At 54.3% G+C, this 91,334-nt stretch carries 73 protein-coding genes and 13 pseudogenes (1 of these 86 only partly in view); 32 read left to right on the top strand and 54 right to left on the bottom strand.

What is annotated here, in order from left to right; translation table 11 throughout:
• Nucleotides 1–1,152: pseudogene (locus HLB35_RS03980) on the bottom strand (potassium/proton antiporter); the annotation flags it as partial.
• Nucleotides 1,153–1,594: 442 nt separating this feature from the next.
• Between HLB35_RS03980 and HLB35_RS03975 the strand changes: the two are divergent.
• The gene (locus HLB35_RS03975; protein WP_171701555.1) at nt 1,595–2,527 is read left to right on the top strand and encodes an ABC transporter substrate-binding protein; all 933 of its coding nucleotides are present in this window, start codon (nt 1,595–1,597) and stop codon (nt 2,525–2,527) included.
• A gap of 28 nt (nt 2,528–2,555) precedes the next feature.
• Nucleotides 2,556–3,941, top strand: coding sequence for an exonuclease domain-containing protein (locus HLB35_RS03970; RefSeq protein WP_171701554.1), 1,386 nt, complete (start codon nt 2,556–2,558; stop codon nt 3,939–3,941).
• On the opposite strand, the gene HLB35_RS03965 is transcribed toward HLB35_RS03970, so the two are convergent.
• The 3 genes from HLB35_RS03965 to HLB35_RS03955 all read right to left on the bottom strand — a co-directional run bounded on the left by HLB35_RS03965 (nt 3,938) and on the right by HLB35_RS03955 (nt 7,575).
• Complete coding sequence (locus HLB35_RS03965; RefSeq protein WP_171701553.1) at nt 3,938–4,771, bottom strand: alpha/beta fold hydrolase; 834 nt, start codon at nt 4,769–4,771, stop codon at nt 3,938–3,940. The genes HLB35_RS03970 and HLB35_RS03965 overlap by 4 nt on opposite strands.
• 48 nt (nt 4,772–4,819) lie before the next feature.
• Entirely contained in the window at nt 4,820–5,491 is a 672-nt protein-coding gene (locus tag HLB35_RS03960) for a 7-cyano-7-deazaguanine/7-aminomethyl-7-deazaguanine transporter (protein WP_171701552.1), read from the bottom strand.
• Nucleotides 5,492–5,664: 173 nt separating this feature from the next.
• A complete protein-coding gene (locus tag HLB35_RS03955) occupies nt 5,665–7,575 on the bottom strand; it encodes a propionyl-CoA synthetase (RefSeq protein WP_171701551.1) in 1,911 nt (636 codons plus the stop codon).
• A gap of 487 nt (nt 7,576–8,062) precedes the next feature.
• Between HLB35_RS03955 and HLB35_RS03950 the strand changes: the two genes are divergently transcribed.
• A complete protein-coding gene (locus tag HLB35_RS03950; RefSeq protein WP_171701550.1) occupies nt 8,063–8,383 on the top strand; it encodes an ArsR/SmtB family transcription factor in 321 nt (106 codons plus the stop codon).
• Between the two features lie 66 nt (nt 8,384–8,449).
• Here HLB35_RS03950 and sohB read toward each other — a convergent pair whose 3' ends face one another.
• Entirely contained in the window at nt 8,450–9,457 is a 1,008-nt protein-coding gene (gene sohB / locus HLB35_RS03945; protein WP_216601358.1) for a protease SohB, read from the bottom strand.
• A 156-nt stretch (nt 9,458–9,613) separates the two neighbouring features.
• Between sohB and HLB35_RS03940 the strand changes: the two genes are divergently transcribed.
• Nucleotides 9,614–9,925 carry an SCP2 sterol-binding domain-containing protein gene (locus HLB35_RS03940; RefSeq protein WP_171701548.1) on the top strand — a complete coding sequence of 104 codons (312 nt, stop codon included), beginning with the start codon at nt 9,614–9,616 and terminating at the stop codon, nt 9,923–9,925.
• Between the two features lie 30 nt (nt 9,926–9,955).
• Here HLB35_RS03940 and nudC read toward each other — a convergent pair whose 3' ends face one another.
• The 4 genes from nudC to HLB35_RS03920 are packed head-to-tail and all read right to left on the bottom strand — an operon-like array spanning nt 9,956 to nt 12,874.
• Nucleotides 9,956–10,735: an NAD(+) diphosphatase gene (nudC, locus tag HLB35_RS03935; RefSeq protein WP_171701547.1), complete on the bottom strand. Its 780-nt coding sequence runs from the start codon at nt 10,733–10,735 to the stop codon at nt 9,956–9,958.
• Between the two features lie 3 nt (nt 10,736–10,738).
• Complete coding sequence (gene dnaQ, locus HLB35_RS03930; RefSeq protein ID WP_171701546.1) at nt 10,739–11,461, bottom strand: DNA polymerase III subunit epsilon; 723 nt, start codon at nt 11,459–11,461, stop codon at nt 10,739–10,741.
• A 46-nt stretch (nt 11,462–11,507) separates the two neighbouring features.
• Nucleotides 11,508–11,978, bottom strand: a complete 471-nt coding sequence (gene rnhA, locus HLB35_RS03925) for a ribonuclease HI (RefSeq protein ID WP_171701545.1) — start codon at nt 11,976–11,978, stop codon at nt 11,508–11,510.
• Nucleotides 11,975–12,874, bottom strand: coding sequence for a methyltransferase domain-containing protein (locus HLB35_RS03920; protein WP_171701544.1), 900 nt, complete (start codon nt 12,872–12,874; stop codon nt 11,975–11,977). Before HLB35_RS03920 ends, rnhA begins: the two co-directional genes overlap by 4 nt.
• A 63-nt stretch (nt 12,875–12,937) precedes the next feature.
• Between HLB35_RS03920 and gloB the strand changes: the two genes are divergently transcribed.
• From gloB to HLB35_RS03890, 8 genes and pseudogenes are all read left to right on the top strand, one after another.
• Nucleotides 12,938–13,705, top strand: coding sequence for a hydroxyacylglutathione hydrolase (gene gloB / locus HLB35_RS03915; protein WP_171701543.1), 768 nt, complete (start codon nt 12,938–12,940; stop codon nt 13,703–13,705).
• 76 nt (nt 13,706–13,781) lie between these two features.
• The gene (locus tag HLB35_RS18165) at nt 13,782–14,066 is read left to right on the top strand and encodes a hypothetical protein (protein ID WP_328730957.1); all 285 of its coding nucleotides are present in this window, start codon (nt 13,782–13,784) and stop codon (nt 14,064–14,066) included.
• 29 nt (nt 14,067–14,095) lie between these two features.
• Nucleotides 14,096–14,284 (top strand): hypothetical protein, encoded by a 189-nt coding sequence (locus HLB35_RS18160; protein ID WP_328730956.1) that lies wholly within the window; start codon nt 14,096–14,098, stop codon nt 14,282–14,284.
• Nucleotides 14,254–14,988, top strand: a complete 735-nt coding sequence (locus HLB35_RS18155; RefSeq protein ID WP_328730954.1) for a LysM peptidoglycan-binding domain-containing protein — start codon at nt 14,254–14,256, stop codon at nt 14,986–14,988. The genes HLB35_RS18160 and HLB35_RS18155 overlap by 31 nt, the downstream gene beginning before the upstream one ends.
• 179 nt (nt 14,989–15,167) lie before the next feature.
• Nucleotides 15,168–16,987: pseudogene (locus HLB35_RS03905) on the top strand (extracellular solute-binding protein).
• A 96-nt stretch (nt 16,988–17,083) separates the two neighbouring features.
• Nucleotides 17,084–18,157 carry a microcin C ABC transporter permease YejB gene (locus HLB35_RS03900; protein WP_171701542.1) on the top strand — a complete coding sequence of 358 codons (1,074 nt, stop codon included), beginning with the start codon at nt 17,084–17,086 and terminating at the stop codon, nt 18,155–18,157.
• Nucleotides 18,158–18,159: 2 nt separating this feature from the next.
• The gene (locus HLB35_RS03895; RefSeq protein WP_328730952.1) at nt 18,160–19,203 is read left to right on the top strand and encodes an ABC transporter permease; all 1,044 of its coding nucleotides are present in this window, start codon (nt 18,160–18,162) and stop codon (nt 19,201–19,203) included.
• Nucleotides 19,196–20,812 (top strand): annotated as a pseudogene (locus tag HLB35_RS03890) (ABC transporter ATP-binding protein). Before HLB35_RS03895 ends, HLB35_RS03890 begins: the two are co-directional and overlap by 8 nt.
• A gap of 46 nt (nt 20,813–20,858) precedes the next feature.
• Here HLB35_RS03890 and HLB35_RS03885 read toward each other — a convergent pair.
• Together HLB35_RS03885 and HLB35_RS03880 are read right to left on the bottom strand one after the other, a co-directional pair.
• Nucleotides 20,859–21,563, bottom strand: a complete 705-nt coding sequence (locus HLB35_RS03885; RefSeq protein ID WP_171701541.1) for a pseudouridine synthase — start codon at nt 21,561–21,563, stop codon at nt 20,859–20,861.
• The gene (locus HLB35_RS03880; RefSeq protein WP_171701540.1) at nt 21,563–22,378 is read right to left on the bottom strand and encodes an amidohydrolase; all 816 of its coding nucleotides are present in this window, start codon (nt 22,376–22,378) and stop codon (nt 21,563–21,565) included. The genes HLB35_RS03885 and HLB35_RS03880 overlap by 1 nt, the downstream gene beginning before the upstream one ends.
• Nucleotides 22,379–22,470: 92 nt before the next feature.
• Between HLB35_RS03880 and rarD the strand changes: the two genes are divergently transcribed.
• On the top strand, nt 22,471–23,388 hold the full coding sequence (gene rarD / locus HLB35_RS03875; protein WP_171701539.1) for an EamA family transporter RarD: 918 nt from the start codon (nt 22,471–22,473) through the stop codon (nt 23,386–23,388).
• On the opposite strand, the gene HLB35_RS03870 is transcribed toward rarD, so the two are convergent.
• Together HLB35_RS03870 and HLB35_RS03865 are read right to left on the bottom strand one after the other, a co-directional pair.
• Nucleotides 23,374–24,939: a methyl-accepting chemotaxis protein gene (locus HLB35_RS03870; RefSeq protein WP_216601395.1), complete on the bottom strand. Its 1,566-nt coding sequence runs from the start codon at nt 24,937–24,939 to the stop codon at nt 23,374–23,376. The genes rarD and HLB35_RS03870 overlap by 15 nt on opposite strands.
• Before the next feature lie 309 nt (nt 24,940–25,248).
• A pseudogene (locus HLB35_RS03865) lies at nt 25,249–26,521 on the bottom strand (O-acetylhomoserine aminocarboxypropyltransferase/cysteine synthase family protein).
• Between the two features lie 128 nt (nt 26,522–26,649).
• Here HLB35_RS03865 and HLB35_RS03860 point away from each other — a divergent pair.
• From HLB35_RS03860 to HLB35_RS03840, 5 genes and pseudogenes are all read left to right on the top strand, one after another.
• Complete coding sequence (locus tag HLB35_RS03860; protein ID WP_171701538.1) at nt 26,650–28,356, top strand: SulP family inorganic anion transporter; 1,707 nt, start codon at nt 26,650–26,652, stop codon at nt 28,354–28,356.
• A 32-nt stretch (nt 28,357–28,388) separates the two neighbouring features.
• The gene (locus HLB35_RS03855; protein WP_171701537.1) at nt 28,389–29,555 is read left to right on the top strand and encodes an MlaE family ABC transporter permease; all 1,167 of its coding nucleotides are present in this window, start codon (nt 28,389–28,391) and stop codon (nt 29,553–29,555) included.
• Between the two features lie 25 nt (nt 29,556–29,580).
• Complete coding sequence (locus tag HLB35_RS03850; RefSeq protein ID WP_328730947.1) at nt 29,581–30,357, top strand: ABC transporter ATP-binding protein; 777 nt, start codon at nt 29,581–29,583, stop codon at nt 30,355–30,357.
• On the top strand, nt 30,357–31,319 hold the full coding sequence (locus HLB35_RS03845) for an MlaD family protein (RefSeq protein ID WP_171701535.1): 963 nt from the start codon (nt 30,357–30,359) through the stop codon (nt 31,317–31,319). Before HLB35_RS03850 ends, HLB35_RS03845 begins: the two co-directional genes overlap by 1 nt.
• 124 nt (nt 31,320–31,443) lie before the next feature.
• Nucleotides 31,444–31,902 (top strand): annotated as a pseudogene (locus HLB35_RS03840) (ABC-type transport auxiliary lipoprotein family protein); the annotation flags it as partial.
• A 1-nt stretch (nt 31,903) separates the two neighbouring features.
• Here HLB35_RS03840 and HLB35_RS03835 read toward each other — a convergent pair.
• The 11 genes and pseudogenes from HLB35_RS03835 to HLB35_RS03785 all read right to left on the bottom strand — a co-directional run bounded on the left by HLB35_RS03835 (nt 31,904) and on the right by HLB35_RS03785 (nt 45,255).
• Entirely contained in the window at nt 31,904–32,473 is a 570-nt protein-coding gene (locus HLB35_RS03835; RefSeq protein ID WP_171701534.1) for a DUF4864 domain-containing protein, read from the bottom strand.
• A 114-nt stretch (nt 32,474–32,587) separates the two neighbouring features.
• A pseudogene (locus tag HLB35_RS03830) lies at nt 32,588–34,428 on the bottom strand (protein kinase domain-containing protein).
• A 12-nt stretch (nt 34,429–34,440) separates the two neighbouring features.
• Nucleotides 34,441–35,694, bottom strand: coding sequence for a 2-oxo acid dehydrogenase subunit E2 (locus HLB35_RS03825; RefSeq protein ID WP_171701533.1), 1,254 nt, complete (start codon nt 35,692–35,694; stop codon nt 34,441–34,443).
• A gap of 30 nt (nt 35,695–35,724) precedes the next feature.
• Nucleotides 35,725–36,702, bottom strand: coding sequence for an alpha-ketoacid dehydrogenase subunit beta (locus tag HLB35_RS03820; RefSeq protein WP_171701532.1), 978 nt, complete (start codon nt 36,700–36,702; stop codon nt 35,725–35,727).
• 1 nt (nt 36,703) lies between these two features.
• Nucleotides 36,704–37,903 (bottom strand): thiamine pyrophosphate-dependent dehydrogenase E1 component subunit alpha, encoded by a 1,200-nt coding sequence (locus HLB35_RS03815; RefSeq protein ID WP_171701531.1) that lies wholly within the window; start codon nt 37,901–37,903, stop codon nt 36,704–36,706.
• A 134-nt stretch (nt 37,904–38,037) separates the two neighbouring features.
• Nucleotides 38,038–38,742 (bottom strand): ABC transporter permease, encoded by a 705-nt coding sequence (locus HLB35_RS03810; RefSeq protein WP_216601393.1) that lies wholly within the window; start codon nt 38,740–38,742, stop codon nt 38,038–38,040.
• 52 nt (nt 38,743–38,794) lie between these two features.
• A complete protein-coding gene (locus HLB35_RS03805) occupies nt 38,795–39,760 on the bottom strand; it encodes an ABC transporter ATP-binding protein (protein ID WP_171701530.1) in 966 nt (321 codons plus the stop codon).
• Nucleotides 39,753–40,922 carry an ABC transporter permease gene (locus HLB35_RS03800; protein WP_328730941.1) on the bottom strand — a complete coding sequence of 390 codons (1,170 nt, stop codon included), beginning with the start codon at nt 40,920–40,922 and terminating at the stop codon, nt 39,753–39,755. Before HLB35_RS03800 ends, HLB35_RS03805 begins: the two co-directional genes overlap by 8 nt.
• Before the next feature lie 81 nt (nt 40,923–41,003).
• Nucleotides 41,004–41,861 (bottom strand): glycine betaine ABC transporter substrate-binding protein OsmF, encoded by an 858-nt coding sequence (gene osmF / locus HLB35_RS03795; protein ID WP_235936981.1) that lies wholly within the window; start codon nt 41,859–41,861, stop codon nt 41,004–41,006.
• 288 nt (nt 41,862–42,149) lie between these two features.
• A complete protein-coding gene (gene cysS, locus HLB35_RS03790) occupies nt 42,150–43,550 on the bottom strand; it encodes a cysteine--tRNA ligase (protein ID WP_171701528.1) in 1,401 nt (466 codons plus the stop codon).
• Between the two features lie 23 nt (nt 43,551–43,573).
• Nucleotides 43,574–45,255 (bottom strand): annotated as a pseudogene (locus tag HLB35_RS03785) (glutamine--tRNA ligase/YqeY domain fusion protein).
• A 127-nt stretch (nt 45,256–45,382) separates the two neighbouring features.
• Between HLB35_RS03785 and HLB35_RS03780 the strand changes: the two are divergent.
• Complete coding sequence (locus HLB35_RS03780) at nt 45,383–45,880, top strand: peptidylprolyl isomerase (protein WP_171701527.1); 498 nt, start codon at nt 45,383–45,385, stop codon at nt 45,878–45,880.
• A 53-nt stretch (nt 45,881–45,933) separates the two neighbouring features.
• Nucleotides 45,934–46,701: a UDP-2,3-diacylglucosamine diphosphatase gene (locus tag HLB35_RS03775; RefSeq protein ID WP_171701526.1), complete on the top strand. Its 768-nt coding sequence runs from the start codon at nt 45,934–45,936 to the stop codon at nt 46,699–46,701.
• Between the two features lie 87 nt (nt 46,702–46,788).
• On the opposite strand, the gene HLB35_RS03770 is transcribed toward HLB35_RS03775, so the two are convergent.
• The 6 genes and pseudogenes from HLB35_RS03770 to tig form a co-directional block, all read right to left on the bottom strand.
• Nucleotides 46,789–48,603 (bottom strand): SurA N-terminal domain-containing protein, encoded by a 1,815-nt coding sequence (locus HLB35_RS03770; RefSeq protein WP_171701525.1) that lies wholly within the window; start codon nt 48,601–48,603, stop codon nt 46,789–46,791.
• 170 nt (nt 48,604–48,773) lie between these two features.
• On the bottom strand, nt 48,774–49,046 hold the full coding sequence (gene hupB / locus HLB35_RS03765) for a nucleoid-associated protein HU-beta (protein WP_171701524.1): 273 nt from the start codon (nt 49,044–49,046) through the stop codon (nt 48,774–48,776).
• A gap of 274 nt (nt 49,047–49,320) precedes the next feature.
• Entirely contained in the window at nt 49,321–51,726 is a 2,406-nt protein-coding gene (gene lon / locus HLB35_RS03760) for an endopeptidase La (RefSeq protein WP_171701523.1), read from the bottom strand.
• Nucleotides 51,727–51,984: 258 nt separating this feature from the next.
• Entirely contained in the window at nt 51,985–53,265 is a 1,281-nt protein-coding gene (clpX, locus tag HLB35_RS03755; protein WP_171701522.1) for an ATP-dependent Clp protease ATP-binding subunit ClpX, read from the bottom strand.
• A gap of 93 nt (nt 53,266–53,358) precedes the next feature.
• Entirely contained in the window at nt 53,359–53,976 is a 618-nt protein-coding gene (clpP, locus tag HLB35_RS03750; protein ID WP_171701521.1) for an ATP-dependent Clp endopeptidase proteolytic subunit ClpP, read from the bottom strand.
• A gap of 135 nt (nt 53,977–54,111) precedes the next feature.
• Nucleotides 54,112–55,463 (bottom strand): annotated as a pseudogene (tig, locus tag HLB35_RS03745) (trigger factor).
• Nucleotides 55,464–55,748: 285 nt separating this feature from the next.
• Between tig and HLB35_RS16905 the strand changes: the two are divergent.
• Nucleotides 55,749–56,861 (top strand): CBS domain-containing protein, encoded by a 1,113-nt coding sequence (locus tag HLB35_RS16905; protein ID WP_235936957.1) that lies wholly within the window; start codon nt 55,749–55,751, stop codon nt 56,859–56,861.
• On the top strand, nt 56,777–58,261 hold the full coding sequence (locus HLB35_RS16900) for a putative bifunctional diguanylate cyclase/phosphodiesterase (RefSeq protein WP_328730937.1): 1,485 nt from the start codon (nt 56,777–56,779) through the stop codon (nt 58,259–58,261). The genes HLB35_RS16905 and HLB35_RS16900 overlap by 85 nt, the downstream gene beginning before the upstream one ends.
• 39 nt (nt 58,262–58,300) lie before the next feature.
• On the opposite strand, the gene HLB35_RS03735 is transcribed toward HLB35_RS16900, so the two are convergent.
• Both HLB35_RS03735 and HLB35_RS03730 read right to left on the bottom strand, forming a co-directional pair.
• A complete protein-coding gene (locus HLB35_RS03735; RefSeq protein WP_171701520.1) occupies nt 58,301–58,669 on the bottom strand; it encodes a hypothetical protein in 369 nt (122 codons plus the stop codon).
• Nucleotides 58,669–59,133 (bottom strand): flavodoxin domain-containing protein, encoded by a 465-nt coding sequence (locus HLB35_RS03730; protein WP_171701519.1) that lies wholly within the window; start codon nt 59,131–59,133, stop codon nt 58,669–58,671. Before HLB35_RS03730 ends, HLB35_RS03735 begins: the two co-directional genes overlap by 1 nt.
• Before the next feature lie 223 nt (nt 59,134–59,356).
• Here HLB35_RS03730 and HLB35_RS03725 point away from each other — a divergent pair, with 223 nt between their 5' ends.
• Nucleotides 59,357–59,566 (top strand): DUF2788 domain-containing protein, encoded by a 210-nt coding sequence (locus HLB35_RS03725; protein WP_171701518.1) that lies wholly within the window; start codon nt 59,357–59,359, stop codon nt 59,564–59,566.
• A 249-nt stretch (nt 59,567–59,815) separates the two neighbouring features.
• Nucleotides 59,816–59,964, top strand: a pseudogene (locus tag HLB35_RS03720) (aldo/keto reductase); the annotation flags it as partial.
• Nucleotides 59,965–60,000: 36 nt separating this feature from the next.
• On the opposite strand, the pseudogene HLB35_RS03715 reads toward HLB35_RS03720, so the two are convergent.
• Nucleotides 60,001–61,159 (bottom strand): annotated as a pseudogene (locus tag HLB35_RS03715) (IS3 family transposase).
• A 31-nt stretch (nt 61,160–61,190) separates the two neighbouring features.
• Here HLB35_RS03715 and HLB35_RS03710 point away from each other — a divergent pair.
• Both HLB35_RS03710 and HLB35_RS03705 read left to right on the top strand, forming a co-directional pair.
• Complete coding sequence (locus HLB35_RS03710) at nt 61,191–62,012, top strand: aldo/keto reductase (protein ID WP_328730989.1); 822 nt, start codon at nt 61,191–61,193, stop codon at nt 62,010–62,012.
• 148 nt (nt 62,013–62,160) lie between these two features.
• Entirely contained in the window at nt 62,161–63,336 is a 1,176-nt protein-coding gene (locus HLB35_RS03705; protein ID WP_235936956.1) for a DUF3422 domain-containing protein, read from the top strand.
• A 152-nt stretch (nt 63,337–63,488) separates the two neighbouring features.
• On the opposite strand, the gene HLB35_RS03700 is transcribed toward HLB35_RS03705, so the two are convergent.
• From HLB35_RS03700 to HLB35_RS18150, 12 genes and pseudogenes are all read right to left on the bottom strand, one after another.
• Nucleotides 63,489–64,085, bottom strand: a complete 597-nt coding sequence (locus HLB35_RS03700) for a hypothetical protein (protein ID WP_328730987.1) — start codon at nt 64,083–64,085, stop codon at nt 63,489–63,491.
• 17 nt (nt 64,086–64,102) lie between these two features.
• Nucleotides 64,103–64,954, bottom strand: a complete 852-nt coding sequence (locus HLB35_RS03695; protein ID WP_171701515.1) for a hypothetical protein — start codon at nt 64,952–64,954, stop codon at nt 64,103–64,105.
• Between the two features lie 63 nt (nt 64,955–65,017).
• Nucleotides 65,018–65,826: pseudogene (locus tag HLB35_RS03690) on the bottom strand (inositol monophosphatase family protein).
• A gap of 49 nt (nt 65,827–65,875) precedes the next feature.
• Nucleotides 65,876–66,148, bottom strand: coding sequence for a hypothetical protein (locus HLB35_RS03685; RefSeq protein WP_171701514.1), 273 nt, complete (start codon nt 66,146–66,148; stop codon nt 65,876–65,878).
• 5 nt (nt 66,149–66,153) lie between these two features.
• Nucleotides 66,154–68,358 (bottom strand): pilus assembly protein, encoded by a 2,205-nt coding sequence (locus tag HLB35_RS03680; RefSeq protein ID WP_171701513.1) that lies wholly within the window; start codon nt 68,356–68,358, stop codon nt 66,154–66,156.
• Between the two features lie 292 nt (nt 68,359–68,650).
• Nucleotides 68,651–69,457 carry a hypothetical protein gene (locus HLB35_RS03675; RefSeq protein ID WP_171701034.1) on the bottom strand — a complete coding sequence of 269 codons (807 nt, stop codon included), beginning with the start codon at nt 69,455–69,457 and terminating at the stop codon, nt 68,651–68,653.
• Nucleotides 69,458–69,892 carry a pilus assembly PilX family protein gene (locus HLB35_RS03670; RefSeq protein WP_171701512.1) on the bottom strand — a complete coding sequence of 145 codons (435 nt, stop codon included), beginning with the start codon at nt 69,890–69,892 and terminating at the stop codon, nt 69,458–69,460. It abuts the gene before it with no gap.
• On the bottom strand, nt 69,892–70,968 hold the full coding sequence (locus HLB35_RS03665; protein WP_171701511.1) for a PilW family protein: 1,077 nt from the start codon (nt 70,966–70,968) through the stop codon (nt 69,892–69,894). The genes HLB35_RS03670 and HLB35_RS03665 overlap by 1 nt, the downstream gene beginning before the upstream one ends.
• Nucleotides 70,965–71,396 (bottom strand): type IV pilus modification protein PilV, encoded by a 432-nt coding sequence (gene pilV / locus HLB35_RS03660; protein WP_171701510.1) that lies wholly within the window; start codon nt 71,394–71,396, stop codon nt 70,965–70,967. The genes HLB35_RS03665 and pilV overlap by 4 nt, the downstream gene beginning before the upstream one ends.
• Nucleotides 71,389–71,859 (bottom strand): GspH/FimT family pseudopilin, encoded by a 471-nt coding sequence (locus tag HLB35_RS03655; protein WP_171701509.1) that lies wholly within the window; start codon nt 71,857–71,859, stop codon nt 71,389–71,391. The genes pilV and HLB35_RS03655 overlap by 8 nt, the downstream gene beginning before the upstream one ends.
• Before the next feature lie 141 nt (nt 71,860–72,000).
• A complete protein-coding gene (locus tag HLB35_RS03650; RefSeq protein WP_171701508.1) occupies nt 72,001–72,369 on the bottom strand; it encodes a pilin in 369 nt (122 codons plus the stop codon).
• Between the two features lie 250 nt (nt 72,370–72,619).
• A complete protein-coding gene (locus HLB35_RS18150; RefSeq protein WP_171701507.1) occupies nt 72,620–73,033 on the bottom strand; it encodes a pilin in 414 nt (137 codons plus the stop codon).
• A 195-nt stretch (nt 73,034–73,228) separates the two neighbouring features.
• Here HLB35_RS18150 and pilB point away from each other — a divergent pair, with 195 nt between their 5' ends.
• The 6 genes from pilB to HLB35_RS03615 all read left to right on the top strand — a co-directional run bounded on the left by pilB (nt 73,229) and on the right by HLB35_RS03615 (nt 78,942).
• The gene (pilB, locus tag HLB35_RS03640) at nt 73,229–74,986 is read left to right on the top strand and encodes a type IV-A pilus assembly ATPase PilB (RefSeq protein WP_171701506.1); all 1,758 of its coding nucleotides are present in this window, start codon (nt 73,229–73,231) and stop codon (nt 74,984–74,986) included.
• On the top strand, nt 74,979–76,229 hold the full coding sequence (locus HLB35_RS03635; RefSeq protein WP_328730931.1) for a type II secretion system F family protein: 1,251 nt from the start codon (nt 74,979–74,981) through the stop codon (nt 76,227–76,229). The genes pilB and HLB35_RS03635 overlap by 8 nt, the downstream gene beginning before the upstream one ends.
• A gap of 65 nt (nt 76,230–76,294) precedes the next feature.
• Entirely contained in the window at nt 76,295–77,128 is an 834-nt protein-coding gene (locus HLB35_RS03630) for a prepilin peptidase (RefSeq protein WP_171701505.1), read from the top strand.
• A gap of 16 nt (nt 77,129–77,144) precedes the next feature.
• Nucleotides 77,145–77,756, top strand: a complete 612-nt coding sequence (gene coaE / locus HLB35_RS03625; protein WP_171701504.1) for a dephospho-CoA kinase — start codon at nt 77,145–77,147, stop codon at nt 77,754–77,756.
• Between the two features lie 22 nt (nt 77,757–77,778).
• Complete coding sequence (yacG, locus tag HLB35_RS03620) at nt 77,779–78,012, top strand: DNA gyrase inhibitor YacG (RefSeq protein WP_171701503.1); 234 nt, start codon at nt 77,779–77,781, stop codon at nt 78,010–78,012.
• A gap of 12 nt (nt 78,013–78,024) precedes the next feature.
• Nucleotides 78,025–78,942, top strand: a complete 918-nt coding sequence (locus tag HLB35_RS03615) for a DNA replication terminus site-binding protein (protein ID WP_171701502.1) — start codon at nt 78,025–78,027, stop codon at nt 78,940–78,942.
• Here the strand turns inward: HLB35_RS03615 and HLB35_RS03610 are convergent.
• The 9 genes and pseudogenes from HLB35_RS03610 to gyrA all read right to left on the bottom strand — a co-directional run.
• Nucleotides 78,939–79,322, bottom strand: coding sequence for a hypothetical protein (locus HLB35_RS03610; RefSeq protein ID WP_171701501.1), 384 nt, complete (start codon nt 79,320–79,322; stop codon nt 78,939–78,941). The genes HLB35_RS03615 and HLB35_RS03610 overlap by 4 nt on opposite strands.
• 130 nt (nt 79,323–79,452) lie before the next feature.
• Entirely contained in the window at nt 79,453–80,778 is a 1,326-nt protein-coding gene (locus HLB35_RS03605; protein ID WP_171701500.1) for an RNA-guided endonuclease InsQ/TnpB family protein, read from the bottom strand.
• 539 nt (nt 80,779–81,317) lie between these two features.
• Nucleotides 81,318–81,692 carry a histone-like nucleoid-structuring protein, MvaT/MvaU family gene (locus HLB35_RS03600; protein WP_171701499.1) on the bottom strand — a complete coding sequence of 125 codons (375 nt, stop codon included), beginning with the start codon at nt 81,690–81,692 and terminating at the stop codon, nt 81,318–81,320.
• A gap of 725 nt (nt 81,693–82,417) precedes the next feature.
• Nucleotides 82,418–84,103 carry a 30S ribosomal protein S1 gene (gene rpsA / locus HLB35_RS03595; RefSeq protein WP_171701498.1) on the bottom strand — a complete coding sequence of 562 codons (1,686 nt, stop codon included), beginning with the start codon at nt 84,101–84,103 and terminating at the stop codon, nt 82,418–82,420.
• Nucleotides 84,104–84,286: 183 nt separating this feature from the next.
• Entirely contained in the window at nt 84,287–84,976 is a 690-nt protein-coding gene (gene cmk, locus HLB35_RS03590; protein ID WP_171701497.1) for a (d)CMP kinase, read from the bottom strand.
• Nucleotides 84,972–87,203, bottom strand: a pseudogene (locus tag HLB35_RS03585) (prephenate dehydrogenase/arogenate dehydrogenase family protein); the annotation flags it as partial. The pseudogene HLB35_RS03585 and the gene cmk, both read right to left, overlap by 5 nt.
• Nucleotides 87,204–87,255: 52 nt before the next feature.
• A pseudogene (gene pheA / locus HLB35_RS03580) lies at nt 87,256–88,346 on the bottom strand (prephenate dehydratase).
• Nucleotides 88,347–88,350: 4 nt separating this feature from the next.
• Complete coding sequence (serC, locus tag HLB35_RS03575; RefSeq protein ID WP_171701496.1) at nt 88,351–89,454, bottom strand: 3-phosphoserine/phosphohydroxythreonine transaminase; 1,104 nt, start codon at nt 89,452–89,454, stop codon at nt 88,351–88,353.
• Nucleotides 89,438–91,334 carry the 3' portion of a DNA gyrase subunit A gene (gene gyrA / locus HLB35_RS03570; protein WP_171701495.1) on the bottom strand. It continues 824 nt past the right edge of the window, so the window shows 1,897 of its 2,721 coding nt (coding positions 825–2,721); the start codon falls outside the window, past its right edge; the stop codon is at nt 89,438–89,440. The genes serC and gyrA overlap by 17 nt, the downstream gene beginning before the upstream one ends.

Here is a 91,334-nt window from a genome sequence, read left to right as displayed (position 1 = left end):
TCAAGGTCAGCGAACCACCTTGAATCAGCAGTGATAACAAGACAACGGCAAAGGCAATATTAAAGTAGAGCGAGGCGTTCTCGACGCCACCAATCACCGGAAAGATGGCCAGCACAATCGGCACGGCACCGCGCAAGCCTACCCAGGCAATAAATAGGGTTTCCCTCCAACGGAACTTGAAAAATGGCTTGATGGTGATTAGCACCGCCAATGGCCGAGCGAGGAAAATCAGTGCCAGCGCCACAATTGAGGCGGGCAGCGCCACATCCCAGAGTTCGCTGGGGGTGACCAACAAGCCCAGCACCAGGAAAAGCCCAATCTGGCTGAGCCAGGCCAGGCCATCGTGAACAGGCAGGATAAAATTCAAATGGCGGCCGGGTTGGTTGCCGATCATCAGGCCTGTCAGGTAAATAGCCAGGAAGCCACTCCCACCCAGCACACTGGTTATCCCGAATACGCTGAACCCCAGCGCCAGCGCCAACATGGAATACAGGCCAGGAGCCAGGTCCAGCCACCTGAGCAGCTTGGCGCTTAACCAACCACCGCCAATGCCCACCGCCAGCCCAATGCCAAACTGGGATACCAGAAACCCCAAGGTCTCCAACCAACCACCCAAGTCACCGGTCAGCAACTCCACCAGCATCAGGGTCAGAAAGATCGCCATGGGGTCGTTGGTACCTGATTCAATCTCCAGGGTTGCGCCCACACGCTCATTCAGATTGACGCCTCGACCGCTCAACATCGAGAAAACAGCGGCGGCGTCGGTTGAGCCAACAATGGCCCCCACCAGAAGTCCTTGCACCAGGGTGAGATCAAAGATCCACATGGCAATGATGCCCACGAAACCACTGGTGAGAAACACCCCAAAGGTGGCCAACGAAAGCGCCGGCTTGAAACCAACGCGGAAGGTTTTAAGACGCGTTCTGAGCCCGCCATCCAGCAGAATCATGGCCAGGGCCAGATGGCCAATGACAAAAGCCATTCCGTAATCGTTGAAGACGATGCCCAGAATCCCTTCTTCGCCTGCCAGCATCCCCAAACCAAGGAAAATAAGCAGCAGCGGAACGCCAAACAGCGATGAAAGCCGACTGGCCAGAATGCTCAACGTCATCAAAGAGCCGCCGAGCAGGAAAAAGTATAGATTGCGTCCATGGTTCTCCATTCCTGTCTTAGCCACGTCATTATTGCATGCCATAGCGCCATTGGCTGCGGCTTTAATGTGGCGCGTTGATGCCTACGCTAGCCATTGGCTGGTAACTAAAGATAAACTCACCACACTAGCCTTTGGAGTTACACCATGTTGCGATGCTTTTTACGCACCGTAATAGCGATGCGCTCAAACAATTTTGCTTTTGCATCCGCTAATCATTTGCCCCCTGGAAAAAATACTGGCGCCTCGCCACACCGCCGCTCATGGATCGCTTATATCTGGGTAAGCGCTGTTCTTTGCGGCTTGGCGCTTTGTTACTCTGCTTTGGTGTTTGCCGACGATGAGAGTAAGAACGCCACAGAAAGTTCCACTTTACAATTGGAATCAGAGGTTTATGTACCCAATGACCTATGGCCAACCCAGCCACTAATGGAGGCGCCGAGTATGGCGGTCGCCCCGCCCGAACCGCTTACCCCTCCGCCGCTTGAACCTGTCAATATCATGCTGGACTGGTTTTTAAGCCCACAACACGCGGTTATTTTGCTTGCCCATGAAAAGGGCTTCTTTCAACAACAAAGGCTGGAGGTAAGCTGGCAGATTCCCGGTGACCCTTCACTTCCAACCAAACTGCTGGCTGCCGGGGAAATTGACCTTGCCCTGGGTCGCCAGACCCAACTGCACCTGGCAGCTCATGATGGTGCACCGCTAACCCGTATTGCGAGTCTGGTAAAAACTCCCCTTAACGCCATCGTAACAATTAACAAGGGTGAGGATGCCGACCTTGATGCCTTAGGCTCAAAACCGCTCGGTTTTGCCACTCAGGAAGGCCAGCAATTAGTGTTGCCTTTACTGATTTCTGAAACGGTGCGTCAATCGGAACACTACGCCAAGCCCCGCGCCGTTCATTTTGAGACTGCCGACTCATTGAACGAAGGCGAGCTTGAAGCCATCGCGGATGCGTTTTTCCATACCCTTCCCTCGCGCCTGGCGACGCAAGGGCAATCGGCAACGGTGATCCGTTATGATGCCTTGTCCATTCCCCGTTACGATGGCCTGATTGTAATGGCCAACCGCAACACCGTTGGTCGACGTATGGAAACCTGGGTGCGTTTTGTGGTGGCTCTGGAAGAAGCTGCTAACTGGATTATCGAGCATCCGGACGAGGCCCTCGATACGGTCACCGCTGCTTATCCCCGTTTGGACAGCAGCCTGACCGATGAACATTGGCAAGACCTGTTACGGCGTTTAGCGTTAAGCCCGGCAGCGCTGGATATACGCCGTTACCGTGCAATGGAGACTTTCTTGCAACAACGCGGTATCACCAGTGAAATATTAACCGTAGAGCAGCTGGCAATAGACCCCCACCTTGGCCAGTAACGCCATTGTTGATGATGAGTGCTGATTGATGATGGTGTTGATTGATATCGAAACAACAGGCATCCGCGCCAGCCGTGATCGAATAATCGAAATCGCCGCGTTAAAGGTGCTGGACGGCCATGTGGTTGATCAATGGGCAAGCCTGATCAACCCTGAATGTCGCCTGCCTTCCACCATCACTCAGCTGACCGGCATTGATGACGCCAGCCTTGAGCAGGCAGCGTGTTTTTCAGATATCGCCAATAGCCTGTTTGTCTGGCTAGAGGGTAACGAACTGATTGCTCATAACGCACGCTTTGATTACAGCTTTCTGCGTAACGAGTTCAAACGTGCTGGGCTGAATTACCGCGCCAGAATGTTGTGTACCCTGCGCCTGTCACGCCAACTCGACCCCAGCCAGGGCCAGCATAACCTCGCAGCCCTACTCAACCGCTACCAGATTTCCACTCCAGCGCAACATCGTGCAACCCATGATGTGCAATCCCTGTGGGCGCTCTGGCAGTGTTGGGAATCCAGCCTGCCACCTGAACAATGGCAAGCATTATTGGACGCCCAGCGACGTCAACGGAGTCTGCCGGCTCAGCTTGACCCCAAACGGGTTGAGCAGATCCCGAACTGCCCCGGGGTCTACCTTTTTTACGGTCATAACCAGTTGCCACTTTACGTTGGCAAGAGCGTAAACCTGCGCGACCGAGTGATGAGCCATTTTCAGGGCGATCATCAGGATGACCGGGAAATGCGTCTGGCGCAGCAGGTGCAACACATTGAGTGGGAAGAAACGGCCGGAGATCTTGGCGCTCAGCTGCGTGAAGCGCAATTGATCAAAACCCTGATGCCCATCATGAACCGCCGGCTACGTAAGCAGCGACGGCTCTACGCCTGGTACTGGCCAAAAAGTGAACAACAGCCGCGGTTGATCAATGGCGAAGCTATCAGCAATGCGCATACCGAAAGCATTTTTGGGCTGTTTCGCAGCACCCGAGACGCCAAGAACACCCTAGGCAAGATTGCAGAAGAGCATCAACTGTGCCGACAGGTATTGGGCCTGGAAAAAGGGCGTGGCCGCTGTTTCGCCCACCAGCTGGGGAAATGCCGTGGTGCCTGCTGCCAGCAGGAAACGCTCGGTGCCCATGAACAGCGAGCTAAACAGGCCCTGGCTCAGCAGCAACTTAATCACTGGCCCTGGTCCGGGCCAATCGCCATTTATGAAGCCCATCAGAAAAGCCGTTGGCCTGCCTACCACCTGGTATCCCAATGGCGTTATCTGGGTACGATCAAAAAACTGGAAGAAGCTGACAGTCTTGATACGCAAAACGTCTCGTTTGATATGGACACCTATCAGCTACTCAACCGCTTTCTGCGCGACCCCCAACGTCATGGGCTTGAGATTAAGGAACTGCCGGATCAACGCTAGCAGCTTGCCGATTGAGCGGCGACAAAGGATTCAACGGCTTGCTGGAAAGCCTGTGGCTGGTCTGCATGCAGCCAATGCCCGGCTTCTTTCAGAGTCACTACCCGCGCATTGGGTAAGACCTGCTTGAGCGCAGGCAGCATTGCATCGCTGACATAGTCTGAATTCGCCCCACGCAATACCAGACAAGGTCCATAGTACGGTTGATCACCCGCTGGGACGGTCACAATATCAGGGTAACCCTTGATAATCTGTTCAAGCCCCACACGCAGCCCCATCACGGGCTGACCATTATCGGTAGTGCGCTCAAGGTTAGTGGCTAGAAACAGGCGTATCGGTCGTGCATCAACGTGTTTGGCCAACAAGGCATCCGCATCACGTCGGTTGGCTGGGCGATTGACAGCCACTTCATTCAGAGCCGCGAAAACATCATCGTGGCCATGTGAATAGGCCACCGGAGCGATATCTGCAACAACTAAGGAGGCTACACGTTGAGGCGCCAGACGCGCCATGGTCATAGCTACTTTCCCGCCCATTGAATGCCCAAGTATATGCGCCTGGTCAATGCCGAGATTATCCATCACGGCCAGCACGTCATCACTCATGGCCTGGTAAGTCATTCCTTCAACATGGGGCGATCGGCCATGATTACGCAAATCAACGGCAATAACTCGGCGGTTTTCCTGCCATGCTTTTACATGGCTGCGCCAGTTATCAGCGCTACCCAATAATCCATGAATAACAATTAGTGGAAGCGAGTCGTCCGCATCTTCAGTTTTGGCATCAACATGATGCAAGGTAACGGTATAAATATCGTGTTCAGTATCACTCATACGCCCTCCTGTGAAATCGTTGGAAAACCCACAATCCGTCAACAGACCCTAGACCACCGGTCGCGGTTCGGCATCCTGTTGTCCTGTCCACACCATCAGGCGCCGGGTCAACCACGCCAGCAGAACACCGTATAAAGGCAGGAAGAAAATCAGGCTTACTATCAGTTTAATCACGTAATCAACGCTGGCAATTTCAATCCAGTTAGCTGCCATAAACGGGTCTGGACTTTGATAGAAGGCAGCGCTGAAAAATACCGCCGTATCCGCCAGATTACCTAAAACGGTAGAACAGACAGGTGCCACCCACCAAGCCATCTGACGAAGGCGATCAAACACCTGAACATCAAGCAGTTGGCCAACAATATAGGCAAGAAAACTGGCCAGGGCGATACGTGCCACAAACACGTTCCACTCACCCAGGGCGCCCAGACCGGCAAACTCACCGCGGGGAAAAATCACCGACACCAGATAAGAAATACACAGGGCAGGCAGCATAACCCGCATGACAATAGCCCGCGCGGGTTCTTTACCGAACAGCCTGACGGTCAGATCAGTGGCCAGAAAAATGAACGGAAAGCTGAAGGCTCCCCAGGTAGTGTGCCAGCCAAACAGCACAAAAGGCAGTTGAACCAGATAGTTACTGGCCGCAATAATCAAGATATGGAAGGCAACCATGATCAACAGACAGCGCTGGTATTGCGCGTTCGTCAGGGCAAACATCGGCAGGGATCCTTTTTGGTTGATGAATCGAGGGGTTAGGGAACCCTCTACCCCACAGCGGGGCTGGCGGTGGGCATTATACGCATCTGCTCAACGGATGCCATCCCAAAACAAAACCGCCGAACAGGTTCGGCGGTTTTGATTAGGCATAGCGGCAAGATAAGCCTGTCGGGTTAGACCTGAGTCGCTTTTTCAGCTGCCCCTACGTCACGATCTTTCATCGCCAGATGAACATCTTCAAGGCTGGTCGGGTCATCAATCGTTGACGGAACGCCAAATTCCTTACCATCCGCAATACTGCGCAACAGCTTACGCAATATCTTGCCTGAACGGGTTTTCGGCAAGCGATTAACCACCAGTACCTGTTTGAAACACGCGATTGGCCCTATCTGGTCTCTTACCCGCGCAATCAACTCGGCTTCCAGGGTGGCTTCATCGCCGTCAAAGCCATCCTTGGGAATCACCAGGCCAACCGGCAACTGGCCTTTCAATTCGTCATGAATGCCGATAACGGCACACTCCGCCACCGCCGGATGGGCACCCACCACCTCCTCCATCTCACCGGTAGACAGACGATGGCCAGCCACGTTGATCACATCATCGGTGCGCCCCATGATGAACAGGTAACCGTCTTCATCGTAATAGCCGCCGTCACCAGTCAGGTAATAGCCTGGAAACGCCGCCATATAGGCGCTATGAAAGCGTTGCGGATCGCCCCAGACGCCGGTCAGGCATCCCGGTGGCATGGGCTGTTTGATCACCACACTGCCCTGCTCCATGGCACCTGCCTGCTCACCATCACGATCAAGAATCTGAACGTTGAAACCGGGCACAGGAACGGTGGCAGATCCTGCCTTGGTGGGCATGGGTTCAATACCTGGCAGGTTGGCGGCAATTGCCCAGCCGGTTTCAGTTTGCCACCAGTGATCAATAACCGGCACGTCAAGCAAGTCATCCAGCCAATGGAAGGTCGGCGGGTCAAGGCGCTCACCGGCCAAGTACAGATGTTTCAGGCTGCTGATATCGTATTGTTCAAGCAGTTTGGCATCCGGGTCCTCTTTCTTGATGGCCCGGAAGGCCGTCGGCGCAGTAAAGAAGCTTTTGATCTTGTACTCTTCGATCAACCGCCAGAAAGCGCCAGCATCCGGCGTTTTGACCGGTTTGCCTTCATACACAATGGTGGTGCAACCTCTCAGCAGAGGGGCATAAACAATATAGGAGTGGCCTACCACCCAACCGACGTCTGAGGCAGAGAAAAATACCTCGCCCGGTTCTACGTCATAAATAACTTCCATGGAGTAAGCCAGTGCTACAGCATAGCCTGCGGTATCACGCACCACGCCCTTGGGCTTACCCGTTGTACCCGAGGTATAGAGTACATAGAGAGGGTCAGTACCCTTGACCGCCACGCAATCAGCAAAGGGCGCATCTGTGACCAAGGCAGCCCAGTCATGATCGCGCTCTGTCAGCTCAGCACGGTGCTGTTCACGCTGGTAGATCACACAGGCATCGGGTTTGTGGGCGCTGAGTTCAATGGCCTGATCAATAATCGGCTTGTAGGGCAACACCTTGCTCACTTCCACCCCGCAGGAAGCTGCAATCACCACCTTGGGTTGGGCGTCCTCGATGCGCACCGCCAGTTCATGGGGAGCGAAACCGCCAAACACTACAGAGTGGATAGCCCCCAGACGCGCACAGGCCAACATGGCTACCAGAGCTTCTGGAATCATCGGCATGTAGATGACAACGCGGTCGCCTTTTTCCACTCCAAGCTTTTGCAGACCACCGGCAAAATAGGCGATCCGATCACGCAGCTCAGCGTAAGTGATCGTGGCCTTGCTTTCAGTGACCGGTGAATCCCAGTAAATCGCTGCCTGCTCACCGCGACCGTTTTCTACGTGGTGGTCAACTGCCGCATGACAGATATTCATCTCGCCATCGCTAAACCAGCGCGCATGCTGTTGATCGTCATAGCTGAGGATCTGGGTCGGCTGCTTGAACCACGGAATGCGCTTGGCCTGTTCTGACCAGAACTCTTCAGGCTGCTGGATGGCGTGTTGGAACTCTTGTTGATATCGACTCATAGCGGCGGTGTCCACGATCTGGGTTAAAGAATCGGATGATTGTCGACACTGTATAAAGGAAATAGACAAATAACCGTCATACTATTGGCTAAAAAGCGACTAAAGATGTAGATTTAAACACCTAATTGTCAACAAAAGACACCTTTTTATAGCCTAATGGGTTAGGCCAAACTTCCTTTACCGCCATTTTTAGCGCCATGTCGCTGCCCACTGTGATGCCACGATTTGCCCTTCTCCCGCCTTTCGTCAGCGTCGAAAAGTATTTTATTGATAGAAAGCTAAACAAACACTTGGAAAATGACCGTTAAATTAATAAAATTTAATGATAACCAGTTTTGCATGCGAATTACATGACACGATCAGGACAGAAACCTTGTTCTTGTTCACACTTTCCGTTGACTGCCATCGGCCGTCTTCTGGTTAGGTGACACCCAACTAAAAGTAAGCGATTGCCATGTACGCATCTTGCGTCGACCAGGAGTTTGAAATGCCCCCTTCCGTTAGCGCTGCGACCGATTTGTTACAAGACAAGGGCCATGCGATTGATCTGGCTGCCTCTCTACTCAAGGCAATGGCCAACGAAAAGCGACTACAAATCATTTGTCTGCTGGCTGATCAGGAACTTTCCGTGACGCAAATCAACCATCACCTGGCCCTGAGCCAATCCGCCCTGTCACAGCATCTGGCTATTTTGCGCCGTGAAAGCCTGGTTCAGACCCGGCGTGAATCGCAAACCATCTATTACTCGCTGAACAGCGACAGTGCCAAAGCAATTATCAGCACTCTGGCAAGCTATTTCGGCCGCTAATGCAAAAATCCCGCCGCGCTGATGATCAGCGGCGGGATTTTTATAGGCTGTGTTTCAGGCCAGAAGTTAACGCTTGTGCCAGCGAGAGGCTTCTAACGTTTCAACAGTTTTTAGCACTGCACGCTCAACGCCTGCTTCCACTGCCAGGCCGAGCTTGCGGCTCATTGTTTGGGGTGCTTGAAGCTTGATCTGGAGCACCCGCGAGGATGCCATGCGCTCAGTCAGATACGCTTCGCTGGTCTGTACGCTATCCACCAGCTGTTTCTGCATGGCTTCATTGCCGTACCAGATTTCACCGGTCGCCAGGGTGTCAATATCCATTGCCGAGCGCCTCTCGCTGACATAATCCTTGAACAGCCGATGGGTATTTTCCAAGTCATCAATAAACTTTTCGCGCCCTTCCTGGGTATTCTCTCCCAGCATGGTCAGCGTACGTTTATATTTACCGGCGGTCAGCAGCTCAACGTCGATATCATGGCGTTTCAGCAGACGATGAATATTGGGTATCTGCGCCACAACGCCAATCGAGCCAATCACTGCAAAGGGTGCCGCCTTGACGTGTTCAGCCGTGCAGGCCATCAGATAACCACCGCTGGCGGCAACTTTATCGATGCACACCGTCGTCTTGAGGCCAGCTTCACGCAAACGGTCAAGCTGTGCAGCCGCCAGGCCATAGGCATGCACCAGCCCGCCGGCGGACTCCAGGCGAATCACCACTTCGTCCTGCGGGTCAGCCACGTCGATTAACGCCGAGATCTCCTCGCTGAAATGCTCAGTGGCGGATGCCTTGATATCGCCATGAAAGTCCAGCAGCCAGACACGCTGCGGCGCATCACTCGGGCTGTTGTCAGTGGCGCCTTTTTTCTCGGATTTATCATCGCGTTTGAACGCCTTGATCATCTTCTTGCGCGCTGAAGGCGCCGCTGCCGCCAGTTCCAGGCGGCGACGACGATAGCGGCGCTGGTCATTGAGTTCAGTGATTTTCAGCGTCAACGCCTGATCACCCGGCTCTTTGGCACGCTTTACCAGAATGACGGCGATGCCGACCAGCCCGACCACAATAAGGGTCTGCAATAAAAGGTACCCTGTTCCACAATCCACTCTGTCACTATGCTCTCCTGCCGATTAGGTTGTTTATCACTTGATGTAAACAGATGTTTAAAATAATCTTGCCTCTAAAATACGCTGTGTTTATGACGCCCATTGATTGATTTGCAAGGAAACGTTCAGATGTCATCTTCCACACTCGAAAAGCTACAGGCCCGCTTCAACCCCGACGCTGCCCAGGATATGAGTGAAGTTTTCCAGTTCCATTTTTCCGATGCCGGTGATTATTACCTGAATATCCATGCAGGCACACTCGATATCAACGAAGGCGAACATGATGACCCTTCCATTAGCCTGAGCATGGAATCAGGCACGCTCAAGGGCATTATGAACGGTGAGATCAACGGAATGACTGCGTTTATGACCGGCAAGCTCAAAGCCACAGGCAATGTCATGCTGGCCACCAAGCTGACCAGCCTGTTTCCGCAAAAGTAAAACGCCACCTGATATTGATCAGACCTACCATTAGCGCCATTTCGCCAGATGCGCTTCGATCAGGGCGCGGGAAATAGAATAAGGCGGCGGCAATGAAGGTAGCTGACGCGGTGAAAACCAGGCCGCGTCAGCAATTTCAACCCCGTCAATATGAATACGCCGAGATCTGGCTTCAGCAAAAAAACCCAGCATCAGTGAATGAGGAAAGGGCCATGCCTGGCTCTGGTAGTAGCGAACCTGCTCAATATGCACGCCGACTTCTTCAAACACCTCTCGATGTACGGCTTCATCGGCAGACTCTCCCGGCTCAATAAAACCGGCCAGAGTGGAATAGCGACCCGGTGGGAAGCGTGGGCTCCGCGCCAGCAACATCGCTTCGCCGCTACTTACCAATGTGATGATACAAGGTGAAATGCGCGGATAGTTACGATGGCCGCAGGCATGGCAATGCATGGCAAATTCAGCTTCCAGCTTGGTGGCAGCAGCGCCGCAGCGGCCACAGAAGCGATGATTTTCCAGCCAGGCACCCACCTGTAGCGCCGTCGAAAGCAGGCTGAACCAATGGCTTGGCAACATCGCCATCCATTGACGGCCATCAATCCAGGCGTCACCAGGCTGTTCTGCAAGCTGGAGTGCCACCGGCTCATCATCCCAGTAGCACAGGGGTTGCATGCACTCAGTCCATGGCTGCCAGGGATGAAGTGGCGTCATTTCCCCCTCTACCTGCACGGGCGATGGCAAAAGCTTGCTTTTGGAAAGCGCCATCACTCGCCCCTGCGTATGCCCCACTGGAATCTCACGTCTAAGCATTGCTTACCCCTGCTGCCAGCTCAATTTATGGGCCTGGCATTTCGCTTCATGGGCCGCCTGCTCAGCCGCATCAGGCACAATGACCTTCAGCTGGCCAGGTGAAAGCGTCAGACGCTGAACGGTCAGCCCCTGCTCGCTGCCTTCCTGCTGGTTATCAGCAGACTGGTTGCCGGTTTCCAGTGTCAGAGCGGTCTGACCGCCAGTCATCGCCAGATAGACGTCGGCCAGAATTTCGGCATCCAGCAAGGCGCCGTGAAGAACACGATGACCGTTATCAATTTCATAGCGCTTGCATAGCGCATCGAGGTTATTACGCTGACCAGGATGCTTCTGACGGGCCAGACCCAAGGTGTCCAGAATGCGGCAATGTTCAGCAACAGGGCCTAGTACTGGCTCGCGGCGCTTTTTGTTGAGCATCGCCAGTTCGTGGTCGATAAAGCCCACATCAAAGGCAGCGTTGTGAATGATCAGTTCAGCGCCTGCAATAAAGGCCCAGAACTCATCGGCCACGTCAGCAAAGACCGGCTCATTAGCCACTTTTTCATCATCAATCCCGTGAACAGCCACAACTTCGGCATCAATATGGCGCTCCGGGTTAATGTATTGATGATAAGTATTACCGGTCAGGCGGCGGTTAATCATTTCTACCGCGCCAATTTCAACCAAGCGGTGGCCTTCTTTGGGATCTATGCCAGTGGTTTCTGTATCCAGGATTATCTGGCGCATGATGCTCTCCGAACAGACGTAATAAGCTCGTTATCTTGATAAAAAATCAGGCTTTTTGCTGAATATGCTCATCGATGGCGATATTGGCAAGCTGATCCGCTTTCTCGTTACCGAGGTGTCCGCTATGCCCCTTGACCCAATGCCATTCAATCTTATGGCGCTGGGTTTCTGCATGCAGAGTTTGCCACAGCGAAGCGTTCTTGACCGGCTGGCGAGCAGCTGTTTTCCAGTCTCGCTTCAGCCAGTTATGAATCCATTGGGTGATCCCCTGACGGACATATTGAGAATCCGTCCATAACGCGACTTCACAAGGCTGGTTCAGGGTACGCAGCGCCATGATAGCCGCCATCAATTCCATCCGGTTATTGGTGGTATCCGCTTCATAGCCATACAAGGTTTTTTCATGCTCACCACTTTGGAGTACCACGCCCCATCCTCCAGGGCCTGGGTTACCCCGGCAGGCACCATCGGTGTAGACAGTGACCTTGGGAAGCGGCTGTGTTTCTTCATCACTCAACGCTTGGGTTCCTTGAATGTATCAGAAGTGCTTTTACTGACCGATGTGATTTTCAACTCTGTTTTGGCCAATCGCACTTGGTCTGGAGATCTGGTAGTTGAGGACGCAGTGACCAAAGGCATTCCGGAGCAGTGTTGGCGAGAAAACGCCTGAACAGAGCGCCCGGACGCCGCCATCTGCATGCCAAACTTTACCCGTTTGGTGCTCGCAGGCTGTTGGCGCCGTATGGCTCGGATCATATAGCTATCCCCAAGGGGTAAGTTATGCCGCCGCCCCAAGGTCTCCAGTGAGCCATTACAGGTCGCATTTTTAGAAGGCGCCAATGGCATTCTAAAACCGCAGTAGTCTACCCGTTCGATATCAAAATCAACAAATGCCAGCCAGTCACGCAGATAACGTGGCGAACGCCAATCAGCGCGTTGCTGGCCCTTATTCGGAAATTCGTGCCGCCTGGGCAAGGCGCGTCGGGACAGATTACTCGGGCTGAAAGGGTTGAAGCCAAAAATCAGCAAAATCCCATGGTCTGAGGTAACGCGAGCCGCTTCCTGGAGCAGGTGATGGGCGTTGGCGGTGTGCTCCATCCAATGGTGGACAAGGGTAATATCCAGGCATCCATCCGGCAATGCCAGGTCATCGAGGGGGCAAATCAGGGTTTCCTGCTGCTGAGCAGCCTCGCGGCTGGGCGCCCACTGCATGACATGCGCCAGGGGAGACGCTTGAAGCATGGAGGGTCCCATGACTATTTCAAGCGCATGGCCTTTATAGCGAGAATCAATCACCGGCCCGAGACAGGCGCGCTGAGCATCGAGCAAGGCGGCGCCTCGTGCAGACATCCAGAATTGCTGGGATTTCTCCAGCTGCTGGTCAAGCGTGCGCGCCGCGTCTGAATTTGACATAAAACGCTCTTGCCTCCAAAGTAACGCCTTTTTGACGCCTTTAACATTTAAAGGATTACCTCCATGCTGAGCGTGACGCCCATTCCTGCCTTAAGCGATAACTATATTTGGTTGCTCAGACAAGATTCCAGCCCTGGTGTCTGTGTAGTGGACCCAGGCGAGGCCGGTCCGGTCATCGATTACATGGAGCGTGAATCGTTAACCCTAGAGAGCATTCTGATTACTCATCACCACCCTGACCATACCGGTGGTCTGGAAGCCCTGATCAAGCTTTATTCCCCAAGAGTGATCGGGCCGGACAACCCTGGTATTGAAGGGATAACCGACACTGTCGGGGAAGGTGATGAAGTGCGTATCATGGGGCGTCTATTTGAAGTCTTCGCGACCCCCGGCCACACGCTGGATCATATTAGTTTTTTTGCGCCAGGCATACCGCCATTGCTGTTTTGTGGCGACACGCTATTCTGTGCAGGCTGCGGGCGCCTGTTTGAAGGCACCCCGGAGCAAATGCACAACGCTCTCAATCGTTTTGCTCAGCTACCAGAAGACACCCTGGTGTTTGCAGGCCACGAGTACACACTGGCTAATCTTAAATTTGCCAGCCAAGCCGACCCGGAAAACCCCGCCGTTGCCCAGGCACTTACTGAATGTTACAAAGCCCGTGAACTGGAACGCCCGACGTTACCCAGCACGATAGGACGCGAGCTAAAAATCAACCCCTATTTTCGCCTGGAATCAGACAGCGTTCGTCAGGCTGCTGGCCACAAAGGGGACAACACGGATCCACTTGCTACTTTCACAACCTTACGCGAGTGGAAAGATCGTTTTTAACTGATTCGTTTTGCCAGCTGTTTGTTTGCCATTTACACACGCTTTAAAACGTTAATTAGTCCACCTTTAGATGCCCATGACCTATCATTTGTTAAGAGACCGGCTGCTGCTTACCGTTGGCAGCACAATGATCAGCGGCGTACTGCTTGCTGCCGCTGCACAAGCGTCTACTGGCGCACAAACTAGCCAAGTTACCACCAACAGCAGTGCCATGGCGACGCCTTCAGGCACTACTGAACGACATTTCTGGGACTTGCTGGTGCTTGAAAACCGCGATGCCTGGAGCGAGCTGCGTAATCAGCTCGCCTGGCATGAACAACCCCTTTCCGACGAGGCTCAAAAAGAGTCGACGCCTGGATAGAGTATTATCAATCCAGTCCGGAAAATGTTTTGGAGATTAGTCGTCGCGCCTCCTCTTGGCTGGCCTGGATCAACCAGCAGGTGTCAGAGCGCGACTTACCGGGTGAAATCGCGCTAATTCCCTTTATTGAAAGCTCGTTTAACCCTCAGGCAAAAAGCCATCGGGGGCTGCTGGGCTATGGCAGTTCATGCCGGGCACTGGCGACGCTCTCGGGCTAGTCCGCAATACCCATTACGATGGACGCCTTGATGTGATCGCCTCCACTGAAGCCGCTCTTGATTATATCGAAATGCAGGCAGACCAGTGGTATGACGGTGATCTGATCCGTTCTCTTGCCGCCTACAACGCGGGCGCTGGTACGGTTAACAAGGCGGTCAGAAATGCCCAGGCCCAAGGCAGGTCAGGTGACTACTGGGATCTGCAATTGCCCAGCGAAACGATGAACTATGTGCCCAAGCTGCTAGCGATTGCCACGATTATTGCCGACCCGTCTGCTTATAACGTCAAACTGCCAGAGATTGACGCGGCCCCCGCCTTCGCCATGGTTGACCTGGATCAGGATCTTAGCCTTAAAGAACTGGCGATGCGCGCAGGCGTTGATGCTGATACTCTCAGCGAACTCAACCCTGGCCTGCTAAACGGTAGCCTCAACCCGCGCTATACGCGTACCCTGCTGATGCCTGGGGACAGCAACCAGCAAATGCTCGCTGAACTGAGTGCTTTGCTGAACGCAGGCAATGCCAATGAAGCAACCCTGGCCAGCACATCAACACCACCAACTCACACGGTGGTACAGGGTGACAACCTGAGCACTATCGCCCAACGCTACAATATAAGTTTGCGTGATATCATGCGCTGGAATGCTATTGATCGGCCGGAGGCTTTACAACCGGGCCAACTCCTGACACTTTCCAATTCTTGAGACGTATATCAATTCTTGACGTGTTGTGAGCGCTGTCTCAGCTGCATCGCGAGACAGCAATGCAGCTAAGACGGGAGGAAGGAGCAATGAGGGCTGGCAAATCCAGGGAAAGCGGATCATCTTATACTCGCAGATGGTGGCAAGTGTTCGTTCTGCTAGCCGTTATTTATTCCTCGGTCATAGTACATACGCAAACAGTCCATGCACAAACGGTTGATGCTGATACAAACAACGTCCCCACCGTGCATGCCCTGGCGCTTTATGACACACCGGCCCTGCCGGAGGACTTCGCTCACTTTCCGCACGTCAACCCTCAGGCGCCTAAGGGCGGCAGCATGATTCGCAGTGCGCCGGGGGTAGCTTTGATTCTACGAATCCCTTCATTATTCGCGGCACACCGGCCAATGGCATTACCCAGATTTACGACACTCTGATGGCCAGCAACCCCAATGAGCCTTTCAGCCTCTATGGGCTACTGGCCGAAGGAGTGCGTCTGGATCCTGAACGGGAATGGATTGAATTCGACCTTCATCCTGACGCGGTTTTCCAGGATGGCGAGCCAGTCACTGCTGAAGACGTAGTGTTCAGCCTGGATATCCTGCTCGAAGAGGGTAACCCTTTTTTCCGCAACTATTATGCTGGTGTTGAACAGGCGGTAGCCATGGATGTGCATCGGGTGCGCTTTGAATTCAACACCACGGATTCCCGCGAATTGCCGCTGATTGTCGCCCAGATGCCGATCCTTCCCAAACACTACTGGGAAACGCGTGACTTTACCGCACCGACACTGGCAGCTCACCCAGGCTCAGGCCCCTACCAGATTGATGACGTAGACCCTGGCCGGCGAATAGTCTACGCCCGCGACGAGGACTATTGGGCCAAGGATTTACCGGTCAATGTTGGCCGCTACAACATTGACCGGCTGATTATTGATTATTACCGGGACAGGGATATCGCCTGGGAAGCCTTCAAGGCCGGGCTGATTGATTACCGTATTGATGCCCGTGCGGCAACCTGGGCCATCGGTTACGATTTTCCTGCCTATCAGCAAGGGCTGGTGGAACGTATTACCGTGCCCGACGTTAACCCTTCCCCCATGCAGGCCTTTGTATTCAACCTGCGCACCGACAAGTTTGATGATCCCAGGGTACGCGAAGCGCTCAGCCTGACCTTTGATTTCCCCTGGTTGAACACCAATATTTTTTACGATGCCTATTCCCGCACCCACAGCTTTTTCCAGAATTCGGAAATGGAAGCTACCGGCCTGCCCAGCCAGGAAGAGCTGGTATTGCTGACTCCTTTCAGGGATGAGCTTCTGGCGTCCCATCAATCTGATCAGTTGTTCACCGAGCCCTTGCCGATTGACCACCCTGAATCACTGCGTGAACGCCTGCGCCTGGCGCTGGAGTTGCTACGTGAAGCTGGTTATCAGATAGAAGATGGCCAGCTGGTCAACGCTGAAAACGGCGAGCCTCTGGCACTTGAAGTGCTCCTGTATGACTCCGGCCTGGAGCGGGTTGTCCAACCCATGCTGCGGAACATGGCCCGCCTGGGCGTTGACACCTCGATACGCATTGTCGATATCAACCAGTACCTCAATCGCCTGCGCAGTTTTGATTTCGACATGGTCATCAGCCAGTTTCCACAATCCAACAACCCAGGCAACGAACAGCGCGACTACTGGACCAGCGCCTCTGCTGAGCAGCCGCAAAGCCGCAACCTGATGGGGCTTGCCCACCCGGCAGTTGACAGCCTGGTTGACCAACTGATTAGCGCCGACAGCCGCGAACAGCTCAACACCATTGCCCATGCGCTGGACCGGGTGCTGCGCTGGGGGTTCTATGTGATTCCCCACTATCACTCCGGCGAGACCCGGATTGCCGTGTGGGACAAGTTCGAATATCACGAGCCGTTCCCCCGCTATGCCATGGATCTGGACGCCTGGTGGGTGGATACGCAACGGGAAGCTGAACTTCAACGCCGCCGTAGCGGTCGATAATGGCGGCTAGCTGTTCGGGGAGATTAGCGTTGCCCCTGTTCCGATAACCGTCTGTTCAACGTTTGCGAAATCAGTGTTTGCAAAAGGAGCCTTGCCTTGGCGCGCTATACCCTACGTCGACTGCTGTTGATGATCCCGACACTGATCGGCATCATGCTGCTTAATTTTGTGATTGTTCAAGCAGCACCGGGCGGCCCTATCGACCAGATGCTGGCGCGCTTTGAAGGCGCCGATGCCATGGCCAGCACGCGCCTGGACATGGGCGGCGGCGATGTACAGGTCAGCGATGATTCGCGCGGTGCCCGGGGCATAGACCCGCGCTTTATCGAACAGCTTGAACAGCAGTTCGGCTTTGACCAGCCCGCTCATCAGCGCTTTCTGACCATGATGGGTGATTACCTGACTTTTGATTTCGGCACCAGCTTCTTTCGCGACCGACCAGTGATTGAATTGATGATAGAACGCCTGCCGGTTTCGATATCCCTGGGCTTATGGACAACCCTGCTGGTCTATCTGATCTCGATTCCGCTGGGGATTCGTAAGGCACTTCGCCATGGCTCGCGCTTTGATGTGTGGACCTCGGGGCTGGTAATTGTCGGCTATGCGATTCCCGGTTTTCTGTTTGCCATCCTGCTGATTGTGCTGTTCGCCGGTGGCACCTACCTGGACTGGTTTCCACTGCGCGGGCTGACCTCACCGGATTTCGACAGCCTTTCCACCTGGGGCAAGATCAAGGATTACGCCTGGCACATCACCCTGCCGGTTATTGCCGCCTCCATCGGCAGTTTTGCGACCCTGACCATGCTGACCAAGAACAGCTTTCTGGATGAGATCCACAAGCAGTACGTCCTGACCGCCAAAGCCAAAGGCGCTGATGAACGGCGGATTCTGTACGGCCATGTGTTTCGCAACGCCATGCTGATCATTATTGCCGGTTTGCCCGCGGCGCTGGTGGGTATCTTCTTTACCGGCGCGCTGCTGATCGAAGTGATTTTCTCCCTTGATGGACTCGGCCTGCTGGGTTTTGAAGCGGTCATGCAGCGGGATTATCCGGTCATCTTCGGTACGCTTTACCTCTATACCCTGATTGGTCTCTTGCTCAAGCTGCTATCAGACCTGACCTATGTGTGGGTTGACCCACGCATCGATTTTGCTACCCGGGAGTCGTAACCGTGTCGCCGATTACCCGCCGTCGTATTGCTGCCTTTCGTGCCAACCGCCGCGCCCGCGTATCGCTCTGGCTGTTCAGCGCCCTGTTTGTGTTCAGCCTGTTTGCTGAGCTGGTGGCCAATGATAAGCCGTTGATTCTCAAATTCGAGGGAGAGTGGTACCTGCCGCTGGTGGTGGATTATCCGGAAACCGAATTCGGTGGCTTTTTGCCGACCCATACCGATTACCTCGACCCCTTTATTCAGGAACAGATCGAGGAAAACGGCTGGGCACTCTGGCCGCTGATTCCGTTTTCCTATCAAACCCTGGATATGCATATGACCCGCCCTTCGCCCGCCGCGCCGGATAGCCGTCATTGGCTGGGTACCGATGATCAGGGCCGCGATGTATTGTCGCGAGTGATCTATGGGTTTCGGCTTTCCGTCGCCTTTGCCTTGGTACTGACTGCCGGTTCGCTGGTAATGGGCGTATTTATCGGCGGCGTTCAGGGCTACTTCGGCGGCAAGGTGGATTTGGTCGGCCAGCGCTTTACTGAAATCTGGTCGGGGCTGCCGGTGCTATTCCTGTTGATTATTCTCGCCAGCTTCGTCCAGCCCGGCTTCTGGTGGCTATTGGGCATCATGATGCTGTTTTCGTGGCTTGGCCTGGTGGATATCGTTCGCGCTGAGTTCCTGCGCGCGCGCAATCTGGAATATGTGCGCGCAGCCAAGGCCATGGGGCTGCCCTCACACCTGATCATGTGGCGCCATGTGTTACCCAATGCCATGGTGGCCACCCTGACCTTTGTGCCCTTCCTGTTTACCGGGGCCATCGGCACCCTGACGGCGTTGGACTTCCTCGGCTTTGGCCTGCCGCCGGGTTCACCTTCCTTGGGTGAACTGGCCGCTCAGGGCAAGAACAACCTTCACGCCCCCTGGCTGGGCATCACCGCCTTTATGACCCTGGCTGTCATGCTCTCCTTACTGGTGTTTATCGGCGAGGGGCTGCGCGATGCCTTCGACCCTCGCCATGTGCAGTCACGCCACAAGGAGGTTACCCATGGCTGAACACTCAGCTCAGCAGGCATTCGCCCCATCGTCGTCAACGCTTTTGGACGTCAAGCACCTGAGTGTCGGCTTCGATGGCAGCCAGGTCGTCGACAATCTCAGTTTTAACGTCAAGGCGGGGGAAACCCTGGCACTGGTAGGTGAATCCGGCTCGGGGAAATCCGTCTCGGCGCTGGGGGTCATGAACCTCTTGCCGGACAATGCACAGGTCAGCGGTGAACGTTCACTGGCAGGTACTGACCTAGCCAGCCTGAAACGCTCGCAGTGGAAAACCATTCTGGGTAATCAGGTCGGGTTTGTGTTCCAGGAACCGATGACGTCTCTGAACCCCCTGCATCGGGTCGGCAAGCAGATAGGTGAAACTCTGCGCCTGCATCAGAGCCTGACCGGCAAGGCAGCACGCCAACGCGCCCGTGAACTGCTTGAACAGGTGCGCCTGCCGCGCCCGGATGAGCTACTGGATGCCTGGCCCCATCAGCTTTCTGGTGGCCAGCGCCAGCGGGTAATGATTGCCATGGCCATTGCCAATCAGCCAAAGCTGTTGATTGCCGACGAGCCGACCACCGCCCTGGATGTGACGGTTCAACAGGAAATTCTTGCCCTGCTGCGTGACCTGCGTGATCAGCACTCCATGGGCATGCTGTTTATTACCCATGACCTTAACCTGGTACGCGCCCATGCAGATAGAGTCTGCGTCATGTATCAAGGCCAACAGCAGGAAAGCGGCCCGGTCAGCCAGGTATTCAATCATCCCCAAAGCGATTACACCGCTGCGCTGCTGGCGGCAGAGCCCCAAGGCCGCCCCAAGCCGGTTGGGCGTGTCCAGCCGCGCCTGGAAGCCACTCGGCTGAGTGTCGCCTTTGCACGCCCCAGGGCAGGCCTTTTTCGCCGCCAGCCGGCGCCTTTTTGTGGCCGTAGAGCCCACTGATCTCTATGTAGCCCCTGGGGAAACCCTGGGGATTGTCGGGGAATCCGGCTCAGGCAAGACCACGCTGGCTTCTGCCGTGATGCGTCTGGTGCAAAGCCAGGGCGAGGTTTACCTGGGAGAAGATGCCCTGCATCAGCTGACGGGCAAGGCTCTCAGGCGCCAGCGGCACCGTTTTCAGATGGTCTTTCAGGATCCTTATGGCGCCCTGTCACCGCGGATGTCAGTGTTTGATATCGTCAGCGAAGGGTTACGCTTTCATTTTCCAGCGCTTCAATTGGCGAGGTGGAAAAACGCGTTCACCAGACCTTGCAGGAAGTTGGCCTGCAGGAAAGCGTGGCTTCCCGCTACCCGCACGAATTTTCTGGCGGGCAGCGCCAGCGGATCGCCATTGCCCGAGCAATCATTCTGGAACCTGAATTACTGGTGCTGGATGAGCCGACCTCAGCCCTCGACCGCACGGTGCAAAAACAGATTGTCGAACTGCTGCGCGATTTACAGGCCAGGCGCCAGCTGAGCTATCTGTTTATCAGCCACGACCTTGCCGTGGTACGCGCCATGGCACACCGCATCGTGGTACTCAAGGAAGGCGAGGTGGTGGAATCAGGCCCCAGCCAGGACCTGCTGACCGCACCACAGCATGAGTACACACGGCGGCTGGTAAAAGCCGCCCAGCTGGTTTGAAACTTACACATAATGATACTTACGCGCTGTATGAGGACAGCCCCGGTTAAAACAGCGCCACTTCCTCTGCGCTGAGTTCGCGCCATTCACCGGGCGGCAGGTCGTCATCCAACACGATGGCGCCAATCGAATGGCGATGCAGCTGCTCGACATGATTGCCCAGCGCGGCAAACATCCGCTTGACCTGATGGTAACGTCCTTCCGTCAGGGTCAGCTTTGCCTGTGTGGGGCTGAGCATCTCAAGGATGGCAGGCTTGGTGACGTCTTCTTCACCGTCAAGCAAGACCCCTTCGGCCACCTCCTTTATGGCGCTTTTGGCACGCTCACCTTCCCAAGGCTCAGCCAGGGTAGCGAGATAGACCTTGGCACAAAGATGCTTGGGCGACATGATGCGGTGCGCCCAGTGGCCGTCATCACTCATCAATAACAGGCCAGTAGTATCCACATCCAGACGCCCGACGGGCTGCAGCCGATCTGCATTGGGCAGGTCAATCAGGTCGATGGCCCGGGGATACAGCCCGCGCCGCGCCGTACATTCCACCCCGGCCGGCTTGTGAAGCATCAGGTAACGCAGCCCCACCAGGGCCAGCACTTCTCCCTGCCAGGTTATCCTGTCGCTGTCCGGGTCAATGTGCAGGGCAGGCTGCTTGGCTGGCAAGCCGTTGATTTCCACTTCTCCATTTTTCAATGCCCGCTTGGCCAGGCTGCGGGTCAGGTCAGTGGTTTCACTTAAAAAACGGTCAAGGCGCATCAGTGGCCAACTCCGGGTAGCAGTTCAAAGCGGTCGCTATCCTGCCAGGCAGGAAATTTTTCACGGAATTCATTCAGGGCATCCAGGTCCAGCGTGGCTGTTTCTACAAAGGCTTCATAGGCTGGGTGATCCACCACGGGCTCGCCTTTGAAATCCACCAGCAGGGAGTCACCACTGTAAGCCAGGCCTTTAATATCCTCTCCCACACGGTTGACGCCTACCACATAGCAGAGATTCTCGATCGCACGGGCCTGTAGCAGCGTCCGCCAGGGGTGGCGACGGGGTGCTGGCCAATTGGCAACACACAGAATGGCATCATATTCAAAGGTCTCATCCTCAGCTGCTTGCTGGCGCATCCAGACTGGAAAGCGCAGGTCATAGCAGACGCTAAGCAGGATCCGAAACCCCTTGTAGGTAATCACCTTGCGGCCTTCACCCATGGCATAGCGTTCATGCTCACCAGCCATTCTGAACAGGTGACGCTTGTCATACACAATCAACTCACCGTCAGGTGCTGCCCAGATCAAGCGATTATAGTGTTCGCCTGCTTCCTTGATGGCCACACTCCCTGTTATCACGCAGCCGCGCTTGTGCGCCTGGGCTTTCAGCCAGGCCACGCTTTCGCTGTGTTCCATGGGCTGGGCCTGCTCCCGGGAATTCATGGTAAAACCGGTCGCAAACATTTCCGGCAGGACGATCACATCGGTTGTGTTACCGTCGAGATCGCCCAGCAGGGTATCAAGATGACGATGATTGGCAGCAGGATCTTCCCAGCGCAGGTCACATTGCACCAATGTGGTGGTTAGCTGGCTCATAAATAGCCTCCTTTGTGAGCGCTGATTGCTTTAAGGGTAATTAAGTCTCATCCATTTGTGCTAGATTAACATTTTTCGTTACCGAGACCCTTATGTCTGCTCAACCCCTGCGTGATCCCGAAGCCACCAAAGGCGTTATGTTCGGGCTTGCTGCCTATATGATGTGGGGCTGCTTCCCACTGTTTTTCGCCCTGTTTGACGGCGTACCTGCTTTTGAGATCCTGATACACCGGATTCTATGGTCGTGTCTGTTTCTGGTCGGGTTGATCACCTTGCTCCAGCGCTGGTCGCCCGTTGTCGCCGCCCTCAGCGAGCCGAAACGCCTGAGCCGAGTGTTGGCCTGTGCCTTGCTGATCGCCCTGAATTGGGGCGTTTACATCTATGCGGTGGAAAGCAAACAGGTATTGCAGGCCAGCCTGGGCTATTTTTTGACGCCTCTGGTCAATGTGGGTCTGGGGATACTGGTGCTCAGGGAAGTCATGGCGAAACTGCAGTTGATTGCGCTAGGCCTGGCAACCCTGGCTATCGGCATCCAGTTTGTGCTGCTCGGTGAGATGCCCTGGTTGAGCCTGATACTGGCATTTTCATTTGGCACCTATGGGCTGTTTCGTAAACAGGTACCGCTGGATGGGCTGTCTGGACTTTTTGTGGAAACACTGCTTCTGATGCCGTTAGCGCTAATCGCCTTCAGCTGGTTAACCCTTGAAGGCAGCTCACATTTTGCCGGTGAAACACGTACCACCCTGCTGCTGATCGCCAGCGGTGTACTCACCGCCCTTCCACTGATGGCGTTCGCCGGTGCTACCCGGCGCTTACGCCTGGCCACCATTGGGTTTCTGATGTACATCAACCCCAGCATGCAGTTCTTTATCGCTTTGTTGGTATTCAAGGAAGCCCTGTCACTGATTCAGCTACTCACCTTTGTGCTGATCTGGACCGGGCTGGCGCTTTATTCCTATTCGGCCTGGCAGCAGTCGAAACCACGCCCGACCGCCTCAGCGGCTCGGTAAGGCAGCTACTGCCGTGGTCTGCTCCGGCTGGTAGCCCACGCGAAAGCCACCCCAGTGCTTGCCGTTAACATAGATGGGAACAGAAAGGTCGTGCATGACTTCCCCGGTATCGCGCTTATACGTCTGCAGAAGCAGGGCGTTTTCATGTTTACCGCAGCGGCTGCCCGTCGGGTCATCAAAAATACGCTTGCTTCGACAAAATGCCAGGTCATGTTCATAATCACCGGTCGGCGGCTGGCTGACCGCCTGGTTATGGGTAGGGACATAACCATTGTGATCACAGGCAATCGCATACCCCAGTGAATAGTGCTTGAGCATGGGCTCTTGAATCGCTGGCAGAAAACGATCGGTAAAGCGATCAAATCCGGTGTGATACATGGGTGGCCGGGTGCCGGTAATCGACTCATAGCTTGGCTCAAATAGCTCAGATTCCTTTAGCTCACCGCGCTTAATAGCCTGTTCAAACAGCTTGCCAACTTGATCAGCTGCCTCGCGGGCGGCATGAAAAACGGCTTGATGGCGCCCGGCCAGGCGCTGTTGAGCCAGCTCACCGTCAACACTTTCAGCAGCATCCATAAGCGCCCTGGCCTGCTGTGCCAATTCGTGCATATTGCGGTTGCCTTCATCGACATCATCTTCCAGCTGGCGCAGCGAATCGGTTACCTTCTGGCTATGTAGCTGGGTGCTTTCCATCGCGTCTGCTACCTGGGTGATCTCGCGATGTACCTGATCCACTTCATCGGTCATGCTACCCAGGCGATTTCCCACCTGCTCGATTCCCTGTGAACGCTCGCTGATACGGGTCATCAGATGCCCCATGGTATTGACCACGGTCTGTCCGCTAAGGTGCATATCTTTCACCAGCGTATCCACGTTCTGGGTTGCCGTTGAGGTCTTGAGCGCCAGGTTACGTACCTCACCGGCCACTACGGCAAAACCACGACCGTGCTCGCCGGCCCTAGCCGCTTCGATAGACGCATTAAGCGACAACAGGTGGGTCTGCTCGGCAATACCTTCGATCATGGATGTCACATTGCGAACCCGTTCAATCTTATCGTTCAACGCTGTCAGCATTTCCAGGGCTTCATCTGAACGACGGGAGACGTCATTCATTTCACTGATAATTTCTACCAGCTCGCCGCGATTGGCATGGCTGGCATTGCGAGCACTTTCCGCCAAGGTGGCTACCTGAGTAGCACTCTGACTGACCTGCATGATGGCAGCGTTAATGGCTGACATGCTGGCAGACGCATCTCGCGCCATCTCTTCCTGGGTATCCAGGCGCTGATCCATACGGTCGGCATAATGTGAGACTTCAGCCGAGGCAATCGCAGTACTACTGGCGCGCGGCATCAAACGATAGGCCAAGTTACGTACAGAGCGATAATCGCGTACCGGCCATAGCCATGAGTTGCCCTGTTCCAGAGTCTTCTGATCAGCGTAATAAATCCCTAACGAGCCACTGAAAACTAGCGCTGCTCCCCCAAGTGTGGCGCTTAGCAAGCCAAGATATCCCCAGACGCCTCCTAACCAATGCCCGCCTGCTGCCAGTAAAAAAACACGAGTGACGCCAGAACAGATACCGTTCGCATCATGGATGGACACCTTATTGTTTGATTGTCAGTTATTGTTGGATTATCGGTGGTTAATGCACAGCACAGTGCCTCGCTTTGAAAGCATCCGCAAAGCAGGCCGCTATAAAGGGGTGACCGGGACAGTCTTACCGGAAAACAGGGTGAACATGATGCAAACGCATCATGTTCAACCCTGAGAGGAGGTTACCGCGTTAAAAGCGGAAAATAAGTTACACTTTGGAGGTATAAATGTTACCCATAGAGAAACATTTAAACTTACCGGTCTTTATGACTGCGAAGCCTCCAGTGCTTGATCAATATCTGCCAACAGATCATCAATATGTTCGATGCCAATCGACAGGCGCACCATATCGGCGGTGACCCCAGCGGCCTTGAGTTCCTGCTCGTTCAGCTGGCGGTGGGTAGTGGAGGCCGGAATTGACGAGCAGCTTTTGGCATCACCAATGTTGACCAGACGCAGAATCAATGCCAAGGCGTCATAGAAACGCTCAGCGGCTTCCTGCCCCCTTTCACGCCGAAGCTCAGAATGCCCGAGGCGTGCCCCTGCATATAGCGCTTGGCCAGGGCATGATCCGGATGGTTTTCAAGCCCGGCGTAATGCACCCAGTCAACCAGCGGATGAGCCTCAAGATGTTTGGCAACTATCAGTGTATTGGCACACACCCGCTCCATTCGCAGCGCCAGGGTTTCCAGGCCCTGTAGCAGGTTCCAGGCGGCCTGGGCTGACAGCGCCGCCCCCATGTTGCGCAGGGGCACCACACGGGCACGGGCAATAAAGGCTGCTTCGCCCACGTCACGGGTATAGCTGACGCCATGATAGGAAACATCAGGCTCGGTCAGAAGCGGAAAGCGATTGGCGTTTTCTGCCCAGGGGAACTTGCCTGAATCGACAATCACCCCGCCGACGGTAGTGCCATGGCCACCCATATACTTGGTCGCTGAATTGACCACGATATCGGCACCATGCTCGATCGGGCGGCACAGAAAGGGCGTTGCCGTGGTGTTATCCACCATGACCGGTACACCATGGCGATGCGCTACTTCCGCCAGCTTGGCGATATCCACCACGCCACCGGAAGGGTTGCCAATACTCTCGCAATAAACCGCCTTGGTACGGCCGTCAATCAGCGCTTCAAGACCTGCGAAATCGTCCTTGTCAGCAAAGCGTACTTCAATACCCTGGCGCGGCAGCGTATGGGCAAACAAGTTGTAGGTGCCGCCGTACAGTTCACTGATCGAGACAATGTTATCGCCCGCTTCGGCAATCGTCTGGATGGCATAAGTGATTGCCGCCATCCCCGAGGCCACGGCCAACCCGGCAATCCCCCTTCCAATGCCGCCACGCGCTGTTCCAGAACGGCGCAGGTAGGGTTCATTATGCGTGAATAGATATTACCTTCGACCTTAAGATCAAACAGATCAGCCGCGTGCTGGGCACTATCAAAAGAGAATGAAGTGGTCTGGTGAATTGGCACCGCCACCGCATTCTGAGAGTCGGGTGAATAACCGTGGTGCAGGGCAATTGTTTCTGGCTTCATGGATACGTCTCTTTAAAAGTAAATAAACGACATGCTGATCCTAAACAAGCCTCTACCTGAAGGCCAATATCGTTTAGTCTGGTGTTCATGATCAATTTTTACTATCACATCACTTTACACCCTAAGCCATGATCAAACGCTACTTTCCTATTCTCAGCTGGCTGCCCCACTATCATCGGCGTTTGCTGGGGGCCGACGTGCTGGCAGGCCTGATTGTGACCATGATGGTGATTCCCCAATCCCTCGCTTATGCCTTGTTGGCGGGGCTTCCTGCTGTGGTAGGGCTTTATGCCAGCATTCTTCCGCAGCTTGTGTATACCCTGTTTGGCACTAGCCGGACGCTGGCGATTGGCCCGGTGGCGATTATTGCCCTGATGACGGCGGCCGCGCTGTCGGGTGTGGCCACCCCAGGCTCTGCTGCCTATCTGGAAGCGGCCCTGGTGCTGGCGGTGTTATCTGGGGTCATACTGATTGCCATGGGCCTGTTGAAAATGGGCTTTTTCAGCAATTTTCTCAGCCACCCGGTGATTTCCGGCTTTCTGACCGCGTCCGGCATTCTAATTGCCGCCAGCCAGTTCAGTGCCCTTCTGGGCGTCGACAGCCAAGGCTTTACCCTGGTGGAACGGCTAGTATCTGTCATCCCCGAACTCCCCAAGGTGCATATCCCCACCTTGATCATCGGCGCGGGCACCCTGGTATTTCTGATTGCCATGCGCCGCTATGCCAAGGTTCTGCTGCAGCAATGGGGGCTGAGCGCCATGCTGGCCGACCTGTTTGCCAAGGCGGGGCCGGTGTTTGCCGTGCTGACAACCACCTGGATCACCTGGTTCTGGCAGCTGGATGAGGCAGGCGTGGCGGTTGTCGGCAGCATCCCCATGGGTTTGCCTCCCCTGGGCATTCCCATGCCTGACGCAGCGCTATGGCAAGTATTATTGGTGCCTGCGCTGCTGATCAGCCTGGTGGGTTTTGTGGAATCGGTCTCCATGGGCCAGATGCTGGCCGCCAAGCGGCGCCAGCGTATCTCACCGAATCAGGAACTGATCGGCCTGGGAGCGGCCAACCTGGCGGGCGGTGTTTCAGGCGCCATGCCGGTTGCCGGCGGGCTGTCCCGCACCGTGATCAATTTCGATGCTGGCGCCCAGACGCCAGCGGCTGGCGCCTTTGCTGCTCTGGGAATCGCTCTGGTCACCTTCACCTTTACCGGCTGGCTGCACTATTTGCCGATTGCCACCCTGGCCGCCACCATCACCGTCTCGATTCTCACCCTGGTGGATGTGGCCACCCTGCGCCAGACCTGGCGCTATTCGCGCAGCGATTTCAGCGCCATGGCCATGACCATCGTCCTGACTTTGGTGGAAGGGGTAGAAGCAGGCATACTGATCGGCGTAGTGCTTTCAATTGGCCTTTTTCTGTATCGTACCAGCCGCCCCAACAGCGCACTGCTCGGGCGAGTCGCTGATAGCGAACAGTTTCGTAGCATCGCCCGGCATGACGTAGAGACCCACTCCCACGTTGCCTTCCTGCGCATTGACGAAAGCCTCTATTTTGCCAATGCCCGCTATCTCGAGGATACCCTGTATAATCTAGTCGCCACCCGCCCGGAGCTTGAGCATGTGGTCATTGTCTGCTCTGCCGTCAACCTGATTGACGCCTCGGCGCTGGAAAGCCTGGAAGCCATCAACGCCCGGCTCAAGGATGCCAACGTCAAGCTGCATCTAGCGGAAGTCAAAGGCCCGGTGATGGACAAACTCAAGCGCAGCGACTTGCCCAAACAGCTCACCGGGCGCATTTTCCTCAGTACCTATGCCGCCTGGCGAGAGCTGGATAATGATTGAACCTTTTGCACATCTGGATCTCGAGCGCACTCATGGATGATCTATCAAACACCTCTGGCTCATCACCCGGCTCAGTACCCAGTTCAGCTCCACTGGCCCGTATCGAAACAAACCAGCAGCTCACACTTTCCGGCACCTGGACGCTGGCCTATTTTCATGCCATCAAGAAGCAGCTCAGCACTCATGATGCCAAGCATATTGAGCGCCTGTCGCTTGAGCCGGTCACCCAGCTGGATACGGCCGCTGCCCAACTGATGATCGAGTGGTTCGGCAGCGAGCGTATGCAGCAGCAGGCCAACCACCTGCCTGATCAGCGGCGCCAGTTGATTCTGAGCGTCATTGAAGCCCTGGAGGTAGTTGCCGAAGCGCCGGAAACACCTGCCAGAACCGGGTTTCAGCGTCTCGGCGACAGCCTGGCTAGGCTTGGCCAGCAGGTGACCGCTCTGTTCACCCAACAGCTTTATCTGCTGGGCTTTCTTGGCGTGGTGCTAGCAGCGTTTGGGCGTACCTTTTGGCGCCCTGGGCGCTGGCGTCTCACCGCTACCGTCGCCCATATCCATCAGACCGGGCTGAACGCCGTGCCGATTGTTGTCCTGCTGACCTTTATGGTCGGCGCCGTGGTCGCCTTTCTGGGGGCAACCGTACTGACAACCTTCGGGGCCACCATTTACACCGTTAACCTGGTGGTCTTCTCATTTCTGCGTGAATTCGGCGTATTGCTGGCGGCCATCATGCTGGCAGGCCGAACCGCCAGTGCCTTTACTGCCCAGCTCGGGGCCATGAAGTCCAATGAAGAAATCGATGCTCTGCGCACTCAAGGGCTGGATCCGATCGAGCTTTTAGTCCTGCCCAGGGTGATCGCTCTGTGGGTCAGCCTGCCTCTGCTGGCCTTTATCGGCACGCTGAGCGGCATGCTCGGCGGTGCGGTTGTCGGCGCTGTATCTCTGGATATTCCTTTTGCCCAGTTCTGGCAGATAGTCCAACGGGATATCAGCGTCCGCCACCTATGGGTCGGGCTTTCCAAGGCGCCCCTCTTCGCCCTGGTGATTGCGATTATCGGCTGCGCTGAAGGTTTCAAGGTCAGCGGCAGCGCTCAATCGGTCGGGGAACGCACCACCTCCAGCGTGGTTCAGTCGATTTTCATGGTCATCCTGCTGGATGCCCTGGCAGCGTTATACTTCATGCAGATGGGCTGGTGATCAGCGCCATATTCAGGGAGCCTACGTGAGCGATACGGTTATCCACATCGATAATCTCGAAAACCGCTTTGGTACGACGGTAGTACACCAAGGCCTGAACCTGAGCGTTATGCGCGGGGAAATTCTTGGGGTTGTGGGCGGTTCTGGCACTGGCAAATCGGTGCTTTTACGCAGTATCGTCGGTCTCAAACCGATTGATGACGGCGATATCCACGTCTTCGGCCAGCGCCTGGCCGCCCTTGATCGCCGCCAGCGCGCCGCAGTGGAAAGACGCTTTGGGGTGCTGTTTCAGCAGGGCGCCCTGTACAGCTCGCTCAATCTGCTGGAAAACGTTGCCTTGCCGCTGGTTGAACATACCCCTCTCAGCCGCCCTGAAGCCGAGCAGATTGCACGCATGAAGCTTGCCCTGGTCGGCTTGCCTGCCGGTGCCGCTGAGCAGATGCCTGCCGCGCTGTCCGGCGGCATGATCAAGCGCGCTGCCCTGGCCCGCGCCTTGGCACTCGACCCGGACGTGCTCTTTCTTGACGAACCCACCGCCGGGCTTGACCCTATCAGTGCTGCCAGGTTTGACCAGTTACTGCTCACCCTGCGCGATGCCCTGGGGTTCAGCGTCTTTCTGGTGACTCATGATCTGGATACGCTGTATAGCGTCTGTGACCGCGTCGCTGTGCTGGCCCGCAAACAGGTGTTGGTTGCGGATACTCTGGAAAACGTCGCCGCTACCCAGGACGATTGGATACAGGATTACTTTCACGGCCCAAGAGGTCGTGCCGCCTATGCAAGCATGAAGGAAAATCGCTGATGGAAACGCGCGCCCACCACATTCTGATTGGCCTGTTTACCTTGTTCACCCTGGTAGCCGCCGTGATATTTTCATTGTGGATGGCCCAGGCGGCAACGCAGCGCGAATATGCCTTTTATGAGGTAGTGTTTAACCGTGCGGTCAGCGGCCTGAGCACGGGTAGCCGAGTTGAATTCAGCGGCCTGGAAGTCGGCAATGTAGTCGAGATGCGCCTTGACCCTGATGACCCTCGTCAGGTGTTGGCACTGATCCGGGTTGATCAGGAAATCCCGATCAGGGAGGACACCCAGGCCAAGCTGGGGCTTGCCAATATCACTGGCAGCATGACGCTGCAGCTGTATGGCGGCTCGCCGGATAGCCCACGGCTGACCACGTCCGAACAGGATCCAGCCCAGATTACCGCAGCGCCCTCGCCGATTGATTCATTGCTGTCAGACGGTGAAGCCGTGGTCTCTAACGTCAGCCGTTTGCTCAACAATCTGAACACCCTGTTTGAAGAAGACAGCGCCGAGCGCATCAATCGCATTATTGCCAATACCGACGCCATTACTGCTGGGCTGGCAGAGGCTCAATCGCAGATTACCAATGCCCTCGACGATTCGGTTACCCAGCTGAATCGCCTGACCACACAGGCCACCACTACCCTGGAAAATATTGACACCCTCAGTCAATCGGCTAACCAACTGCTTGAAGAAGACAGCCGTAGGCTGCTTCTATCAGCCCGTCAGGCCGCTGAAGAATTGACCGCCACCTCTGAACAATGGCGCCAACTGATGGATCGCAACGCGCTTGGCGTGACCACCAGCGTCAATAACATCGCCGCCAGTAGCGCTGATTTACCGGCTATTCTGCAGGAACTGCAAGCGACCCTGGTGAATCTCAACCGGGTGTCACGCCACCTGGAAGAAAACCCCGGCGAGTTTATTTTTGGTGGTGAACAGATCAAGGAGTTTCGCCCGTGAAATACCTCGTGAGTGTGATAATAATGACCTGGCTTGCTGGATGCTCCGTACTGCCTGAAAGCACACCGAAGCAGCTGTATCGTCTGCCATCGCCTGAGTTTTCAGTCATCGCCAAAAGCACGCAAAAATTCTGGAGGTTCGAGCACCCAGCGCAGACCGTTTGCTGGCCAGCGATCATATTGTGGTCTGGCCGGATGCTCAACAGGTCAGCGTCTACGCCGAGGCACGTTGGCATGATAGCGCACCGGCCATGCTAAAACGCCAGTGGCAGGATGCCCTGCAAGCCACACAGATTGCATTGCCCGCTGAACCTGGGGAACAGGGCATTGATGCTCGCCTGGTAGCCGAACTAAGCGATTTCCATATTGCCTATCAGAACGGCACTCCCACCGCCGTCATGCGCGCCCAGTTTACCCTGCTGGACGCAACAGATGGCCAACGCCTGGCCTACCAGCAACTATCAGCCACCCAGGCTGCTGAAGGTGAAAACGTTCCTGCTGCCGTCGCCGCACTGGGCAAGGTATCTGAACAACTGACTCGTCAGCTGATGCAATGGCTCGACAGCCAGCTGAACAACCAATAATTTACCGATAGGTCATCTGCTGTCCGGTGCTGCGAGCCGGTGTGACCCGAGTGGTCATCCAGACCTTCTCTCCATCAACGTCAGCGATACCCAGCCGCCACGAGAACGCGTATAGATTACCATCGCGTGCCACCACCCTGACTTCAAAAGCGGCGACCTGATCTGTCTGGCCAGCCGCTTCAACGGTATGGGAGCGATGATTGATAAGGGTGTCGTAACCTGTCCCGCGAATCATCCGGGTAAAGCGTTGCAACGGTCCCGTCACAGCGCGATTATCCGGATGCGCAAAAGCCCATACCTGTTCGATACCGGCGTTGCGGGTCGGTTCATCGTTGGCGGCCAGAGCGTCAAGCTGAATCCTGACAACTTCTTCAGGAGAGAAAGAAGGCTTCGGTTCAATAAAGGATTGCGCGGCGACCGAGGTTGCCAGCATCAGGCCGACCAGCAATCCAAGCACTGCACTGAGCGGGGCACCACCCGAGCACCGCAAACCTGGCAGTGTCTTGAACATAGTGCCGGTGATGGTTCTGCTCTTGGCAAACGCGCGACGTGCTTGTGCAGATATCGACATGGGAACTACCTGATAGGAATGAGGACTTCATAGACTCACCCGCCGAGCAGCAAACTTCAAGTGCTGCTCCCTACGGCTTAAGAGACTTGGTTCAACGTTGGGCTATTGTCATTATCATTCACGCAGATATTGGCGGGGATCGCGGGGATAATAGCGCTCTGGCTGATTGGCCATATGAGTATAGGCTCGGGTGTCTTTATAGGGCATTTTCATGAAGCCGGAAATTCCCAGTCCTTCGATTTCAGGCACAGCAGCCAGAATAGCGGCCAGATGTTGCCTGAACGCCTCTTCCTGGCGAGCATCCAGCAGGCGATAGTAGCTATGGATCTTCAGGTGCCTGGGAAGCGCTTCAAAAATAATCATGCCGGTATGGTGAATCTCATTCAGGCGTTCCAGCGTCGCCATGATAGAGGCCGGCAGTACCAGTAATTCTTCCGGGTCTGGCCCGTCTTCAAAATAACTGTGCTGGCGGGAGTCATCCTCCATGTCGGGCACATCACTGACTTCATAGGGAATATGCATGTCAGGCTGTGGTTGGAAGGCCTGTTCACTACTGTCACGGTCCAGATGCAGGGTTTTGCGGGCATCAAACAGGCAGCTTTTGAAGACTCCCTGACGATGGATGGCGCGGGCGAGAAACACCATGTTATTCACCGCCTGCACGAAGGCGGGCTTGAGCGTCGGGTCATGCAGGTTCAGCGACGAATCGATAAACACACCGTCACGCTCCCAGCGTACCGCCAAGCCGCCCACCACCGGGTATTTACCCAGACGGCTGACAGATGCCAGAAAGGCTTTTTCTGTTTCGCCCATGCCCTGCATGAACTGCTTGTAATAGCGATCCAACTGAATGTCATTCACCTCGCTGAGGGTATCTTCCACATGGGCTTCGCGCAGAAAGGTCTTGCGCGAGCTATACACCACGGTATCAATCTCGCGGCCGCTGGCTCTGGCCCATACCGGAATCAGCGCTTTGGGCGCTGGCTCAGGCAGATCAATCATCACCAGCCTGGCCATCCTCGGCATGGCATTCAGAAAGTGATCTCCGGCACGACGGCGCGTCTCGGGGTCGGCATCCAGCATGCCATCCAGGGTGCGAGCAAACTCCATAGGCAACCCCAAGGACCTTGCCGGAATCGCACGACAGCCAAAACGGCAGGACTGCCCGGAGGCCAAGGCATACAGGGTGCCTGCGGCTCCCTGCTCATCAAAACGCGGCGAAGATAGCGCGCCGTTGAGCTGTTCTTCGCCGATAAAGTACACATCGCCCAGCCGGGCATTGGTTTGCTGAAGGTCAGAGGACATCAGCTCCATGACATTGGTTGCCACAAACTGCAGGCGTGCATCCAGCTGCGCAAATACCGAAGAGCCCCAGTCAATCAGGGCAATCGATTCATCCTCCGGGTTGAACACCAGATTGGAGGGTTTGATATCACCATGAACCACAGGGCGGCCACGCGGGCCACTCTCACGGCGCAGGGCAATAAGTATCTCTGCCAGCTGGCGAGCAATGCTGACCACCCGCCTGGGCGAAAGACGCCCTTCGCGCAGAGAGACTTCCTCCAGGTTCAGGCCGGGGGCGCGCTCCATAACCAGGATCGATTGACCGCGCACCCGTTGGAACCCTACCAGCCTGGGAATACGCGGATGCTCCACCTGCTCCAGCATGAAGGCCTCTTCTTCAAGGCGCTCCTGCAGATGCAGAGGCAAGGTGATACGTGAGAACTTGAACACCCGCTGGCGCACTTCCCAGTTGGCAAGGCGGGGGCAAAACCTGCAAAGACGAAGCCATAAGCGCCCTTGCCAATCAGCTCGATCTCCTGATAGCCCAGTTGTGCCAACTGCGCTTGACACAGCGCCACCCACTCTTTCAGTTTGCGCGCATCCTGATGGCTGAGCAGGTAGACCGACTGGTCTTCAGGAATATAGAACTGCTGTAAGGGCGCTTCGGCCATCTTGTTGGCTCCCTAGCGCAGATGCAGGAGCATGCTTTCCGGCGCTTCCAGGCTGGCTTTCCAGTGATTACAGAAGCGCGCTATGGTGCCGCCATCAATAAAGCGATGATCCCCGGCCCAGGTCACCGTCATGATGGCGCGACGGCTGACATCACCGTTCTCATCAAAGCGCGGCAGCCACTGGGTTTTGCCAATCGCCACAATCGCCGCTTCAGGGGCATTGATGATCGGCGCCGCATAGGTGCCTCCCAGCGCCCCAATGTTAGAAATAGTAATGGTACCGCCCTTGAGGTCGGCCTGTTCCACGCGCCCTTCCCGGGCGGCTTGGGTCAGGCGAGTGACCTCGGCCGCTACTTCCAGCAATGACTTGGCCCCCACATCCTTGACGTTGGGCACCATCAGACCCACCTTGCTGTCCACCGCCATACCGATATTGCAATCAGGGTAGTAGTGCAGCTCATCGGCGCTGTCATTCAGCTGGGCATTGAGAATCGGGTATTCAGCCACCGCCAATGCCATTGCCTTCATGAAAAACGGCATCAGGGTCAAACGCTCACCCTGGGCTTCCGCCTGCACTTTCAAGCGCTCACGCAGCGCCAGCAGGTCAGTAACATCGATTTCCTCACCGTATTGAAAATGCGGAATCGTGGTTGCCGAAGCCACCATCTGGCGGGCCATAGCAGCACGTACGCCGCGCAGGGGCTCAACTCTGGGGCCAGCCGATGCCGACTTGCCTGGCAGCTCTTGCCCGGCATCCAGATAACGCAGCACATCCTCTTTCAGCACCCGCCCTTCCTTACCACTGCCGGCAATCTCATTCAACGCCAGGCCATGCTCACGCACCAGACGGCGAACCGCAGGGCTGGCAGGCGTTTTACCCTGCACGGCGCTAGTGGCAGCCGCTGGCGCCGAGGTTGGCGCGGGCTTCCCTGACGAGCTACTCGGCGTCTGGGTTGCTGGTTTTTCGGCCGGGGCGTCTGATGATTCAGCGTTCTGCTCAGGGCGGGTGGCTTCCTGATCCTGTGGCTCGCCCTCTGCCTGGTAGGCATACAAAGGGGCATGCACCTTGGCAATCTGCCCCTGGGCCACATACAGCTGGGTAATCGTACCGGCTTCTGAGGCGGTAATTTCAACCAGCGCCTTGTCGGTCATCACTTCGACAACGGGCTGGTCTTCTTCAACAAGGTCGCCTTCCTGAACGCGCCACTCAACCACTTCGCATTCAACAATGCCTTCACCGATATCCGGTAAGATAAAATCACTCATGTCGGTCTCCTTTGAACCCTTCAGGCAACGTCAGAAATTGACGCTGTGCTGGATAGCGGCGAATATTTTCAGATGATCGGGGAAATACTCTTTCTCCAGCGCCAGCGGGAAAGGCGTATCCATGCCGGTCACACGCGCAATCGGCGATTCAAGGTAAAGGAAACAGCGCTCCTGAATGGCAGCAGTAATTTCACCGGCAAAGCCACCGGTCAAGGGCGCTTCATGAGTCACTACCAGGCGGCCTGTCTTGAATACGGAGTCTGCGACTGTCTCCACATCCCAGGGCAAGAGACTGCGTAGATCAATCACTTCACAGGCAATACCCGCTTCTTCGGCAAGCTCAACCGCCTTGCCAATCACTTCCATCTGGGCGCCCCAGCCAACAACGGTGATATCACTACCCTGCTTGATGATTTCAGCCTCGCCAATCGGCAGCTGATAGTCTTCTTCGGGCACTTCACCCACTGATGCACGATAAAGGCGCTTAGGTTCAAAAAAGATGACCGGGTCAGGGTCACGAATGGCAGCGAGCAGCAAACCCTTGGCCTGATAAGGGTCTCGCGGTACCACCACTTTCAAACCGGGAGTGTGGGTGAAATAGGCTTCAGGCGACTGGGAGTGGTAAAGCCCACCGTGGATACCGCCGCCATAGGGCGTGCGAATGGTCAGCCCGCCGACATTAAACAGATCGCCGGAGCGGTAACGGTATTTGGCCGTCTCGTTCACAATCTGGTCGAAAGCCGGAAAGATGTAGTCGGCAAACTGGATCTCAGCCACCGGTACCGAGCCTTGCGCCGCCAGGCCGTTGGCAAAGCCGATAATGCCCTGTTCCACCAGCGGGGTATTGAAACAGCGGGCTTTACCATACTTTTCCTGCAGATGGCTGGTAGCGCGAAACACTCCGCCGAAAACACCCACGTCTTCGCCAAAGCACAGCACCTTGTCATCTTCCGCCATGGCGATATCCAGGGCGTTATTGATGGCCTGCAGCATATTCATGGTTGGCATATCACTGTTCTCCCGTCTTATGTTGCTGATCACCCTTCAGGCCTAACGCCTGGGCGCCTTTGGGGTAGGCATCGGGGTAACAGCGGATATGCGCCTTGAGGGCATCATACTGGCGCTGCAGCGCCGGAGTAACCTCGGCATAGACGTCGGTAATCAGGGTATCCAGTTCGGGAGAGGGGCGCTTTTCAGCACGCTTCATGGTGTCGAGCACTTCACGGCGCAGGCTTTCCTGAGTATCAGTTTCTTCATCTTCACTCCACCAGTTCTGCTGTTCGAGCCATTTGCGCATGCGCAGGATCGGGTCTTTAAGGCGCCAGATTTCTTCTTCATCCTTTGAGCGATAGCCCGAGGGGTCGTCGGACGAAGAGTGGGCAGCCAGACGGTAGGTCATGGCTTCAATCAGTACCGGCTTGTTGTCTTTCACTGCCATCTCGCGGGCCAGACGGGTGGCTTCGTACACCGCCAGCACATCGTTACCGTCCACGCGAATGACATGCATGCGATAGCCAAACGCCCGGGGTGCAATACCGTCAGCGGCGAACTGCTCCACCGCCGGTGTTGAAATAGCGTAGCCGTTGTTCCGGCAGAAGAAAATCACCGGCACCTCATGCACCGATGCCATGTTCAGCGCGGCGTGAAAGTCCCCTTCTGAGGCGGCACCTTCACCAAAAAAGGTCAGGGTGCAGTGGCCTTCACCGGCCAGTTTCTGGCCATAGGCATAACCCGCCGCTTGAGGGATCTGGGTCGCCAGTGGCGATGAAATGGTCATGTAGTGAAGCTTGCGGGAGCCATAATGAACCGGCATCTGGCGACCCTTGCCGTAATCCAACTGATTACCGAACAGCTGGTTCATGAATTCATCAAAGCTGAAGCCGCGATACATCAGCGCGCCCTGCTCACGGTACTGGGCCATGATCATATCAGCGTCATCCAGTGCTGCGGTGGCACCAATTACGGAAGCTTCTTCACCGGTACATTGCATGTAAAAACTTAGCCGACCCTGTCGCTGAGCAGCCATCATCCGCTCATCCAGAATCCGGGTCGCCAGCATGGCATGGTAAATATGGCGGGCTTTATCGCGGGGCAAATCAGGTGACTGAGCATCGGGATAGATGTCACCGTCATGATTCAATACGCTGAAGGTAGGAATCGAAAACTCATCACCGGTCATGAAGGCCGGTTGGTACGTGGCTTGTGTCATGGTTGTTATCCTTATCAGGCCCCTTTTGAGGGCAGTGTTGTCGGTTATTTCCCTTTATGCCAGGGGATTTCCCCAACATCGGTCAACGCAACACTGATGACACTAACGCAGCCAACCACGTTAAGGCATTCAACTTAAGGCGTATGTAAACGTAAACGTCGCTGAAAGACTTCAAAAATACTATCGATACTGACCGCCAGCAGCGCAATCACCATAGCTCCCTGAACGATATAGGCATTATTGGCATTGACGATGCCGGCAATAATAGGATCACCCAAATTGCTGGCCCCCACGGTGGCGCCTAGCGCAGCAGTGGCAATATTGATGGTCACCGAGGTACGGATACCGGCCAGAATCACCGGCGCCGCCAGCGGCAATTCCACCTGACGCAGGATCTGCCCTGGCGTCATCCCCATGCCGTAGGCCGCTGAGACCACACCTGGGTCAACGTCTTTCAGGCCGGCAATGGTGTTACGCACTATAGGCAACAACCCATACAGCACCAGGGCAACAATAATAGGTATCGTCCCGAACCCAAGAGCGGGAACCGCCAGCGCCAGCACGGCAACCGGTGGGAAGGTTTGCCCCAGAGAGGCAATCTGAGACACCAGGGGCAGAAAATCGCGCCCCCACTGGCGGGTAACCATCACGCCTGCCAACACACCCAATGTGATCGTAATAGAAGCCGCCACTCCTACCACCATAAGGTGACGGCCCAGCAACTGGGTGAAATCCGCGCGCTGATAGATCACCTGTCGCGCATCTGGCGCCAGCCATTGAAACAGCGTTTGCGCATGGGGGATCATCAATACCACACCGACTAACAACACCAGCCACATCAAGGGCCACAGCAGCTGAATCGGGTGATAGGCAGAACGTGGATGCACAGGCCTAGACGTCACGCGACTTCTCCTGGGCTTGAAACGCTTCTTTGACCAACTTGCGCAGCGACAACTCTCCTACCGGTACATCGTGTTGATCCACCACCGTTAGCCATTCACAATGGTCGCGCAGCATCATCGAGAGTGCCTGGCGCAATGTCTGCTCAGTCATCACCCGCGACTGCGCGGGTAAATGCGGCCCAAGCGGCGCCATATGATCTTTAACCCGAGTCAGGGAAGCCTGTTTCAACCCACGCTCCAGCCCGCCCAGAAGGGAATCAACAAAAGAATCTGTTGGCTTCTGCAGCAGCGATAGCGGTGTTCCCTGCTGCACGATACGGCCATCACGCATCACCACAAGCATGTCGGCCAGGCGCAGGGCTTCATCCATATCATGGGTGACAAACACGATGGTTTTATGCAGCCTGGCTTGCAGCTGCATCAGCATCTCCTGGAGTTTTTCCCGGGTAATCGGATCCAGGGCGCCAAAAGGCTCATCCATCAACAGAATATCCGGGTCAGCTGCCAGCGCTCGCGCCACCCCCACCCTTTGGGCCTGCCCACCGGATAGCTGATGAGGATATTTATGGGCAAACTCACTGACCGGCAACCCCAGCAGCCCCATCAGCTCTTCCACCCGCTGATTGACCTGGGCGGTAGGCCATTTAAGCAGACGAGGAACCAGGCCGATATTGCGTGCCACGTTCCAATGGGGAAACAGACCGGTGTTCTGAATCACATAGCCAATTCGCCGCCGTAGCAAGACAGGGTCATAGGCATCAATAGACTGACCATCCAGCTCAATCTCGCCGCTGCTGTGGGTCAGCAGACGGTTGATCATACGCAGGGTGGTTGATTTTCCGCAGCCAGAGGTGCCCACCAGGGCGCAGAACTTGCCTTTGGGAATGCTCAGGGTCAGCTCTTCAACCGCTGGCGTCTGATCAAAAAACTTGCTGACGTTGCATAATTCAATCATCGCTAGCCCCCTGGCGCAGCGCTTCACTCAGCGCACCCAGACCGGCGTCAACCACCAGCGCAATCAGCAAAATAGGCAGTGCGCCCAATAACACCATATCCATCGCAGCCTGCCCTAATCCTTGAAAAATGAATGAACCCAGCCCGCCCGCACCAATCAGTGCCGCAACAGCCGTCAGGCCAATCGCCTGCACCGCGGTAATCCGGATACCTTCAAGCAGGATGGGCAGTGCCAGAGGCACCCGTACCTGCCAGAAACGCTGTGAGGGATACATTCCCATGCCGCTGGCCGCGTCCAGCACATCTGGGCTGACCGCCTCCAGGGCGACATAGGTATTACGCACCATGGGCAACAGACTATAGATAACCAGCGCCAGCAAGGCAGGCGTCCAACCAATCCCTTGAATGCCCAAAGCTGCCGCAAAAGGCACATTAGCCGATACCCAGGCGAGAGGCGCCAGCAAGAGCCCGAACAGCGCCAGGCTGGGAATAGTCTGAAAAAAGTTCAGTAACGCAAAGGCACCGCGCTGAATGGCACGGTAGCGACGGATCAGTAACGCCAGGATGATTCCCAATACAATACTGACGCCTACGGCAATCGACACCATGGCAAGGTGCTCACTGAAAGCAAGCCAGAAGGCCGCTTCGCGGGCCTGGAACTCCTGCACCAGTGCCAGACGATCCAACCACAGTGACGCACATAGCCACCACAGCCCACCAACACCTGACATGATCAGCACTATCCAGAACCTGGACAGTGCCAATCGCAAGCGCAGTTCCACTAGTGCCAGCAAGGCACAAAACAGCACCACCCAGTACGCGGCCCCTGCGCTCAGGCGTGCCTGGGGCATCTGTGGGTCAATCAAAGCGGCACTGGCGGCCATCAGGCCAAACGGCATCAACAGCAGCAGCAAGATAATCGCTGCCAGCTGAGACAGCAGGTTTAAGCGTGAATGCGTCGGCTGCCAGGCCATCAAGAGCACGAAGAGTAAAAGCAGCGATGCCAGCGCGACCCCCATCCACCCAAATGCCTCCCAACTGGCGTAGCCGCTGCCAGCCACAATTCTGTTAGCCGCGACACTGACGTTATCCAAACCCCAGAGCGCCACCAACATGACGATGGACAAAACGGTCATCACCCAGTTAGGGGGCCTTTTATCCATCCTTTGCTCTGCGTGGGTAGCGCATCCATTAACGGCATACAGATTAAGCTTCCAATTAACTCGGGCTTTTAGGCAGACAGACTAAGGCTCAAGGGCATCAAGGTAGTCAGCGGCTACGGTTTCAGCAGACAAGCCATTAACGGCCACATCGGCATTCAGACGTTGCAGCGTTTCCAGATCCAGTGTCGCAAAAACCTCATTCAATGCTGGCTCGATTTGCGGATAAGCGTCCAGGGCTTCTTCACGAATGACAGGCGCTGGCTGGTAGACGGGCTGAACGCCCAGTGAATCTTCCAGCACCACCAGACCCAAGGCGCTCAGGCCGCCGTCAGTACCATAGGTCATGGCCGCGTTGACACCACTGGTCTGCTGGGCGGCCGCGCGCATGGTGGCAGCGGTATTGCCTCCGGAAAGCACCAGTAACTGATCTTCGTCAAGCTCAAAGCCATAGGCAGACTGGAAGGCTGGCAGGGCCTGTTCTGATTCAACAAACTCGGTGCTGGCAGCAAACTTGAATTCACCGCCATCGGCCAGATAATCGGCAAGGTCTTCCAGGGTTTGCAGATCATGGGCCTCCGCCACATCGCCACGCACACTCATAGCCCAGGTGTTATTGGCACTGGCAGGTGAAAGCCAGACCAAATCATTCTCTGCATCGCGCTGCTTGACTGTCTCGAAAGCCTCCTCAGCATTATTCCATACGGGGCTATCGGTCATATCGAAAAAGAAAGCCCCATTGCCGGTGTATTCCGGGTAAAGATCAATCTCCCCAGCCAGCAGCGCCCCTCTGACGACACTGGTGCCACCCAGTTGCAAGCGCTTTTCCACAGGAATGTCATGGCGCTCAAGGGTCTGGGCAATCAACTGCCCCAGCACGGCGCCTTCAGTATCAATTTTTGACGCCACCACCACAGCATCGTCGGCCTGGGCGGTCAACATCGCCTGAGAAGAAAGAACGGCCAACGCGAGTACGCCAGCTGCCAGGCGTTTAGGTGTCTGGTACATATTCATGATCCTTCTGATGATTTGCCTCAAGGCGGGTTTTATAGCTCACTGTCAATGATCCACGTTTGATAAATCATTGCATTGAGTATAAAACCCGCCAGCGTTGAAGTCAGACCGACCATGTCAGACCGACCATGTCAGACCGACCGTGTCAGACCGACCGTGTCAGACCGACCGTGTCAGACCGACCGTGTCAGACCGACAGTGTCAGACGACCACAAATTAGCGGGATTCCAGCACCCAGGTGGTGCCTTCACGGGAATCTTTGAGGATAATGCCCTGCTCAGCCAGAGCATCACGGATGCTGTCTGCCAGGGCAAAGTCCTTGTTGGCCTTGGCGTCGGCACGCTGAGCGATCTTGGCTTCAATAGCAGCCTCATCCAGGGGTGCTGATTGCCCTTGCCCGCCTTTCAGAAAAGCGCTGGGCACTTGCTGCAATAGCCCCAGAATGCTGCCCAGTGACTTGAGCTCTGCCGCCAGCTGGCTGGCCTGAAGGTCACCCGCTGCCTTGAGGCGGTTAAGCTCACGGGCCAGGTCAAACATGGCAGACAATGCTTCAGGCGTATTGAAGTCATCATCCATGGCGGCCAGAAAACGCTGATGGTACTCGGAAGCCAGCGTACTTTCTGTATCAACCGCGCCTTGCTCAACGCCTTCCAGCGCAGTATAGAAACGCGTCAGTGACTTGCGCGCTTCATTCAGGGCATCCGGGGCATAGTTGATCGGGCTGCGATAATGGCTGGCCACCAGTAGGTAGCGCACCACTTCAGCATCGTGCTCGGTCAGCACATCGCGGATGGTGAAGAAATTACCCAGCGATTTGGACATTTTTTCCTGATTGACCCGTACAGCCCCTGCGTGCATCCAGGTCGTCACAAAGGGTTTATCATTGGCCGCTTCCGACTGGGCAATCTCGTTTTCATGGTGGGGGAAAGTCAGATCCGGCCCGCCACCATGAATATCAAAGGTGTCTCCCAGGCAGCACTTGGACATCGCAGAGCATTCAATATGCCAGCCTGGGCGGCCATTGCCCCAGGGCGAAGGCCAATAGGCTTCGCCGGGTTTGGCGGCTTTCCAAAGCACAAAATCCAGCGGATCTTCTTTGCTGGTATCCACCTCGATACGTGCCCCGGAACGCATGTCATCCAGATTGCGGTTATTGAGCTTGCCATAGCCCTCAAAGCGGCGCACCCGATAGTAGACATCGCCATTATCCGCGGCGTAAGCAAAGCCTTTCGCGATCAGGGTCTCGATCATGGCAATAATATCGTCGATATGCCGAGTGGCCCTGGGTTCATGATCCGGCCGCTGGACATACAGCCGGGCTTCGTCTTCGTGCATGGCGGCAATCATGCGCTCGGTTAGCGCATCAATGCTTTCACCGTTCTCATCGGCCCGTTTGAGGATCTTGTCGTCAATATCGGTAATGTTACGTACATAATTGACTTCATACCCCCGCGCGCGCAGATAGCGAGTAATCACATCAAAGGCCACCATGACCCGGGCATGACCAAGATGGCAGTAGTCGTAGACGGTCATCCCGCACACGTACATACTGACCTTGCCCGGCTCCAGAGTAGTAAAAGCTTCCTTGCGACGTGTCAGGGTATTGTAAATCTGCATAGCACTTCCTTAGCCCTTGGTTATTAGCCCTTCTGCTTGATTTTGGCCCAGCTATCTTTCAGGCCGACGGTGCGATTGAAAACCAGAGACTCGGGCGTACAGGCATGGCGATCCGCGCAGAAGTAGCCTACCCGTTCAAACTGAAAGCGTGACTCCGGCACTGCCTTGGCAAGGCTCGGCTCAGCAAAGGCATGAGTGACCGTCAGGGACTCTGGGTTCAGGTGGTCAAGAAAATCGACGTCTTTATCCTTGTCCGGCTGTTCTTCCAGAAAGAGGTTGTCATACAGGCGCACTTCCACCGGAATGCCGTGGCTGGCGCTAACCCAGTGAATAACACCTTTTACCTTGCGACCTTCCGGGTTCTTGCCCAGGGTATCGAAGTCAACGCTGCAGTGCAGTTCGGTCACTTCGCCATGGGCATCCTTGATCACTTCATCACAGCGGATCACGTAACTGTTGCGCAAGCGGACTTCTTTCCCCGGTGCCAGACGGAAAAACTTCTTGGGCGCATCTTCCATGAAGTCGTCCTGATCGATATACAGCTCACGGGTGAAAGGCACCTGGCGTACCGGCATATCTTCACGGGCTGGGTGGCCAGCGACTTCATACACTTCTTCGTGATCTTCGGGTACGTTGGTCAGCACAACCTTCAGCGGCTTGAGAACGCACATGGCCCGTGGCGCGTTGTCTTCAAGATCCGAACGGATCGCGTGGGTCAGCATGGCGATATCCACCAGGCCGCCATCGGCACGAGTCACGCCTATCATGTCGCAGAACTTGCGAATCGACGCAGCGGTATGCCCCCGCCGCCGCATGCCTGAGATAGTCGGCATACGCGGGTCATCCCAGCCGTCCACAATGCCTTCATCCACCAGCAGCTTGAGCTTACGCTTGGAGGTCAAGGTGTAGTTGAGGTTCAGGCGGGCAAACTCAATCTGGCGCGGTTTGCAAGGCACCGGCAGATTATCCAGAAACCATTCATAAAGCGGGCGATGGTCTTCAAATTCCAGGGTACAGATGGAATGGGTGATCCCTTCGAGGGCATCCGACTGGCCGTGGGTGAAGTCATAGGAAGGATAGATCTTCCACTTGTCACCGGTCTGGTGGTGCTCGGCATGGCGAATGCGGTAAAGAATCGGGTCGCGCAGATTGATATTCGGCGAGGCCATATCAATTTTGGCGCGCAGGACTTTTTCACCTTCGGCAAACTCACCGGTGCGCATCCTCTCTAGCAGGTCGAGATTTTCCTCAGCGCTACGCTCACGGTAAGGGCTGGGCCTGCCCGGCTCCGTCAGGGTGCCACGGTATTCGCGGATATCATCAGGCGACAGATCGTCAACGTAGGCCTTGCCACATCGCGGATCAGCTGCTGCGCCCAGGCATACAGCTGATCAAAATAGTCCGAGGCAAAGCGAACCGGCCCGGCCCACTCAAAGCCTAACCAGCTGACGTCTTCCTTGATCGCATCAATGTAGGCCTGCTCTTCCTTGGCGGGGTTGGTATCATCAAAGCGCAGATGACAATCACCACCCATCTGCTCCGCCAGGCCGAAATTGAGGCAGATTGATTTGGCATGGCCGATATGCAGAAAGCCATTGGGCTCTGGCGGAAAGCGCGTCACAATTTTCGTGACCTTGCCGCCCTCAATCTCTTCGCGTACCTGATTACGGATAAAATTCGGCGCTGGGGTGGTCTCGTTGGTCATGGTGGCGTTGATAACCTCTCGGTGGATGACGTGCTGGGCTTCGCGCTGCCTAGCAAAAAGGCTATTATAACGTGACACTTGCGCATAGCGCCAAGGCGGACGTCCCTTATAACACAGGAATTTACTGATGATCGTATTACAGACCAACCACGGTGATATCACTATCGCGCTGAATCATGAAAAAGCGCCAGTGACGGCTGCCAACTTTGAACAGTATGTACGCGACGGTTTTTACGATGGCACTCTCTTTCACCGCGTGATTGATGGCTTCATGGTGCAGGGCGGCGGCTTTGATCTTGAGTTCAATCAGAAACCTACCCGTGACCCCATTGAAAACGAGGCAGATAATGGCCTCAAGAATACCAAGGGCACCCTGGCCATGGCGCGCACCCAGGATCCGCATTCTGCGTCATCGCAGTTTTTCATCAACGTCAATGACAACACCTTTCTTAACCACACCGGCAAGAATCTTCAGGGCTGGGGCTATGCGGTCTTTGCTGAAGTCGTTGATGGTATGGACGTGGTTGATGCCATCCGCAAGGTCAGCACCACCCGTCGTGGCATGCATGCAGATGTGCCCGCGGAAGATGTAGTGATCGAAAAGGCTTACATCAAAGAAGACTAATGCTCGCAGACCAATGCCGTCTTTACTGATCTCTCACCACCCTGGAGCACTTGATGCGTACGCTGCTAATTGCTGACCTTCACCTGAGTGAGCATACCCCAGAGATCACTCAGGGGTTTGTTGACTATGTATCCACCACCGCATCAGGTGCCGAGGCGCTGTATATTCTCGGTGATCTGTTCGATGCCTGGATCGGTGACGATCTGCTGACCTTCCCACATCCTATGGCGGAGGTGGCCACCAGGGTGACCAAGGCACTGGCGGCACTAGCAGAAAGCGGCACAGCCGTTTACCTGATGCATGGTAACCGTGACTTTCTGATCGGTGAACGCTTTATTAACGCCTGCAAGGCAAGCCTGCTACCCGATGTGCAGGAAAGTGAGCTGCACGGCATTCCAGTGGTCTTGATGCACGGTGATAGCCTGTGTACTGGCGATGAGGCTTATATGGCGTTTCGCCAGCAGTCCCGCGACCCGCAATGGCAGGCGCAGATGCTTGCCCTGCCTTTGGAACAGCGCCTTGAACTGGCGAAGAGCCTGCGTCAGCAGTCCGATAGCGCCAATGCCGGCAAAGCCGATGACATTATGGATGTCACCTCAAGCGAAGTGATCAGAGTCATGGCAGAGCATGGGGTGACTACCCTGATCCATGGCCACACCCATCGCCCCAAGGTGCATGACATGATGGTCGAGGATATTCCCGCTAAACGCTACGTACTTGGCGACTGGGATGCCCGGCACGGCTGGGATATCGTGATTGAAGAAGGCGCCAGGACACCACAACTGCGCCAGTTTGATATCACACGCCTACCTCAGGCGTGACAATATAAGCCCGCCTGCCAAAACAGAACCGCCCTGTTGATATCATCAACAGGGCGGTTTTCTTTACTGCAACGTTTTCAGTCAGGTTTAACGACGCACAACCTCCGCTTCACTGTACAGGTGGTCAATCAACCCTTGAATGACCGATTGGGCACGCAGCTGCTCAACCATTTGAGCGACAAACCGCTCACTCTGTTCGTCCACTTCGCCAGGCATCACCTCATCGAGTGCCACCAGGGCAACGCCTTGAGGAAGTTCAACAATATCGAACACAGCTTCACCGTCCTCGGGATGTGGCAGACGGAAGACAGCTTGCACCAGGCTATTGGGCACTGTGGTCTGCTGCTCTCTGGCAATGCCGTCAGCATTGAGCCAATCAATAGAGGTATCATCCTCGGCGCTTTCCAGCATGCGCTCAGCCTGTGCAACCAGTGCTTGCTGCTCAGCCTGCGCGGTCACCGCCGCCTCTACTTCTTCGCGCACCTCTTCAAGCGGTAGCTGGGTGGCTTCGCGATGTTCCGCAACGCGCAGCACCATACGGCGATCATTATCCAGTTCAATGACTTCACTGTTGTAGCGCTCTTCCAGCACGTCATCACTGAAAGCCGCGTCCATTACACCCGGCTCTGAAAGAATGCCGCTGCCTTCATTACGCGCCAGCCAATTACTTCGCTCTACGCTCAGGCCAATATCGTCGGCAACACTTTGCAGGTCATCAGCGGCAAAGCTTTCGTCAATCAATTGCTGAACACGCTGATTGAAGTCATCATTAATCGCTTCCAGGGCCAGTTGCTCACGTAATACTTCACGCTGCTGCTCAAAGGGCGGGCGGTCAATGTCAGTGACCTTAATGATATGCAGGGCGTCATCCATCTCGACGACAGATGAGACCTCATCTTCCTGAAGCGAAAAAGCAGCCTCGTCAAAGGCATCGCCAAAGAAACCACGACTGATCTCGCCCAGATCACCACCGTTTTCAGCACTCACCGTGTCATCTGAAAAGCGCGCAGCCGTATCGGCAAAACTCTCGCCTTCTTCAAGCGCAGCCAGCGCCTGCTCAGCCGCCGCTTCTGCTTCCTCGCGGCTACGCTCGTCACCAAAGGTAATCATGATATGAGCAACGCGCCGATCAGCGTCGTCGTTCCGGTTACGCCAGGCATCACGCAGTTGTTGTTCATCAATCTCAACATTGTCAGCCATTTCCTGGCGATCAATTACCACATACTCAAGACGGATCTGTTCAGGACGCTCAAAGCGCTCGCTATTGGCCGCGTAGTAGTCTTCTATTTGCGCCTGGGTAACGGTGACATCTTCTTCGAGGTCTTCAGCTGTTAGCACGCTATAGCGAAAGCTGCGCTGCTGGCGCTGGAGGGCTGCAAGGCGCTGCTGCTCAGACTCAAGGCTGAAATCACTAAAGGCCACGCCCTGCTGCAACTGGCGGCGCTTGATATCAACACGTAACTCATCACGGAAGGAAAGCGGGGTATAACCGGCGCTAGCCAGGCGATTGCGAAACAGCTCGGTGGAAAACTGGCCTTGCTGATCCTGAAACTCAGGCAGGTTAACAATCAGCTGATCCAGTTGCTGTTCAGAAACGTAAAAACCACCTTCTTCTGCATAGTGAGTCAGTAGCTGCTGAGTAATTAACTGATCAAGCACTTCGTTACGCAGTTCGCGCTCCTGCTCTGCTGGCACCTGACCTGAGCGCATGGCGCGCTGGACTTCCATTTCCACCTGCTGACGTTTAATGGAGTCACCGTTCACTTCTACCACTTCATCAGGGTCAGTGCCAAAAAGGGTAAACAGTGATTCCACCCCAAACAGCGCCATGGCGGCAACCACAACGCCGATAATGATCTTGGCTCCCCAACTTTTCGAGCCATCTCGGATACTTTGCAGCATGTTAGCCTCGGTTCAAACAGATAAACGGTTTACTACCCAACTGTTTAATAACAGTGATTTTTCAGAATTATCATGGCCTGACACCATCATGAATGAAAAACACTGGGCATAAAATAACATGGGCGCATCGTTTGCACGACGCGCCCATAAGATGCCTTAGAACAACCGGATCAGTTGACGGCGTCTTTAAGTGCCTTGCCTGCTTTAAAGCTGGGTACCTTGGCAGCACTGATTTCAATTGGCTGGCCAGTTTGCGGGTTGCGACCGGTACGAGCAGCGCGCTCTTTAATCGTAAAGGTACCAAATCCTACCAGTGAAACGCTCTCGCCCTGCTTGAGGCTTTCAGTGACAGACTCCACCATGGCATCCAATGCGCGGGTTGCCGCTGCCTTGGAAATATCAGCAGATGCGGCAATGGCTTCAATCAGCTCAGACTTATTCACACTTCACCCCTTGACTGTTTCAAAAATGGCTCTGAACGGTATGGTCACCGGTTGGATCGACGAACAAAGCATAGCTGCGTTTTATAGCAATGCAGAGATTCACCTGTCAAGCGACCATACGATAAAACGCCCGCCATACAAGGCGTTGGGCGCACTCTTTACAATGTCTTGATACTTACAATTTCTCGATACTTTTTACAAACGTTTATAGTTACAGCCAGCCTCAACATCTCAGACTGCTAAGTTAACCCCTATCAAGTCAACCAGTGCCGAGTCAGTGCGTGCTGGCAACAACACTGCCAGTATAAGTATTTTCGCCATTAACGATGGCAGTATCTTCATCAGGATCTGTCAAGGCTACTTTAAGCACATCATCAATCCAGCGTACAGGCCGGATATCGAGGGCATCCTTGATATTGTCAGGCACTTCCTTCAGATCGCGACGGTTTTCCTCGGGTATGAGGACAGTCTTTATACCACCACGACGGGCAGCCAGCAATTTCTCCTTCAAACCGCCGATCGGCAGTACCTCGCCTCGCAGATTCACTTCACCGGTCATGGCCACATCACAGCGTACGCAGCGCTTTGAATAAGCCGAGACCATGGCGGTTACCATGGCAATACCAGCGCTTGGGCCATCCTTAGGCGTCGCCCCTTCCGGCACGTGAATATGCAGATCATCTTTCTCGAAGCGTTCCGGGTCTATGCCGTATTCTTCTGCTCGTGCACGCACGACCGTATGAGCCGCGCTAACCGATTCCTTCATGACATCGCCAAGCGAACCGGTCTTGTTAACGCGCCCCTTGCCGGGCGTTATAACCGATTCGATATTCAGCAGTTCGCCGCCTACCGATGTCCATGCCAAGCCGGTAACCCGCCCTACCTGGTCTTCCAGGTCAGCAAGGCCATAGCTGTAGCGACGCACACCTGCATAGGTTTCAATCTGTTGATCGGTCAACAGCTGGGTCGACGTTTCTTTGCCTTCGCGCTCTTGTTCAAGCCGCTCTCTGAGCACCTTACGGGCGACTTTTGCAATCTGGCGTTCCAGTTCACGTACGCCTGCCTCACGGGTGTAATAGCGAATCAGTTCCAGTACAGCCGAGTCATCCAGTTCGATTTCATCAGCCTTGAGGCCGTTGGCTTCACGCTGTTTGGGCAGAAGGTAGCGCTTGGCAATCGCCAGCTTTTCATCTTCGGTATAACCGGGAATACGGATGATTTCCATGCGGTCCAGCAAAGGACCCGGAATATTCATCGAGTTCGCGGTACAGATGAACAGCGTTTCGGACAGATCGTAATCCAGCTCCAGATAATGATCGCTGAAACTGTTGTTCTGCTCAGGGTCAAGCACTTCGAGTAAGGCAGACGCTGGATCACCGCGATGATCCATACCCAGCTTATCGACCTCATCAAGCAGAAACAGCGGATTCTTGACGCCAGCACGGCTCATACGCTGGATCAGCTTGCCGGGTAACGAGCCAATATAGGTGCGTCGATGGCCGCGAATTTCCGACTCATCACGCACGCCACCCAGCGCCAGCCGCACATATTTGCGATTGGTCGCCCGAGCAATGGACTGCCCCAAGGATGTCTTGCCCACGCCTGGAGGCCCCACCAGGCAGAGCACTGGACCTTTCATCTTGCGCACCCGCTTTTGCACCGCCAGGTATTCAAGAATGCGTGATTTGACTTCATCCAGGCCATAATGGTCTTCATCGAGGACTTGCTGTGCCTTGATCAGATCATGCTTGACACGGGTACGCTTTTTCCAGGGTACATCCACTAGCCAGTCAAGGTAGGTACGCACCACGGTCGCTTCGGCGGAATTGGCTGACATCATCTTGAGCTTTTTCAGCTCCTGAAGCGCCTTTTCCGTTGCCTCCTTGGGCATGCCCGCTGCATGAATATCCTTTTCATATTTCTCGACCTCGTTGGGCACGTCATCAAGCTCGCCAATCTCTTTCTGAATGGCTTTCATCTGCTCGTTGAGATAGTACTCGCGCTGGGTCTTTTCCATCTGCTCCTTGACTCGGGAGCGGATACGCTTTTCGACCTGCAGCAGATCAATTTCCGTTTCGATCAACGCCATCAAATGTTCGATACGATCGCGTACCCGATCCATTTCCAGCAATTCCTGCTTGTCACCGATTTTCAGTGACAGGTGAGCACAAATGGTGTCCACCAGACGGCTCGGATCTTCAATGCCCGACAGGGAGTTAAGTACTTCATTGGGCACTTTCTTGGACAGCTTGACGTACTGCTCGAACTGGTTAAGAAGTACCCTTACCAGCGCTTCCTGCTCACGTTCGGTCAAAGGCTCACTTTCGCGCGGCGTGATGTAGGCCTGGGTGAACCCTTCTGGATGCTCTTCGATACTACCAACATCCGCACGGAAGTTGCCTTCGATCAACACCTTGACGGTGCCATCGGGGAGCTTCAACAACTGCATGATGTCAGCGACCGTTCCCATCGCGTAAAGATCGGCGTTGTCAGGTTCTTCCTGAGACGCTTCGCGCTGGGCAACCAGAAGAACACGCTTGTCCATGTTCATAGCGGCTTCCAGCGCTTGAATCGACTTTTCTCTCCCAACAAACAGTGGAATCACCATCTGCGGATAAACCACAACATCCCGCAGCGGCAGTAATGGGAAACATTGTGTCATTTCAGCGTTCTGCTGCATCGCAGACGACCCTCGGAAATCGGTAAATACGTGGATAAGACCCGCCAATGCCCTAGGCAGTGTCGGAATCTCATACAGAGAAATGAGCGATAGCGCAAAGACAGGTGTAATGCGTCGTCAGAGTGGCACAGCGGCTCCAAAAGGCCTGGAGCGAAAGACAAGGGGCCGCCTGGGCGACCCCTTATGGCATCCTCAAATGAGCCTGGATCAAAACCGTCACAAACCCCAGCGTCTCACCTGTCGACCATTAAACAGCTATCAACCGTCCGTGCCATCTACACGCGTGTCTTCCTGCTGGGAATAAATCAACAGCGGTTCGCTTTCACCGGTAATCACAGAGGCTTCAATCACCACCTGAGTCACCCCTTCAAGCGAAGGAATATCATACATGGTATCAAGCAATACTGATTCAAGGATGGAACGCAGTCCGCGCGCACCTGTCTTGCGCTCCATTGCCTTGACGGCAACCGCACGCAAGGCATCTTCACGGAAGTCCAGCGTCACGCCTTCCATCTCGAAGAGCTTGGCATACTGTTTGACAAGCGAGTTCTTGGGCTCGGTCAGGATCTGCACCAGAGCATCTTCAGACAGCTCAGTCAGTGTTGCGATGACGGGCAAACGGCCAACAAACTCGGGGATCAGGCCAAACTTGACCAGATCGTCCGGCTCGACATCAGCCAGCAGTTCACCCACACCACGAGTGGAATCCTTGCTTTTCACACTGGCGTTAAAGCCAATGCCGCCCTTCTCAGCGCGATCTCGAATGACTTTATCCAGGCCGGCAAAAGCGCCCCCCACAATAAACAGGATATTGGCGGTATTCACCTGCACAAATTCCTGCTGAGGATGCTTACGTCCTCCCTGGGGAGGAACCGAGGCGGTGGTGCCCTCGATCAATTTCAGCAATGCCTGCTGCACCCCTTCACCGGATACATCGCGGGTGATGGAAGGGTTGTCCGACTTGCGTGAAATCTTGTCAATTTCATCGATATAGACAATACCGCGCTCGGCCTTGTCGACATCGTAGTCACACTTCTGAAGCAGCTTCTGGATGATGTTCTCGACATCTTCACCCACATAACCGGCTTCTGTCAGTGTTGTTGCGTCGGCAATCGTGAACGGCACATTCAATAACCGCGCCATCGTTTCAGCCAGCAGGGTCTTACCGCTACCCGTCGGGCCAATCAGCAGGATATTGGATTTGCCTAGCTCAACGTTGCCTTCACGAACTTCCGATTTCAACCGCTTATAGTGGTTGTAAACCGCCACTGAAAGCACCATTTTGGCGCGATCCTGCCCAATGACGTAATCGTCCAGAGTGTGACGAATTTCACGAGGCGTAGGAAGACGCTCTTCGTCGCTCTCGGCGTCGGCTTCGAGCACCTCCTCGCGAATAATGTCGTTACATAGATCGACACACTCATCGCAGATATAAACGGACGGGCCGGCAATCAGTTTACGTACTTCATTCTGGTTCTTGCCACAGAACGAGCAGTAAAGCAGCTTGTCGCTCTCGTCCTTGCCTTTGCCGTCGGCCATTCGCGTACCTCTGTCACGTTGGCGGCATGCTGCCGCCGGAAAGCTTGTCTGAAAACGCTACCATTATTATACAAGCGCTAATGGCTTACGCTATCAGGATGTAGGCCGCTTATCCAGCACCGCATCAATCAAGCCATATTCCTGAGCTTGGCTTGCAGTCATGAAGTTGTCGCGGTCGGTATCGCGTGCCACTGTTTCAATGTCCTGCCCGGTATGATCGGCAAGAATCTGGTTCAGGCGGTCACGGATGCCCAGAATTTCGCGCGTATGGATTTCAATATCAGATGCTTGGCCCTGATAACCACCCAGCGGCTGGTGAATCATCATGCGTGAGTTAGGCAGACAAAAGCGTTTTTCTGCCGCCCCACCGGCCAGCAGTAGTGCGCCCATGCTGGCTGCCTGGCCAATGCATACCGTAGAGACATCCGGACGTACAAACTGCATGGTATCGTAAATTGACATACCAGCAGTCACCGAGCCACCGGGAGAGTTGATGTACAGGTGAATATCCTTGTCCGGGTTTTCCGACTCAAGAAAGAGCAACTGTGCCACCACCAGGTTGGCCATATAATCTTCAACGGGGCCGATCAGAAAAATTACCCGTTCTTTCAGCAAGCGCGAGTAGATATCGTAGGCACGTTCCCCTTTGGCGCTTTGTTCAACCACCATGGGCACTAAGCCACCGGCGTTCTGAATATCAAATTCACTCATTCGGGTGATCCTTGCGTCCGGTCAGGGAAAGATGCGCCGCTAGCGGCGCATCTGCGCTTCAATGTCACATTCAAGATAAACGTATGCGGCTAAGTAAAACAACATTACACCGCATCGGTTGTGCTTGTCAGCTTATCAGGCGCTTGCGTTTTCGTCTTGCTCTTCGTCAGCATCGCCATCAGATTGCTGCTGCGCGCGGCTGCCAGTACTTCCTGGTAAGACATTTCAACGTCTTTGACGTTCGCCTGTTCCAGCAGCTGGCTAACCGCTTTCTCTTCAAGGATCGCTGACTTAACCTGAGTTTTGAGCTGATCGTTAGACATGTAGTAGTCAACGACCTGCTCCGGCTCCTGGTACTGCTCGGCCAGCTCTGCCACCTTGGCTCTGATCTCGTCATCGCTGGCGTCAAGCTCGTTAGCCTTGATCACAGCAAGCAGCAAGCCAACCTGAACACGGCCCTTGGCCTGCTCGGCAAACAGCTCGTTAGGCAACTGGCTGACATCGAAGTCTTCACCCAGACCAAACTGCTGAGCCGCCTGACGCTTCATGCCGTCAGTTTCCTGCTGCACCAGAGCGGCAGGCACTGGGATTTCATTGGCTTTCTGCAGCGCGTCCAACACCTGTTGCTTCACGCGGTTATCAACCGCCTGCGATGCTTCACGTGTCATGTTCTTCTTGATTTCAGCGCGGAACTGGGCTTCATCGCCGCCTTCCACACCAAAACGCTCAATGAAGGCTTCATCGACTTCCGGCAATTCCTGAGCGCTGACAGAATGAACCTTCACCTTAAAGGTTGCCTCTTTGCCGGCCAGGTTCTCGGCCTGGTAATCGTCTGGGAAAGTGACGCTCAAGGTCTTTTCCTCTCCCGCCTTGGCACCGATCAACTGCTCTTCAAAACCTGGGATGAAGCTGTTGGAGCCCAGCACCAAATCATGGCCTTCAGCACTGCCGCCTTCAAACGGCTCATCACCGATGAAACCCTGAAAATCGATCTTCAGCTGGTCACCGTCAGCAGCGACGCGATCGACTTCTACCCAGTCGGCGTTCTGCTTCCGCAGGGTCTCGATCATTTCGTCAACGTCTGCTTCAGTCACCTCAACTACCGGGCGCTCAACCTCAGTGCCTTCGATAGAAGTAAGCTCGACCACAGGATAAATTTCCATGGTCGCGATAAATTCAAGGTCTTTACCGGCTTCGTTGACTGTCGCTTCAATCTGCGGATAGCCAGCAGGGTTAAGCTCCTGCTCGGTGATCGCACGTACATAGCGCTCGCGCATCACTTCGCCCACAACTTCGTTGCGAACATCATGACCGTAACGCTGGTGAACCACAGCCATGGGCACGTGGCCCTTGCGGAAACCATTCAAGCGAACGTTTTTCGCGGTTTCTTTCAAGCGAGCGTTGACGGCCTCATCGATGTCGGCTGCCGGCACCTGAATAGTGATGCGGCGTTCAATCTGGGAGGGCGTCTCGACGGAAACTTGCATGAATTGTCCTCTAGCGGCTGTGCGTTTTGTGAGTTGCATTAATGTTATTCAAGGGGGCAATTTTAAGAACCCTGGCGCATGGTGGCAAGCACCTTACGCCATAGATGAGGGCTAGACGCAGAAAAACAAGTCCTTTTTCACGCCAAGCCATGGTTTTATCGCAATTTTCTTATTTTTTGATGGTGCTCTGGTTATAAGCCCGCTTGTCTACGCCTGAGGCCCATCAAGTGTTAATCTCTACTTCATATTATTTAATACTCTTTGCCCTGGCTGACGTTACTAACCATGAATCAAGACCTTCCGATTTCGCGCATCATGCAAACCGGCATTTTACAGTGCTCGCCGGAAACCCCGCTGTGTGACGCTGCGCAACAAATGGCTCAGCGTCACTGCAGCTCAATTCTGGTAGTCAAGGATGGCCAGCCTGTCGGTATCTGGACCGAGCATGATGCCCTGAGTATTGATTTCAGCGACGGCCGTAGCGTCAAAGAGCCTATCAGCTCGCGCATGAGCTATCCGGTTGCCAGCATAGATGCGTCACTGCCCATGGGCGAAGCAACCTTAAGGTTTCACTCCTCAGGGCGCCGTCACCTGCTGGTTGTCGATAGTGACAATCAGCCACTAGGCATCATCTCACAGACTGATATTGCCCTGAACCAGGGTCTGGAACCCTATCTGCGCCTGCGTGAGGTGCATGCGGCCATGCGCAAACTGCCTCTGGTGTTACCAGGCAGCCTGCTGCTGGCCGATGCCGCCAGGCAGATGCAAAGCAAAAAGCATGAAGCAGCCGTGGTGACTCTCAGTGGCTCTGATACCCACGAACTGGGCATACTGACAGAGCGCGATCTGGTGCGTTTTGTTGCCCGCCATCCCGGCAAAACGCCCATATCTCTGCTTGCCAGCCGACCTCTGCTGACCATTGAAGAAGGCGCTGCCCTACTTAAAGCCCGCGATATGTTAATCAATCATCGCATTCGTCACCTGGCGGTGCTCGACCATCAAGGGCATGTCAGTGGGCTGCTTGGATTCCGCGACCTTCTAGTGGGGGCCGAACAGCTTTACCTCCAAGACCTGCGCGACGCCCTTGAGCAACGCGACAATGCACTGGCCACGTCTCGCCAACACCTGCAACTGGCCCAGCGGGTTATCGACTCTTCGCTGGAAGGCATCATCATTACCGACCCCCAGACACGCATCGAGTTTATCAATCCGGCCTTTACCCAGATGACCGGCTATTCGCTTGAAGATGTGATTGGCAAGACACCGCGCATCCTATCCTCTGGCCGTCAGGACGATTTCTTTTATCAGCAGATGTGGGAAACGCTGAAAGAACATGGCTACTGGCGCGGCGAAGTCTGGAACCGCAAAAAAGCGGTGAGCTTTACCTGGAACTGCTGACCATTACCGCCATTACCAATGACGATGGCCAAACACAGCACTATGCCGGGCTTTTTACCGATATCACCCATATCCGCGAAAACGAGCAACAGATCCGTCACCTGGCCTATTACGATGTGCTGACGCGCCTGCCCAATCGGCGCTTGTTGGAGGATCGTATTAACCTGGCCATCCGCCACGCCCACCGTTCTTCACAGCCGTTGGCCATTGTTTTCATCGACCTCGATCATTTCAAGCAGGTCAACGACACTCTCGGCCATGCCGTTGGCGATGAGTTACTTATTCAGGTATCACAGCGAATGCAGGATAACCTGCGCGAAGATGACACCTTGGCTCGCCTGGGCGGCGATGAGTTTATTGCCCTGCTAACGGATATTGGCGGATTTTCCCAGGCTACCCAAATTGCCCAGCGCCTGATTAATGCGGTCAGCGAAGCGTATTACATCAACCAGCAAAGCTTTCGCATTGGCTGCAGCCTGGGCATCAGCCTCTACCCGGATGATGGCAATACAGCTGAAACCCTTATCCAGAATGCTGACGCCGCCATGTACCGAGCCAAACGTGAAGGCCGCAATACTTACCGGCTATATCGCAGCGAGATGGATTTAGCTGCCCAGCACCATCTGGCGCTTGAATCTGAATTACGCAACACGCTGGAAACCGGCGAAGGGCTTTTTATGGCCTACCAACCGCTGATTGATCGCGACACCGGGCAATTAATCAGCACCGAGGCGCTGGTGCGCTGGCGGCACCCCACTCAGGGGATCATTGCACCGGGGGATTTTATTCCCCTGGCAGAACGCTCAGGTTTGATTCTGGCCTTGGGAGAGCAGGTAATCAAACTGGTACTCAGTGACATCAATGCTTGGCAATCAGCAGGCTGTCGCATCGTTCCTGTGGCTATCAACCTTTCTGCCACTCAATTCTGGCAGAGCAATTTTGTCGATGATGTGACCAACAAGATCACAGCTTCCGGCATTGCGCCCAACCTGATTACCTTTGAGCTAACAGAAAGCATTCTGCTTAACCGGCAGGCAAAGGGCATTGAAATTCTTACCCGACTAAGCAATTTTGGCTGTCATATTGCCCTGGATGATTTTGGCACCGGCTATTCGTCGCTAAGCTACTTACAGCACATTCCAGCGGATAGTCTGAAGATTGACCGCAGCTTTATTGAGGGGCTTAATGACGAGAAACGCAGCAGCCGTCCCATCGTCGCCGCTATTGGCAGCATGGCCCATGAGCTGGGATTGACCGTCGTAGCTGAAGGGGTAGAGACCAACGCTCAGTGGCAGGTGCTGGGTAATTATGCGATTGATACCCTGCAAGGCTTTTACATCAGCCAGCCACTCAACGCTCAAGCGTTCAGCAATCACTGGCTGGGCTTGAACGTCGAGTAGGCTAAAAACCTGTTTGGCAGTCAGCCATAGCGCATTGCTTTACTCGCGGCTTAACGGCTTACGCCATAGGTTTAGGGCATGCAACAAGAGCCCCAGAGTAGTGCCATTGGAAATCAGCTCCTGCCAACTGAACCAGTCGCTGGTAAGGCTATGCCAAAGGGCCATGATGGCAAGTCCAACCACCATGGCCAACAGCATGGACTTGAGAAGCGACGGCAAGCGCTTGCGTGCAGCAGAGTTCAACATCCTGTAGTTGATTGCCATTACCACAGCCACCGCAACAATTGCCAACCCTATCAGGGTCTGACGAGTTTCCAGTTCATTGGCAATAAAACGTGGCAGTGTCGCCAACATGACCACACAAAGCCCTACCCCGACGCTGATCCGCTCAGGTGTAGCAGGCGCCATTATGAGGCTACCTTCAGGTTTTCTGCCTCAATCCAGCTTTCCACCCAGGGAATGGCCGCATCATCAGCCATGAAGGTTTCCATGGCGTCGATTTCCAAGCGCTCGCCCAGGCGCTGGGCACCATGATCCTGGAGAAGCTCATCCAGCGCCCGACCAGCGCCGCAGTAGGTCTCACCGTAAGAGCTATCGCCCAAAGCAATCAGCCCATAGCGCACCTGAGTCAAGGCCGGATGCTCTTTAATTTCTCGGGTAAAGTTAACGAAATTGCCCGGAAAATCACCGCTTCCTGTTGTCGATACACAAAAGAGCGACAGGCTATCAGGGGATTCTGTCAGATCATTCAACGTAGGCTGCTCAGATATACTGACGGTGTAGCCTGCCTCTTCAAACAAGGGTTTGACCTGTTCAGCAACATCCAATGCACCCCCGTACATGGTACCCACCAAAATATTGACGTTTGGCATCATCACTCCTCATATAAATGCATGTCATATAAACGCACAGCCAGTGCCTTGAGAGAGCACTTTGAAAGAACCTCTATTTTGATCTGGCGGTTAGACGTTATCAGGTACCTGCTACAAGATGTCAGTCGACAAATACCCGATGAATTTGGTCAAATATTACCATACCACCAAGAAATGACGCACGTTTCTCCCTATTTTTACGTCTCTAAACCTAGGAATTACTATGCAGCAAACCTTTGAAGCCTGGATTACCCCGATCATGATTGGCGGCTTGATCATCTTCATGTGCTTTATTATCTGGGATCTTGCCAAGCAATCCAACGCTGGCAGGTTTGGCACCCTGATGCTGTTTATTGTGCTTGGGGCTGGCATGCTCGGCTATGTTATCAAGGTGGTCATTACCTGGCTGATTGAAAGCAACGGAGGTGCCTGACCACAAACCCAGAGAAGAACCCAAGAGTCAGTAGCATTACCCACTAAACGTCTATTTTGTTTCATATATTAACAATTGACGTCACGTTTTCGGATCTTAGTCAACAATCGGCTTCATAGAAATAGCCATCGCGGATGCCCAACTGCTATGCTGTGTGCCGTGTGTCGGATACCCCCAAAAGGAATACTGATGTCTCTACTGGCTTCACTGCTGAAAACCGTCAATGCGCCACAAATCGGACTCGGTTGCATGAACCTTTCCCATGGCTACGGCAAAACGGTGCCTGAAGCAGACGGCATTCGCGCGCTGGACGCAGCTTTTGACATGGGGTATCGCCTTTCGATACCGCAACACTCTACGGTGCCACCGCCAACGAGCAACTGGTTGGCCGTGCCCTGGCGGACTGATCTGGCAACAGTTTTCCGGACGCTTTTTTAAGCGGCTGCTCGTAGCCTCGATTCATAGTCCGCTGGACTCATATAGTCGTTGCTAGAGTGCAACCGCACCCGGTTATAAAACACCTCGATATACTCGAAAATCGCCTGTCTTGCTTCCTCTCGCGTTTTGAAGTCCTCGTGATACACCAGCTCGGTCTTCAGCGTATGAAAGAAGCTTTCTGACGGGGCGTTGTCCCAACAGCTACCCTTGCGGCTCATGCTGCACTTGAATTCATGCTGTTTGAGCAAGCCCTGGAAGCTATCCGAAGCATATTGGCTGCCACGGTCACTATGAACTAGCAGACCAGCTTCTGGCCGACGTTTAAAGATCGCCATGGTCAGCGCGTCGTTCACTAATGCTGCCGGCATCCGGCTATCCATGGACCACCCGACAACTGCACGTGAGCAAAGGTCAATGAAGACAGCAAGGTACAGCCAGCCCTCCCGTGTTGCGACATAAGTGATGTCGCCAACATAAGCCTGATTAAGCTCTGATGCCGTAAAATTACGGTCCAACAGGTTCGGGGCGACCGGCTTGTTATGCTTCGAGTTAGTCGTCGCTTTGAACTTGCGCCGCATCTTGCATTCAAGACCCTCTTCATCCATCAATCGGCCGATTCGACGGCGGCTTACGATCTTACCGTCTTCGGCTAGTTTTTTTGAATACGCCGTGTGCCATAGGTGGAACGGCTCTTTTCATGATGTTCACGAATACTGGCCTTCAACGCCTGATCATCCTGGGCTCGCTGACTAGGCGGTCTGGTTCGCCACTCGTAATAGCCACTGCGAGATACCTCAAACACTCGGCACATAAGGGCGGTGCTAAACCTACCCCGATGTTCCTCGATGAACGCATATCTCAGGTTGATTCTTTGGCGAAGAAGGCGGCCGCCTTTAACAGAGCTCGCTCTTCCTTCAGCCGAGCATTTTCACGCCGGAGTTGCTTCAATTCTTCATACAGGTGTTTGTCATCAACCACACCACTTGCCTCACTCGTCTGCTTATCATGGAGCTTACTCATCCAGGTATGCAGCGTGTTGACGTTAACACCTAACTCGCGTGCGGACTGGGCGACCGGTTGACCGGACTCCACCGCTAGTTTGACGGCAGATTCTCTAAATTCAGCTGTATAAGAATTACTTTTCTTCTGACTCATGACACACACCTTGATGGGCAGATAATTTTATCTGCGTCTGTGTGTCCGGGAAACTATAACCACTTCAGACAAACGTCATGCGCTTGTACTCGCCAGCAAGTGCGGTATGGCCATTGACCCGGCAGAGGGTAAAAAAGTGATTGATGGCCGCCCTGCCACTTTAAGACGCCAATGCGAAGAAAGCCTCAGCCGCCTGCAAACCTACCACCTGGATCTCTACTATCTGCATCGCTGGGATAAGAGCGTTCCCATTGAAGAGAGCGTTGGCGAACTGGGCAGGTTGGTGGATGAAGGAAAAATTCGTGCCATCGGCCTTTCAGAAGTATCTGCAGGCACTCTGCAGCGCGCCCATGCAGAACGCCCGATTGCCGCCGTGCAGTCTGAATATTCGCTATGGACGCGTAACCCTGAAATTGCCGTTCTTAAGGCTTGCCGCGAACTGGATGTCGCCTTTGTGGCCTTCAGCCCCCTTGGCCGTAGTTTCCTGAGCGGTGCCGTCAAGCATGAAGATGCACTGGCTGAAGACGATATGCGCCGCCACCTCCCGCGCTTTAATGGCGCCAACCTTGCGCATAACCTCCAGCGCCTGGATGCCTTCAATGCCATTGCTTATCAGTGGGAAATACCCACCAGCCAGCTGGCACTGGCCTGGCTGCAGTCTCAGGGCGATGACATTCTCCCGATTCCCGGCAGCCGTTCTATCGCTCATATGCGCGAAAATCTTGGTGCCAACGCCCTCAAGCTTGACTCAAGCTCAGCATCAAAGCTCGAAGCCCTGTTCAGCCCTGAACACATAGCGGGGGAGCGCTACACCGCTGAGCAACTGACAGAAGTTGATACCGAGCAATTCTGAAACGCACGGCTTTGAAAAACGGGCAACTCTACAAGGAGCATTCTCACAAGCGCAGCAGACACGCGGCATCTTGCCACAGCGTCTTATCTGGGGTTTGTAGCTCAATAGGTTAAGGTGGATGGCATAACGATAACGTCAGGTTTTGATTATGCACCCCCAACATGCGTCGCTGCACAATGAGCTACATGCCAGGCCCTCCATTTACTTTGATGGGCCTGCCAATCTCCATCATTTTGCTTTTCTACAAGAAGGCAGTGACCGGTCAGCGCTGCTCAGCCAGCTAGCGGATGTCATCGGGCAACCCATGGCGTCATCCGCCGCCCAGCAGATCCTGCAATGCGGGGATATCACCCTGAAGTGGGAACAGCACACCGAGTTTTTTACCCTGACCGTCAAACATCCGGCTAAAATCGACGGCCCTTTATGGCCTTCCCCGCCCGCCTTGCTGGAAAACTTCCTTGAAGAAAATGCCAGCACTATCGTCAGCGCCACCGTTTTACGGGTTGAAGCCTCTCACCAATGGGCTGGCAGTCTCGAACACTACGGCTTTAACTACCCGTCAGGTTCACGGGTAGGCAGCGGCGATGCCACGGTCTGGAGCGATTTCCAGCTGACCAACGACAGCACCAACCGGCTGTTACTGATCAATAACGGTTTAGACCGCTTTCGGCTGGGGCGAATGGCCCGCAGGCTGTTTGATATTGAAACCTACCGCATCATGGCCATGCTGGCGTTGCCTGTCGCCAAAAACCTCAGCTGCGAGCTGGAAGAATACGAAGAATCACTGAACCGCTTGTCAACACAGCATGCTGACAATCAGCAGGCTAACCCTGAGCCATTGCTCAAGGAGTTGACCGGGCTTTCCGCCCAGCTTGAACGCTGTGGCGCCCAGACGCGCAAGCGCTTCAGCGCCACTGACGCCTACTCACGCATTGTGCTTGCCCGGGTGGATGAGCTTCGTGAGGAGCGGGTCGAAAACTACCCACGCCTGGGGATGTTCATTTTACGCCGCTTTCAACCCGCCGTTCGCTACTGTGCGGCCATGAATCAGCGGCTTGACACCCTGGCCGCCAGTGCAGCACGCCTGAATGACCTGCTAAGAACCCGCACACAGGTAGAAATTGAAGCGCAGAACTCAGCTATTCTCTCCAATATGAGCGAACGCGCCGAAAGCCAGCTGAAAATACAGAAAGCGGTCGAAGGGCTGTCGGTTATCGTCATCAGCTATTATCTATTCAGCCTTTTCAAGCTTGGCCTACAGAGCCTGTCTGCGCTTGGCTACGACATCCCCCGACCACTGCAGCCATGGTGCTGGTGCCGCTAGGTACCTTTATACTCGGCGGCCTCACCTGGCATATCTGGCGGGTCAAACAGCATTAGGCTTGATAACCCGTGCCAACGGTTTTTCCGGCACGCCTGGTCAGGCGAGCAACACCCTGGCTAGGCCTTTATGTATCTCTGGTGTGGTAACACAACTTACAAACGCTGGAAAAGCCAATGATCAGGCTCAGCTTCTGCCATACAATCGATTCTGCCCTGAACCCAAAACCGTGGATAGTAACTGAGCCGCGATCCATCTTTGACACATTCAGCAACTGGAATATCTGATAACCGATACAGTGCTGCACCTGCAAACACCTGATAACATAGCAATAACATCAAAATTGCCCAGAACAGGGTAGCTTTAAGCGATTGTGACGTGCTGGTATTCACTTGAGGTGGCGCCGTAATTGGCTTGTAACCCAATGCCAAGCCAATCACCAGCACCAGTACCAAGGCACTTACCGGCATGACTTGCGCCCCCGCAAACTGCACATTCGTCATGACACTTACAAAAGCGAGCACTAAGCAGGCATACAATGGTTTCTGGCTTTCAGGCATACGCCTTGCACGCTGACGAATGATCCAACAACTTCGCAAAAAGACACCCAACAAACACAGGGCTAATGGTAATCCCCATTCAGCGGCAATATTCAAAAATAGATTATGTACATGGGCACTGCGATACTGGCCATCCGCGGCGAACCCCATGGGCCCAAGCCCTAAGGGAAAGTGCTGCCAGGCATAATGCAAGGCATCAGACCACAATGCTATGCGACCACTGCTAGAAGCAATGTCACGTAAAAAGGTGATTCAGCCCCTTCTGCAATCAGAGGGTTAAGCAGCCACCACCCCAAAAGCCCGAAGGCTGCAGCAAGCACCAAAGCCAAAACCGGCAAACGGGCAGCACGACCAAAGAGCCAAAGTACTACCAGAATACCCAGAATAAGCCCCAACAAGGCAGCACGACTTTCTGAAACCCACAGCAACCACCACCAGACACTCAACGGCAATGCCAAAAGGGCCGCTGCCGACCAAGAAGGACGCGGCCTGACTAAAATATACAGAAGCGACAACGGCATTAATCCAGCCGCAACATCCGCGAAAAAGCGCACATTATCAAAACCTGGGCCAAAATCATGGCGATCGCCAAAATCCCAGATAAGACTGATATAAGTTAGCGAATGCAGGCTGTAAGCCAAAATCACGATGGCAAACACAGCTGCCAGAAATCTCCAACCGCCATTATCTATAAAAGGCACAGCGGCTGAAATAACCAAGATTACACCAATCAATATGGCCAGATAGCTGAACTCAAGCATAGCCACACCGGGCAGTGGCGCAAAAACCAATGCAGACATTACTAGCCCCACAATACCCCAGGCTATTATCCGCCAGCCACCTTGCCAGCAGCCAATCAACCGAGCATAAAGTTCACGTCGTAACAGCAGCCCAGTAATCAATAAAAATAAACCACTTATCAGCCATTGCCACACTCTTTGCGCATTGAAAAATACATCATAGAAGTGCCATGGCACCTGCACCGACATTAATAAGCCGATTACAAAAAGCAATATTGATCCGGTCACAAGGTTTTTTTTAAAGCGATATCTTACAGACACAGGCAATTTCTCAGCGGCAATTTAGGTGTTTGAAGATCGTTGAGTCACCATATCGCCAAGTTATCAACTTTGCTGGTCAGCATTCTGCAACACCCTGGCCAGGCCTTCATGTATCGCTGGCGTGGTGACCAGCAGATGCTCTGCGTAGAGGTCATGGGGTACACCTTCCGGCACCGGGTACAGGTGATCCACAGTCGCGCCGGCTTCCCGGGCAATTACCCAGCCGCCGACGAAATCCCAGGGTGAGACGCTTTCGTAATAGGCATCCAGCCGGCCGCAGGCCACATCACAAAGGTCCAGCGCGGCGGAACCATTACGGCGGATATCCTGGCAGTGGGTCAATACCGCACCAAAGCGCTTTAATAGAGCAACTCGGGCGTCTTTCTGGTAGGGAAAACCGGTGCCTACCAGAGTTCGCTCCAGCGCGGTTTCACCGCTTGGTTGAATGGGCTTACCATTGCAACTAGCCCCGAGTCCTTCAGCGGCGGCAAAGGTTTCACCCAGAAAAGGGGCGTGCACCACACCAACCTTGCCCACGCCATTTTCCAGCCAGCCGATGGATACCGCCACGTGGTGCTGGCCCTGGGCAAAATTGACAGTGCCGTCGATAGGGTCAATCACCCACAGCGCCGGCGCCTTGACGGCCTGAGCCTGCTCGGGGAAAGCTCTTCGGATAAACGCATCTCACCGGGAAACACTTCTTCCAGTCGCTGGCCGATCAGTTTATCGACGGCCACATCTACATCTGTAACCAGCTCATCACCGCCTTTCATGCTGCGGCTGAAGGTCTGATCCTCGCGGGCTTTAAGAATCATCCACCCCGCTTCCTCGGCGATGGCTATGGTGGTGGTAAGGCGTTGCTCCAGAGTCATAAACACATCCTTTCAAACAGCTTGAAAAGTTCTCAGCATAGCGAACTCATTAGTCAACTTCTTCTTCCAGAAGCTGACGCCAGGAAATGCGACCACCTGCGCCTTCAGGATCTCCACCGCCCGTCGAAATACTCGCCCCATCACCAGCGAACAGAATATCCAACCCAGCTTCTGTATCTGTCACGCGCCTTACGGATTCACCGCTGCCGAATTTTATACCACTGACAACACTATCAGTGCCCAACCTGATGTCACTGTCGATTTCGCCATCTCCGTTAAGATCAAACAGGGTTTGCTCACCACTACCACCAGTATCAACCAATAGATTCAGAAGGTAGCCATCACGTCCCCCGCACAGGGGTCGGATTCATCAGGAATCAGAGTAGAAAAGAAGACGCGCTGCCCACCTGTAGAAATGACAGGCGTAGAAACTACACGCTCCCCTCCCTCCAGGGGCAAGTACCAGCCCCGCTTGTTCTCTTCTAAAAGATTATTGGATGTAGCACGCAGATCAAAACTGCCATCAGACGTTGTACCCAGCAACAAAGTACTCTGAGTAATCAGTTTGTTGTCAACAATGGTTGACTGATCATCAAGGCCATCCTGCAATCCAATCAAGCGCTGAGTAGCGATATCACCAATATCACTGTTACGGAAATAACTACCTGTACCAAATAACACCATCATTGTATTTGGACGAATGTTACTGGCGGTCAACGCAGGAGCAGAGGTAATAGGACGATCAGGGCTTCCGCTATACAGTTTACGCACACTTTTATTTTTTAGATCAAAACGCCACATATCACCCTTAAGGTCCCCTGCGTAAGCCACTCCGCTATTACTTAAAACCGCAGGTGCCGCCAAACCATTAGGGGCGTCTGCGCTACCAGAACCTGTGCTGATAGGCATCGCATGGCCATTGCTATCAGAGATCAAAAAATTACCCGTTTTCAAATCCACTATAAATAGAGAAGCTTGATACCCAGTACTATTATAACCATTACCAAAGACAGCTACCGGTACACCGTCTATCTCTGTAATTTTTGCACTGCTCACTCCAACGCCTAGCTCAGGATGACGGAATTCCCACAGAACATCATCAGACCCTACGTTTCCAGGGTCAGTAATATCCAATGCAAAGACTGAGCGCCCACCTGCCCCCATGGTTCCAACGGCAATAACCCGTTGTTTGCCATCAATGGTCACTTCTTTAACTGTTGTCTCACCATCGACAAAATAGCGGTGGGCATAATTTGGTTGCATCAACTCACGGATCGCTGGGTTTTCTCCAAAACTCAGCTCAGCCGGCATGTAGGCAAAAAGCTCTCTACCAGTCTTGGTATCAAATCCATGCAGCATACCATCATTGGCTCCTACCAACACCACACCTGAACGTTCATCGGTTGCAGGAATGACTCTAGGGTTAGAGTTAATAATATCACCCAGCAGGAATTGACGATTGCGAAGACCTTCAACATTTTGACCCTTTAGCCAACTCACCTCTGGCACTGTTAATTGCGTCGTCGATTCATTGAGCATCACGCCAGTCGTCGATAAGCTTTCATCTTCATTTCTTATCACTGTAGAAGTGAGCAAATTGCGATTTTCTGCCTGAGAGCTGAGACTATCTTCTGCCGACCACTCTAGTGCCAGGCTGCCATCCGTTCCGATGCGATAGGCTTCTAAGGTGCCAGACCAATCTCCACTATCAAAACTGGCCGTATAAATAAAAGAATCTGTTGCAGCGTTTAGCTCACTAACATTTGAAGCCGCTGAGGTATTGTACTGAGCGCCGGCAATGATGTTACCAAAAACCTGCTGCATCACTTCATTAAGTGAGTCTTCGTCATTTGCAAGGTAAGCCTGATCGGTACCGCCTGCTGCGGCAAGTACGTTAAGAGGGTTTTCACCATCACCGAAGATATTGACCACATCCGGCGGGAGACTGAAACCTACGACATAAGTCTTAACGGGATCATTTAAACGATTGCCATTATAAACACTTTCCTGATCATAATCTTTACATATCTGTTGATAATTGGTAACTGATTTTTCTGGATTTGGTTTATAAGATTCGCAATACAAACGCTTTATTGAAGACTCGGCCTGAGCAATTGCCTCTTTCACATTTGAACCAAGGGGACGACCCGAACGGTCAACAGATGGTAACCCGTCTGTCAGCCAGATGTTGGCGTTAACAAGACATTGACTTGCTTCTGGGTTATCAATATTGGGAAGCTCAAATCCATTATTTCCTTGATTACGATTAAAATAACCAGTTCTATTCAGGAAATAATCGGTTGCTGTGTACATGGTACCTTCAAGAGGGGTTAGGCCTGCGGAAATAATTGGCCAGGAGGGATCTGTCATAGGGTTATCAGCCTCACCCAATTCACCCGGCCAATCATGCCGCTGCTTACCCAGTTTAGTACTTATTCTTCCCCAATGGTCTTCATTAACAGTGCCATCTTCATTAAGCCCCCAATAGGCACATGTAAATATCCTAAGCCAGGAGAGACAGTGCTTCTCCATTCAGTTTGGTTCAATGCCAGGGAAAGCAAATCCTCTCCCCAGTTGGGTATTCCTCTCTGTCGAAGACTGTCTACTAAAGGAATTCTGGTGTCACCTCCGACTCTATCACTATAAAAAACACCTTCTGTAGCAGTTTCACTTGAGCCAGATATACCAATATCACGATAACGGTAAACCCAATGCTCAACTGCATTGCTTGAACTATTCCTTTGCCAATATTCTGTACCATTCCTACTATAGTAACCTGGAACACCAACATTAAAGAAAGCATAAAAATCTGAGCTAGGCAGATCTACCCTATACCTTTTTTGAGAAGCATCCCAATTACCAGAAAAATCGGGATCAAAGAAATCAGGTTTATCTTTTTTGAATATCTTACGTCAAGAGCTCGCTCAGTCAAATTCCAAAGAGCTGTACCGTTTGTTAGAGTACTGGCAAAAACACTTTGTTGGGTTGTTGAAGCAGGATATTGCTGGTATGCCATCAACCCCATATTAATTTCATCTTTATAGTCTTTAATTAACCTCAAACCAACTGATTTCATGATACTGGACTTACTTAAGCTAGATTTCGCACCTGCGGGGCAAGTTTCAGAACTGATATTTTCTGGTTGGCATTCTGGATCGTCCCTGTCGACGAACTTATCGCCTATTTCACCACCTACAGCGACTCGCCCATCCAGGCCTTCCTGACCGCTTTCAGCATTATCAAGAATCAGCAGCACATTCGGCGGCACGCGCGAGACTGTATTCAGTGGCGCAGAAGACATACCTATTTCATCATTAGGTATTTCGTAGTCTTCGTAAACTGCATCTCCATTACCAGTTGACGGAGTGCTAGGAGTTTCATCCTCTAAAACATCATCATCATTGCCGTTGTTGCCGTTGTTGCCGTTGTTGCCGTTGTTGCCGTTGTTGCCGTTGTTGCCGTTGTTGCCGTTGTTGCCGTTGTTGCCGTTGTTGCCTTCCCCAGAACTATCTTCATCTGAGTAATCCGGTAAATCATCAGGATCGAGAAATGCCCCTGCTTGAACAAATGAAGAGTTTGAGATAATTAAAAACAAAGAGCACAAAAAATAAACTAAAAATTTATTAACCATTTAAATACCCTCAATTTTTACAAAGCGTGACTCCAGCATGACTCTAGAGCTACTGCTATTACCTATGCCCATCGCGCGAACACAGTACAGTATTCTCAACCGTTCTCCATTGGCATCAATTATCGGAGATAAATCACGTATTTTATTGACACAGAAGTTATCTGAAGCACCTACTGGGGAACATTGGCAAGCCCCTTGGCTTGTAGGCAAGTCTAAAATATCAGCGTCTTTAACATCCTCCTCACCAGCACGAAGCGCTGCCTCAGCATTTTGAAAAGCAGCATTGTAATCCTGTTGATTACTGGCCATTCGGCTTTGTGTAATACCACTTTGCAATCCAGAAAAACTAATAATGGTCAGAATCAACATAAACACCAGTGTAATAATCAGGGCCATGCCTTGTTCACGGCGAGGTCTCACCTCTTGATGGTTCATCAGCGATTTCTCAGCTTAACTGTGGTGGTAAATACTTGATAAAGGCGCTGCGGGTTATCGCTGAATATCTGGGTGAAGTCTTCTGCCGCTGCACCACTTAATCCACGAAAATTGCCAATCCCAAATTCACTAGCGAGTGTTTCAGCTTCGCGTGCAGAGCGAACACTTTCCTCACTTTGCATTAGAAGACTGATCCTGAGCGCCGTTACTGATACCCAATCAGTTACACTTGCAGCTGGACGGTATTGCCCACTTTCAAGATACAAAATACGCATGGCAGCTACATGATTCGCTACAACCTGATTACTTGGTGACTCACGACTGATATCCAGATACATTATGGAGGGCAAATTATTAACAGGGTCGAATCCCAGATAATAAACACCTTTATCAAGTGCACTAATAGCCACTAACTCATTGCCTGCTTGAACTCCCCATGGGCTGCTGCCAGGTGACTGGTTGCGGGTAAAAGCATTATTTTTCCTTGTTTTAGCCAAACGATCAGGCTGTGAAGCATTGTTGAAGAAAACCTCACAACTTTCCCCAGCTTCCAGCAGCAGAATTCGATTCTGAAACTGCTTGGAGACTGAAGAACTCAGCTTCAGCTGAGAAGCCGAGTTGGCAGATTCAATGCTCACCCCGCCGGGAGACGTGGGTGTATACGTCGATGCCACTCCGCTGAAAGTCACCAGAGGAGAGTCAGCGACGGGATTGGCCAGCGTATTTGCAAAGCCACTATCATCGGCTGATTCCCATCCCATCAAAGACGCCAGCCCCGTCTTCAGGCCGCTCTCACTTTCAAGATGAAACTTGGTACTAAGAGTATCACAACTGCCATTGAAGTCGGTCTGGCGGAGATCCTGCGCCATGGTTTGCAAGGCAAAGCGCCCGGAATCCTGTAATTGGGCAATAGCAGCCTGTAAACGACTAGTACGCTGGGCAATATCAAATACTTGATAAACTACCAGTGAGAGAATCACTGAAATGACCAGGGCGACCAAAAGCTCGATCAGGCTCAACCCCTGCTGTGATGCCGGGCGCCATGGCAGAAGTGTTTTTATACGCATGGTTTTCATGGTATCTCGGTCACGATATTGGTAGAGCGGTTTGTATCTCCTTCCGCTTCCTGCCACGTCACTGTGATATCCGCTTCTCTACCGTTTATCACTATATTTGCCTGGCCTTGTGGCAAGGTCGTTGTCAAATCTGCCAGCCAGTCTTTTACATCATTATCTGCAAGCGAACTCCCACTGGGTGGGCTGCTGCCTGCCGTATGCGCATAATCGGATATAGCATCAGGATTAGCGCGGATACGATCTGCCATATCCTGCACCAGGCTGGTCGCCTGGCTGGTCAGGTAGGCATCACGGCTCTGTAACAACGCCTGGGTCTGCAGGGCTGCGACACCCAACAAGCCAACTGATAGCACTACCAGCGCTATCAGAGCTTCAATCAATGAAAATCCTGCCTGATCATGGCTATGAGCCTGTCTCCAACTAGTCATCACAGGTTCCTCGCTGCTCTGCGACCCGTGCGCTACCACTCAGACTTACCCGAACACAGCGCAAGGCGGCATCGACGCCCACCGTTATCTGTATCCCGGAGGCTGCAGCCAGCCTGCCTCTTGGGTTGAACGTAATCGTTGTTACTGATGGCGTTACAGAGGCATTCTCAGTAGGCCAGCGGCGCAGCTCGTTGCCCCCTGCCCTGACCTGCCAGCCTGTTTCCCAGCCGCTCTCCAAAGCAGAGACACTCGCCTGAGCGCCGCGCTTGACGGCTTCGCTGCGCGCCAGGTTCAAGGCTGAAACCATGCTGTTAGCCAGGTTGGTAGCACGGTTCTGACGTACTATCTCGGTAAAACTGGGCACGGCAATAGCAGCCACAATGGCAATAACCGCAATCGCCACCAGCAGTTCCAGCAGGGTAAAACCTTTTACGCGCTGCTGTGGGGCAGTAAACGGCGTCAACGGATGCCTCCAAGCAAATATTAAATCAATAGTTACATTTAGGCATATCGGCAGGGATTTTGAAAGGTAAAATAAAGTTAAGGCGTTGGGAAGCTGGGTGAATAATCAGGCGAGGGTAGTGGGGCAAGTTGTCAGGATCTATTAATCGGTTTTTTCACAGCCTTGCAGCTCAAGGTCAAAAGTGTGTTCGCAGCGCCATTCGCCGCTGGAAACACGGGTGAGGGTGACTTTCCCCAAATCTTTTCTATCAGCGGTGATGGTAGCGGTTTCATCTTCGGTGACAACTTTAACAGCCATGCCAGCGCCCACAGTGCCTACCGTTGAGCCTACGCCTAAAATTTGTGCTTCTATTGGCGACTGGAGGGCTTTGGCACCTGATAAGGCAGCATTAGCATGAGTGCGTAACTGATACCCCTTATACATCGGCGCTGCGATGGCAGAGATAATACCTATCACAGCCACTACTACCAGCACTTCGATCAGGGTAAAACCGTCTTCATTAGGCTGCATAAATATAACCAAGGTGTTTTATTGCAATCTTTTTATCCAACTAAAGTTACACGACACTTTTTAAAAGCTAAGAAAACTATCTCATCAAATATGAAAAAAGCTAATGTAGCAAAATAATAATAAAAGACAATGATAGATTCATAAAAGTCATGAATCACAATTTTGATAGTAAGTAAAAAAGGTCGCCCAATTTGACGACCAATCTACACATCTAGTTTTTTCATTAACACAAGCGAATAAATATCACATGTTAGCTTTCAGTGATAACACCAGCATCAGAAACATTTATATTATCACCACGATTTGTAGTCGCATCCACAGAGGCAGGACCTGTACCGTTGACATCGTCACCAATGAAATTTGCTGCCAGCTTTTCTTTATCGCCATTGCCGATTACGCAAGCTTGAAAATCAAAAGCAGTAATAAAAGCTTTCAACTCAGTCTGATTGGCATCGTCTACAGCATTTGCAGCACTGACACCAGACCTAAAGGAACTTAGCTCTCCTTCGCAAGCAGATATAGAAGCTCGATCCAGATAATTATTATACTGCGGCACACCCACCGCCGCCAGAATGCCGATGATGGCAACCACAATCAGCAGCTCGATCAGCGTGAAGCCGCTTTGGCGCAGACGGCGAATGTTACGAATATGTGTATTTTGCATAGTGCGTTCTCCTGGCTCCATGGGGATGCGGAGCATCTTAGTATTAACAATTGTTACATTAACTGAGATGCGCTAATGTTTCAAATGATTTCCTTCCCTGTATCAACCGAAAATGCCTTAACTTGAGTGCAGGTGCGGTGATCGCTTCGAGTATGGTACAAAAGGTTGAATTATGCCTCTTTTGATGGAACCGCCATGAGCCAGCAGCATCAAGAATCAACCCTTAGCCATGCGGCCGCGCGAGGTGGCCTGCGCGGTATTGCCCAACGTCTGGTCAAGCATGGCCTGCTGAGTAACGACCAGGCGATTAACGCCGAAGCGGTGGCCGTTAGCCAAGATATCTCCATCCTGCGCCATGTGATTGATAACGACCTGGTGAAACCCAACGATGCCGCCACTGCTGCGGGCTGGGAATACGGCTTGCCGGTGATCGACCTGGATGCGGTGCGCATCAGCTCGCTGCCCCCGGTCGCGGATTACCCCGTGCGCCTGTTACGCCAGCTTACCGTGCTGCCACTGGTGCGCCATGGTCACCGCCTGACCGTGGCCGTGCCCTACCCCGCTACCCTGACCGAGCTGGACGACCTGCAATTTGCCACCGGTTTCAGCGTTGAAGGGGTGCTGGCGCCAGTTGATCAATTAAGAGGCGCGCTGGAAGATTATCTGGCCCAGAACGAAGCCAGTATGATGGACGAACTGGACGGCGTGGATGATGCCGTCTCTGAACTGAATTTTTCCCAGGCTGATGACCCCGCCGATGTGCCTCTGGATGAGCTTCAAGCTGAAAGTGACGACGCCCCTATCGTTAAGTTTGTTAACAAGATATTGCTGGATGCCATTCGCCGGGGCGCCTCGGATATTCACTTCGAGCCTTATGAATCCCAGCTTCGGGTGCGCTTCCGGATTGACGGCATGCTGATCGAGATCGCCCGGCCGCCTTTCACCATGCGCAACCGTATTGCCGCGCGTTTGAAGATCATGGCGCGTATGGATATCTCTGAGCGCCGCCTACCTCAGGACGGCGCCATGAAACTGCAGTTGTCCCGTTCGCATTCACTGGATTTCCGCGTCAACACCTTGCCGACAGTGTATGGTGAAAAAATCGTCATGCGCCTGCTCGATCCGGCTGCCGCGCAGATGGGTATTGAACACCTGGGCTTTACACCCAGCCAGCGAGAGTTTTATGAAAAGGCTCTTGCACAACCTCAGGGTATTATTCTGGTGACGGGGCCGACGGGTAGCGGTAAGACCGTTTCTCTCTACACGGGTATCAATATCCTCAATCAGACCCAGCGCAATATATGTACCGCCGAAGACCCGGTGGAAATCAAGGTACCCGGTATCAACCAGGTCAATGTTCTGCCCAAAATCGGTTTGGATTTTGCTAATGCGCTGCGCGCATTTCTGCGCCAGGACCCGGATGTCATCATGGTCGGCGAGATACGTGATCTGGAAACCGCGGATATTGCCATCAAGGCCTCCCAGACGGGCCACCTGGTGCTGTCCACGGTGCATACCAATTCCGCCGCCGAAACCTTGACGCGTCTTTCCAATATGGGGGTGACAGCCTTTAATATTGCCAGCGCAGTCAGCCTGATTATTGCTCAGCGCCTGGCACGTAAATTGTGCAACAACTGCAAAACGCCTATCGAGATTCCAGAACAGGCGCTACGCCATGAAGGCTTCAGTGATGAACAGATTGCCAAGGCGACGCTTTACACTGCTAACGGCTGTAAACAGTGTACCCAGGGTTACAAGGGCCGTACCGGTATTTATGAGGTGGTGCCTATTAATGATGCCTTGAGTGAACTAATCATGCGCGATGCCAACTCGATAGATATTGACCGCCAGATGCGCCTGGAAGGCCATTTCAACCTGCGCACCAGCGGGCTGATGAAGGTCATGGAGGGCATCACCAGCCTTGAAGAAATTAATCGTATCACGCGTGAATAACGTAAAGAGACAACGCCATGGCGACCAAGAAAAAGCCCGTCCGGAAATTGAACTTTACCGCTTTAAATGGCAAGGGGCGGATCAGTCTGGCCGCAAGCTGAGCGGTGAGGTAGTCAGCCGAAGCCAGGCCGCCGTGCAAGATGAGCTGCAGAAACACAGGATCACCGTCAAGCGAGTGCGCAAGAAAGGCTCGCTTTCAGGCCGGGGGCGGGTTAACGCCAAGGATATCACCGTCTTTACCCGCCAGATGGCCACCATGATCCGCGCCGGTATCCCCATGCTGCAATCCATCGAAGTGGTCTCGGAAAGCGTCAAAAAACCCAGCATGGTTCGGCTATTGCAGGATTTAGCCAATGACGTGTCATCCGGGTCGAGTTTTTCCGAGGCGCTGCGACGCCATCCCCGCCACTTCGACCGCCTGTTCGTCAACCTGGTTGATGCCGGTGAGCAGTCAGGCTCGCTTGACCAGATGCTGGATCGCGTCGCCAGCTACAAGGAGAAAGTCGAATCCCTCAAGGGCCGGGTCAAGAAAGCCTTATGGTACCCGGCGGCCGTGTTGCTGGTCGGCCTTGGGGTAACCTCCTTGCTGCTGGTCAAGGTAGTGCCGGAATTTGAAAGCATGTTCGCGGGCTTTGGCGGCGAGTTACCCGCCATGACCCAGGCCACCATTCGTATGTCCGAGGCTGCCCAGGCATATTGGTTGCATGCGCTTGGCGCTGTGGTGGGCGCTATCTATCTGCTGCGCATGGCCATGCGTCGATCTGCCAAGGTGACCTATCAGGTTCACGCCATGATGCTGCGTATGCCGATTCTTGGCGATATTCTGCATAAATCCGCCGTATCGCGCTTTACTCGCACGGTGGCTACCACCTACTCTGCTGGCGTGCCTTTGATCGAGGGGCTGTCCACGGCGGCCGGGGCAACCGGCAATGCCGTCTATGAACGCGCCGTTGAGCAGGTGCGCCATGATGTCGCCACGGGTCAGCCGCTGCACTTTGCCATGCGCATGACCAACCAGTTTCCAGCGCTGGCCATTCAGATGGTCAGCATCGGTGAAGAGTCCGGCGCCCTGGATGCCATGCTCAGCCGGGTGGCGGATTATTTCGAGGAAGAAGTTGATAACAAGGTAGATGCCTTGACCTCATTAATGGAACCTCTGGTGATTGTGGTGCTAGGTGTGCTCGTCGGCGGTGTTATTGTCTCCATGTACCTGCCTATTTTCGAGATCGGGACAGCGCTTTAGTGGTGAGTGGTGAGTGGTGAGTGGTGAGTGGTGAATTCAATGTTTGAAAATTCAACAGGAGAGTTATGTTTATCTGGCTGCTGGTGCTGATGGTTGGGCTGTGCGTGGGCAGTTTTCTGAATGTGGTGATTACCCGCCTGCCCGTAATGCTGATTCAGCAGTGGCGTAGCGAGGCGTTGGCGGCACTTGAGCAGCCTGAGGAAGTGCAGGAACGCTTCGACCTGATCTGGCCAGGCTCCCTCTGCCCCGCCTGCCGCACGCCGATCAAATGGCATGATAATCTGCCGCTGATTGGCTGGCTGAAACGCCGTGGACGCTGCGCGGCCTGTCACGGGCGCATCAGCCCGCAGTATCCGCTGGTCGAGCTGGCAGGCGGAATCATTGCACTGGCAACAGTGGCACTGTTCGGGCTGACCTGGCAGGCGCTGTTTATCGCTGCTGCCTGCTATACCCTGCTGGTCTTGGCCGTGATCGACCTGCGTACACAGCTATTACCCGACACCCTGACGCTGCCGCTATTATGGGCCGGTTTAGTTTATCAGCTGCTTTTCCAGCCCCTGATGCTGCCCGCAGCCGTGATCGGCGCCATGGTAGGTTATCTGGTGCTGTGGAGTGTTTACTGGCTGTTCAAACTGGTCACCGGCAAGGAAGGCATGGGCTACGGAGATTTCAAACTGCTCGCCGCTCTGGGAGCCTGGGTCGGCTGGCAGACCCTGCCGCTGGTGTTGATTATTTCTGCCGGAATCGGCGCCCTCTTCGGAATTACCTGGCAGCTTATGCATAAAGACCAGCGCGGGTTGCCAATGCCTTTCGGGCCTTTTCTGGCGCTTGGTGGCTGGGTCGCCCTGTTGATGGGCGATACTCTGATAGCGCTTTACCTGACCGCTGTGGGTGTCTGATAAAGGAGACATAGCAATGATTGTTGGCTTAACCGGCGGAATCGGCTCAGGGAAATCCACCGTGGCCCGCGCCTTTGCTGAGCTGGGTGTTCCCTGGGTGGATGCCGACGACGTGGCACGAGAAATCGTCGCCCCGGGCGAACCTGCGCTGGAGGCTATTTACAAGCGCCATGGCAACGCCGTCACCAACGCGGATGGCAGCCTGAACCGGGCGGCTCTGCGCGAGATTATCTTCAATCACCCAGAAGAGCGCAACTGGCTGGAAAGCGTGACTCACCCCAGGGTACGCCAGCGCCTGCTTGAGCACCTGGAGCGCCTATCACAGCAAGGCGCACCCTATGAGCTGCTGGTATCACCCTTACTGTTCGAGTCCGGCCAACAGACACTGGTGGACACTACTGTGGTGGTCGATATTCCTGAGTCGCTGCAATTAAGCCGCACCCTGGCCCGGGATGGGGTGAGCGAACAGCAGGTGCATGCTATTCTGGGTGCCCAGATGCCGCGTAGCGAGCGTCTGGCACGGGCAGATGAGGTAATAAGGAACCACCGTGACCAGACGTATATGCGCGAACAGGTCGCGGCGCTGGATGCCAGATGGCGCCAGGCGGCGTCACTCACTGATACTTGATACTTTCCAAACCGAGCCTTGTATGCAAAAAGCTGCCAATGATGCCCCTCTTGAAGTCGCCTGCCCACAGTGTGCGCGCAAGGTCGCCTGGTCAACTGAAAATACCTACCGCCCCTTCTGCAGCAAGCGCTGCCAGTTGATTGACCTGGGCGCCTGGGCTGATGAGTCGCACCGCATTGTTGGCGAATCCGCCATGGATGAGGCTGATCTGGACACCCTCCTGCAACAGGCAGACCGTGACACCCCTCTCAGCTGAAGAAACCGTCCAATGTCGATAAACGACGACGTCAATACCCAAACCCCACTTGATTATCAGTTGCGCCATACGCTTGACCAGGCCTTTGATCAACTGATTGAGACGCTTGAGCAGGTAGTGAGCTGCTTCCAGCAGGGCCCACAGACGGTCTGGCGATTTGATAACTCTCCTGACACCGGAGTATCCGGCAAGCTGGACGACAACAGCGTCTGGCTGCGCCGCGCTTTGCTGGATATGTGGCATACGCACGGGCAGGACGGGCGCGAAACACGCAACTATATTGGCCTGATTGCCGCTGATGACACCCTGCTGGCGGCTGTAGATGAAGCTAATCTCGCCAAAGCCAACATCGCAGCCTGCCTGCAACGTATCAAGGAACAGTCAGCTAGCCTGCTGGGCGAAGCCAAGGCGCAACTGCCCAAGCGCCACCCGGATGTTGAACAGGTGCTGGAAAAGACCGGCCTGGCCCGGCTGCACCTGAAACAATGCTGGCGCAGGCTGCCCGTGGCTGAAGCGCCGGTATCAAGGGTGCGCTTTGCCTGGTACAGCAGCGGGCGTTCCATCAAGAAGCTGAGCGTACGCGAAGCCGAGCAGAAGCTGCTGGCTTTTGATAATGAGGCGGATCATATTCGTATTCAGCTGCGAAAGCTGGCAGGCATACCCAGTGGCGAAGTACTTGCCCAGGTGCAGGCACAAGCGCCTTTAATGCGCGCCAACCTGTTTTTTGCTGAGCCCCTTGAAGATGGGCATACGCGAAGAGCTTTAAACGCTGCCATGCCGATTTTTGTGCCCAGCAGTGATGGCCGCCTGCCGCATACTAATCATCCGCCATCAACACCGCCAGAAACCCGCACACGGGCACGGCGCCGCGATGAAAAACTGGAAAGCGATGTCTTCTTACCCAGCCTGAGAGTTTTTCGCTACCGTTAGGCCCGCTTGCTGACAGGCAACGGATCTTTTGCCGTATTAGGCGCACGATCTAATGGCCACTGCCCCAGTTCAACCAGCGTATAAATAACGTCCAGTAATTCTTCACGGCTCAACGGCGCTGTACTCAACAGAGCTTCTAAACGTAATCTGAACTCTTCCGCTTGCTGTTCTTCAACCGATGGACGCTGCGCTTCTTGCCGTTTGCGTTCATCATCTTCAAGGCTAGCCAATGAACGAACCGGCGGGCCAGTCGGAATATTCAGCTTGTTATTTGGGTCTTCCAGTTCACGTAGTGCCTTGGCAAAGGCATCATCAAGCTCACGGAACTGACGCAACTTATCGCGCTCATCAAGAGGCTTATGTGGTTTCTGGTATTTCATTAGGTTTCCATCTTTGCCCTCACCGTCGTGACGATTTATCAGACAGGCACCATTCGGGTTTGAGATGCAGGTAAATGCAATAACGTAATTGCAGTACGATTGTTAAGAAACAGGTCATGAACTACCACCCCTAAGCGGCTTTGCAGTTAGAGGTGGTTTCGCTTGCGCGTTGGCAAGCTTCTAATGACAACCGCGCATCGATATGCGTGATGGTCATGGGCGTGTCCACAACGCCCTTACCGGCTCGAAGGTGATTGCTGATCCACTCGTTGCCGATTTCTTTTCGCATGATATTCGCGCTACCGTTGACGTCTGCATTGATCCGCTGACGTGACGCGGTACGGTAGAGACCGCGCTTGACGCGCCGGCCGCTAAAGGTCGGTTTTTGCTTTCGTGCTTCGTCATAGTCGGGAATGGGGTCAAGATCCAGGGCGCTGGCTTTGCTGGTGTAGGCTTCGTTCATCAGTACCACCTCGATGCCCTGCTCTTCTGCCTTGTACTGGATCATGTCAATCAGCTTGGCGTGCGGGATCGCGGTGAACTTCTGGTTGTTGACACGACCAACATTCACGCCCTGTTTCCACCCGGGGTTTTTACCAATGACCAGCTTGCCCGTGCGGGTGCGCACGCACTCGCTCACGATCCAATGACTGACCTTGTGAAAATAGTCATGGATGCGCGCATGACGTTTTCCGACTTTCGAGCGGATGTGCCGCTTTTTGCCTTCCTTGGCTAATGCCGCCTTGTCCTTGTTGTACTTCGCGTTGATCGACTTGATGACCTTGCCCTTGACCAGAACAGGACGGTAATCCGGCTGATTGGAGGTGATGGCGACAAGGTTATCGATACCGATATCAAGCGAAAGTACACGGCTCATGTCGAGCAGTGGGGGTGAGGCAGTCTCCTTGATATATCCAATCTCAATGCAAAACGAGGTGCCTAGCGGCACAATGTGGATATCCGTCACCACCGTTTCATCGGCCTTGGCATTGAAGGGTTGGTGTTCGCACACCGTGGTCTTAACGGGCTGAAAACCGAACGCCTTGGCACCGCTAAGATGGATCATACCGTTGACGATTTTATAGCCATTACGGTTGACGACATAGGTTCGAGCGCCTTTGCCATAGCCGGGGATTTTGGGCGGCGCGCGGTATTTTTCAGGATGGCGGGCATAATCTGCCTTGGCCTTGACCCAGCTTTTCCAGCTATCGCCAACCAGCTGTGTGGTGCGCTGAGCACCCGCTGAAGGCAGTAGGCTATACACGTCCTTATGCTCACGTTTGAGGATTTTGTCAGCTTGACTAGCACTGATTGGCGCCTCGGCAAAGAGTGCCTGTCGAATGTGATACAACGTGGCGTTGGCCACTTTTCGCGTTGCCACACACAGCCGACGGCATGCCGCATGATTGGCATGGCCGGGGCGAATGATGATGCGTTCAACGCGATTAACAAACATGAGTCGCCTTTTGAGTAACACCTACTGTAAATATATCAGGAAAAAGGTGCGTATCAATATCAAAACACAACGCACGACAACTCAATCAGGCCGTACTGACGGACGGCGCGCTATCCATCCACGCCCAATGCGTAGCTTGGACGTGGAATCTCGCGCATGACGTTAAAAAACATAGCAAGGTGTTGGCAATTTAGGATCAGCTGCCAGCATCTTGCTTACTTGCGTGTTATGCCTTGTTGGCCCACCACAGGAATGGCATTTCAACTTATTATGGTTTTGTGGGGCATGGCGCCGTATATCTGGCTTTGCTTCTAGCTAAGCATATGGCAAGTGTACTATATATGGCCAACTAGCACATGGATAAATAGCAAGATAGTCAACATACTCAGAGTCATCAACGTCGCCAGAGTCATCATTTGCCTGTACTCATGCGACATTTATGGCATCAATAGCATTAACAGGACTAAAAATATTCCTATTTTTAAAAGCCCGACATCGTATCTCGATATCGGGCCTTCATAATGCCACTGAAACCGCTTTTAGTCTTCCATACGCTCCAACCAGGATTCTACTGTCTCGTCGCCATACTGATCTTTCCAGGCGCGCAGCCCCTTATGATTACCACCGCGAGTTTCAATCACTTCACCGGTGTGGGGGTTCTTGTAGATTTTTAGGCGGCGCTTACGACGGCCATCCGTACTTTTAAGCGGCTTGCCGCTGCGCTGCTCGGCATTAGGGTCAAGCAGCGCAATGACATCTGCAGCTGACTTTTCGAACTCTTCCATCAAGGCTTCCAGCTTTTCCTTGAAAGCCAGTTCATTTTTCAGGCGCTGATCGTTCTCAAGACGATTCAGGTCTTCCTGAAGCTGCTTTAATTGCTGCTCTTTCAGAATGTATTCGTTTAATAGGGACATATTAGGGGATCCTTTTGATGTAAAGATGTCTTGCCAATAACTCTTGCCAATTATATTAGGCCTGCAAAGGAGGAAAACAAGCAGCTTGTGGCCTACTCATTAACCGAACCTTCAAAGGCCCCAGCTACCGGTTCTATATGGCGCGCTTCTCGCAGAAAGCGGAAGTTAACCTTACATATTTCTGGCGTCACTACTATCTGGATGCCGATCATTAACGTCAAGTTGTTACAACCAGATTATCAAGTTCAGTCATGGAAGCCAGGCTGTTAAGGTCCAACCGTCAGGCTTTAGCCGTGAACTCTCCGTTAATGTTCGAGTACCGAAAGCTGATTGAGTTCATTAACTCAACTGACAATAGTTTAACCTATTTCAGCCAATTGCAAAGGGGATCTGGTTAAATATGTCGATCTGATTAATCAAATAAGCAATATTTAACCCGCCTTTCCATCACGTTGCAGTGTTAGCCAATCTTCACCAAGTCAATAATAAGCAAAATATAAATTCAAAAACATCAAGTTAGCGACACAAGCCTATGCTCCAAAAGGTGGCTTAACAAGGCTGGCAATAGCTGATGCCGGAAGAGTAAACAAAAAATAAAAGCTGTCTGATAAACACCTAAAGATCTGGGCAGACTTTCATGTGACAGGCAGACAGACGAAAAAAAACGCCGCCCGTTAAGGCGGCGTTTTGGATACCCTGAAGGGGTATTTGTCAGACCAAGACGCTTAGTCTTGTCCTCCACCCATCTGCTGCTTGATGAGATCACCGATTGTGGTCGGGCCGCCGGCTGTTTCCGGCTCCTGATCACGGATCTTCTTCAGGTTCTGGCGAGTATCATCCTGCTCTTTCGCTTTAATCGACAGATTGATCTGACGGCTCTTGCGATCGACATTGATAATACGCGCTTCTACGCTGTCGCCTTCATTCAGCACGTTGCGCGCGTCTTCGACACGATCAGCGCTGATTTCAGACGCCTTGAGCACGGCAATAACGTCTGTTGCCAGCTCAACGTGCGCTTCCTTGGCATCAACTTCAACAATGCGGCCTGTTACGATACTGCCCTTGTCGTTGACGGCCAGGTATTCAGCAACCGGATCGGAATCCATCTGCTTGATACCCAGGGAGATGCGCTCACGCTCGGGGTCGATCGACAGAATAACGGCTTCGGCTTCATCGCCTTTCTTGAAGTTACGAACCGCTTCTTCGCCAGTCTCTGTCCAGGAGATGTCGGACAGGTGAACCAGGCCATCGATGCCGCCTTCCAGACCAATGAAGATACCGAAATCGGTGATCGACTTGATAGTACCGGAAACACGGTCACCCTTGTTGTGCTCGGCGTTGAAGGTTTCCCACGGATTAGCAGTACACTGCTTGACACCCAGGGAAATACGACGGCGCTCTTCATCGATATCGAGAATCATGACGTCAACATCGTCACCGACCTGAACAACCTTGGACGGGTGGATGTTCTTGTTGGTCCAGTCCATTTCAGAGACGTGAACCAGACCTTCGACACCTTCTTCCAGCTCGGCAAAGCAGCCGTAGTCGGTAAGATTGGTGACAACGGCGTGCACCTTGGTACCTTCCGGGTAACGATCCTTGATGTTGACCCAGGGATCTTCGCCCAGCTGCTTAAGACCCAGCGATACGCGGTTGCGTTCGCGGTCAAACTTCAGCACCTTGACGTTGATCTCGTCGCCAACGGCCACGATTTCAGACGGATGCTTGATACGCTTCCACGCCATATCGGTGATGTGCAGCAGGCCGTCAACGCCACCCAGATCAACAAAGGCACCGTAATCGGTAAGGTTCTTGACGATACCCTTGATCTGCTGACCTTCCTGAAGCGTGGCCAGCAGTGCTTCGCGCTCGGCGCTGTTCTCGGCTTCGAGAACGGCACGGCGGGAAACCACCACGTTGTTGCGCTTGGGATCGAGCTTGATAACCTTGAAGTCCAGTTCTTTGTTCTCCAGGTGCGCAGTATCGCGAACCGGACGAACGTCAACCAGAGAGCCAGGCAGGAAGGCACGGATGGAATCAACTTCAACAGTGAAGCCGCCCTTGACCTTACCGTTGATCACGCCCTTGATGATTTCTTCTTTCTCGAAGGCCGCTTCCAGAATCTTCCACGCTTCAGCGCGTTTTGCCTTCTCGCGAGACAGACGTGTCTCACCAAAGCCATCTTCTACCGCTTCCAGTGCAACGTGAACGTCATCGCCGATAGCGATATTCAGTTCACCGTTTTCATCACGGAATTGCGCAGCGGGGATCTGGCCTTCAGATTTCAGACCTGCGTTAACGGTAACCCAGTCACCGTCAATGTCGACAACTTGGGCGGCGACAATGGCGCCAGGTTCCATATTGATGTCGTTAAGAGACTGTTCAAACAGTTCAGCAAAGCTTTCGCTCATGGTGTTCCTACGTGATCAACGTTGTTGAGGCAGTTGTGCCTTCTCCGCACCACCAGCAAGTGCGGGCCTAATGTCATTCTACTCTTGAGGGCGTTAACACTGGTTAGGCCTGACGGGGCTTTCCGTTTGGGGTTACTGCCCTGCCACGTCATGACGCCGCATCAAGAGCGCCGCAAGGGAGAATCAAGCGCCGGGGGCAAGGCCTCGCTGGGCCAGCCAGTCGGTCAGTTGTTCAACCACTTCCGGTATACTCAGGCGCGTGGTATCAAGCAAGACAGCATCATCTGCTGGCTTGAGAGGGGCCACACTGCGCTGCGTGTCGCGTGCATCGCGTGCCTGAATCTCCTTCAAAAGACTCGAGAGATTAGCATCCACGCCAGCTTCCTGCAACTGCAGATGGCGTCTGCGCGCCCGTTCCTCGGCAGAGGCGGTCAGAAAGACTTTAAGCGGAGCCTTGGGAAATACCACTGTTCCCATATCGCGCCCGTCAGCCACCAGCCCTGGTGGCTGGCAGAAATCCCGCTGACGTTGCAGCAGGGCCGTGCGCACCTCGGGAATAGCCGCCACCCTGGATGCCCACTCGCCGACCTGCTCATTGCGGATCGCCTGACCAACGTTCTCGCCTTCCAGCACGGTCAGTGGCTGACCCTGCTCTATCGGGAAGCTGACATCCAGCGCCTTGGCAAGTTCGGCCAAGCGGGCTTCATCATCCAATGCCACCGCATGCTTATTGGCGGCGAAAGCGGTCAGCCGATAAAGCGCGCCGCTATCCAGCAGGTGCCAGCCCAGGTGTTCGGCCATCAGGCAGCTTATAGTGCCCTTACCCGCACCGCCGGGGCCATCAATGGCCAGAACCGGAGCTGATTCATTCATGCTCGCCCTCCACGCTCAGCGTCATGCCAATGCGGGTGGCCAGTTCAATAAAGTTGGGGAAAGACGTTGCCACATTGGCGCAGTCATCAATCACAATTTCCTCGCTGGCGCGCAGGGCGGCAATCGCAAAGGCCATGGCAATACGGTGATCCCCCAGGCTGTTGATGCGCCCACCGGCATAGCTGGCAGTGCCCGCATCACCGTTGCCGATAATATCAATGCCGTCCTCGACCACCGTATGTTCAACGCTCAGCACCGCCAGGCCGTCGGCCATGGCCTGGATACGATCAGATTCCTTGACCCGTAGCTCTTCAGCGCCACGCAGTCGGGTAGTGCCCTCGGCGTTGGCCGCGGCAATAAACAGCGCCGGGAATTCATCAATCGCCAGGGGCACCTGATCCACCGGAATATCGATACCTTTCAAGGGCGCATAGCGAATACGGATATCCGCCACCGGCTCGCCGCCCACTTCCGCCTGGTTGCCAAGTTCAAGGTTAGCGCCCATCTGCTTGAGGATATTGATCACGCCGATACGCGTCGGGTTGATACCCACGTGTTCAAGGGTGATGTCCGACCCTGGCGTAATCGCTGCCGCCACCAGGAAGAAGGTGGCTGAGGAAATATCTGAAGGCACGTCAATCGGCCCAGCGGTCAACTGGCCGCCGCCTTCCAACCAGCAGGTATCGCCCTCTCGCGCTACCGGGTAGCCAAAACCATTCAGCATGCGCTCGGTGTGGTCGCGGGTCGGCGCAGGCTCGCGCACCCGGGTTTCGCCTTCAGCGTATAGGCCAGCCAGCAGCAGGCAGGATTTGACCTGAGCGCTGGCCATCGGCATCAGGTAATTGATGCCCTTGAGGGCCGCGCCGCCGCTGATTTTTAGCGGTGGGCGCCCGCCCTCAGCGGTATCAATCGTCGCGCCCATCTTGCGCAAGGGGTCGGCCACCCGGTTCATGGGGCGTTTGGTCAAGGAGCCATCGCCGGTCAGTTCGCTGTCGAATGCCTGCCCGGCCAGCAAACCGGCAAACAGGCGCATGGCCGTGCCTGAGTTACCCACATAAAGCGGCCCGGAAGGCGCCTTAAGGCCATGCATCCCGACCCCATGAATAGTCACATTGCCCTGGTGCGGCCCTTCAATGGCCACCCCCATTTCACGAAATGCCTGCAGGGTAGCCAGGCTGTCTTCGCCTTCAAGAAAGCCTTTTACTTCGGTCACGCCGTTGGCCAGAGCGCCAAGCATGATGGAACGGTGGGAAATGGACTTATCACCCGGAACGCGCAGCTGCCCTTGGGCGCTGCCACCCGGGCGCACTCTATACGTCACTTGACCTTGTGGTTGCATGTGGTATTCCGCTTGATAGCTGGTTTTATTAAGTAGAGATTCAAAATAGTGTCGGGCGTGGCTGGCACGATCAAAGGTGGCCAGCATGGCGTCGCTATCGCCGATTGCGACAGCGTTACGCAGGCGTTGCAGGCCAACTTCAAAGTCATCCAGCGAGGCCAGTACCGCTTCGCGATTGGCGATAAAAATATCCCGCCACATCACCGGGTCACTACCCGCAATCCGAGTGAAGTCACGAAAGCCGCCTGCTGCATAGCGGAAGATATCCAGCCGCTGATCCTGGCGAGCCAGAGTGTCCACTAGCGAAAACGCCAGCAAATGCGGCAGATGACTGGTTCTTGCCAGCACCTGATCGTGGCGCTCCACGTCCATCTCAATCACCTCGGCGCCGCAGGCCTGCCACAGCTGACGGGTGCGCTTGAGCGCATCGGCGTCGACGTTGGCTTCCGGGGTGAGAATAACTTTGTGGTCAACATAAAGATTTGGATTTGCAGCGGCGACGCCGCTTTTTCCGAGCCTGCTATCGGGTGGCCCAGCACCAGGGTGCTGGGCAAGTGCCCGAATACCTGCTGGACGCAATCACGAATAGCGGCTTTGGTGCTACCCACATCGGTGATCACAACCTTTGAGAAATCTGCCAGCGAGTCGGCCAGTTCGCGCATAACGCTTTCCATGGCCAATACCGGAACCGCCAGCACAATCATGGATGCCTGAGGGGCCAGCTCTGCCAGGCAACTGCCCCCAGCGTCAATCAGGCCCATCTCAATACCGCGCTGCACTTCCCCATCATCCGGGTCGCAGGCAATGATTGTCTGGTTGAATCCTCCCTGACGCAGCGCCGCTGCCAGTGAACCGCCAATCAACCCCAACCCCACAATCAGGAGGCAAGGCTCGTTAAGCTGACTAGCGTCCAGGCGGCGTTGCTCCGGTTTTGTCACCGTCACAGCACACCCTGGGGATAGGATCCCAGCACTTTAAGATCCGCCGCCCGCAGGCGCACTTCTTCAAGCATGGCGGCCACCTGAGGTTCAGCGTGGTGACCCTTGAAATCAATAAAGAATACGTAGTTCCACACCCCAGAGCGCGCCGGACGGGTCTCCAGGCGCGTCATGTCGATCTGATGACGATGAAAAGGCTCCAGCAAGTCATGCAGGGCGCCCGGCTGGTTGCGCATTGCTACCACCAGCGAGGTTTTGTCATCGCCGGACATGGGCACATCCTGGCTGCCGATGATCAGAAAACGAGTGGAATTATCCGGGCGATCCTCGATTTTTTCAGCAATCCGCTCAAGACCATAGAGCTTGCCAGCCATATCACCGGCAATCGCTGCGCTGTGCCATTCTGTCTTGACCAGTTTGGCGGCTTCGGCATTAGAGGCTACCGGCACCCGTTCGGCATGGGAAAATGCGCATCCAGCCATTTCCGGCATTGCGCAAAGGACTGAGGATGCGAATAGATTCGAGATACCTTGTCGCGACGGGTATTCTCGCTGACCAGCAGATGATGGTGAATGCGCAGCACCACCTCACCGCAGATATTGATCGATGACTCCATGAACGTATCCAGGGTGTGATTAACTACCCCTTCCGTGGAGTTCTCGACCGGCACTACGCCATAGTTGACGGCACCGGCTTCCACTTCACGGAACACTTCGTCTATGGCCGCCATGGGCAAGCTTACTGCACTCTCGCCGAAATGCTTGAGCGCCGCCTGCTGGGTGAAGGTGCCCTCCGGCCCCAGATAAGCCACCTTGATGGGTTGCTCAAGCGCCAGGCAGGCGGACATGATCTCACGGAATAGCCGCGCCATTTCCTCATCGTCTAGCGGGCCATCGTTCAGCGCCATAATGCGCCGCAGCACCTGAGCTTCACGCTCGGGGCGATAGAAGACAGTGGTAGGGTCATCAGCGAGTTTGACATCAGCCACCTGCTTGGCGCAGCTGGCCCGCTCACTGATCAGCCGCAATATATCGCTATCAAGTTGATCAATACGCTGGCGCAGGGTTTCCAGCTTGACGGAGGTATCGCTCATCAATTCAGCCCTTTCTTTGTTCGAAATCGGCCATGAAGGCCACCAGCGCATCAACGCCCTCTTCTGGTACCGCGTTATATAGACTGGCACGCATGCCACCCACACTGCGGTGGCCTTTGAGGTTCAACAACCCAGCCGCATTGGCTTCCGCCAGGAAAGCGCTGTCCAGCGCTGCATCGGCCAATACAAAAGGCAAGTTCATGATCGAGCGGTTAGCCACCTTTATCGGGTTGCTGTAAAAATCGCTGCGATCAATGGCGGCATAGAGCTTTTCTGCTTTGCGCTGATTGATCTTGGCCATGGCCTCAAGGCCGCCGACGTCATGCTTCAACCACTGGAAGACTAAGCCTGCCAGATACCAGGCGTAGGTCGGCGGCGTATTGACCATCGAACCCGCTTCACTGATGCCCTTGTAATCAAATAGCGTCGGAATGCCAGTACGCGCCTGATCCAGCAGGTCATCGCGGACTACCACCAGGGTCAGCCCCGCTGGGCCGATATTTTTCTGGGCACCGGCATAGATCACCCCGAATTTTGAGACATCCAGCGGCGCGGAAAGAATGCTTGACGACATATCGCAGACCAGCGGCACCTCGCTGCCATCAGCACGGGTTAGCGCTGGCGTGTAATCATAGGCCAAGCCGCCAATGGTTTCATTGGCGGTGTAGTGGGCATAGCAGGCATCCTTGCTGAGCTGAATCTCTTGCGGGCGTGGCACGGCGGTAAAGCCGTTTGCTGCGCTGTCTGCGGCCACATGATAAGGCAACTCAAGGCGCTTGATTTCTGCCAGCGCCTTTTTGCCCCAGATGCCGGTCTGGATAAAGTTGGCACTGCCGCCTTTACCTAAAAGGTTCATCGGCAACATGGCAAACTGCAGGCTGGCACCGCCCTGAAGAAATAGCACCCGGTAGTTATCCGGCACGCCAAGCAGTTCACGAAAATCGCTTTCTGCCTGCTCGGCAATGGCCACGAACTCATCACTGCGGTGACTCATTTCCATCACCGAAAGACCGCGCCCGTGGTAATCAAGCATTTCCGCCTGGGCGCGCTCGAGAACAGCCGTCGGCAGTGCGGCCGGCCCTGCACAAAAATTAAAGTGACGTGTCATCGGTTCCTGCTGCCTCCTCGCCGTTGGCCTGTGGGGTGTCCTCGTCTTCCAGCAATACTGCGTCAAGTTCAGTGTCTTCCGGCTCGTCAACACGCACGGTTTTTACCAGTTTCTCTTCCTTGCCAAGACGGATCAGCATCACGCCCTGGGTGTTACGGGAAGTGGTCGAGACCTCTTCGACACGGGTGCGCACCAGAGTGCCACGGTCAGTGATCAGCATCATTTCGTCGCTGTCATACACCTGCATGCCGGCAACCATCTGGCCGTTACGTGCGCTGGTCTGCATGGCGATAACGCCCTGGCCACCGCGCCCGCGCAGCGGGAATTCTTCCAGCCGGGTACGTTTGCCAAAACCGTTTTCGCTGGCGGTCAGGATATAGATCTGGCCATCCGACTGGGAGACTTGCGAGGTTTCCAGCGATACCGCCGCATCCGCTTCACCATCTGGCTCTGCATCTGTTTCGGCATCAATCTGCTGGCTCTTAGGAATAATCAGGCTGATAACTTCTGCATCACCGGTCAGGCGCATACCGCGCACGCCTCGGGCGGTACGCCCCATAGCGCGCACATTGCCTTCTTCGAAGCGGATGGCCTTGCCGTTGGAAGACAGCAGCATGGCGTGATCATCGCCTGAGGTAATCGCCGCCCCGATCAGACGATCATTTTCTTCAATATCAATCGCGATCAGGCCAACGCTACGTGGCCGCGAGAACTGCTCAAGACTGGTACGTTTTACTGTGCCCTTGGCCGTAGCGAAGAAAATATAGTGGCTCGGGTCATAGTCACTGACCGGCAAAATCGTACTGATCTGCTCGCCTTCATCCAGGGGCAGCAGGTTGACCAGCGGCTTGCCGCGCGAGCCACGGCTGGCCACCGGCATTTCGTATACCTTCAGCCAGTACACCTTACCGCGGTTGGAGAACAGCAGGATGGTGTCGTGGGTCGAAGCGACCAGCAGATGCTCAATGACGTCTTCATCTTTCATTGAGGTGGCCGACTTGCCGCGCCCGCCGCGGCGCTGAGCCTGATAGTCTGACAGCGGCTGAGTCTTGGCATAGCCGGAGCGCGACACTGTAACCACCATATCCTCTTCAGCAATCAGGTCGGCCATGGAAAGATCCAGATGGCTGGCCTGAATCTCGGTGCGCCTATCGTTGCCAAACTGATCACGCACGGCGTGCAGTTCTTCGCAGATCACTTCCATCAGGCGATCTGGCGAGGCCAGAATGGTGGTCAGCTCGGCGATTTTTTCCAGAATCGCGAGGTATTCGTTAAGCAGCTTCTCGGTTTCAAGGCCGGTCAGGCGATGCAGACGCAGTTCAAGAATCGCCTGGGCCTGGGCAGGCGACAAGCGATAGTCGGTGGCCGACGGGTTCAGGCCAAAGCCTTCTTCCAACTCTTCAGGCTTGCAGGACGTCGCGCCTGCCCGTTCGAGCATCTCGGTCACCTGGCCTGGCTGCCAGCTGCGCGCCAGCAGCTTTTCCTTGGCTTCTGCGGCGTTGGGTGACGCCTTGATCAGCTCGATGACCTCATCAATATTGGAGATAGCCACCGTCAGGCCTTCAAGAATATGGCCACGTTCCCGGGCTTTCTTGAGTTCAAACAGAGTGCGTCGAGTAACCACTTCGCGACGGTGGCGAATGAAGGCTTCAAGCAGCTGTTTCAGGTTCAGCGTTTTGGGCTGACCGTTCTCCAGCGCCACTATGTTGATGCCGAACACATTCTGCAGCTGGGTTTGCGCAAATAGGTTGTTGACCACCACCTCGCCAGACTCGCCGCGCTTGATCTCGATGACGACGCGCAAGCCGTCTTTATCGGATTCATCACGCAGCTCGGCAATGCCTTCAATGCGCTTTTCCTTGACCAGCTCGGCAATTTTC

Origin of the sequence: Vreelandella azerica (assembly GCF_013112225.1) — a bacterium.
GTDB lineage: Bacteria > Pseudomonadota > Gammaproteobacteria > Pseudomonadales > Halomonadaceae > Vreelandella > Vreelandella azerica.
This window is presented reverse-complemented; position numbering and strand designations above follow the sequence as displayed.

Coding starts and splice junctions, on each gene's coding strand:
- HLB35_RS03975 (WP_171701555.1), top strand. CDS start 1,595: ATGGCGGTCGCCCCGCCCGAACCGCTTACCCCTCCGCCGCTTGAACCT.
- HLB35_RS03970 (WP_171701554.1), top strand. CDS start 2,556: ATGATGGTGTTGATTGATATCGAAACAACAGGCATCCGCGCCAGCCGT.
- HLB35_RS03965 (WP_171701553.1), bottom strand. CDS start 4,771: ATGAGTGATACTGAACACGATATTTATACCGTTACCTTGCATCATGTT.
- HLB35_RS03960 (WP_171701552.1), bottom strand. CDS start 5,491: ATGTTTGCCCTGACGAACGCGCAATACCAGCGCTGTCTGTTGATCATG.
- HLB35_RS03955 (WP_171701551.1), bottom strand. CDS start 7,575: ATGAGTCGATATCAACAAGAGTTCCAACACGCCATCCAGCAGCCTGAA.
- HLB35_RS03950 (WP_171701550.1), top strand. CDS start 8,063: ATGCCCCCTTCCGTTAGCGCTGCGACCGATTTGTTACAAGACAAGGGC.
- HLB35_RS03940 (WP_171701548.1), top strand. CDS start 9,614: ATGTCATCTTCCACACTCGAAAAGCTACAGGCCCGCTTCAACCCCGAC.
- nudC (WP_171701547.1), bottom strand. CDS start 10,735: ATGCTTAGACGTGAGATTCCAGTGGGGCATACGCAGGGGCGAGTGATG.
- dnaQ (WP_171701546.1), bottom strand. CDS start 11,461: ATGCGCCAGATAATCCTGGATACAGAAACCACTGGCATAGATCCCAAA.
- HLB35_RS03920 (WP_171701544.1), bottom strand. CDS start 12,874: ATGTCAAATTCAGACGCGGCGCGCACGCTTGACCAGCAGCTGGAGAAA.
- gloB (WP_171701543.1), top strand. CDS start 12,938: ATGCTGAGCGTGACGCCCATTCCTGCCTTAAGCGATAACTATATTTGG.
- HLB35_RS18165 (WP_328730957.1), top strand. CDS start 13,782: ATGACCTATCATTTGTTAAGAGACCGGCTGCTGCTTACCGTTGGCAGC.
- HLB35_RS18155 (WP_328730954.1), top strand. CDS start 14,254: ATGCCGGGCACTGGCGACGCTCTCGGGCTAGTCCGCAATACCCATTAC.
- HLB35_RS03885 (WP_171701541.1), bottom strand. CDS start 21,563: ATGCGCCTTGACCGTTTTTTAAGTGAAACCACTGACCTGACCCGCAGC.
- HLB35_RS03880 (WP_171701540.1), bottom strand. CDS start 22,378: ATGAGCCAGCTAACCACCACATTGGTGCAATGTGACCTGCGCTGGGAA.
- rarD (WP_171701539.1), top strand. CDS start 22,471: ATGTCTGCTCAACCCCTGCGTGATCCCGAAGCCACCAAAGGCGTTATG.
- HLB35_RS03860 (WP_171701538.1), top strand. CDS start 26,650: ATGATCAAACGCTACTTTCCTATTCTCAGCTGGCTGCCCCACTATCAT.
- HLB35_RS03855 (WP_171701537.1), top strand. CDS start 28,389: ATGGATGATCTATCAAACACCTCTGGCTCATCACCCGGCTCAGTACCC.
- HLB35_RS03845 (WP_171701535.1), top strand. CDS start 30,357: ATGGAAACGCGCGCCCACCACATTCTGATTGGCCTGTTTACCTTGTTC.
- HLB35_RS03835 (WP_171701534.1), bottom strand. CDS start 32,473: ATGTCGATATCTGCACAAGCACGTCGCGCGTTTGCCAAGAGCAGAACC.
- HLB35_RS03825 (WP_171701533.1), bottom strand. CDS start 35,694: ATGAGTGATTTTATCTTACCGGATATCGGTGAAGGCATTGTTGAATGC.
- HLB35_RS03820 (WP_171701532.1), bottom strand. CDS start 36,702: ATGCCAACCATGAATATGCTGCAGGCCATCAATAACGCCCTGGATATC.
- HLB35_RS03815 (WP_171701531.1), bottom strand. CDS start 37,903: ATGACACAAGCCACGTACCAACCGGCCTTCATGACCGGTGATGAGTTT.
- HLB35_RS03810 (WP_216601393.1), bottom strand. CDS start 38,742: ATGTGGCTGGTGTTGTTAGTCGGTGTGGTATTGATGATCCCCCATGCG.
- HLB35_RS03805 (WP_171701530.1), bottom strand. CDS start 39,760: ATGATTGAATTATGCAACGTCAGCAAGTTTTTTGATCAGACGCCAGCG.
- HLB35_RS03800 (WP_328730941.1), bottom strand. CDS start 40,922: ATGGATAAAAGGCCCCCTAACTGGGTGATGACCGTTTTGTCCATCGTC.
- osmF (WP_235936981.1), bottom strand. CDS start 41,861: ATGTTGACCGCCCAGGCCGACGATGCTGTGGTGGTGGCGTCAAAAATT.
- cysS (WP_171701528.1), bottom strand. CDS start 43,550: ATGCAGATTTACAATACCCTGACACGTCGCAAGGAAGCTTTTACTACT.
- HLB35_RS03780 (WP_171701527.1), top strand. CDS start 45,383: ATGATCGTATTACAGACCAACCACGGTGATATCACTATCGCGCTGAAT.
- HLB35_RS03775 (WP_171701526.1), top strand. CDS start 45,934: ATGCGTACGCTGCTAATTGCTGACCTTCACCTGAGTGAGCATACCCCA.
- HLB35_RS03770 (WP_171701525.1), bottom strand. CDS start 48,603: ATGCTGCAAAGTATCCGAGATGGCTCGAAAAGTTGGGGAGCCAAGATC.
- lon (WP_171701523.1), bottom strand. CDS start 51,726: ATGCAGCAGAACGCTGAAATGACACAATGTTTCCCATTACTGCCGCTG.
- clpX (WP_171701522.1), bottom strand. CDS start 53,265: ATGGCCGACGGCAAAGGCAAGGACGAGAGCGACAAGCTGCTTTACTGC.
- clpP (WP_171701521.1), bottom strand. CDS start 53,976: ATGAGTGAATTTGATATTCAGAACGCCGGTGGCTTAGTGCCCATGGTG.
- HLB35_RS16905 (WP_235936957.1), top strand. CDS start 55,749: ATGAATCAAGACCTTCCGATTTCGCGCATCATGCAAACCGGCATTTTA.
- HLB35_RS03735 (WP_171701520.1), bottom strand. CDS start 58,669: ATGGCGCCTGCTACACCTGAGCGGATCAGCGTCGGGGTAGGGCTTTGT.
- HLB35_RS03730 (WP_171701519.1), bottom strand. CDS start 59,133: ATGCCAAACGTCAATATTTTGGTGGGTACCATGTACGGGGGTGCATTG.
- HLB35_RS03725 (WP_171701518.1), top strand. CDS start 59,357: ATGCAGCAAACCTTTGAAGCCTGGATTACCCCGATCATGATTGGCGGC.
- HLB35_RS03705 (WP_235936956.1), top strand. CDS start 62,161: ATGCACCCCCAACATGCGTCGCTGCACAATGAGCTACATGCCAGGCCC.
- HLB35_RS03680 (WP_171701513.1), bottom strand. CDS start 68,358: ATGGAGAAGCACTGTCTCTCCTGGCTTAGGATATTTACATGTGCCTAT.
- HLB35_RS03675 (WP_171701034.1), bottom strand. CDS start 69,457: ATGGTTAATAAATTTTTAGTTTATTTTTTGTGCTCTTTGTTTTTAATT.
- HLB35_RS03670 (WP_171701512.1), bottom strand. CDS start 69,892: ATGAACCATCAAGAGGTGAGACCTCGCCGTGAACAAGGCATGGCCCTG.
- HLB35_RS03665 (WP_171701511.1), bottom strand. CDS start 70,968: ATGAAAACCATGCGTATAAAAACACTTCTGCCATGGCGCCCGGCATCA.
- pilV (WP_171701510.1), bottom strand. CDS start 71,396: ATGACTAGTTGGAGACAGGCTCATAGCCATGATCAGGCAGGATTTTCA.
- HLB35_RS03650 (WP_171701508.1), bottom strand. CDS start 72,369: ATGCAGCCTAATGAAGACGGTTTTACCCTGATCGAAGTGCTGGTAGTA.
- HLB35_RS18150 (WP_171701507.1), bottom strand. CDS start 73,033: ATGCAAAATACACATATTCGTAACATTCGCCGTCTGCGCCAAAGCGGC.
- pilB (WP_171701506.1), top strand. CDS start 73,229: ATGAGCCAGCAGCATCAAGAATCAACCCTTAGCCATGCGGCCGCGCGA.
- HLB35_RS03630 (WP_171701505.1), top strand. CDS start 76,295: ATGTTTATCTGGCTGCTGGTGCTGATGGTTGGGCTGTGCGTGGGCAGT.
- coaE (WP_171701504.1), top strand. CDS start 77,145: ATGATTGTTGGCTTAACCGGCGGAATCGGCTCAGGGAAATCCACCGTG.
- yacG (WP_171701503.1), top strand. CDS start 77,779: ATGCAAAAAGCTGCCAATGATGCCCCTCTTGAAGTCGCCTGCCCACAG.
- HLB35_RS03615 (WP_171701502.1), top strand. CDS start 78,025: ATGTCGATAAACGACGACGTCAATACCCAAACCCCACTTGATTATCAG.
- HLB35_RS03610 (WP_171701501.1), bottom strand. CDS start 79,322: ATGAAATACCAGAAACCACATAAGCCTCTTGATGAGCGCGATAAGTTG.
- HLB35_RS03605 (WP_171701500.1), bottom strand. CDS start 80,778: ATGTTTGTTAATCGCGTTGAACGCATCATCATTCGCCCCGGCCATGCC.
- HLB35_RS03600 (WP_171701499.1), bottom strand. CDS start 81,692: ATGTCCCTATTAAACGAATACATTCTGAAAGAGCAGCAATTAAAGCAG.
- rpsA (WP_171701498.1), bottom strand. CDS start 84,103: ATGAGCGAAAGCTTTGCTGAACTGTTTGAACAGTCTCTTAACGACATC.
- cmk (WP_171701497.1), bottom strand. CDS start 84,976: ATGAATGAATCAGCTCCGGTTCTGGCCATTGATGGCCCCGGCGGTGCG.
- serC (WP_171701496.1), bottom strand. CDS start 89,454: ATGACACGTCACTTTAATTTTTGTGCAGGGCCGGCCGCACTGCCGACG.